Annotated in this window: 92 protein-coding genes and 1 other RNA gene (1 of these 93 cut by a window edge); 57 read left to right on the forward strand and 36 right to left on the reverse strand. The window is 69.2% G+C overall.

Annotated features, from left to right (window positions below):
- The first annotated feature begins 40 nt into the window (after positions 1 to 40).
- On the forward strand, positions 41 to 880 hold the full coding sequence (locus ACHWVH_RS14675) for an NrdJb (RefSeq protein ID WP_019800567.1): 840 nt from the start codon (positions 41 to 43) through the stop codon (positions 878 to 880).
- Positions 881 to 1348: 468 nt separating this feature from the next.
- Positions 1349 to 2119, forward strand: coding sequence for a hypothetical protein (locus ACHWVH_RS14680; protein ID WP_394687455.1), 771 nt, complete (start codon positions 1349 to 1351; stop codon positions 2117 to 2119).
- Between the two features lie 286 nt (positions 2120 to 2405).
- On the opposite strand, the gene ACHWVH_RS14685 is transcribed toward ACHWVH_RS14680, so the two are convergent.
- Positions 2406 to 3308: a hypothetical protein gene (locus ACHWVH_RS14685; protein ID WP_394687456.1), complete on the reverse strand. Its 903-nt coding sequence runs from the start codon at positions 3306 to 3308 to the stop codon at positions 2406 to 2408.
- Between the two features lie 237 nt (positions 3309 to 3545).
- Between ACHWVH_RS14685 and ACHWVH_RS14690 the strand changes: the two genes are divergently transcribed.
- The 3 genes from ACHWVH_RS14690 (at position 3546) to ACHWVH_RS14700 (ending at position 6623) form a co-directional block, all read left to right on the forward strand.
- On the forward strand, positions 3546 to 4160 hold the full coding sequence (locus tag ACHWVH_RS14690; protein ID WP_394687457.1) for a pyridoxamine 5'-phosphate oxidase family protein: 615 nt from the start codon (positions 3546 to 3548) through the stop codon (positions 4158 to 4160).
- 178 nt (positions 4161 to 4338) lie between these two features.
- Entirely contained in the window at positions 4339 to 5001 is a 663-nt protein-coding gene (locus tag ACHWVH_RS14695; protein ID WP_295939912.1) for a CPBP family intramembrane glutamic endopeptidase, read from the forward strand.
- Positions 5002 to 5384: 383 nt separating this feature from the next.
- On the forward strand, positions 5385 to 6623 hold the full coding sequence (locus tag ACHWVH_RS14700; RefSeq protein ID WP_394687458.1) for an EAL domain-containing protein: 1239 nt from the start codon (positions 5385 to 5387) through the stop codon (positions 6621 to 6623).
- 83 nt (positions 6624 to 6706) lie between these two features.
- Here the strand turns inward: ACHWVH_RS14700 and ACHWVH_RS14705 are convergent, their stop codons facing one another.
- Positions 6707 to 6895, reverse strand: a complete 189-nt coding sequence (locus ACHWVH_RS14705) for a hypothetical protein (protein WP_394687459.1) — start codon at positions 6893 to 6895, stop codon at positions 6707 to 6709.
- Here ACHWVH_RS14705 and ACHWVH_RS14710 point away from each other — a divergent pair.
- The 3 genes from ACHWVH_RS14710 (at position 6894) to ACHWVH_RS14720 (ending at position 8987) form a co-directional block, all read left to right on the forward strand.
- Positions 6894 to 7070 (forward strand): hypothetical protein, encoded by a 177-nt coding sequence (locus tag ACHWVH_RS14710; protein WP_017916390.1) that lies wholly within the window; start codon positions 6894 to 6896, stop codon positions 7068 to 7070. The two genes, ACHWVH_RS14705 and ACHWVH_RS14710, sit on opposite strands and share 2 nt — an antisense overlap.
- A gap of 100 nt (positions 7071 to 7170) precedes the next feature.
- Complete coding sequence (locus ACHWVH_RS14715) at positions 7171 to 7905, forward strand: hypothetical protein (RefSeq protein WP_394687460.1); 735 nt, start codon at positions 7171 to 7173, stop codon at positions 7903 to 7905.
- A 245-nt stretch (positions 7906 to 8150) separates the two neighbouring features.
- Complete coding sequence (locus tag ACHWVH_RS14720) at positions 8151 to 8987, forward strand: DUF6348 family protein (protein WP_394687461.1); 837 nt, start codon at positions 8151 to 8153, stop codon at positions 8985 to 8987.
- A 51-nt stretch (positions 8988 to 9038) separates the two neighbouring features.
- On the opposite strand, the gene ACHWVH_RS14725 is transcribed toward ACHWVH_RS14720, so the two are convergent.
- The 3 genes from ACHWVH_RS14725 to ACHWVH_RS14735 all read right to left on the reverse strand — a co-directional run bounded on the left by ACHWVH_RS14725 (position 9039) and on the right by ACHWVH_RS14735 (position 11018).
- Positions 9039 to 9824 carry a lysophospholipid acyltransferase family protein gene (locus tag ACHWVH_RS14725; RefSeq protein WP_394687462.1) on the reverse strand — a complete coding sequence of 262 codons (786 nt, stop codon included), beginning with the start codon at positions 9822 to 9824 and terminating at the stop codon, positions 9039 to 9041.
- 343 nt (positions 9825 to 10167) lie between these two features.
- Positions 10168 to 10713 (reverse strand): hypothetical protein, encoded by a 546-nt coding sequence (locus tag ACHWVH_RS14730; protein WP_394687463.1) that lies wholly within the window; start codon positions 10711 to 10713, stop codon positions 10168 to 10170.
- Between the two features lie 98 nt (positions 10714 to 10811).
- Positions 10812 to 11018: a hypothetical protein gene (locus tag ACHWVH_RS14735; protein WP_394687464.1), complete on the reverse strand. Its 207-nt coding sequence runs from the start codon at positions 11016 to 11018 to the stop codon at positions 10812 to 10814.
- A gap of 74 nt (positions 11019 to 11092) precedes the next feature.
- On the opposite strand from ACHWVH_RS14735, the gene ACHWVH_RS14740 reads away from it, so the two are divergent.
- A complete protein-coding gene (locus ACHWVH_RS14740; protein ID WP_394687465.1) occupies positions 11093 to 12235 on the forward strand; it encodes an exodeoxyribonuclease III in 1143 nt (380 codons plus the stop codon).
- Between the two features lie 88 nt (positions 12236 to 12323).
- Here the strand turns inward: ACHWVH_RS14740 and ACHWVH_RS14745 are convergent, their stop codons facing one another.
- Both ACHWVH_RS14745 and ACHWVH_RS14750 read right to left on the reverse strand, forming a co-directional pair.
- Positions 12324 to 13142 carry an HDOD domain-containing protein gene (locus ACHWVH_RS14745; protein WP_267100198.1) on the reverse strand — a complete coding sequence of 273 codons (819 nt, stop codon included), beginning with the start codon at positions 13140 to 13142 and terminating at the stop codon, positions 12324 to 12326.
- 156 nt (positions 13143 to 13298) lie between these two features.
- Positions 13299 to 13772 (reverse strand): DUF1456 family protein, encoded by a 474-nt coding sequence (locus ACHWVH_RS14750; RefSeq protein ID WP_152238671.1) that lies wholly within the window; start codon positions 13770 to 13772, stop codon positions 13299 to 13301.
- 141 nt (positions 13773 to 13913) lie between these two features.
- Here ACHWVH_RS14750 and ACHWVH_RS14755 point away from each other — a divergent pair, with 141 nt between their 5' ends.
- The 5 genes from ACHWVH_RS14755 (at position 13914) to ACHWVH_RS14775 (ending at position 21623) form a co-directional block, all read left to right on the forward strand.
- Positions 13914 to 14774 carry a DeoR family transcriptional regulator gene (locus tag ACHWVH_RS14755; protein ID WP_343229596.1) on the forward strand — a complete coding sequence of 287 codons (861 nt, stop codon included), beginning with the start codon at positions 13914 to 13916 and terminating at the stop codon, positions 14772 to 14774.
- Positions 14775 to 15063: 289 nt separating this feature from the next.
- Positions 15064 to 16578 (forward strand): glycerol-3-phosphate dehydrogenase, encoded by a 1515-nt coding sequence (gene glpD, locus ACHWVH_RS14760; RefSeq protein ID WP_394687466.1) that lies wholly within the window; start codon positions 15064 to 15066, stop codon positions 16576 to 16578.
- Between the two features lie 160 nt (positions 16579 to 16738).
- Entirely contained in the window at positions 16739 to 17560 is an 822-nt protein-coding gene (locus tag ACHWVH_RS14765; RefSeq protein ID WP_017916383.1) for an MIP/aquaporin family protein, read from the forward strand.
- Between the two features lie 100 nt (positions 17561 to 17660).
- Positions 17661 to 19160: a glycerol kinase GlpK gene (glpK, locus tag ACHWVH_RS14770; protein ID WP_394687467.1), complete on the forward strand. Its 1500-nt coding sequence runs from the start codon at positions 17661 to 17663 to the stop codon at positions 19158 to 19160.
- 378 nt (positions 19161 to 19538) lie between these two features.
- A complete protein-coding gene (locus ACHWVH_RS14775) occupies positions 19539 to 21623 on the forward strand; it encodes a TonB-dependent siderophore receptor (protein ID WP_394687468.1) in 2085 nt (694 codons plus the stop codon).
- A gap of 127 nt (positions 21624 to 21750) precedes the next feature.
- Here ACHWVH_RS14775 and ACHWVH_RS14780 read toward each other — a convergent pair whose 3' ends face one another.
- Complete coding sequence (locus tag ACHWVH_RS14780; RefSeq protein WP_295939890.1) at positions 21751 to 21942, reverse strand: hypothetical protein; 192 nt, start codon at positions 21940 to 21942, stop codon at positions 21751 to 21753.
- 167 nt (positions 21943 to 22109) lie between these two features.
- Here ACHWVH_RS14780 and ACHWVH_RS14785 point away from each other — a divergent pair, with 167 nt between their 5' ends.
- The 7 genes from ACHWVH_RS14785 (at position 22110) to ACHWVH_RS14815 (ending at position 28860) form a co-directional block, all read left to right on the forward strand.
- Entirely contained in the window at positions 22110 to 22817 is a 708-nt protein-coding gene (locus ACHWVH_RS14785; RefSeq protein WP_394687469.1) for an HAD-IA family hydrolase, read from the forward strand.
- Positions 22814 to 23260, forward strand: coding sequence for a hypothetical protein (locus ACHWVH_RS14790; RefSeq protein ID WP_017910853.1), 447 nt, complete (start codon positions 22814 to 22816; stop codon positions 23258 to 23260). The genes ACHWVH_RS14785 and ACHWVH_RS14790 overlap by 4 nt, the downstream gene beginning before the upstream one ends.
- Before the next feature lie 412 nt (positions 23261 to 23672).
- Complete coding sequence (locus tag ACHWVH_RS14795) at positions 23673 to 24707, forward strand: aldo/keto reductase (RefSeq protein ID WP_394687470.1); 1035 nt, start codon at positions 23673 to 23675, stop codon at positions 24705 to 24707.
- Positions 24704 to 25585 carry an amidohydrolase family protein gene (locus ACHWVH_RS14800; RefSeq protein ID WP_394687471.1) on the forward strand — a complete coding sequence of 294 codons (882 nt, stop codon included), beginning with the start codon at positions 24704 to 24706 and terminating at the stop codon, positions 25583 to 25585. The genes ACHWVH_RS14795 and ACHWVH_RS14800 overlap by 4 nt, the downstream gene beginning before the upstream one ends.
- 31 nt (positions 25586 to 25616) lie before the next feature.
- Positions 25617 to 26363, forward strand: a complete 747-nt coding sequence (locus ACHWVH_RS14805) for an SDR family oxidoreductase (RefSeq protein WP_017911554.1) — start codon at positions 25617 to 25619, stop codon at positions 26361 to 26363.
- A 33-nt stretch (positions 26364 to 26396) separates the two neighbouring features.
- The gene (locus ACHWVH_RS14810) at positions 26397 to 27254 is read left to right on the forward strand and encodes a fumarylacetoacetate hydrolase family protein (RefSeq protein ID WP_295926255.1); all 858 of its coding nucleotides are present in this window, start codon (positions 26397 to 26399) and stop codon (positions 27252 to 27254) included.
- Positions 27255 to 27540: 286 nt separating this feature from the next.
- A complete protein-coding gene (locus ACHWVH_RS14815) occupies positions 27541 to 28860 on the forward strand; it encodes an L-fuconate dehydratase (protein ID WP_295939881.1) in 1320 nt (439 codons plus the stop codon).
- A 366-nt stretch (positions 28861 to 29226) separates the two neighbouring features.
- Here ACHWVH_RS14815 and ACHWVH_RS14820 read toward each other — a convergent pair whose 3' ends face one another.
- On the reverse strand, positions 29227 to 29601 hold the full coding sequence (locus ACHWVH_RS14820; RefSeq protein ID WP_017910859.1) for an L-rhamnose mutarotase: 375 nt from the start codon (positions 29599 to 29601) through the stop codon (positions 29227 to 29229).
- 3 nt (positions 29602 to 29604) lie between these two features.
- On the reverse strand, positions 29605 to 30912 hold the full coding sequence (gene fucP, locus ACHWVH_RS14825; protein WP_295960405.1) for an L-fucose:H+ symporter permease: 1308 nt from the start codon (positions 30910 to 30912) through the stop codon (positions 29605 to 29607).
- 212 nt (positions 30913 to 31124) lie between these two features.
- Between fucP and ACHWVH_RS14830 the strand changes: the two genes are divergently transcribed.
- The 5 genes from ACHWVH_RS14830 to ACHWVH_RS14850 all read left to right on the forward strand — a co-directional run bounded on the left by ACHWVH_RS14830 (position 31125) and on the right by ACHWVH_RS14850 (position 34426).
- Positions 31125 to 31877: an IclR family transcriptional regulator gene (locus ACHWVH_RS14830; protein WP_152180516.1), complete on the forward strand. Its 753-nt coding sequence runs from the start codon at positions 31125 to 31127 to the stop codon at positions 31875 to 31877.
- Positions 31878 to 32116: 239 nt separating this feature from the next.
- On the forward strand, positions 32117 to 32467 hold the full coding sequence (locus ACHWVH_RS14835) for a hypothetical protein (protein WP_295926258.1): 351 nt from the start codon (positions 32117 to 32119) through the stop codon (positions 32465 to 32467).
- Positions 32468 to 32829: 362 nt separating this feature from the next.
- A complete protein-coding gene (locus tag ACHWVH_RS14840) occupies positions 32830 to 33390 on the forward strand; it encodes a peroxiredoxin (RefSeq protein ID WP_295910878.1) in 561 nt (186 codons plus the stop codon).
- A gap of 3 nt (positions 33391 to 33393) precedes the next feature.
- Positions 33394 to 33609, forward strand: a complete 216-nt coding sequence (locus ACHWVH_RS14845; RefSeq protein ID WP_026143700.1) for a hypothetical protein — start codon at positions 33394 to 33396, stop codon at positions 33607 to 33609.
- Between the two features lie 214 nt (positions 33610 to 33823).
- Entirely contained in the window at positions 33824 to 34426 is a 603-nt protein-coding gene (locus ACHWVH_RS14850) for a hypothetical protein (protein ID WP_394687472.1), read from the forward strand.
- Between the two features lie 195 nt (positions 34427 to 34621).
- Here the strand turns inward: ACHWVH_RS14850 and ACHWVH_RS14855 are convergent, their stop codons facing one another.
- The gene (locus ACHWVH_RS14855) at positions 34622 to 35692 is read right to left on the reverse strand and encodes a pirin family protein (protein ID WP_394687473.1); all 1071 of its coding nucleotides are present in this window, start codon (positions 35690 to 35692) and stop codon (positions 34622 to 34624) included.
- Positions 35693 to 36047: 355 nt separating this feature from the next.
- On the opposite strand from ACHWVH_RS14855, the gene ACHWVH_RS14860 reads away from it, so the two are divergent.
- The 6 genes from ACHWVH_RS14860 (at position 36048) to ACHWVH_RS14885 (ending at position 45532) form a co-directional block, all read left to right on the forward strand.
- Complete coding sequence (locus ACHWVH_RS14860) at positions 36048 to 36563, forward strand: RNA polymerase sigma factor (protein WP_026143698.1); 516 nt, start codon at positions 36048 to 36050, stop codon at positions 36561 to 36563.
- Positions 36556 to 37638: a FecR family protein gene (locus tag ACHWVH_RS14865; protein WP_394687474.1), complete on the forward strand. Its 1083-nt coding sequence runs from the start codon at positions 36556 to 36558 to the stop codon at positions 37636 to 37638. The genes ACHWVH_RS14860 and ACHWVH_RS14865 overlap by 8 nt, the downstream gene beginning before the upstream one ends.
- A gap of 114 nt (positions 37639 to 37752) precedes the next feature.
- Positions 37753 to 40254 (forward strand): TonB-dependent receptor domain-containing protein, encoded by a 2502-nt coding sequence (locus tag ACHWVH_RS14870; protein ID WP_394687475.1) that lies wholly within the window; start codon positions 37753 to 37755, stop codon positions 40252 to 40254.
- Positions 40255 to 40262: 8 nt separating this feature from the next.
- Positions 40263 to 41579: a histidine-type phosphatase gene (locus ACHWVH_RS14875; protein WP_394687476.1), complete on the forward strand. Its 1317-nt coding sequence runs from the start codon at positions 40263 to 40265 to the stop codon at positions 41577 to 41579.
- A gap of 319 nt (positions 41580 to 41898) precedes the next feature.
- Positions 41899 to 42921 (forward strand): NAD(P)H-quinone oxidoreductase, encoded by a 1023-nt coding sequence (locus tag ACHWVH_RS14880; protein ID WP_267097832.1) that lies wholly within the window; start codon positions 41899 to 41901, stop codon positions 42919 to 42921.
- A gap of 232 nt (positions 42922 to 43153) precedes the next feature.
- Positions 43154 to 45532: a DUF3772 domain-containing protein gene (locus tag ACHWVH_RS14885; protein ID WP_394687694.1), complete on the forward strand. Its 2379-nt coding sequence runs from the start codon at positions 43154 to 43156 to the stop codon at positions 45530 to 45532.
- Positions 45533 to 45647: 115 nt separating this feature from the next.
- Here the strand turns inward: ACHWVH_RS14885 and ACHWVH_RS14890 are convergent, their stop codons facing one another.
- Complete coding sequence (locus ACHWVH_RS14890; protein WP_017908463.1) at positions 45648 to 47339, reverse strand: AarF/ABC1/UbiB kinase family protein; 1692 nt, start codon at positions 47337 to 47339, stop codon at positions 45648 to 45650.
- A gap of 356 nt (positions 47340 to 47695) precedes the next feature.
- Here ACHWVH_RS14890 and ACHWVH_RS14895 point away from each other — a divergent pair, with 356 nt between their 5' ends.
- Together ACHWVH_RS14895 and ACHWVH_RS14900 are read left to right on the forward strand one after the other, a co-directional pair.
- Positions 47696 to 47836, forward strand: a complete 141-nt coding sequence (locus tag ACHWVH_RS14895) for a hypothetical protein (RefSeq protein WP_167336259.1) — start codon at positions 47696 to 47698, stop codon at positions 47834 to 47836.
- Between the two features lie 84 nt (positions 47837 to 47920).
- On the forward strand, positions 47921 to 49078 hold the full coding sequence (locus ACHWVH_RS14900; protein WP_394687477.1) for an XAC2610-related protein: 1158 nt from the start codon (positions 47921 to 47923) through the stop codon (positions 49076 to 49078).
- A 206-nt stretch (positions 49079 to 49284) separates the two neighbouring features.
- On the opposite strand, the gene ACHWVH_RS14905 is transcribed toward ACHWVH_RS14900, so the two are convergent.
- Complete coding sequence (locus tag ACHWVH_RS14905) at positions 49285 to 50910, reverse strand: dihydroxyacetone kinase subunit DhaK (RefSeq protein ID WP_267100606.1); 1626 nt, start codon at positions 50908 to 50910, stop codon at positions 49285 to 49287.
- A gap of 140 nt (positions 50911 to 51050) precedes the next feature.
- On the opposite strand from ACHWVH_RS14905, the gene ACHWVH_RS14910 reads away from it, so the two are divergent.
- Positions 51051 to 51947 (forward strand): DUF808 domain-containing protein, encoded by an 897-nt coding sequence (locus ACHWVH_RS14910; RefSeq protein ID WP_295845039.1) that lies wholly within the window; start codon positions 51051 to 51053, stop codon positions 51945 to 51947.
- A gap of 106 nt (positions 51948 to 52053) precedes the next feature.
- Here the strand turns inward: ACHWVH_RS14910 and ACHWVH_RS14915 are convergent, their stop codons facing one another.
- Positions 52054 to 53664, reverse strand: a complete 1611-nt coding sequence (locus ACHWVH_RS14915) for a GGDEF domain-containing protein (RefSeq protein WP_267100604.1) — start codon at positions 53662 to 53664, stop codon at positions 52054 to 52056.
- 395 nt (positions 53665 to 54059) lie between these two features.
- Between ACHWVH_RS14915 and ACHWVH_RS14920 the strand changes: the two genes are divergently transcribed.
- Positions 54060 to 54686 (forward strand): ParB-like protein, encoded by a 627-nt coding sequence (locus ACHWVH_RS14920; protein ID WP_017914002.1) that lies wholly within the window; start codon positions 54060 to 54062, stop codon positions 54684 to 54686.
- On the opposite strand, the gene ACHWVH_RS14925 is transcribed toward ACHWVH_RS14920, so the two are convergent.
- Together ACHWVH_RS14925 and ACHWVH_RS14930 are read right to left on the reverse strand one after the other, a co-directional pair.
- Positions 54647 to 55147, reverse strand: coding sequence for an MgtC/SapB family protein (locus ACHWVH_RS14925; RefSeq protein ID WP_017907901.1), 501 nt, complete (start codon positions 55145 to 55147; stop codon positions 54647 to 54649). The two genes, ACHWVH_RS14920 and ACHWVH_RS14925, sit on opposite strands and share 40 nt — an antisense overlap.
- A 91-nt stretch (positions 55148 to 55238) precedes the next feature.
- The gene (locus ACHWVH_RS14930) at positions 55239 to 56165 is read right to left on the reverse strand and encodes a carbohydrate kinase (protein ID WP_267100603.1); all 927 of its coding nucleotides are present in this window, start codon (positions 56163 to 56165) and stop codon (positions 55239 to 55241) included.
- A gap of 365 nt (positions 56166 to 56530) precedes the next feature.
- Between ACHWVH_RS14930 and ACHWVH_RS14935 the strand changes: the two genes are divergently transcribed.
- Positions 56531 to 57163 (forward strand): NAD-dependent dehydratase, encoded by a 633-nt coding sequence (locus ACHWVH_RS14935; protein ID WP_320745426.1) that lies wholly within the window; start codon positions 56531 to 56533, stop codon positions 57161 to 57163.
- 73 nt (positions 57164 to 57236) lie between these two features.
- On the opposite strand, the gene ACHWVH_RS14940 is transcribed toward ACHWVH_RS14935, so the two are convergent.
- Positions 57237 to 57998, reverse strand: a complete 762-nt coding sequence (locus ACHWVH_RS14940) for an SDR family NAD(P)-dependent oxidoreductase (RefSeq protein ID WP_017909717.1) — start codon at positions 57996 to 57998, stop codon at positions 57237 to 57239.
- A 165-nt stretch (positions 57999 to 58163) separates the two neighbouring features.
- Here ACHWVH_RS14940 and ACHWVH_RS14945 point away from each other — a divergent pair, with 165 nt between their 5' ends.
- On the forward strand, positions 58164 to 58493 hold the full coding sequence (locus ACHWVH_RS14945) for a DUF6172 family protein (RefSeq protein WP_017909718.1): 330 nt from the start codon (positions 58164 to 58166) through the stop codon (positions 58491 to 58493).
- Between the two features lie 323 nt (positions 58494 to 58816).
- Here the strand turns inward: ACHWVH_RS14945 and ACHWVH_RS14950 are convergent, their stop codons facing one another.
- The 8 genes from ACHWVH_RS14950 to ACHWVH_RS14985 form a co-directional block, all read right to left on the reverse strand.
- Positions 58817 to 60103, reverse strand: a complete 1287-nt coding sequence (locus tag ACHWVH_RS14950) for a DEAD/DEAH box helicase (RefSeq protein ID WP_295966285.1) — start codon at positions 60101 to 60103, stop codon at positions 58817 to 58819.
- 481 nt (positions 60104 to 60584) lie between these two features.
- Positions 60585 to 62156, reverse strand: coding sequence for a M4 family metallopeptidase (locus tag ACHWVH_RS14955; RefSeq protein WP_267092896.1), 1572 nt, complete (start codon positions 62154 to 62156; stop codon positions 60585 to 60587).
- 937 nt (positions 62157 to 63093) lie between these two features.
- Positions 63094 to 64533 (reverse strand): dihydrolipoamide acetyltransferase family protein, encoded by a 1440-nt coding sequence (locus tag ACHWVH_RS14960; protein WP_017910229.1) that lies wholly within the window; start codon positions 64531 to 64533, stop codon positions 63094 to 63096.
- Entirely contained in the window at positions 64530 to 64880 is a 351-nt protein-coding gene (locus tag ACHWVH_RS14965; protein WP_152236758.1) for an SH3 domain-containing protein, read from the reverse strand. Before ACHWVH_RS14965 ends, ACHWVH_RS14960 begins: the two co-directional genes overlap by 4 nt.
- A gap of 1 nt (position 64881) precedes the next feature.
- Positions 64882 to 65961, reverse strand: a complete 1080-nt coding sequence (locus ACHWVH_RS14970; protein WP_043094489.1) for an alpha-ketoacid dehydrogenase subunit beta — start codon at positions 65959 to 65961, stop codon at positions 64882 to 64884.
- Positions 65954 to 67042 carry a pyruvate dehydrogenase (acetyl-transferring) E1 component subunit alpha gene (gene pdhA / locus ACHWVH_RS14975; protein ID WP_017916506.1) on the reverse strand — a complete coding sequence of 363 codons (1089 nt, stop codon included), beginning with the start codon at positions 67040 to 67042 and terminating at the stop codon, positions 65954 to 65956. The genes ACHWVH_RS14970 and pdhA overlap by 8 nt, the downstream gene beginning before the upstream one ends.
- 527 nt (positions 67043 to 67569) lie before the next feature.
- A complete protein-coding gene (locus ACHWVH_RS14980; protein WP_394687478.1) occupies positions 67570 to 71151 on the reverse strand; it encodes a lamin tail domain-containing protein in 3582 nt (1193 codons plus the stop codon).
- A 41-nt stretch (positions 71152 to 71192) separates the two neighbouring features.
- Positions 71193 to 71268, reverse strand: a non-coding RNA gene (locus ACHWVH_RS14985) — sX9 sRNA.
- Between the two features lie 192 nt (positions 71269 to 71460).
- Between ACHWVH_RS14985 and ACHWVH_RS14990 the strand changes: the two genes are divergently transcribed.
- The 3 genes from ACHWVH_RS14990 to ACHWVH_RS15000 all read left to right on the forward strand — a co-directional run bounded on the left by ACHWVH_RS14990 (position 71461) and on the right by ACHWVH_RS15000 (position 74808).
- Positions 71461 to 72372: a tryptophan 2,3-dioxygenase gene (locus ACHWVH_RS14990; RefSeq protein ID WP_394687479.1), complete on the forward strand. Its 912-nt coding sequence runs from the start codon at positions 71461 to 71463 to the stop codon at positions 72370 to 72372.
- A 294-nt stretch (positions 72373 to 72666) separates the two neighbouring features.
- Entirely contained in the window at positions 72667 to 74190 is a 1524-nt protein-coding gene (locus tag ACHWVH_RS14995) for a peptide MFS transporter (protein ID WP_267105168.1), read from the forward strand.
- Between the two features lie 15 nt (positions 74191 to 74205).
- Positions 74206 to 74808, forward strand: a complete 603-nt coding sequence (locus tag ACHWVH_RS15000; RefSeq protein ID WP_295958266.1) for a thioredoxin family protein — start codon at positions 74206 to 74208, stop codon at positions 74806 to 74808.
- A gap of 144 nt (positions 74809 to 74952) precedes the next feature.
- On the opposite strand, the gene ACHWVH_RS15005 is transcribed toward ACHWVH_RS15000, so the two are convergent.
- On the reverse strand, positions 74953 to 75435 hold the full coding sequence (locus ACHWVH_RS15005) for a MarR family winged helix-turn-helix transcriptional regulator (protein ID WP_010341302.1): 483 nt from the start codon (positions 75433 to 75435) through the stop codon (positions 74953 to 74955).
- A gap of 182 nt (positions 75436 to 75617) precedes the next feature.
- Here ACHWVH_RS15005 and hppD point away from each other — a divergent pair, with 182 nt between their 5' ends.
- The 3 genes from hppD to hmgA all read left to right on the forward strand — a co-directional run bounded on the left by hppD (position 75618) and on the right by hmgA (position 78514).
- On the forward strand, positions 75618 to 76685 hold the full coding sequence (gene hppD, locus ACHWVH_RS15010; protein ID WP_087963682.1) for a 4-hydroxyphenylpyruvate dioxygenase: 1068 nt from the start codon (positions 75618 to 75620) through the stop codon (positions 76683 to 76685).
- A gap of 182 nt (positions 76686 to 76867) precedes the next feature.
- A complete protein-coding gene (locus tag ACHWVH_RS15015; protein ID WP_267110769.1) occupies positions 76868 to 77197 on the forward strand; it encodes an endonuclease domain-containing protein in 330 nt (109 codons plus the stop codon).
- Between the two features lie 18 nt (positions 77198 to 77215).
- Entirely contained in the window at positions 77216 to 78514 is a 1299-nt protein-coding gene (gene hmgA / locus ACHWVH_RS15020) for a homogentisate 1,2-dioxygenase (RefSeq protein WP_394687480.1), read from the forward strand.
- Between the two features lie 73 nt (positions 78515 to 78587).
- On the opposite strand, the gene ACHWVH_RS15025 is transcribed toward hmgA, so the two are convergent.
- Positions 78588 to 79094: a hypothetical protein gene (locus ACHWVH_RS15025; RefSeq protein WP_267124120.1), complete on the reverse strand. Its 507-nt coding sequence runs from the start codon at positions 79092 to 79094 to the stop codon at positions 78588 to 78590.
- A 230-nt stretch (positions 79095 to 79324) separates the two neighbouring features.
- Between ACHWVH_RS15025 and ACHWVH_RS15030 the strand changes: the two genes are divergently transcribed.
- A complete protein-coding gene (locus tag ACHWVH_RS15030; RefSeq protein WP_394687481.1) occupies positions 79325 to 80017 on the forward strand; it encodes a lectin in 693 nt (230 codons plus the stop codon).
- Between the two features lie 154 nt (positions 80018 to 80171).
- Here the strand turns inward: ACHWVH_RS15030 and ACHWVH_RS15035 are convergent, their stop codons facing one another.
- From ACHWVH_RS15035 to ACHWVH_RS15045, 3 genes are all read right to left on the reverse strand, one after another.
- Complete coding sequence (locus ACHWVH_RS15035; RefSeq protein ID WP_267087602.1) at positions 80172 to 83282, reverse strand: efflux RND transporter permease subunit; 3111 nt, start codon at positions 83280 to 83282, stop codon at positions 80172 to 80174.
- Between the two features lie 148 nt (positions 83283 to 83430).
- Complete coding sequence (locus ACHWVH_RS15040) at positions 83431 to 86664, reverse strand: efflux RND transporter permease subunit (RefSeq protein WP_295939641.1); 3234 nt, start codon at positions 86662 to 86664, stop codon at positions 83431 to 83433.
- Positions 86665 to 86861: 197 nt separating this feature from the next.
- Positions 86862 to 88103: an efflux RND transporter periplasmic adaptor subunit gene (locus tag ACHWVH_RS15045; RefSeq protein ID WP_267082742.1), complete on the reverse strand. Its 1242-nt coding sequence runs from the start codon at positions 88101 to 88103 to the stop codon at positions 86862 to 86864.
- A gap of 286 nt (positions 88104 to 88389) precedes the next feature.
- Here ACHWVH_RS15045 and ACHWVH_RS15050 point away from each other — a divergent pair, with 286 nt between their 5' ends.
- The 4 genes from ACHWVH_RS15050 to ACHWVH_RS15065 all read left to right on the forward strand — a co-directional run bounded on the left by ACHWVH_RS15050 (position 88390) and on the right by ACHWVH_RS15065 (position 92124).
- Positions 88390 to 89694 carry a M20 family metallopeptidase gene (locus ACHWVH_RS15050; RefSeq protein ID WP_267100670.1) on the forward strand — a complete coding sequence of 435 codons (1305 nt, stop codon included), beginning with the start codon at positions 88390 to 88392 and terminating at the stop codon, positions 89692 to 89694.
- Between the two features lie 374 nt (positions 89695 to 90068).
- Positions 90069 to 90887, forward strand: a complete 819-nt coding sequence (queF, locus tag ACHWVH_RS15055; RefSeq protein ID WP_267100669.1) for an NADPH-dependent 7-cyano-7-deazaguanine reductase QueF — start codon at positions 90069 to 90071, stop codon at positions 90885 to 90887.
- Between the two features lie 371 nt (positions 90888 to 91258).
- Entirely contained in the window at positions 91259 to 91552 is a 294-nt protein-coding gene (locus ACHWVH_RS15060; protein ID WP_017911040.1) for a LysM peptidoglycan-binding domain-containing protein, read from the forward strand.
- Between the two features lie 47 nt (positions 91553 to 91599).
- Positions 91600 to 92124: a hypothetical protein gene (locus ACHWVH_RS15065; protein WP_017912389.1), complete on the forward strand. Its 525-nt coding sequence runs from the start codon at positions 91600 to 91602 to the stop codon at positions 92122 to 92124.
- A gap of 389 nt (positions 92125 to 92513) precedes the next feature.
- Here ACHWVH_RS15065 and ACHWVH_RS15070 read toward each other — a convergent pair whose 3' ends face one another.
- Genes ACHWVH_RS15070 through ACHWVH_RS15090 form a run of 5 tightly spaced genes read right to left on the reverse strand, consistent with a single transcriptional unit; the run spans position 92514 to position 97880 of the window.
- Entirely contained in the window at positions 92514 to 93638 is a 1125-nt protein-coding gene (locus ACHWVH_RS15070; RefSeq protein ID WP_267095885.1) for an N-acetylglucosamine-6-phosphate deacetylase, read from the reverse strand.
- Positions 93635 to 94411: a DeoR family transcriptional regulator gene (locus ACHWVH_RS15075; RefSeq protein ID WP_043090637.1), complete on the reverse strand. Its 777-nt coding sequence runs from the start codon at positions 94409 to 94411 to the stop codon at positions 93635 to 93637. Before ACHWVH_RS15075 ends, ACHWVH_RS15070 begins: the two co-directional genes overlap by 4 nt.
- A gap of 33 nt (positions 94412 to 94444) precedes the next feature.
- Complete coding sequence (locus tag ACHWVH_RS15080) at positions 94445 to 95779, reverse strand: D-tagatose-bisphosphate aldolase, class II, non-catalytic subunit (RefSeq protein WP_394687482.1); 1335 nt, start codon at positions 95777 to 95779, stop codon at positions 94445 to 94447.
- A 15-nt stretch (positions 95780 to 95794) separates the two neighbouring features.
- Positions 95795 to 96733: an ROK family protein gene (locus ACHWVH_RS15085; protein ID WP_295964147.1), complete on the reverse strand. Its 939-nt coding sequence runs from the start codon at positions 96731 to 96733 to the stop codon at positions 95795 to 95797.
- Positions 96726 to 97880 (reverse strand): SIS domain-containing protein, encoded by a 1155-nt coding sequence (locus tag ACHWVH_RS15090; protein ID WP_295964144.1) that lies wholly within the window; start codon positions 97878 to 97880, stop codon positions 96726 to 96728. Before ACHWVH_RS15090 ends, ACHWVH_RS15085 begins: the two co-directional genes overlap by 8 nt.
- A gap of 322 nt (positions 97881 to 98202) precedes the next feature.
- Between ACHWVH_RS15090 and ACHWVH_RS15095 the strand changes: the two genes are divergently transcribed.
- The 7 genes from ACHWVH_RS15095 (at position 98203) to ACHWVH_RS15125 (ending at position 112449) form a co-directional block, all read left to right on the forward strand.
- A complete protein-coding gene (locus ACHWVH_RS15095; protein WP_394687483.1) occupies positions 98203 to 101565 on the forward strand; it encodes a TIM-barrel domain-containing protein in 3363 nt (1120 codons plus the stop codon).
- A gap of 119 nt (positions 101566 to 101684) precedes the next feature.
- Positions 101685 to 104657: a TonB-dependent receptor domain-containing protein gene (locus ACHWVH_RS15100; protein WP_394687484.1), complete on the forward strand. Its 2973-nt coding sequence runs from the start codon at positions 101685 to 101687 to the stop codon at positions 104655 to 104657.
- Between the two features lie 64 nt (positions 104658 to 104721).
- Positions 104722 to 106077, forward strand: a complete 1356-nt coding sequence (locus tag ACHWVH_RS15105) for a Gfo/Idh/MocA family protein (RefSeq protein WP_394687485.1) — start codon at positions 104722 to 104724, stop codon at positions 106075 to 106077.
- Between the two features lie 227 nt (positions 106078 to 106304).
- Complete coding sequence (locus ACHWVH_RS15110) at positions 106305 to 106787, forward strand: hypothetical protein (RefSeq protein ID WP_267121904.1); 483 nt, start codon at positions 106305 to 106307, stop codon at positions 106785 to 106787.
- A 478-nt stretch (positions 106788 to 107265) separates the two neighbouring features.
- Positions 107266 to 109497 (forward strand): NADP-dependent isocitrate dehydrogenase, encoded by a 2232-nt coding sequence (locus ACHWVH_RS15115; protein WP_394687486.1) that lies wholly within the window; start codon positions 107266 to 107268, stop codon positions 109495 to 109497.
- A 257-nt stretch (positions 109498 to 109754) separates the two neighbouring features.
- A complete protein-coding gene (aceK, locus tag ACHWVH_RS15120; RefSeq protein ID WP_394687487.1) occupies positions 109755 to 111494 on the forward strand; it encodes a bifunctional isocitrate dehydrogenase kinase/phosphatase in 1740 nt (579 codons plus the stop codon).
- A gap of 61 nt (positions 111495 to 111555) precedes the next feature.
- The gene (locus tag ACHWVH_RS15125) at positions 111556 to 112449 is read left to right on the forward strand and encodes a TonB family protein (RefSeq protein WP_295926357.1); all 894 of its coding nucleotides are present in this window, start codon (positions 111556 to 111558) and stop codon (positions 112447 to 112449) included.
- 62 nt (positions 112450 to 112511) lie between these two features.
- Here the strand turns inward: ACHWVH_RS15125 and ACHWVH_RS15130 are convergent, their stop codons facing one another.
- Entirely contained in the window at positions 112512 to 113324 is an 813-nt protein-coding gene (locus tag ACHWVH_RS15130; protein WP_295926359.1) for a hypothetical protein, read from the reverse strand.
- Between the two features lie 255 nt (positions 113325 to 113579).
- Here ACHWVH_RS15130 and ACHWVH_RS15135 point away from each other — a divergent pair, with 255 nt between their 5' ends.
- Positions 113580 to 114897 carry the 5' portion of a hypothetical protein gene (locus ACHWVH_RS15135; RefSeq protein WP_295926361.1) on the forward strand. The gene runs 1055 nt beyond the window's last position, so 1318 of the gene's 2373 nt are visible here — the first part of the coding sequence; it begins with the start codon at positions 113580 to 113582; the stop codon falls past the right edge of the window.

A 114897-nucleotide genomic window follows, 5' to 3' on the forward strand; every position in this document is an offset into this window, starting at 1 on the left:
GCTACCGCGCCCGGTTCGTCCCGCACTCCAGGAACGCCTCATGGCCATCAAGATCGACCAGAAAATCAAGGGCTACGCCGTCGTCACCCCCGAGGACAAGGCGCGCGACGCCGCCGCCGCGGTGCCCGCCTCGTCGATCGACCGTGCCACCGCCGAGGCCGAAGCGCCTGCCGACAACATCATCCACATGCACGAGCGCATCGAGCGCCCGGACGTGCTGATCGGCAGCACCTACAAGATCAAATCGCCGTTGGTGGAACACGCCATGTACGTGACCCTCAACGACATCGTGCTCAACGCCGGCACCGAGCACGAACTGCGCCGCCCCTTCGAAATCTTCGTCAATTCCAAGTCCATGGAGCACTTCCAGTGGATCGTGGCGCTGACCCGCATCATGTCCGCCGTGTTCCGCAAGGGCGGCGACGTCACCTTCCTGGTCGACGAGATGAAGGCCGTGTTCGACCCCAAGGGCGGCTACTTCAAGGCCGGCGGCGTGTACATGCCGTCGCTGGTCGCCGAACTGGGCAGCATCGTCGAAGAACACATGAAGTCGATCGGCCTGCTGCACGACCCGGAAATGAGCGACCACCAGCGCGCGCTGATCGCCGAGAAGCGCAAGCAGTACGAAGAGCGCTCAAAAAAAAACAGTGAAGTGAGCAAGGCGGTTCCTTCTCCTGCGGGAGAAGGTGCCCGCAGGGCGGATGAGGGTGCGGTGTCCGCCGACTCCACCGCCGACCACGAAGAGGACATCGCCGTCACCGGCGACGGCGCGAGTTTCCCGCCGTCGGCCACGATGTGCCACAAGTGCAATACCAAGGCGCTCGTTATCATGGACGGGTGTGCGACTTGTTTGAATTGTGGGTATTCGAAGTGCGGGTGATCGGCCTAGTTGTTAGTTATGGATTATAGTTATAACCGCAAAAGCTTGTGGATCATCCATAATTCTTTTGAATATAGTGAAAATCTCTTTATTCGCGCCGCCATCTATCCTGCCGTCTTGGGTGCCGCTGCGACTACCAGGTATTTGTGACGCGTGGCGGCGGGTAAGCAGAATTGGGAAGAATGGCCGAGGAGCCTCGAACGCTTTGTCGATGGTTTTTCAGTCTAGTAGTGGCCGGCTACGTTAAAGATTAGAAGGATCGTTTTTCGGTTATGCCTGCCTATAGGTTGCTGCGCTAGCACGACGTAGACGGCCGCTTACCTTATTATTAATTCACGAATTTTCTTGTGCCTGGTGGCGCATGCAGCTGAATGCGATTTTTGAACTTATCTGCCGCTACGATGGAGAGTGATTTGGTCTCAGTTCTTTGAATTTTGTATCCTCATATTGGATTTTTCGGAGGGGGAAGTGGCCAGTAAAAAAATTCAAGTTCGAGTAAAAGCAAAGCCGAGGAACCTGCTCTCATTTCTTGAAAAGGGTGATGACGTTTATGTTCGCGTCTATTCAGGCGCGAGCTATGGGTTGGAAGCAGGAGGAGAAGAGGTAAAAGAAGCCCGCTTCTCGCTGCATCCATCGCCTCGCAGTGAGAAATTCATAACCATAAAGCACACGCGCACGCTTGCTGGCCAATCTCTAACTTCAGTCGCGATTACTGATGCAGCTAAGAGCGAGGGAAAGTTTTTTCACATAGTTAGCAATGTTTTTACAAGCTTAAAATCAAAAAATCATGATGTCAAAAAGTTTGACTCGGGACTTTACGTCGGAGAGCTAAATCCTAGAAAAAGTTCACTATATATAAGTGCATTTGTTGGCCATCCTGAATCGAATTTTGATCTGGAGCAACAAGGTCTACGGATTGATAAGTTGAATTTCAATAAGTTTCAAGTGGTTGTTCTAACTAGCTATCTTGACGTCCCAGCGTCCCCTATGGGTATGACGGCTGCTGCTGTGACTTTCCGGCCTGAAATTTACCCCGATGAAGCAGGGCAGGATTCTGCAAGGGAAAAAATGACCGGATATTCGCCAGCTCAATGTCTGGGGATGCACAAGGATCTGCAGAGCCAGCTGATGACGCCACTTTTGGAGCGCTACATACGCGCGGCCTCAGATGAAGCAACGAGGAAACGTTATCTTGCTATATTGGAGTCTTTTCCTCCGATTGCGTCTATAGATTTTTAATCTACTTAGCATGTGTCATATATAGTGGGAAAGGGGGGGTTATTTTAAATGGCTTAAGTATTCTTCTATAAAGCTGGTTTGTGCAGGCTTGGTCGGAAGGCAAAATTGAACTGCTGTTCTAAATCACTTGTCTCGGAGTAGCCTCCCGCCGCCGAAGCGCGCTAGCGTCATCGCATGGTGCCATACGATTGCGCCAGAGTCGTGCAAGGCGCGTTAGATCACTAGACTTAAAAGAAAGGAGATGCGCTAGCGTGCCCTTCTACAGAAAATTGCAGCAAGATCGACCTTAATCGTCGCGGACTCTGAGGTCGAACGCCGTTTGTTCGTGGCTATCCTTGTGGTCATGGACTTTGAGGATGGTGCGCTGAATTTTTAGCTTAGAACCAGAACGCGTTTGTGTGAATTTGACGTCACAGATGAGGACGTCTCCTTTGCGGAATGACTCGCCGTTGTCAATACGAGTAATGAAAATATCATCCTCCATTGCGTACTGAAGCGATGCCTCCCCGTCCCACATCGTCCATTTATGACCGCTACCGTCCTTGAAGCTCGGCTCTTGGATCGTAAGCCCCATCTGGATGGTCTGCTCCACGACAGGTGTTTCATCTACGATCGCATGGAAGAATGGTGCGTCTTCCTGAGTAGCAACAGCAATTTGCTGCCCCTCTGACCGAATCTCAATCCTGTCCACGCCAGGTTTAGACAGAGCCTGACCGACAAACTGAGCAGCTGCCTTACCAGCCTTCTCATCCATCGTTAGATGTAGTGATTCGGTCTGCACGATGATTACGTTCCCGCTGACGTTGGTCACGGTTACATTATTGCTTTGATCAGTGTGCTCAACCTTCTGCGGAGGCTGGCCTTTCAAGAACTTGAAGAGATCTACCGACTCTTTTACCGCTGTCAAAACGCTCCGCACATCTGGAGTAGCCGTGAGCATAGTGGCGCCTAAGCCGACAACGTGGAATATCAGGTCGGTCTCGAACGAACCATGCTGAAAAGCTTTGATCTCGGCTTTTACCTCAACCTCGCCGTATAACTGCTTGGTGGCAGCGACAACGTAGTCAGAGAACGCCACCATATTTGCGGCAGCAGCGTACACATCCATCGAACCATCATCTACGGACGGCCCTTTGTACTTCAGAAGGATACCCACGCCGGGCTCCTCGTAATGCTCGACGATCTGCATTCTGCGCTCCTTCCGTGTCAGCCGTTGCGACTGAAGCCCTGCTAGAATTTTTACATGATCGGGGCCATAGCAACCCATCCTCAACCTTCGTTGAGCGTCTTTTCCCGAAAATGCATAGCCCGGATACCTAAGGTGCCAGAGTGGGCTACCGGGTGGGGGCTACCGATCTATTTTTTGCGTTGGGTACGGTTCCCGTAATCATCGCCACCGCCGTGCCCCGCGCGCAAGGACGCTAGGATGGTCTACGGAATCGCCACCCTCGATGCCCTCGAAGCCCTGTACGGCCAACCCGTCGAGCGCGCCGTACGCAAACAAATCGACCATCTGAATGCCGACTACCAAGCGTTCGTGCAAGCATCGCCGTTCGTGGTGCTGGCCTCTGCCGGTGCCGAGGGACGGGACTGTTCGCCGCGCGGCGATGCGCCGGGGTTCGTGCAGGCGCTGGATGCGCGTACGCTGGCGCTGCCGGATCGGCCGGGCAACAACCGCGTCGATACGCTGCGCAATCTGGTGCAGGATCCGCGGCTGTCGCTGTTGTTCCTGATTCCCGGCATCGGTGAAACCTTGCGCGTGAACGGCCGTGCCGAGATCCGCGTCGATCCGGACCTGCTGGCGCGGTTCGCGGTCGGCGAGCGCTTGCCGCGCAGCGTGATGGTGGTGCACATCGACGCAGCGTACTTCCACTGCGCCAAGGCGATCGTGCGCTCGCAGCTGTGGGACCCAGCGCGGCACCTGCCGCGCAATCGCCTGCCCAGCCCCGGCACCATGCACGCGCATCTGGCCGACGGCGCGTTCGACGGCGAAACCTACGACCGGGAATTGCCGCAGCGCACCCGGGACGCGCTGTACTAGCTTGACTCGATCGGTGTGCGAGTCGCGCCGCGTGCATCACGTCGCGCCGGGTTGAACTGCACGCCGCCGCGTGACGCCGCCACCGATGTCCCCGGTCATGCCACCCTGCTACGGTGCGCCCTGGTGGGATGCGGCGGCGACGCCGTTCCGGCGCGCAGCGAACGACAGGGGAGTGTGGATGCGGGAACGTGGGGAACCCTCAGGCGGTTGGGGCGAGTTGCTGCTGGTGGTAGCGGTGGCATTCGGGTTGCCGATCTACTGGAGTGCGCTGGCGGTGCTGGCGCCGGTGGTGGAGCCGTCGTTTTCCGACCCGAACCTATGGGGCATGGTGTTCTACGAGCTGCTGGTGCTGGCGTTGTTGCTGCCGACGCTGTGGTTCCGCGGCTGGACGCTGCGGGCACTGGGCCTGCAGTGGCAGGCGCGCGACATCGGCGTGGGCCTGGCGCTGTTGGCCGCCTGTGTGGTGGCGACCTATCCGTTGAATCTGTTGAACGACAGCGTGGCGGCGGAGGTGAATCCGTCGATGGACGCGATGGTGGCCGGGCCGCTGTCGGCGGGCGTGGTGGTGCTGGTCTCGCTGCTCAATCCGATCTTCGAGGAAGTGTTCGTCTGCGCCTACGTGATCCGCGCGCTGGAGCGGCGGCACAGCCCGGCGTTCGCGGTGAACGTGAGCGTGGCGATCCGCGCGTCGTACCACCTCTATCAGGGGCCGGTCGGCACCATCGCCATCGTGGTGATAGGGCTGATCCTGGGCTGGTGGGTGGCGCGCACCGGGCGGCTGTGGCCGGCGATCGTGGCGCATGCCGCGCTGGATTTGCTGGGATTGATGGTCTACGTCTGATGCGCTGGGCGCGCGCGACGGCAGGGTGACGTGCACCGGCTGGTCGCAGCGTCGGCATGCGCGAGCCCGGCCGCCCATTCCATCGACGACACGGCGTCGGCCACCATGCCTGATCACTCCAGCGCCGGTGGTCGCCCGCCCGTTGGCTGGATTCGCGGCGGCGGACTCACCGAAGCGGTCGCTGCCGTAGACAGCTTGATTCCTGAACGGGCCTGCGCTTTCGCGGCTGTACGTCACGCTTTAGAGTCGAACGACAAGGACGTGTCGCCCGCTGGACAACGGGGGAAGGTCCGGGTTCCCGCTGCTCGATCACCTCGCCCACGGCGCAGCGCCGTGCGCGGCGCGCGGCGCGCGGGTCGCAACGCTCTCAGGGGAGAAGCGGGATGGCGTCGACCGAGGATCTGCCAGAACCTCATCCATTGTTCGAGCTGCTGTCGGGCGAGATCAGCGACCGCGAACTGCGTCGCTGCCTGCGCGTGGTGCGCCTGCACCTGGGCATGGACGTGGCGTTCCTGTCGCGCTTCCGGGAAACCGACCGCGTGCTGGATCACGTGGACGGGCCGCCCGATGGGCCGATTCATGAAGGCCAGATCCTGCCGTTCGCCGATGGCTACTGCATGCGCGTGGTGCAGGGCGAGTTGCCGCAACTCATTCCGGATACCTCCCTGGTGCCGGCGGCGCAGTGCATCCCGGCGACGTGGCAGATTCCGATCGGCTCGCACATGAGCGTGCCGATCCAGGTGGGCGGGCGGATCTACGGCACGTTGTGCTGCTTCAGTTTCCTGCCGCGGCACGATCTGGGCGAGCGCGACATCGGCATGTTGCGTGCGTTCGCCGAGATCTTCGCGCTGCGCCTGCACGAGGTGGAAGCGCACAAGCTGGAACGGCAGGCGATGATCGACGAGATCGACGGCGCGCTGGCGGCGGGCGCGCCGCGCATCGTGTTCCAGCCGGTGTTCGCGCTGCAGGGGCTGCGCCTGCATGGGTTCGAGTGCCTGTCGCGTTTCGACGTCGTGCCGCAGCGTGGGCCTGCGCAGTGGTTCCAGCAGGCCGAGCTGGCCGGCGTCGGCATCCGCCTGGAGTTGCACGTGCTGGCCAAGGCGCTGGCGTATCTGCGGCGCTTCCCGCCGCAGTACCGGCTCAGCGTGAACATGTCGCCGGAACTGATCATGTCCGCGTCCCTGGCGGGGCTGCTTGGCGACGACTCCGAGGTGACGCGCCTGACCCTGGAGATCACCGAGCACGCCATCGTGCGCAACTATCAAGCGCTGGCGCAGGCGCTGGCGCCGCTGCGCGAGCGCGGCGCGCAGGTGGCGGTGGACGATGCCGGCGCCGGCTACGCCAGCATGCGTCACATCCTGCAGTTGCAGCCGGACGTCATCAAGCTCGACATGAGCATCACCCAGTGCATCCATTCCGACCGCAGCCGCCGCGCGCTGGCCAAGGGGCTGACCAACTTCGCCCACGAGATCGGCACGCGGGTGGTGGCCGAAGGTGTGGAGACGGCGCAGGAACTGGACGCGCTGCGCGAGCTGCAGGTCGACCTGGTGCAGGGCTATTTCCTGTCACGGCCGCTGTCGGAGGATGCGGCGCTGGCCCTGGCGCTGTCCGACGCCGGCTGAGCCGCGGTGCGTCGTTGCGGGCGCGGCGCGATCGATGGACAGCCTGGCCGATGCAGGCCTGCGGCCGATGCACGCGGCGTCCTCTACCACGGCACCACGCTGCCCAGATAATCCAGGTAGTGCAGGCCGCCGCGGCCGCGGGCGGCATCGATGGTGTCGAGCAGGGGCGGGATGCTGTCGTCGATGGACAGGCGCGCCTGTGGCCCGCCCATGTCGGTGCGCACCCAGCCGGGCGGCTCGGACTTGATCGCATTGGTGCCGGCCTCGTTCATGGCGGCGCAGCCCGACATGCTGCGCGAGCCTGCTTGCACGTTCGCGCTGCCGGTGGTCACCGAGCCCATCACCGTATCGATGTTGTGGCATCCGCGCCTGGAGCACGATGCGGCGCATCGGTGGCTCCGCGGCCTGTTTCTGTCCGAGTTCCGCTCGCGCGTGCCGCTGCGCTGAGTCGCACAGGCCGTTGCTGTCGGGATGCGACATCGGTACTGGTCCGCCGCCGCGGCGATGCCGCACACTTGCCGGCTCTGATCGAAGGCAGGAACAGGCGATGGCACGGCGATACGGATGGAGCGCGATGCTGGTGGGGCTGGTGGCGTTCGCCGCGGCGGCGGCCGGCCCCGCACCCGGCGAATACAGCACCAAGGAAGGCTGGGGCAGCATGCGGGTCACCGACAAGGGCGGTGCGCGCCAGTTCGACCTGTTGTCGGTCGGCGCCAACGGCCACACCTGCTCGCTGTCGGGCACGCTGCAGGGCGACAAGGCGGAGGTGAACGATGCCGGCGACGTGCCGTGCAAGCTCGCCTTCAAGCCGGTGCCGGGCGGGTTCAACGTGGCCGCGCTGACCGAGGAAAGCTGCCGCGACTATTGCGGCATGCGCGCCAGCTTCGAGGGCGACTACCTGCAGTTGCCGGCCGGCTGCACCGCCGCGGCCAGCAGCCGGCGGCGCGAGGCCTATCTGCAGGACTACCGCGGCAAGCGCTACGACAAGGCGCTGGCCGGCATGCAGGCGTTCGCAGGCGAGTGTGGCGGCTTCCTCAACTGGCTCGATCGCGACCGCTTCGCCAACGACCGCGCCATCGCGTTGCTGCGCCTGGGCCGGCCGCAGGAATGCCTGGCGACGCTGGACGGCACCCTGGCCGGCCGCAGCCGCGACGAGGCCTCGTTCCAGTCCGAACTGGAAAAGCAGAGCACCATGCTGCCGCCCAGCGACTGGGACGCCTACCTGCCGATCGCCAAGTCCACCTGGTTCAACCGCAAGCTGTGCGAGGCGGCCAGGCGCTGACAGACGCTGTGTCGGTGCGGCGCGCCGATGGCCGCTGCACCGGGGGCCGTCCGCCGCTGCGAGACGCGGCGCGGTGACCATGGATGTGCTGCGGTTGGCGTGCGACGCGAGAGACACCGAGGCCCCTGGCGCCGTCCCATGGCCCGCTGGTCGCCGGGGCGGCGTGGCGTCGCCGGTTGCCGTGGCCGCGGGCGACTGCGCATACTTCCGGCGATCAATGGCGCGTTGGACGCCCTGGAGCAAGGATGATCGATCGACTGCGACGCCTGTTGTCCCGCACCTCGCCACGCGGGGCCGATACCACCCACGAGGCTGCAGCGCCGGAGCCCGCGCCCGAGGCGCAGCCGCGCCATGCACTGCAGCAGCTGTTGCTGCAGGTGCTGCAGCGCGAGGGGCATGCGGCGACCCTGCACGACGAGGTGGTCGTGCTCGGCAACGGCCTGCAACTGCTCACCGAATTGGTGGATCTGGCCGAGCTGCGCAAGGGCGTGCGCACGGCCAGCTGCATTCGCGTGCATCACCGCAGCCTGTTCCCCGACGGGATCGTCGAGTTCCAGCATTCCATCGGCGAGGACACCGACGCGAGCCTGGCCTCGGGCTTCACGACCTGGGCGCGCACCGATCTGGTGGCGCTGTCGGAGGCGGTGGCCGCGCCGGCCGATGCGCGCTGCATGACGCTGCAGATGGAGTTCCCCGCCTCGGCCACGGCCGAGTCGGCGCTGCGGCGCACGGTGGTGCTGGGGCCGGTGGCGCACATGAATGGCGACGCCGCGCGGGCCGCGGCGGGCGAGGACACCGAACACGCGTTCTGCCCGTGCTGCCTGTTCACCAACAGCCTGGACGCCTTGATGCCGTTGCTGCAGCGGGATCAGCGCATGCTCGGGATCCGCCTGTTCGCCTCGCGCGACGCCGACGGCGAGGTCGCGGCCGATTGCCGGGTCAACGGCGAGGACTTTCCCGACGGCGTGGCCTGCCTGCGCCGTTACGCCGAGACCTGGCCAGCGCTGGGCACCATGGAATTCCGCAAGCAGTACGCGGTGGTGCGCCTGCCGGAGCCGGTGGTGTCGGACACCTCGCACTGACGCATCATCGGGCGCTGCCCGAGCGCGTGCGCAGTGTTGGGCAGCGGCGGTTTAGGCCGCCGCAGCGGCATCCGTCGGCGCGCTGGGCAGCGCCGACGCCACGATGCCGTGCAACTGCGCGGCCAGCGCCTTGCGGTCGCTGCCCGGCGCCACCGCGAGCGGTGCGTGGAAGGTCACCCTGACCACCGCGCCGGACAGGCGCAGGAAGTGCGCGACGTGCGCACCGGCCTGCATCTCGCCGTAGAAAGCGTAGGCATCGCGATCGCCGCCTTGCGCGATGGGGTGCCCGTCGACGCTGCGCACCTCCAGCGTGAACGGCTGCAGCGTCCACTGCCGCGCGCCCGGGTCGGCGCTGAGGAACAGCGAGAACAGGCTGGACTTGAACGGCGCGACGCGCTCGCCGGAGGAGGTGGTGCCCTCGGCGAACAGCACCACGTCGTGATCCGGGCGCAGTTGCGCCGCCACGGCGGCGGCCACCGCGGCCGCATCCTGGCGGCGCCGGCTGATGAACATGGTCTGCGCCAGCGCGCCGATGTGGCGCATGCCCGGCCAGCGTTCCATATCGTTCTTGGCGATGAAGCGCGCGCGCAGCAGGCTGCCCAGCACCACGATGTCGAAGTGGGAGATGTGGTTGCCGACGAACAGCGTGCCGCCCGCGTCGCGCGGCGTGCCCACCACCTCGACGCGAATGCCCAACGCGCGCCGCAGGCAGCCGAACCACAGCCGCGGCAGCACGAACGCGGCGCGGCCGCGGGTGAAGCGCATCAGCAGCCACTGCGGCGGGATCAGCAGCACGCTGGCCGCGATGCAGACGGCGAGTCGGACGATGGCGCGCACGCGGCCAGTCGGGGCGTCTGCAGCATGTCGAGGCGAAGCGGAAGGCATCGGGATCGCAGGTGAGGGCACGGTCGGCACGCGCGGCGGCGCGCCCGCGGCGATGGTAGCCGAGACGTGTGTACTTGAGCATCCACGGGCGACCTGCTGGCGGTCCGGCGTGCTGTCTGCTGCGCGCGTCGCGGCTGAAGCCGCTCCCACAGGGACTGGCGATGTGCTGGCTGGGGGCACTGTGGGGGGACTTCAGTCCCGACTGCTTTCAGGAACGGATGGCTGGCCTGCTTCGTTCGTCGCGGCTGAAGCCGCTCCTGCGAGTCAACCGCGCTCACCGAGCCATGGCAAGTGACTAGCGGTGCGCCGATGCCGCGCCTGCAGAGTCTGCTGAGGTCGCCGGCTCAGCACGCGCTGTCGCCTGTGTGCAGTCCGCACGCTGTGAGATGGCGAACGATGTCAGCGTCCAGTCATGCATGGACGCTTCCTCAACGCCGTAGATCCACGATTGGCGCAGGCCGTCGATGCAGCTGGCGATGGCGATGCTGTCGCCGGGCGCGCCCCGGTCGGGCAGCGGCAGCGCTACCGGCGCCTGGGTCGGCACGCCGTGCAGCGCACGTGCGTAGGTCAGCACCAGCGGGCCGAGTCGCTCCAGGTTCTGGGCCCGCGCCGGGCCGGCGTCCGATGGCCGATGCTGCGCCAGCCAATCGCGCACCTGGCGCCATTCGGGCGTGCCCGCGGCGTAGGTGTTGGTACTGGACACGCGCAGGCTGTCCGGCACGTCCGGCGCGGCGTAAGCCGCCAGCGGCAGCAGGGCGAGCAGCAGCGGGCCCATGCCCCATCGGGCGTGCCGGGGGCGCGTCTGCCCGTTTTCGAACGCCTCATCGCTGCACTTGTGCATCCGACCGCTCCCTGCTGGTTGCCGATGGCGCGACGATAGCACCATCGTTGGCCGTGCCTGCCCGCGTGGCCCGGGCATGTCGCCGGCCGCGCTCGCGCTCAGCGTTTGCCGGGGCGATCGGCCAATGAGGCCTGCAGCGCGGTCGCCAATGCCGCGTCGCCGCTGACCAGCGCACTCCGGCGCAATTCCAGGCCCTTGCGCCGGCCCTTCTCGGTGAGCTTCAGGCCATCCGGGTCCACGGTCAGGGTGTAGTGCACGCCGTCGATCTCCAGTGCGCGGCGCAAGGGTTTGTCGAGCGGGGTCATGCGGCGGCTCCCGTTTTCACGATGCGGCGAGGGTAGCGGGGCCAAGGTGATGGCAGGTTCTGCAGGCGTGCCGGATGAAGACGCTCAAGATCGCCACCTACAACGTCAACGGCATCCGCAGCCGCTTGCCGCAGCTGCTGCAATGGTTGCAGCGCGAGGCGCCGGACATCGTCGGGCTGCAGGAGCTCAAGAGCGTGGATGCCGGCTTTCCGCTGGCCGAGCTGCATGCCGCCGGCTACGGCGCGGTGTGGATGGGGCAGTCGAGCTGGAACGGCGTGGCGCTGCTGGCCAGGGGTTGCGATCCGGTCGAGAGCCGGCGCGGCCTGCCCGGCGATCCGCGCGACACCCAGAGCCGCTACATCGAGGCGATGGCGCACGGCGTGCTGGTCGGCTGTCTGTACCTGCCCAACGGCAATCCGCGCCCGGGTCCGAAGTTCGACTACAAGCTGGACTGGTTCGCGCGGCTGCAGCGGCATGCGCAGCACCTGGTGACGCTGCCGCATCCGGTCGCCTTGATCGGCGACTTCAACGTGGTGCCCACCGATGCGGACATCTACAACCCGGCCTCATGGCGGCGCGATGCGCTGCTGCAACCGGAAAGCCGCCAGGCCTATGCAGAACTGCTGGCGCAGGGCTGGACCGACAGCCTGCGCCAGGTGCACGGCGAGCGCCGCGTGTACACGTTCTGGGATTATTTCCGCCAGCACTGGCAGCGCGATGCCGGGCTGCGCATCGACCACCTGCTGCTGAATCCACCGCTGGCCGCGCGCCTGCGCGATGCTGGCGTGGACCGCTGGGTGCGCGACCTGCCGCATGCCAGCGACCATGCGCCGACCTGGGTCGCTCTGGGCGCGGCGCCGGCCCGCGGTGCAGCTGCGTCGCGGGCGAAGCCGAAGCGCGGTGACGCGGGCGCTGAAGGAAACACGAAGGGCGGCAAGGCGAAGAAGACCACACGCACCTCCGCATCTGGCGCGCCGTCGCGGGCGGGGAAGGCGGCAGCGCGGACCAGGGGCAAGGGTAAGACGACGGCTACGACCGCGGCGAAGTCGACGACGCCAGCGCCGGCAACAAAAAAGAAAGGCGCAACAAAAACGGCAACCGCCAAGACGCCGAAAGCGCGCAAGCCGCGCGCTGCCGCCACGGTGCCGCCGACGCCCTCGCGCGGTGGCAAACGCCGCAAACCACCCCTTCTCCCACCGGGAGAAGGTGGCGCGTAGCGCCGGATGAGGGTACGGCAGAATCGGAAAGACGCAGTTTCCCGCTATGCCGTCGGGCGGTGTGACCGACGCGGCGGCACGTGTTCCCTTACTTCAACATCTCGGTAAACGCGCGATCGGCCTCGATCACGTCCGGCAGCGCGGTGAACAGCGCGTCCAGATCCACGTCGTCCAGCAGCGGGCCGGTCACCGCCTGCCGCGCCTGCGCGTTGGCGCCGCCGTGGCGCTCCAGCGCGTCGGCGACCAGCGCCGCCTGGGCGACGACCTTCGGCATCGGCTCGCCTTCCGGTGCCTGCAGCGGCCGCGCCTGGAAGGCGATGGCGGTCTGGATCACCTGCGGCAGGTGCCAGCGCCGCGCCAGCTCGGCGCCCACTTCCGGGTAGCCGAAGCCCAGTTGCACGGTCTCGTCGGCGGCGCGGCCGCTGGACGAGGCGTCCGGGTGCAGTTGCGCGGCGTAGTCGGGCGCGCCGGTCTGGATCAGCAGTTCGCCGATGTTGTGCATCATGCCGCAGGTGAACGCGGTCTCCGCGTCCAGGCCCTTCTGCCGCGCCAGCAGCCGGCACACGCCGGCCACCTCGAAGCTGTGCAGCCAGAACGCGCGCAGGTCGAAATGCGCCGGCGCATGGAACGCGCCGGTCACCGAGGAGGCCAGCACCAGGGTGCGCAAGGTATTGAAGCCCAGGCGCAGCGCCGCGTCTTCCACCGTGGTGGAGTCGCGCGCGCCGCGAAAGCGCGCCGAATTGGCCAGCCGCAGCACCTTGGCCGCGATCACCGGGTCCCGCTCGATGTTGCGCGCCACCGCGTCCAGGCTGGTGCCCGGCGCATCGAACTGCAGGATCAGGTCCTGCGCCACCTGGGGAATGGTCGGCAGGGTGTGCAACTGGTCGAACAGCGCCTCTAGCTTCATGGGGACCCTCGGAACGAAACGGGAGGCGGCAGGACCGGAAGCCGGCCGCGCCGCCACGGTGGCGGAATGCGCGCATCCTACCGATTCGCGATGGCCGGCGTGTGGAAGACCGGTCCCGCGGCGACGGCCGCGCCCTGGTGCAGCGGAGCGCGCGGCTCAGCCGGCGGTGCGCACGCGCAGGGTCAGGCCCTTGAGGAAGTTGCGCAGCAACTGGTCGCCGCACAGGCGGAAATTCTTGTGCTCCGGCTGCCGGAACAGCGCCGACAGTTCCGGCTTGGACACCGGGAAACCGGCGGCGTCGAAAATCTGGTGCATGTCCACGTCCTTGAGCTGGAACGCCACGCGCAGCTTCTTCAGCACCACGTTGTTGGTGATGCGCGCTTCCACCGGGCGCGGCGGCAGGCTCTCGTCGCGGCCGCGGTAGTGGAACACCAGCCCGTCCAGCACATGCGCCAGCACCGCGTCGCTGCATTCGACGAAGCCGTCTTCGTCCTCCTTCTTCAGCCACGCCGGGATCTGCGCCTTGTCGATCGGGAACGCGGGATCGGCGAGGTGCGCCAGATCGACGATCTTCTGGTCGCTCAGGTCGAGCATGTAGCGGATGGAGCGCAGGATGTCGTTGTTGAGCATGGCGGGTGTGGGAGTGCGGGAGGCCCGGCGAGGGGCGCTAGTCTAGGCGCTGGCCCGCATCGGCGCGTAGACCGCGCAGGCCCGGGCCATGGCTGCGGTTCACCGAGGGTGTGCACGCAGCGCGGTTGCATCCGCGGGCGCATGCGCCATCATCGGCGCATGGACCATTCGATTCCCAAGCCGAGCGCGGTGTCCGCGCTGAATCCGCGCCAGGAGCAACTGGTGGCGCTGGTGCGCCAGCAGGGCTATGCCGAGGTGGAAGGGCTGGCGGCGCGCTTCGAGGTGACGCCGCAGACCATCCGTCGCGACCTGACCCTGCTGTGCGAGGCCGGCGTGCTGCGCCGCTACCACGGTGGGGTGAGCCTGCCGTCCAGCGTGGAGAACCTGGCCTACACGGCGCGCAAGTCGCTGCAGGCGCAGGAGAAGCGGCGCATCGCCACGCTGCTGGCGCAGCACATTCCCGACGACGCCTCGTTGTTCATCAACATCGGCACCACCAACGAGGACGTGGCGCGCGCGCTGATGGGCCACAGCGGCCTGCGCGTGATCACCAACAACCTCAACGTCGCGGTGATGATGAGCGCCAACCCCAGCTTCGAGGTGATGGTGGCCGGCGGGCGCGTGCGCGGCCGCGACCAGGGCGTCACCGGCGAGGCCACCATCGAGCTGATCCGCCAGTTCAAGGTGGACTTCGGCGTGATCGGCATCTCCGGCATCGATCCGGACGGCACCCTGCTGGATTTCGACTTCCACGAGGTGCGGGTGGCGCAGGCGATCATCGAGCACTCGCGGCAGGTGTTCCTGGCTGCCGACCACAGCAAGCTCGGCCGCAACGCCATGGTCCGGCTGGGGCCGATCGGGCGGGTGCATGCCTGGTTCACCGACCGCGCGCCGCCGGCCGAGCTGGCCGCGGTGCTGGAGGCGGCCGGCACCCGCGTGTTCGTCGCCGAGGGCGATGCGCCCGACCAGGGCGCGCCGGCGCTGGACGCGGCCGCGGACTGAACGAGGCCGGCCCGCCGCCGCCGGGGTGGCACACAGGGCGTGTGTTCGGATTGTTTCGTTAATGTTGCGTGATGTGGCGCGGTCATCGCGCCGCAGCGGCCCCGCGCGCCCGCCCGGCTGTCTTTGAGCTAAGCCGCTGGCCGGTTACGGCCGGTTTGCAGGATGCCGTCGACGCCACGCTGCAGTGCAGCGTGATATGTTCGGAAATGTTCGTTTACGATCTTTTCGTCCTCAGTTCTGCGCTCGGCCGCTGTTGCCGAGCCGGACACGACACTTCCGGGAGTCGGCTATGCGTGAGACCTACGATGTGCTGGTGGTCGGTGGCGGCATCAACGGCGTGGGCATCGCCCGCGACGCGGTGGGCCGCGGCCTGTCGGTGTGCCTGTGCGAGCGCGACGACCTGGCCGCGCATACCTCCAGCGCCAGCACCAAGCTGATCCACGGTGGCCTGCGCTACCTGGAGCAGTACGAGTTCGCCCTGGTCGGCAAGGCCCTGGCCGAGCGCGAGGTGCTGCTGCGGCTGGCCCCGCACATCATCTGGCCGCTGCGCTTCCTGCTGCCGCACCAGCCGCACCTGCGCCCGGCGTGGATGATCCGCACCGGCCTGTTCCTGTACGACCACCTCGGCCGCGGCCGCCGCACCCTGCCGGGCTCGCGGCGCCTGGCGCTGCGCACGCACCCGGTGGGCGCGCCGCTGCGCGAGGAGTTCCGCACCGGTTTCGTCTATTCCGACGCCTGGGTGCAGGACGCGCGGCTGGTGGTGCTCAATGCGATGGACGCCGCGCAGCGCGGCGCGCGCATCCTCACCCGCACCCGCTGCGTCGGCGCGCGCCGCGTCGATGGTGTGTGGCAGGTGCAACTGCAGCACGCCGACGGCCGCCGCGAGGAACTGCGCGCGCGGTCGCTGGTCAACGCCGCCGGTCCGTGGGCGGTGCAGTTCCTGGACGAGGTGGCGCACGTCGGCCACGACCACGCGCTGCGCCTGGTCAAGGGCAGCCACATCGTGGTGCCGCGGCTGTTCGAACACGACCATGCCTACATCTTCCAGCAGCCGGACCGGCGCATCGTCTTCGCCATTCCCTACGAGCAGGACTACACCCTGATCGGCACCACCGACGTCGACTACCACGCCGACCCGGCCGCACCGCGCATCGACGGCGAGGAGACGCGTTATCTGTGCGAGGCGGCCAACCGCTACTTCCGCAAGCAGATCGCCCCGGACGACGTGGTGTGGAGCTACAGCGGCGTGCGCCCGCTGCTCGACGACGAGGAGGACAACGCTGCCGAGGTCACCCGCGACTACCTGCTGGAACTGGACACGCGCGATGGTGCGGCCCTGCTCAATGTGTTCGGCGGCAAGCTCACCACCTACCGCAAGCTCGCCGAGGAGGCGGTGGACCGGCTGACCGCGCATGCCGGGCGCAAGGCGCCGGCCTGGACCGCGCACGGTGCGCCGCTGCCGGGCGGCGAGCGCAACGACATCGCCACGCTGGCGCGCGAGTTGCGCGCGGCGCGGCCGTGGCTGGCCGAGGCCACCGCGCAGCGGCTGGCACGCAACTACGGTACCCGCGCGGACACACTGCTGGGCGATGCCGCCTCGCTGCAGGACCTGGGCCAGCACTTCGGCGCCGACCTGTACCAAGCCGAGGTCGACTACCTGCGCGAGCACGAATGGGTGGTGGAGGCCGAGGACTTGCTCTGGCGGCGCAGCAAGCTCGGCCTGCGCGTGGATGCCGCCGGACGCCAGCGCCTGGTCGCCTACCTGCAACAGGCGCCCGCCACCCTGGCCGCGGCACCGGCATGATCAAAACGCTGCCGCCGGCCCGGTTCGGGCCGCGGCGGCGCGTGCACAATCGCGCTGCGCCCGGCCCCCGCCGCGGCGCAGGAACCTGGACGCAACCGTGGAGGGTGGCAGGCATGGGTGGATCGACAGCGGCAACGACGGCAGGCCGGGAGGCATGGGCATGAGCCGGCAACTGGTGGGTGAACTGATTTCCGAGGCGATCGCGATGCTGATCATCATCGCCTTCGGCTGTTCGGTGGCGTGCATGTACGTGCTCTACGACCCCAGCCCGTACCAGCACGCCTACTGGGGCGTGTGCATCGCCTGGGGCCTGGCGGTGACCATCGCCATCTACGTCACCGGCTCGGTGTCCGGCACCCACGCCAATCCGGCGGTGACCCTGGCGCTGGCGCTGTACCGCGGGTTTCCCTGGCCCAAGGTGCTGCCGTACTGGGTGGCGCAGGTGATCGGTGCGTTTCTCGGCGCGTGGATCGTCTACCTGCTGTTCGCGCCGGTGATCGACCACTACAACCAGGCCCAGCATCTCACCCGCGCCGGCGGCGGCGCGGCCGGGGTGTTCTTCACCGCGCCCGGCCTGGCGATCACGCCGATGCACGCACTGCGCGACCAGGTGATCCTGACCGCGTTCCTGATCTTCGGCATCTTCGCCATCACCGAGCGCTACAACGAAGCCGCGCCCACCGCCAACTCCGGTGCGCTGATCATCGGCCTGCTGGTGGCGACCATCGGCGCCTCGATGGGCTATCTGGAAGCCTGGGCAATCAATCCGGCCCGCGACTTCGGCCCGCGCCTGTTCGCCTACGTTGCCGGCTGGGGTTCCTCGGCGCTGCCATCGGCCGACAACTACTGGTGGATCCCGATCGTCGGCCCGCTGATCGGCGGCGTGATCGGTGGCGCCGCCTACCAGTGGCTGATCTATCCGTTCCTGCCGGCGCGGGTGAAAGCGCTGGAGGAAGAACAGGCCGCTGCGCGCCGCGGCTAGCGCACCGGCAGCGCGTTCGTTTCCGCGCGCTTGGCGCGCGTCCCCATTCCCCGTTGGCGCCGCGCCCGTGCGCGCGGCGTGCATCCTGCAGGAGTCTCCGATGGAAAAGCAGTTCATCCTGGCCATCGACCAGGGCACCACCAGTTCGCGCGCGATCCTGTTCGACCGCCAGGGTCGCATCGTCGGCATGGCGCAGCGCGAGTTCTCGCAGATCTTCCCGCAGCCGGGCTGGGTCGAGCACAACCCGCGCGAGATCATGACCAGCGTCTACACCACGATCACCGAACTGCTCAACAACCACCAGGTGGATGCCAGCGCCATCGCCGGCATCGGTATCACCAACCAGCGAGAGACCGCGGTGGTGTGGGACCGCGCCACCGGCCAGCCGATCTACAACGCCATCGTCTGGCAGTCGCGGCAGACCAAGGACATCTGCGACCAGCTCAAGGCCGACGGCCACGAGGACATGGTGCGGGCCAAGACCGGCCTGCTGATCGATGCGTACTTCTCCGGCACCAAGGTCAAGTGGATCCTCGATCACGTCGAGGGCGCACGCGAACGCGCGCAGCGCGGCGAGCTGGCCTTCGGCACCATCGACAGCTGGCTGATCTGGAACCTCACCGGCGGCAAGGTCCACGTCACCGACTACACCAATGCCTCGCGCACGCTGCTGTACGACATCCACGAACTGCGCTGGGACGAGGAGCTACTGCAGTTGCTGGACATCCCCGCCTCGATGCTGCCGGAGGTGCGTTCGTCCAGCGAGATCTACGGCAACACCCAGGGCCAGTATTTCTACGGCCATGCCGTGCCCATCGCCGGCATCGCCGGCGACCAGCAGGCGGCGCTGTTCGGCCAGGCCTGCTTCGAGCCGGGCATGGCCAAGAACACCTACGGCACCGGCTGTTTCATGCTGATGAACACCGGCGAGAAGGCGGTGGCGTCGAAGAACGGCCTGCTCACCACCATCGCCTGGGGCGCGGATGGCAAGGTCGAGTACGCGCTGGAAGGCGCGATCTTCGTCGCCGGCTCGGTGGTGCAATGGTTGCGCGACGGCCTGCGCATGCTCGGCAAGGCCAGCGACTCGCAGGCCTACGCCGAGCGTGCCGGCGACAACGACGGCGTGTACTTCGTGCCGGCCTTCGTCGGCTTGGGCGCGCCGTACTGGCGCAGCGACATCCGCGGCGCGGTGTTCGGCCTGACCCGCGGCACCACCAAGGAACATTTCATCCGCGCCGCGATCGAATCGATGGCGTACCAGACGCGCGACGTGCTGACCGCGATGCAGGTCGACTCGGGCATCGAGCTGAAGGAGCTGCGCGCCGACGGCGGCGCCATCGCCAACGACTTCATGGCGCAGTTCCAGAGCGACATCCTGGACGTGCCGGTGCTGCGCCCGGAGGTGGCCGAGACCACCGCGCTGGGCGCGGCCTACCTGGCCGGCCTGGCCACCGGCTTCTGGAAGAACCGCGCCGAGATCGCGCAACAATGGGCGGTTGACCGGCGCTTCGAGCCGGACATGCCGGCCGAGCGCCGCGAAGCCCTGTACGCCGGCTGGCAGCAGGCGGTGGAGGCGACGATGGGGTTCCGGATTCGCTGAGGCGATGGGACGGCGCGGCGGCGTCGGCCGCGACCGGATCGCTGTGCGACCGATCGCGGTGGAGGACGCACGGCGCGGCGCGCGGATCGCGCCTGTGCGCGGCCATCGCGTGCTGCAGCCCCCGCCGTGCGGGTGGGGCGTCGCCCGCGGCGTGGAGAGCGGATGATCGGATAGCCGAGAAGTTGAAAATGAATCTCATTTTCTTTATTCTCGCCGCGCCATCGTCCGGGTCCGGACGAAAGCCTCCCGCCACCGCGATCCACGGCCGCTGCGCCTGCCGGGCGGCCTGTCGCGCCTGCATTCCCGGCTCCCATGTCTCGCGCTTCGTCCCCGCTTCCGCCGCGCCCGCATCGTCGGGTGTCCTTCTTGCCGCCTGGCGTGGCTGCCTGGGCGCTGCCGTGTCTGTTGGCCGCTGCAGGCGCCGCCGCCGCGCAAACCGAGTCGCCGCCGACCGACGCACCGGCGGCGCTGCGCACGCTGGATGCGGTCTCGGTGCAGGCGCTGCGGCCATCGCTGTACGCGCTGCCGGACGTCAACGTCGGCGCGCTCGGCGCCAAGGACCCCAAGCAACTGCCGTTGTCGGTGGAATCCTATGGCGCCGCGCTGATCCAGGCGCAGGACGCGCGCACGCTGATGGACGTGCTCAAGAACGATCCGTCGGTGCAGGACACCGCGGTCGGCGGAGCGATGGACAACATCGGCATCCGCGGTTTCCCGGTCGACTGGACCAACACCATGCGCCGCGACGGCATGCCGGTCGCGCCGTACTACGATCTGCCGATGGAGAACATCGAGCGCGTCGACGTGCTGAAGGGACCGTCGGGTTTCCTCTACGGCATGAACTCGCCCGGCGGCAGCGTCAACTATGTGACCAAGCGACCGACCCAGGACCGCTTCGCCACGCTGGACGCGCGCCTGGGCAGCCACGACGGCGCCTATGCCGCGCTCGACGCCGGCGGCCCGTTCGGCGAGACCGCAGGCTACCGGGTCAATCTGGCCGGCGAGCGCGTCGGCGACTTCCACCATGCCGGCGATCTGCGCCGCGGCATGCTCGGCGCGGCCTTCGATATCGCGCTGTCGCCCGACGTGTTGTTGCGGCTGGACCTGGATTACCAGCTCAAGAAACAGGCCGCGCAGCCAGTGGTCGGTCCGCAGCCGGACGGTTCGCTGCCGCCGATGTTCGACCCGCGCACCCTGCTGGGCCAGCCCTGGCTGCAGTATCGGACCAGCACCTACAACCTGGGCAGCCGTCTGGACTGGCGGATCGATGCGCGCTGGAGCCTGACGGTCCAGGCCGCCAAGTCGCGCAATGGGCGAGACGCGGCGTTCCCGGACATCTATGCGGTGGCGGCCAACGGCGACATCCTCAGCGGCGATCTCTACTTTTCGCCAGGGCAGCGCTTCGACGTGCTCTCCGGCAACGCGTTCCTGACCGGGCATTTCCGCACCGGTGCGCTGGCGCACCAACTGGTGGCCGGCGTGTCCATGCGCGACTACCGCTCGCACGAGGGCGGGTTCGGCGTCGCCGACGTCACCGTGGGCAACCTGTTCGATCCGCGCTACAGCCCGCCGCTGGCGATCGCCGCGCCGCCCAAGAACGTCACCCGCAATCGCCAGCCGAGCGTATTCTTCAGCGACCTGATCGACGTCGGCGCGCATTGGAGCGCGATGCTGGGCTTGCGCCACGTGCGCTACAGCAGCGACACCGATCCGGCTGTCGGCGCCAGCACCCACTACCGCAGCAGCGCGCAGATGCCCTCGGCCGGCCTGGTGTACAAGCCGCGCGCCGGGCTGTCGACCTACGTCAGCTATGCCGAAGGCGTCGAGCAGGGTGGGGTCGCCCCGTACAACGCACGCAATGCCGGCGAGTACCTGGCGCCGATCAAGAGCAAGCAGTACGAGGCCGGCATCAAGGCCGATCCGACCGACAGCCTGGCGCTCAACGCGGCGCTGTTCCGCATCGAGAAGACCCTGCAGTACGTCGATGCCGCCAACCTGTATGTGCAGGGCGGCAAGCAGCGGCATACCGGTGTGGAGTTCAGCGCCAACGGCCGCCTGACCGGGCAGTTGGCGCTGATCGCCGGCCTGGCCTGGCTGGACACCGAACAACTCGGTACCGGCGACGCGGCGACCGAGGGCAAGCGCGCGGCCAACGTGCCGCGCGTCCAGAGCAACCTGTTCCTCGACTATCGCGTCGCCGCACTGCCCGGCCTGAGCGCCAATCTCGGCGGCTACTACGTCGGCCGCCGCCCGCTGGATGCGCGCAACAGCGTCGAACTGCCGGGCTACGTGCGCGTGGACGCGGGCCTGGCCTACCAGGCCCGGGTGGCCGCGCATCCGGCGGTGTGGCGGTTGAGCGTGCAGAACCTCACCGACCGGCGTTACTGGGCCGCGGCCAATTACGGCGCGGTGTGGCCGGGCATGTCGCGCAGCGTGGCGCTGTCGCTGCAGATCGATCTGTAGCCGCGGCACGCTGTCGGCAGCGAGCGCGCGGCGACGCGATGGCCCTCGGCGAGGCGGTGGCCGCTGTCGCCGCGCCGGCCTGCGCGTTCATGCAGGAGCGCGCCTGCGCGCGCTGCGCGGGACGACGCTAGGCGTAGCGCTTGCCGTCGTCGCCGACCGGGTCCCGGATCGGCGGGATGGTCGGATCGGTCGGCTGGTCGGGGATGGGGTCGATCGGCCGGTCCGGGGTCGGGTCCACGCCCGGGTTCGGCACCTGGCCCGGCACCTCGTTCGGCGGCTGCTGCGGATCCTGGCCGGGATTGGGGCTCTGCATGTGCATGGGCGTCTCCGTGCGATGGAACTTCAGCGTGCACGCTGCGCCGACGCGTGCGGGTGAAGCGCACGCCAACGGCGGATGAAACGCCGGCCGATCCGCGCGCCTGGACGCCGCGATCGCGAATCCGCGCCGCTGGCGTGGCCCTCCGCGCTCCGGCATGCTGCCGCCGCATGCACCGCTACGACCTGGTCATCTTCGACTTCGACGGCACCCTGGCCGATTCGTTCCCCTGGTTCCTGACGACCATCAACGGCGTCGCCGACGAATTCGGCTTCCGCCGCTTCGACGTGGCGCGGCTGGACGAGATCCGCAGCCTGAGCGCGCGCGAACTGATGGCGCGCAGCGGCCTGCGCTGGTGGCGGGTGCCGGCGGTGGCGCAACGCATGCGCGCGCTGATGAGTGCGCAGATCGAGCGCATCGCGCTGTTCGACGGCGTCGCCGAGTTGCTCGCGCAACTGGCGCAGGCCGGCGTGCAGCTGGCCCTGGTCACGTCCAACAGCCACGCCAACGTCGCGCGCGTGCTCGGCCCCACATTGCTCGCGCAGTTTCGCGACGTGCGCTGCGGCGCGGCGGTATTGGGCAAGCGCCGCAAGCTGCGCGCCAGCCTGTGCGCCTGCAGTGTTTCCGCCGCGCGGGCGCTGTGCGTGGGCGACGAGATCCGCGATGCCGAGGCCGCGCGCCAGGCCGGCATCGCCTTCGCCGGCGTGGCCTGGGGCTACACCTTGCCGGCGGCCTTGCAGCCGCACACGCCGCTGCCGTTGCTGCAGCGGCCGGACGCGCTGCGGGCGCTGGTGCTGGGTACCGGTGCCTGCACGCAGTCGCGTCTGGCGCAGACAGGCGCGCGCGGCGCCTGCGCGGCCGTGGGCGGCGACGCATGACGTGGCTGCCCTATGTGGTCGCGGGCGTGATCACGGTCGTCTTCCTCGGCAGCGCCGCCCTGTCGATCGGCGCGCTGTATCGCATGGGGCGCAACCAGGTGACGGACCTGCTGGAGGCTTCGTTCCGCGAGCAGGCATTTCCGGGCGAGCACGGGCCGTTGCGTGGCAGCGACCTGACTGTGGTCAAGCGATCCAAGCAGACCATCGAGGGCAGCTACAGCCATGTGTATTCGATCGCACCGGGTGCCGCGCTGCAGACCGCCGATGCGTTCTGGTACTGCGTCGGGCCGGGACCGAGCTGGTTCCTGGCCATTCCGGTGGTGACGTCGGGCTTCGGCGAGGCGCAGGTGCATTGGATCGTGCGGCCGATGACCGAGGGGCGCATGCGCGTGGCGCTGCAGTTCGACCGCAAGGCGACCCGCCTGGCCTTCGCTGCGCGCTGAGTCCACCGACCCGAGCGAGGCAGCCAGGCGCGCACGGCGCGAAGGGACCTGTCGATCACGTCCTCGCGCCATCCCACTGTCCTCGGGGTGCCCGGAGGCATGCGCTGCCACCGACGGTGGGGAATCCAGCGGCGCACCGAGTGCCATCGGGCGAACGTCGGCCACGCCATGTGCCGGCTGGCTCGGCTGGCGCCGAGCGGATTTGCTGCGCTGCAGGTTGATTGTTCACTTGTGATTGCTATATTCATATGCGAACAGTCGCCGTGCCATCGCCATCCCGGGCGTGCATGCTGCGGCCTTCCTTCATCGCGCCCGACCCCGGGCAGAGGCGTGCCATGCGTGACCCCAGCCACTTCCGTCCCTCGCGCGTCCGTGGGCGATCCGCTGTGGCCATCGTTCCGGATGTGCGCGCATGGCGCTGAGCGCTGTCGCCGCCGACGCCGCCCTGGCGCCGCGCGCGCTGGGCCGCAGTGGCGTGCAGCTGTCCACCCTGGGCTTTGGCGCGGCGCCGATCGGCAATCTGTACGCCGAGGTGGACGATGCGGTGGCGCTGGCCGCGGTGGCCGACGCCTATGCCGCCGGCATCCGCCATTTCGACACCGCGCCGTACTACGGCTACGGACTGAGCGAGCAACGCCTGGGGCAGGGCCTGCGCGGGCTGCCGCGCGCCAGCTACACGCTCTCGACCAAGGTCGGCCGCTGCGTCTACGACGATGCCGAGGCCGCGCCGGGGCGCGATGGCTTCGCCGTGGCCGGGCGCCGCGCCGAATTCGACTACAGCCGCGACGGCGTGCTGCGTGCCTTCGAGTCCAGTTTGCAGCGGCTCGGCACCGATCACATCGATGTGCTGCTGCTGCACGACATCGGCCGCCTGACCCACGGCGAGCGCCATCCGGCGATGTTGCGGCAGGCGCTGGACGAAGCGCTGCCGACGATGGCCGCGCTGAAGGCGCAGGGCGCGTGCCGGGCGATCGGCATCGGCGTCAACGAGGAAGACGTGGCGGTGGAACTGATGCCGCTGTTCCCGCTCGACTGCGTGATGCTGGCCGGCCGCTACACCCTGCTCGAACAGCATGCCGCGCAGCGGATCATGGCGCAGGCGCTGCAGCGGCAGATCGGCATCCTGGTCGCCGGGCCGTACAGCTCGGGCCTGCTGAGCGATGCGCGCGGGCCGGGCGAAACCTACAACTACGCGCCGGTGGATCCGGCCACACTGCAGCACGCGCAGCGCCTGTTCGCGGCCTGTGCGGCGCACGGCGTGGACGTGGGCGCGGCGGCGCTGCAGTTCCCGCTCGCCCATCCGGCGGTGAGTGCGGTGGTCGCCGGCATGCGCACGCCGGCGGAAGTGGCCAGCGCCGCCACGCGCCTGCGCGCGGCGATTCCCGCGGCGCTGTGGCAACAACTGCGCGACGACGACCTGCTGCGCGCGCCGGTGCCGACGCCGTGACCATCGTCGACGCCCATGTGCATTTCTGGCGCCTGGCGCGTGGCGACTATGCCTGGCTGACCCCGGGCCTGGGCGTGCTGTACCGCGACTACCTGCCCGAGGACTTGGCCGCGACGCTGGATGCGCAGGGCGTGACCGCGCTGGTGGCGGTGCAGGCGGCGCAGAGCGAGGCGGAAACGCGCTACCTGCTGCAACTGGCGCGTGCCGAGCCGCGCATCGTCGGCGTGGTCGGCTGGGTCGATTTCGAGGCGGCCGACGTCGCCGCGCGCATCGCCGCGCTGTGCGCCGACGGCGCCGGCCTGCTCAAGGGGCTGCGGCCGATGGTGCAGGACCTGGCCGATCCGCAGTGGCTGGCGCGGCCGCAGCTGGATGCGGCGTTCGACGCGCTGCTGCAGCACGATCTGGCCTTCGACGCGCTGGTGCGGCCGCTGCATCTGCCGGCGCTGCTGGCACGGCTGCAGCGCCACCCTCACTTGCGCGTGGTGCTGGACCACGCCGCCAAGCCCGCCATCGGCGGTGCCGACTTCCGTGCCTGGGCCGATGGCGTGGCGCACCTGGCGCAGCACCCCAACGTGGTGTGCAAGCTGTCGGGCCTGCTCACCGAACTGCCGGCCGATGCCGCCCTCGACGCTCCGCTGCTGGCGCCCTACGTGGCGCACCTGTTCGTCTGCTTCGGCGCGCAGCGGCTGCTGTGGGGCAGCGACTGGCCGGTGCTGACCCAGCGTGCCGACTACGCCGCGTGGATGGCGCTGGCGCAGGCCTGGGTCGCGCAGCATGCCGTCGATGACGCCGAGGCCGTGTTCGCCGGCACTGCACGGCGCGTCTATCGCCTGTCCGATCCGATTGCTTCCTCCCCCACCTGGAGCCCCGCCCCATGACCACGTTCGCGTCCGTTTCCGGGAGCCGCGCATGAGCGGCCGTCTGCAAGGCAAGCGCTGCCTGATCACCGCCGCCGGCGCCGGCATCGGCCGCGAGAGCGCGCTGGCCTGCGCGCGCGAAGGCGCGCAGGTGCTGGCCACCGACATCGATGCCGCCGCGCTGCAGGCGCTGGCCGCCGAGGCCGACGGCATCGTCACGCAAACGCTGGACGTCACCGATCCCGCCGCGATCCAGGCGCTGGTGGCGGCGCAGCCGACCTTCGACGTGCTGTTCAACTGCGCCGGCTACGTGCACCAGGGCAGCATCCTCGATTGCGACGCGCCGGCGTGGAAGCGTTCGTTCGCGATCAACGTCGATGCGATGTACTACCTATGCCAGGCGGTACTGCCGGGCATGCTCGCGCAGGGCCGCGGCAGCATCGTCAACATGTCCTCGGTGGCGTCCAGCATCAAGGGCGTGCCCAATCGCTTCGCCTACGGCGTGACCAAGGCGGCGGTGATCGGCCTGAGCAAGGCCATCGCCGCCGACTACGTGGCCAAGGGCATCCGCTGCAACGCGATCTGCCCCGGCACGATCAAGACGCCGTCGCTGGGCGAGCGGGTCAAGGCGCTGGGTGGCGACGAGCAGGCGGTGTGGAAGAGCTTCACCGACCGCCAGCCGATGGGCCGCCTGGGCGACCCGCGCGAGATCGCGCAGCTGGTGGTGTACCTGGCCTCGGACGACTCCTCGTTCACCACCGGCCAGACCCACATCATCGACGGCGGCTGGTCGAACTGACCGCGCCTTCCCCTTCCCGATAGAGGACTTCTCATGAAACTGCTGCGTTACGGCGAACCCGGCCACGAACGCCCGGCCCTGCTCGATGCCGACGGCCACCTGCGCGATCTCTCGGCGGTGATCGACGACGTCGCCGGCGAGCATCTCACCGCCGCCGGCCTGGCCAGGTTGCGCGCGCTCGATCCGACCACGTTGCCGCAGGTGGACGGCGAAGTGCGCTACGGCGCCGCCGTGGGCCGCGTCGGCAAGTTCATCTGCGTCGGCTTGAACTATGCCGACCACGCCGCCGAGTCGGGCATGGCGGTGCCGGAGATGCCGGTACTGTTCATGAAGGCCACCAGCGCGATCAGTGGCCCCAACGACACCGTGACCATTCCGCGCGGTTCGCTCAAGACCGACTGGGAAGTGGAGCTGGGCGTGGTGATCGGCGATACCGCGCGCGATGTGTCGGTGGACGAGGCGCTGGCGCATGTCGCCGGCTATGCGGTGATCAACGACCTGTCCGAGCGCGCGTTCCAACTCGAGCACGGCGGGCAATGGGTGAAGGGCAAGAGCTGCGACGGCTTCGGCCCGATCGGCCCGTGGCTGGTCACCGCCGACGAGGTGCCGGACCCGCAGAACCTGTCGATGTGGCTGGAGGTCAACGGCCACCGCTACCAGAACGGCAGCACCCGCACGATGGTGTTCGGCGTGGCCGAGCTGGTCAGCCACATCAGCCGCTATATGACGTTGCTGCCGGGCGACGTGATCAGCACCGGCACGCCGCCGGGCGTGGGCCTGGGGCAGAAGCCGCAGGTGTACCTGAAGCCGGGCGACGTGATGCGGCTGGGCATCGAAGGCCTGGGCGAGCAACGCCAGGCCGTCGTGGCGCATCCGCGCGACGCGCAGTAAGCAACGCGCGAGATGTAAGCCCCTCTCCCCTCGGGAGAGGGGTTGGGGTGAGGGTAGGGGCGGAGCCACCTCGCATTGCACGTGGCTTTCGCTTCCGCCCGAGCGCCACGTCCGCGTGCTGCTACTTCGTTCTTGTTTCACGAGGGCGGCAACAGCCATGCACTGCCGCACCCTCACCCCAACCCCTCTCTCCCAAGAAGGGGACTCCCTTCGGTCGCCGGGGGGGAGATGGGCTACTTCACCGCTTCTTTTTGACTTTCCCACCGCCTCACCCACCAGGATCCCCATGAGCAAAATCGTCGCGCTCGAGACCTTCGACGTCCGTTTCCCCACCTCGCGCGAACTGGACGGTTCCGATGCGATGAATCCGGATCCGGATTATTCGGCCGCCTATCTGCGCCTGCGCACCGATGCCGACGACGGCCTCGCCGGCTACGGCCTGGCCTTCACCATCGGCCGCGGCAACGACGTGCAGAGCGCGGCGGTGGCGGCGCTGGCGCATCACGTGGTCGGCCGCGACGTGGAGACGGTGATCGGCGACCTGGGCGGGTTTGCGCGCAGCCTCACCGACGACTCGCAGCTGCGCTGGCTGGGCCCGGAGAAGGGCGTGATGCACATGGCCATCGGCGCCGTGGTCAACGCCGCCTGGGACATGGCCGCGCGCCGCGCCGGCAAGCCGCTGTGGCGCTTCATCGCCGAGCTGTCGCCGGAGCAACTGGTGGCCGCGATCGACTTCCGCTACCTCAGCGACGCGCTGACCCCGGACGAGGCGCTGACCATGTTGCGCGATGCCCAACCGCTGCGCGACGAGCGTATCCAGACCCTGCTCGAACAGGGCTATCCGGCCTACACCACCTCGCCGGGCTGGCTCGGCTATTCCGACGAGAAGCTGGTGCGCCTGGCCAAGGAAGCGGTGGCCGATGGCTTCCGCACCATCAAGCTCAAGGTCGGCGCCAACGTGGAGGACGACATCCGCCGCTGCCGCCTGGCGCGCGCCGCGATCGGCCCGGACATCGCCATGGCGGTGGACGCCAACCAGCGTTGGGATGTCGGCCCGGCGATCGCCTGGATGCGCCAGCTCGCCGAATTCGACATCGCCTGGATCGAGGAGCCGACCAGCCCCGACGACGTGCTCGGCCACGCCGCGATCCGCCGCGGCATCGCCCCGGTGCCGGTGTCCACCGGCGAGCACACCCAGAACCGGGTGGTGTTCAAGCAGTTGCTGCAGGCCGGCGCGGTGGACCTGATCCAGATCGACGCTGCGCGCGTGGGCGGCGTCAACGAGAACCTGGCGATCCTGCTGCTGGCGGCCAAGTTCGGCGTGCGCGTGTTCCCGCATGCCGGCGGCGTGGGCCTGTGCGAACTGGTGCAGCATCTGGCGATGGCCGATTTCGTCACCATCACCGGCAAGATGGAAGACCGCGCGATCGAGTTCGTCGACCACCTGCACCAGCACTTCGTCGATCCGGTGCGGATCGTCCACGGCCGCTATCTGGCGCCGACCACGCCGGGCTTCTCGGCCGAGATGCATGCCGCCTCGGTCACCCAGTTCCTGTATCCGGACGGCCCGTTCTGGAGCGCGGATCTGGCCGCGCAGGGCGGCTGACGCCAGCGACCTTGGTGCGCTTCCGCCGAAGGAAGCGCGCCGGTTGCGGTGGTTGCCAGTGCATCTATCGCGGCTGAAGCCGCTCCTGCGACGGCGGCGGTGCTGAATCGCTCGCTGTGGGAGCGACTTCAGTCGCGACGCACGAACCTGTGAACGCACCAGCTTCGGCAGCAGTCGGGACTGAAGTCCCTCCCACACACGTCACACAGCATCCGTCGCGCCTGCCGCGACCTCTGCAACCGCACCTGCCGCATTCTCTGCAACCGTAGAAGCGGCTTCAGCCGCGACGAGCGAAGCGGTAAACCAACCGGTCTCGCGCGCGCTCGGCACCGGCTTTCCAACACACGCGTACGCCCACGCAATACCTCAGCCCGTGCCGTTGCGCTCCTGCGCGGCCAGCGCCGCCTGCAAGGAAAAGATCTGCAGCGCTTCGCGCCATTTCTCGCCGGGCGCCGAACCGGGTAGGGGTTTCTGGAAGCGCCACATCAACTCCTCCCACGCCTGCACGCGCGGATCGGCGGCGTCGGCGGCGGCCTTGGCGGCGGGCGAATAGTCCTCGTCCACCTCCATCAGCATCACCAGGCGGTCGCCGCAGCGGTGGATGTCCAGCTCGCGGATGCCGGCGGCGCGCAGCGAGGCGACGATCTCCGGCCAAACGGTGTCGGGACGGTGCCAGCGTTCGTATTCGGCGATCAGCGCCGGGTCGTCGTGCAGGTCCAGCAGGTAGCAATGGCGCGGCATGGTTCAGGCTCCGCGGGCAGAGGGAAGGGGCGCCACGCGGTTTCGCGCCGCATGCAGCGCGAAGCCGAGGATCACCGCGAAGCCAACGGCGGGCACCGCCAGCGCCCAGTGGATGCCGGCATGGTCGGACACCGCGCCCATCACCGCGGTCAACGCGGCGCCGCCGATGATCGCCATGACGATCAGCGAGGCGCCCAGCTTGCGCGCGTCGTCGTCCAGTCCGTCCAGGCCCAGGGCGAAGATGGTCGGGAACATCACCGACATGAACAGGCTGCTGGCGACCAGCGCATACAGGCCGATCCAGCCCGGCAGCGCCACCGCCACCGCGCACAGCAGCAGGTTGAGCAGGGCGAACACGCCCAGCAGCCGTGCCGGCGCCAGGAAGCGCAGCAGCGCGGTGCCGATGAAGCGGCCGGCCATGAACAGCACCAGCGACAGGGTGAGGAAATCGGCGGCGGTCTTCTCCGGGGTGCCGGGCACGCCGTCCTGCAGGTAGCGGATCAGGTAGCTCCAGATGCCCACCTGCGCGCCGACGTAGAAGAACTGCGCGATCACCGCGAACACGAAACGGCCATTGCGCCGCAACTGGCCGAAACCGCCGGCGCGCGCGCCATCGCCACCGGCGCGGGTGGCGGGGAAGCGGGTCAGACCGATCAGCAGCGCCCACAGCAGCACCACCGCACCGATGATCAGGTACGGCGTCTGCACCGCCAGCGACTCGGTGGCGAAGAAGGCCTCGCGCGCGGCCGGCGCCATCGCCGCCAGTTCCTGTGGCGTGTGCTCCACGCCGGAGAGGATGAAGTGCTGGCCGACCAGGATGCCGGTGATCGACCCCAGCGGATTGAACGCCTGCGCCAGGTTCAGCCGCCGCGCCGCGCCCTCGGCGGGGCCGAGCACGGTGACCAGCGGGTTGGCGGTGGTTTCCAGGAAGGCCAGACCGCTGGCGATGACGAACAGCGCCAGCAGGAACAGCCAGTAGGTGTGCACCTGCGCGGCGGGGTAGAACAGGAACGCGCCGGCCGCGTACAGCAGCAGGCCCAGCACCACCGCGGCCTTGTAGCTGTAGCGGCGCATGAACATCGCCGCCGGGATCGCGAACACGAAGTAACCAAGGTAGAACGCGCTCTGCACCAGCCCGGCCTGCAGGTCGCTCAGCTCGAAGGCCTTCTTGAACTGCTTGATCAGGATGTCGTTGAGGTTGTTCGCCATGCCCCAGAGGAAGAACAGGCTGACGATCAGGACCAACGGCGCAAGCGCGGTCCGGGTGAGACTGGCGGACGCCGGTGTGGCGGATTCGCTGCTGTAGTGCATTGCCGCCTACCCCTCCCAAGGTGTGCCGCGTCGCGTTCGGATTGTCGGCGGAGCGTACTGCGCCGGCGGGTGCCATGCAAATATAAAATTTGAGTTCATATGTGGATTGCAATGCAGCATCGGCGCGTGGGCTGCGGGGTCCCAGGCGGTGCGAGCCGGCGCGGCCTCCCTGTACCCTAGTCCTCTTCACCTGCTGCCGGGCCCTCGACGGAATGACCACCCCCTTGCCCAAGTACCGCGCGCCCGCCCTGGACAAGGGGCTGGACATCCTGGAACTGCTGGCGCGCGACGGGCGGCCGATGAGCATGGGCGAGATCTCGCAGGGCATCGGCCGCTCGCGCGGCGAGATCTTCCGCATGCTGCAGGTGCTGGAAGAGCGCGGCTACCTGACCCGCACCGCGGGCGAGGGCGGCTACACGCTGACCAACCGCCTGTTCATGCTCGGCATGCAGCAGCCGCGGGTGCAGAACGTCACCGAAGTGGCGCTGCCGGTGATGCGCGCGCTGGCCGACGCGATCCGCCAGCCCTGCCACCTGGTGGCGCCGTCGGACGACCAGATCGTGGTCATCGCGCAGATGGACGTGCCCAGCGACCTCGGTCTGGTGGTGCGTCCCGGCCACCGCCGCCCGTTCGCGCATTCCACCTCCGGCCTGGTGCTGTTCGCGTTCCAGCCGGCCGATGCGCAGGCGCAGTTGCTGCAACGCCTGGACGCCAGCGAGGTGGCCTACGACCGCGCCGCGTTCCTGGCCGCGGCGCAGGAGGTGCACGCGCTGGGCTACAGCATCCATCCCAGCGAGGCGGTGGTCGGCGTGATCGATCTCACCGCACCGATCCTGCAGCACGGCATCGCCCGCTACACCCTGACCGTGCCCTTCATCGAACGTCGCCCGCAACCGATCGACGCGCAGGCGGCGATGCGCGCGGTGTGCGATGCGGCGGCGCAGATCAGTGCGGCGTTGGCGTAGGCGCGGTGACCACCATGTGCCGGTGTGCCGTGGCGCGTCTCTTCCCGCAGCGCGTGCGTTCGCGCCCCGTGTCGCGTGCGGACAATGGCCCGCGCGCCCGGCGGATGCAGGTTTCGCTGCGCAGCGGTCGTGATAGTCGGGTGACTCAGGGCGAGTGATGGCGAACGCGGTCTTCTATCTGTTCGCCGCGATCGCGGCGCATGCTGGCTGTATGCCTCCATCGGTACAACAAGCGCCGCATGGACGCCCTGCTGATGGCGCCGTTTCGTCAGATGTCCTTCACCAGCGACGACGTCGCCTTGTGCGGTGCGGATCTGCAGGTGGTGAAGAAGGCGCAACAGTTCATCCGTACGACGCAGCAGTTGTCGCTCTTGCCGGATAGCCCAGTCGTCAATCAAGGCGATGCGTTCTGGTACTGCCGCGGCCCCTGCGCAAGCTGGTTCCTGGCGATTCCCACAGTGATGTCGCGTGGTGGCGCACTGGAGGTGAGCTGGGTCGTGCGTCCGCTCACCGAGCAGCGCATGCGCGCCGCTCTGCAGTTCGATCGCAAGGCTTGTCGGCGTGCGTTCGGCGATCAGGATGTTTCCTGACACATGCGTCGTAGTCGACGCGGTGCCGATGCAATGCGCGGCGTCGTGCCGCCGTCGCGTGAGCTGAGTGCGCGCACCGTATCCGCAGGCGATATAAGGGACGTTGCCTGCAGTGAACGCGGTGTTTGCAGGCCGTGAGTAAGCGTGTTGCGCGCACCCACGCTGCAGTTGCGCTGCGAGCGTGCGTCCGCAGCGCACCCCTGGAATGCGCGCCCATGGTGCACGTGACTCGATCCCCAGCCTGATCACGTAGTCGCTGTACGTGCGCGCAAAGCGTTGACCTGTGCGCCACCGCTGCGCAGCCTGCAGGGAACACGGCGACACAGGCATACGGCATGGCACGGCGGTTTCCCTGGAGTTGGTTGGCGGTGCTGGCGGCGTGCGCGTTGGTGCTGGTGCTGGCCTGGCAGAACCGCGGCCTGCGCGAGGAACGGCGCTGGTTCGTCACCCGCACCACCGAGCCGTATTTGGGCATGTACGTGCCGCGCATCGCCGCTACCACCTTGGACGGTACGCCGCTGACGCTGGGTGAGCCGGCGGCCGAGCGGCAGGTCCTGTTCTTCTTCACCACCACCTGCCCGTACTGCAAGCGCTCGGCGCCGCAGATGGTGCAGGCCGCGCAGCGTCTGGCCGCGCAGCAGCCCGACGTGCAGGTGCTGGGGGTGTGCCAGTGCAGCCCCGCGCAGGCGCAGCGCTACGCCGCCGAGCACGGCTTTACGTTTCCGGTGACCACGTTGACCGACCGCCGCACGCTGATGCTGTTTCGCGCGCGCAACGTGCCGACGCTGCTGGCGCTGGACCACGAAGGACGCGTGCGCTATGCGCGCGTCGGCGTCTTCGATACCACGGAGCGGATGCAGGACCTGATGGCCGCAGTGCGCCGCACGGATGCGCCGCCGGCCTTGGCAACCATCGAGGAGTAAGCCATGAAACAGCGTTGGACAGCGTTACGCAACGGGATGCTTGCGGCCGTGTTCCTGGCCAGCATGGGCTTCGGCGCGGTGCAGGCGACCGCCGGCGACGGCATCGAGAAGGAGGCGGCCTGCAGTGCCTGGGCCTGCCAGCAGGAGTGCGCGCCGTTCGGCGGTGAGCTGGGGCCGGGCGGGCCCGGAAAGCCGCTGGTCTGCTACTGCTGCGGCTGAGCCGTGTCCGGAGCCGGCCGCGCCAGGCCGGCTCCGGCATCGGGGCCGGCTTGGCGGCGATCACGGATCGCAGTGAGCATCTGCCGCGTTGCGACTCTGCAGGGCACGCCTGGTGCGCGCGATCGCGCCTTGCGTTACGGCCAGCCACCGCCGATTCACGCAGGTTTGCGCGCTGGCTGGGCATGGTGGAACGCAGACCAACCAGGAGCGTTCCATGACCTCACCTCTTCATCCCGTCCGCCTGACACTGCTTGTCGCGCTCACCGCCGCGGCGCTGGGCGGCTGCGGCAAGCCTGGCGACCAGGCCTCGCGCACAGCACCGGCCACCTCGCCGGAGCCCACCGCCGCGCCGGTCGGTGGCGAAAGCGGACGCGCACCGATCGGCGGCGACGCCTCGGCCAAGGCGATGCTGCAGGTGTTGGAGGGCAACGTGGTGGCGCTGTCCAAGCAGGCGCTGTCGCGCAACGTCAGCAAGACCGTGGCCGACTTCGCCCGCGAGACCATCGCCGTGCACCACGATGCCGATCCGGCCACCGCCGGCAAGGGCGGCCCCGGCGATGCGGAGAAGATCGACGCGCAGGTGGCCAAGGGCCGCGCGCAGTTGCAGGCGCTGGGCGACGAGAGGGACGACTCCGCCTACATGAACGCCTACGCGGCGGCGGTGGTGCGGCAGTACTCCGACGCGCTGTCGGTGATCGATGCCGAGCTGGTGCCGGCGGCCAAGGAGGACGCCACCCGCCAGGAACTGCAGCAGGCGCGCAAGCGCATCGCCGAGCAACTGGAGCGCGCGCAGGCGCTGGCCTCGGCGCGCTACTGAGCACCTAGCCCCTCTCCCGTTGGGGCGACAGGGTGCGGCCTGCGCCACTGGCGCGCGCACCCTGGAGCGCCCGCGCCGCAAGCGCGGGCCGGGGCGCGGAGCGGGGGTTGGGGTGAGGGTACGGCGCGAAGCGACTCGCAGAGTTCGGGTGCACGAGGCTGGGAACGCGGCGTCCTCTCGAATCGGTAATACGCTCTAGTCGTCGGCAGCGACCGCGCGCGACGCCGGCCGCTCCTCGCGCCCATCCGGATGTCGCGCGAAGCGGGTCGGGTCGCTGCCGTGCACCGGCGCCTCGTCCCGCCATGGCCAGCCGCCGAACTGGGTGCGGCGATAGTCGGCCATGGCCTGGGCGATCTCGGCCTGCGTGTTCATCACGAACGGACCGTGTTGCGCCACCGGTTCGGCGATCGGTCGGCCTTGCAGCACCAGGAACTCGCTCGCCTCGCCGTCGCCATTGACCAACTCGACCGCCTGATCGGCGCGCAACTCGATCGCCGCGTGGCGGGTCACCGGGCGCCCGCCCACGGTCACCGCTGCGCCCTTGAAGAAGTACAGGCTGCGGCGCGTGCCGCGGCCTTGCGCGGCGGGCAGGGTCCAGCGTGCGCCGGGTGCCATGCGGATCGTCCAGATGGCCACATCGGCATCGTCCTGCGCGGCCCACGAATCCGGCGGCGGCGCGAGCGGGCCGCCGGCGCTGCCGGGCGCGGCGTCGACCGGGCCGATGCGGCCGGCCACGCAGGTCACCTCGGTGGTGCGGCCGGCGTCGTCGGTGGCCGTGAAGCGCGGCAGGTCTTCCGACCAGAACATGGTGAAGTGCGGCGCAGCCAGCTTGTTGCGCGCCGGCAGGTTGAGCCAGATCTGGAACAGCTCCAGCGGGTTGGGCGCCGCCGTGTCCAGCAGCGGGAACATCTCCGAATGGACGATGCCCGCGCCGGCCGTCACCCACTGCACGTCGCCGGCGCCGAAGCGCGCCGCCGCACCCAGCGAGTCGGCATGGTCGATCAGGCCCTTGCGCACGATGGTCACGGTCTCGAAGCCACGGTGCGGATGACCGGGAAAGCCGGGAATCTCCTCGCCGTGATACATGCTCCAGCCGTCCTTGCGGCTGAAGTCCTGGCCGATGGCGCGGCCGTGCAGGGACGCCGCCGGCCCCATCGCACCGTTGCCGGCGGGGTAGGCATCGTCGTGGTAGACGCAGAACAGGAACGGGTCGATCGTGTCCCAAGGGAAGCCAAGCGGCTTGATCTGGACGATGGGGTCGGTCATGGAGAGATCCTTCATGCGAACGCCGCCCAAGATTGGACGCGGCAACCTTCACGATATGGGGCGAGTCCGATGGAACGGAAGGCCGGTCCGAGAGACATCCTGTCCCGCACAGGAAACGCTGGGATGCGCCGCCGCCGCGTCCATGGCCATGGCGCAGGCGCGGTGACCGGCCGCGTTGCATGCGCCGAGCGAGCGAACCCGGCAGTCAGCGGCATGCACTGAATGCCTGCTGGGGCACAACCGCTCCGCTACGCCCGCAGGATCCGTGCGTCATCGGACTGTCATCGACGGCGACCAGCATCGCAGCCTTTCCGAATCCGCCGGCCGCCGATGGCGCTGGCATTGCGAGTGGCTGGTGCGTTCCGAACCCCTGCCGGCGTTGTCACGGCTGTTCCTGCAATGGCGGCCGTCGCTGAGCCGCTATTTCCGCAAGCGCCGCGCCGCGGCCTGGGATGCCGACGACCTGTTGCAGGAAGTGTGGCTGCGGCTGCAGCGCAGCGAGGCGCATGCGCCGGAGATCGCCAATCCCGAAGCCTACCTGTTCACCATCGCCGCCAACCTCATGCGCGAGCACGCGCTGCTGCACCAGCGCAACAGCCAGCGCGACACCTGCCTGGACGATGTGCTGGAGCGGCTGGCGGTGCCCTGCGAGGCCGATGCGCAGGTGCACCGCGCGCAACGCCGGCAGCGCCTGGCCGAGCTGATGGCACGGCTGCCGCCGAAGTGTCGCGCGGCGATGACGCTGCGCTACCGCGACGAACTGGGCTACCAGGAAATCGCCGAGCAACTGCAGATCTCCAGCCACATGGTCAAGAAATACATCATCAAGGGCCTGGCGGTGTGCCGGCAGGGCATGGCGCGCTATGCGTGAGGATCCGCAGCGCGTCGCCGAGGCGGCCGCGGACTGGTACCTGGCGCAGCGCGAGACCGCGCTGCCGCCGGCGCGGCAGGCCGAGTTCCTGGCCTGGCTGCGGCACTCGCCGGCGCACGTGGCCGCCTATTTCGACATCGCGCGGATGCACACCGAGCTGCCGTCCGCGGCGCAGGCGCAGCAGGCCAGCAGTGCGCAGCTGCGCGCGCATGCCTTGCGCAGCGGGGCGGTGGTGGTGCCGTTGCGCCCGGATGTGGACACGCCGACGTCGGTGCCCCACCCGCGTCGTGTCCTGCCACGGCGCAGGCGCTGGCCGTTGGCGGCCGCCGCCGTGCTCGCGCTGGCCGCCGCGGGTGTGGCGCTGCGCCTGAGCGCGCCGGAGCAAGTGCCGGCGACGGTGTACGCAGCGCCAGCGGACGCGCCGCGCAGCGTCGCGCTGGACGACGGCAGCGTGGTGCAACTGGAGCGCGGCGGCGCGATCGCGGTGCGCTACGGCACGCAGCGTCGCGACATCGCCCTGCTGCGCGGCAAGGCGGTGTTCGATCTCGGCCACGATCCGGCGCGGCCGCTACGGGTCAGCGTCGGTACGCTGGTGCTGCGCGACGTCGGCACCGTGTTTGGGGTCGACCCGCAGGCCGGCGGCGCCCGCGTCACCGTGCTGCAGGGGCGGGTGCAGGTGTCGCGCGATACCCCGGCGTGGTGGCACCGCGGCGACCTGCCGTCGGAGGGGACGACGCTGGCCGACCTGGGCGGCGGCCAGCAGGCGCGGGTGGATGCGCAGGGCCGTGTGCTGGCGCGGCGCGACCACGCCGACATCGCCGACGCCACCGCCTGGCTGCCGGCGCAGGTCGGCGTGCAGGATCGCAGCCTGGCCGAGGTGGCGCGGCTGTTCAACGCCTACACCACGCAGCCGCTGCGCATCGCCGACCCGGCGCTGGCGGCGCGGCGGGTCAGCGGCGTGCTCCACCTGCGCGATCCGGAGGCCTTCGTCGCCTATCTGGGCAGCCTGCCGGACGTGCAGGTGCAGCGGGATGCGCACGCGGTGACCATCCGCCACGCACCGGCCCCGCTGTAAGAAAAAATTCATGCAATCGACGGTAGCCGCACGGCGCACCGGGGCACTCCTAGGAAGCATGGTCGTCGCGCAGCACGCGCGGGCCCGCCCTTCCTCGCCTCCGGTGTGATCGTCATGCGCAAGCCTCTCGTCGTCTCCATCGCCCTGCTGTTGGGCTGCACGTCCTCGTTGCCGGCCTGGTCGGCGCCTGCCGCCACCGCGTCGGCCATCGCGCCCATGCCACTGGCGCAGGCACTGGACCAGTTCGCGCGCAGCAGTGGCCTGCAACTGATGTACGACCCGGCGCTGGCCGAAGGCCTGCGCAGCAGCGGCGCGCCGGCCGGCCTGGCGCCGCCGCAGCAGTTGCATGCGCTGCTCGCCGGTACCGGCCTGGACTACCGCATGCTGACGCCTGGCTCGGTCGCCATCGTGCGCAGCAGCGTCGCCGCCGCGCCGGCCGCCGCGCCGCGGGCGCCACGCAGCGCCGCCCCGGCCCGTGCCGAGGTCGACGGCGAACACGACGGCCCGCGCGAACTGGCGCCGATTAACGTCACCGCCAACAGCGTCGACACGCTGGCGCCCAGCGCCGCGCCGCTGGAGGCGAGCCAGCCGACCTCGGTGATCGACGAGCGCTTCATCCGCGACGGCCTGCGCCTGAACTCGAACTACGACGACATCATCAAGTACGCGCCCAGCGTGGTGACCACTTCGCCGGAAGGCCCCGGTCTGGGCAAGAACGAAGGCGTCAGCATCCGCGGCTTCCAGGACGGCCAGTTCAACATCACCTTCGACGGCATCCCGTTCGGCGATGCCAGCGATCTGCACCACACCACCTCGGCCTACTTCAACAATCACGTGCTCGGCCAGGCCGAGATCGACCGCGGCCCCGGCGGCGGCGCCACCATCGGCAACGCCACCTTCGGCGGCACCCTGGCGCTGCGCACGCGCAATCCCAGCGAGGTCGACGGGGTCACCGTCTACGGCACCGGCGGCAGCTGGAACACCTGGGCCGGCGGCGTCAGCGCCGACGAGCACATCGGCAACACGCGCCTGTTCGCGGATCTGTCCAAGGAAGCCAGCGACACGTACCTCAAGGGCACCGACGACCGCCGCGAGCATGCCTTCCTCAAGACCGTCACCGATCTGGGCGAGGCGACCACGCTGACCTTCGTCAGCAGCTACAACCAGGAGCACCAGAACACCGTGCAGGGCGCCACCCGCGCGCAGATCGCGCAGCATGGCTGGCGCTATGGCCTGGGCAACGATCCGACCCTGCAGAACTACACCGGCTACAACGCCGCGGCCTACTACTCCAGTTTCACCTACCTGGGCCTGAGCACGCGCCTGGGCGATTGGGACCTGGACAACAAGGTCTACTACAACAGCTTCGACCACACCGCTTCCAAGACCAGCATCCCCACCAGCGAGAGCGCTGCCGACAACGGCGTGACCTTCTACAGCGCGACCGGCAAGAAGCTGTCCAAGGCCGCCAAGGACGTGCCGGGCAAGCTCTCGGACAACGACTTCCGCGCCTTCGGCGACGTGCTGCGTCTGGCGCGGGACCTCGGTCCGGGCCAGTTGCAGACCGGCGTGTGGTTGGAGCGCAACCTGGACGAGCGCCAGCAGTTGCCGGTGGACATGACGACCGGCGCGGCCAGCGGCACCAAGTACGGCCCGCTGTACAACTACAACCTGCACGACCGTACCGACACCCTGCAGCCGTACCTGCAGTACGACTGGAAGCTCAGCGACAGCCTGACCCTCAGCCCGGGCCTGCGCTACGCGCGCGTGCAGCGCCAGCTCGATGCCGAACTCAACAAGAGCACGCCGCCGGCGCCGGCGCACAGCGAGGCCAGCTACGACGCCACGCTGCCGTCGCTGAGCCTGCACCAGAGCTTCAACGAGCACTGGAGCGGCTACGTGCAGGCCGCGCGCGGCTTCCTGGCGCCGCCGATCGACGTGATCGAACTCAACGGCACGCGCGGCCTGCGCCCGGAGCTGACCAGCAACTACCAACTCGGTACCAGCTATGCCGCGCGCGGCCTGACCTTCGGCGCCGACGTCTACTACATCGACTTCAGCAACTACATCAGCCAGACCCTGATCAACACCGACAGCGGCACCGAGAGCGCCTTCGTCAACGGCGGCGGTGCGGTGTATCGCGGCGCCGAGGCCGAGGCCACCTATGCGCTGACGCCGATCCTGAGCCTGTACGCCAACGCCAGCTACAACGACGCCACCTACAAGCACAGCAGCACCCAGGTCGCCGGCACGCCGCGAGTAACCGCCGCCCTGGGCCTGCTGTACAACAGCGGCACCGGCTATTTCGGTTCGCTGATGGAGAAGGTGGTGGGCGCGCAGTACGGCGTGGACAACAGCACCGCGGCCAACGGCGCCACCGTGTTCGGCAACGACCAGCGCCTGGGCGGCTATGCCAGCCTGGATGCGGCGCTGGGCTATCGCAGCACGCACGGGCCGTACGGCCTGAAGGGCTACTCGATCAGCATGGACGTCAACAACCTGCTGAATCGGCATGCGCTGATCGGCTACGCCGGCACCCGGTCCTCCGACAACCAGCCGCTGTACTTCGGCCTGGCCGGGCGCGGCGTGTTCCTCGATCTGTCGCTGAAGTTCTGAGGCCGGCCATGTTCGCTTCCCGATTCGCACGCGTGCGCAGCGGATGGCGCCTGGCCGCGGTGCTTTGCGTCGCCAGCGCCGCCTGGCCGGCGGCGGCATCGCCCAAGCAGTCAGCGGCCGCCGAACCAAACGCGGCGGAGCTGCGCCTGACGATCGTGGTGATGCGCCACGGCGTGCGCGCACCGACGCAATCGCCAGACGACCTGGCCAAGTACGCCGCGCAACCCTGGCCGCAATGGCCGGTGGCACCCGGCCAGCTCACGGCGCACGGCGCCGCTGGGATGCAGGCGCTGGGTGCGCGCTACCGGCAGCGCTGGCTGTCCACGGCGGCGCTGGCGCCGGACTGCGCCGGGTCCGGCACGGTGGTGATCGCCGACAGCACGCCGCGCAACCACGACAGCGCGGCGGCCTTCACCGAGGGGCTGCTGCCGGGATGCCAGGCGCACTACCTGGCGTTGCCGACGACACAGAACAACCCGCTGTTCCATTTCGGCAAGGACGAGGACAAGGACGACGATGCGCCCGCGCCGCCGTTGCACCTGGACGCGGCTACGCGCACGCGGCTGCGCGCGCTGCAGCGGGTGCTGTCCGGCTGCGCGGGGTCGGCCTGCGCTGCGCAGGAGTCGCCGCGCCTGGACGATCCGCAGCGGCTGCAGGATCCGGTGCAGGCGGCCAAGGTCTTGAAGACCGCCGGCAGCCTCGCCGAGAACCTGATGCTGGAATACGCCCAGGGCCTGCCGTTGCCGCAGGTGGCGTGGGGGCGCGCCGATGCCGTGGCGCTGCAGCGGCTGATCGGCCTGCACAACGCCTCCTTCGCCTACAGCAAGCGGGCGCTGCCGGCGGCGCGTGCCGGCGGCTCCAACCTGCTCGCGCACCTGCTGGCGACGTTGCAAGCGGCGGCCGGGCAGGTACCGGCGGTGGCACCGCTGGCGCCGGCGGACACGCGCGCGCTGGTGCTGCTCGGCCACGACACCAACCTGGCGCACCTGGCCGGCCTGTTCGGCATCGATCCCATCGTGCGCGGCCAACCGGACGCGTATCCGCCCGGCGGTGCGCTGCTGCTGGACCTGGTACGGCAGGACGGCCAGGACTTCCTGCAACTGCGCAGCGTGGTGCCGACCTTGCCGGCGCTGCGGGCCAACCGCTTCGACGGCCGCGGCCTGCGCGAGCGACGCTGGCCGCTGCCCGGCTGCGGCGGCCGCCTGCGCTGCCCGCTGGCGATCGCGCTGCCGGCGCTGCAGGCGCGGCTGGATCCGCAGCGGGTCGAGGCTGCCGTGCCGGCGATGACCGAGTGGCCGGCGCAGGCGGCGCCAGTGGGCGAGTAGGCGCCGCCTACCTTGAGCGCTTGCGTGAGCGGAGCGTTACGCCTTGACACCTTTGGCGTTGGAAGTGACTGGCGGTCATCGTCACGCGCGTCGCGACTGAAGTCGCTCCCACAGGGGCGTGCGGCGAGCCCGCCGGATGCACTGTGGGAGGGACTTCAGTCCCGACTGCAGACGGCCTGAGAGGACCAGGCAGGTCTTTCGTGCACTTCATCGCGAACATCGCCCGCCGTCACGGACCCCTCAGCGCGGAAGGTCGATCATCGCGATTCCCCCACGCGCCTGCGCCTGCGTGCGCCGCGCTCTTTGCCAGGACCCCGCCATGTCCCCGACCCACGCCGCCGCGCTGCCCGACACCATGACCGCGATCGAGATCCGCCAGCCCGGTGCGCCCGAGGTGCTGGTGCCGGTGCGCGTGCCGTTGCCGCACCCCGGGCGCGGCGAACTGCTGGTGCGCGTGGCCGCGGCCGGCGTCAACCGGCCCGACGTGATGCAGCGCCAGGGCAGCTATCCGCCGCCGCCGGGCGCCTCGCCGCTGCCGGGGCTGGAGTTCGCCGGCGAGGTGGTCGGCCTGGGCGAGGGCGTGGAGCGTTACCGGTTGGGCGATCAGGTCTGCGCGCTGGTCGCCGGCGGCGGCTATGCCGAATACGCGGTGGTGCACGAGCGCAACGCCCTGCCGGTGCCGGCGGCGCTGAGCCTGACCGAGGCCGCGGCGGTGCCGGAAACCTTCTTCACCGTGTGGACCAACGTGTTCCAGCGCGGCCGCCTGCAGTCCGGCGAGACCTTGCTGGTGCACGGCGGCACCTCCGGCATCGGCAGCGTGGCCACGCTGCTCGGACGGGCCTTCGGCGCGCGGGTGATCAGCACCGTCGGCTCGGCCGACAAGCGCGCGGCCAGCCTGGCGCTGGGCGCGGAGGCGGCCATCCTGTATCGCGAGGAGGACTTCGTCGCCGAGACCATGCGCCTCACCGAGGGCCGCGGCGCGGACGTGATCGTGGACCTGATCGGCGGCGACTACCTGGCGCGCAACTACCAGGCCGCGGCGCTGGACGGGCGCATCGTGCAGATCGGCATCCAGCAGGGCAAGGTGCGCGAACTGGACCTGATGCCGCTGCTGGCCAAGCGGCTGACCCATACCGGCTCGACCCTGCGTCCGCGCTCGGTGATGGAAAAGGCGGCGATCGCGCGGGAACTGGAGGAGCGGGTGTGGCCGTTGCTGGCAGAGGGTCGCATCAAGCCGCAGGTGGACCGCTGCTTCCCGCTGCAGGAGGCGGCGCAGGCGCATGCGCTGATGGAATCCAGCGCGCATATCGGCAAGATCGTGCTGGTGACGGACGCGCGGTGAACCGGGTATCGGTCGTGGCGACCCGCCCGCCGTCGTAGGAGCGGCGCGCTTCGGTCGAGACAGGCAGCCGGCGCAGGCACCGGCGCGCCCACACGGCACGCGTGCCCGCGCCCGCCGCTGGCCTGGTTCAAGCACCGCGCCGTATAGTGCGCCGCACGCGCGGTGGTCCGCGCTTGCCTGTGCCGGTCCCTGCGTGCGCCTGCTGCCCCGTTCCGCGTCGTCCTCTTTCCTGTTGCGTTACGCCTTGCTGCTGTTGTGGCTGTGCGCGGCGGTGGCGTCGGCCCAGCCGCAGGACGCCGCCGACGCGCCGCCCGACCCGCAGACCCTGCTGGACAACGCCGCAAAGTCGCTGAAGGACGCGCGCGGCAAGGAAGTGGATGCAGGCAACCAGGCCGCCTTCCAGGACCTGGTCACGCAGGTCTCCGACGCCTCCAACGATGCGCAGACCGCGGTCGACGCCCTGGCGCCGCAGCTGGCCCAGGTGGAGGCACGCCTGCAGCAGCTCGGCCCCGCCGCCACCGGCGACTCGCCCGACATCGCCGCGCAGCGCAAGGCGCTGACCAAGCAGCGCGACAGCCTGGACTCGGGGGTCAAGCGCGGCAAGCTGATGGTGGTGGAGGCGCGGCAGCTGGCCGACGAGATCGAACGCGCGCGCGCCGAGCATTTCAGCCAGGAGCTGTCGCTGCGTTCGCCGTCGCCGCTGTCGCCGGCGCTGTGGAAGCAGATCGCCGCCGATTTCCCCGACGACCAGGCCAAGCTGCTGGCGCTGTACACGCTCGGCATGCAGTCGCTGCAGGACGCGATCGCCGAGCATGGCAGCGGCGCGCTTGGCGTCGGCATCGCCATCGCGCTGATCCTGCTGTTCCCGCTGCGCTACCTGCTGCGCTGGCTGGGCAAGCGCTATGCGGTGTCGCGCGCGCCGGGCAGCCGCCTGCGCCGGTCGGGTCTGGCGATCTGGTTCCTGCTGCTGGGCACGTTGACCCCGGGCCTGGCCGCGCTGGCCCTGGCCGAGGCGCTGCGCAGCATCGATGCGGTGCCGGAGCGCCTGGACGCGGTACTCAACGGCTTCGTGGTGGTCAGCTTCGCCGCGGCCTTCATGGGCTCGCTCGGCGCCAGCGTGCTGCTGCCGAACCAGCCGAGCTGGCGGCTGTTCCCGATCGACGACGCCACCGCGCGACGCCTGCGCAAGTACACCTGGGCCACCGCGGCGCTGGCCTGGCTCAGCAGCATGCTGCTGGTGATCAACCAGGCCGCGCGCACCAGCGACTCGGCCACCGTCGCCGCCGACGGGGTGATCGCGCTGGTCTACGGCGTGCTGATCCTGGCCACCCTGACCAGCCTGTCGCGGCTGCGCCGGCGCCAGTACGCCGAAGCGGCGGCGCAGGCCCTGGCCAATGCGCAACCGCCGCCGCCCGGGCAGCACGGCGGTGCGCTGGCGTTGATCGGCGTGCTGGTCAAGGTCGCGGTGGTGGTGGCGCTGCTGGCGGCGCTGCTGGGCTATCTGCACCTGGGCCTGTTCATCACCCGGCAGATCATCTGGATCACCATGATCGTCGGCGCGATCCGCCTGCTGATGACCTTCGCCGACGACTTCGCGTTGTGGCTGTTCGCCAGCGAAGGCCGCATCGGCCGCGCCGCCAATGGCGCGTTCGGGGTGCGTTCGAGCAGCCTGGAGCAGGCCGGGGTGCTGACCTCGGCACTGATACGGGTGGTGCTGTTGCTGATCGGTGTCGGCGCGCTGTTGATGCCGTTCGGCACCAACGTCTCGATCGTCTCGGACTGGTTCTCGCTGCTGTCCGATGGCATCCGCCTCAGCGACAAGGTGGTGCTGTATCCGGGCGCGATCGCCCGCGCGGTGCTGGTGCTGCTGCTCGGTCTGGGCGTCATGCAGTACCTGCATCGCTGGCTGACCCAGACCTACCTGCCCAAGACCGAACTGGACGACGGCTCGCGCAACTCGATCAGCACGGTGGCGCGCTACGTCGGCATCATCCTGGCGGCGTTGTGGGCGCTTGCCGCGCTGGGCATCGGCCTGGAGCGGATCGCGCTAGTGGTCAGCGCGCTGTCGGTCGGTATCGGTTTCGGCCTGCAGTCGATCACCCAGAACTTCGTGTCCGGCCTGATCCTGCTCGCCGAGCGCCCGGTCAAGATCGGCGACTGGATCAAGATCGGCGACCAGGAAGGCGACGTGCGCCGGATCAGCGTGCGCGCCACCGAGATCCAGGTCGGCGACCGCTCCACCCTGATCGTGCCCAACTCCGAACTGATCACCAAGACCCTGCGCAACATGACCCTGGCCGGGCCGCTGGGCCGGGTGCAGATCCAGTTCGCGGTGTCGCTGAGTACCGACGTCGGCAAGCTGCGCGCGTTGCTGCTGGAGCTGTACGCGGCGCACCCGGGCGTGCTGGACGACCCGGCGCCGTCGGTGTTCATCGACTCCATCGCCAACGGCCACGTCACCCTCAACAGCTTCGCCTACGTGGCCTCGCCGCGGCTGACCTACGGCACCCGCAGCGAACTGTTCTTCGCCCTGCTGCAGCGCCTGGCCGAGGAGGGCATCGCCCTGGAGTCGCCGCAGGAGGTGAAGCTTTTACGCGATCCGCGGGAGTAGCCGGATCGGGGAGTGGTGGAGCGCGAAGCGGCTTCGGCCGCCAGCTGTCGGCGCCGCAGGTCGCGGCTGAAGCCGCTCCTGCGATTCCCCATTCCCGATTCCCCACTCCCGGCTTCTAGCGCCTCCCGCGCTCCTCGCGCGCGCGGATGCGTCGGTCGAACAGCACCGCGCTGACCACGATGCCCAGGCCCAGGATCACGCCGAGCAGGAACAGCACCATCGCGATTGCCGGGTAGCCGAACAGCTTGCTGCCGGTGTCGATGCGCATCATCTGCGTGGAGGCCAGGATCAGCGCGGCGGTGACGATGCCGGCGGCGACGCGGTTGGCGATCTTCTGCAGGCTCTCCATCAGCCGCGATTCCTCCAGCCCGGCCACGCGCACCTGCAGGCGGTTCTCCGCGGCCAGGGTGAGGATGTCGGAGATGCGGCGCGGGCCTTCGCGCAGCAGCGCCTGCAGTTCCATCGCCTCGCTGGCCAGGTTGGCCGCCGACAGCGACTTCTTCAGCCGCGCGCGCATCACGTGCTGCAACTGGTCCTCGACCACCACGCGCGTGTCCAGGTGCGGCGACAGCGCCCGGCACACCGCTTCCAGGTTGAGCAGGGTCTTGCCGAGCAGGCTCAGCTCCGGCGGCGTGCGCAGCCCGTAGGCGGTGGCGATGCGCACCAGGTCCAGCACCACCCGGCCTTCGGACATGGCGTCGTGCGCCGCGTAGCGGGCGATCATCTGCCCGGTCTCGCGCTGGTAGCGCTCCTCGTCGAAGTCCTCCAGGCGCGTGCTCAGTGCGATGGTTTCCTCGGCCACTTCCTCGCCGCGGCCGTCGACCGCGGCGAACAGCAGCTTGAGCAGGCGCTCGCGCAGCTTCGGCGGCACGTGCGCGACCATGCCCAGGTCGAAGATCGCCAGGCGTCCGTCGGCGAGCACGCGCAGGTTGCCCGGATGCGGATCGGCGTGGATCTCGCCGTGCACGAACATCTGGTCCAGGTAGCCGCGCACCAGCGCCGCGGCCAGGTCGTCCATCGGCTGCTCGGTGCGGCGCAGCCCGGAGATCTTGTCCACGCGCACGCCTTCGGCCAGCTGCATGGTCAGCACGCGGCGGCTGCTCAGGTCCCACACCGGCTGCGGCACCCACAGCTGCGGGAACGGGCGCAGGTGCTCGCCGAAGCGCGCCAGGTTCTCGGCCTCGGCCTCGTAGTTCAGTTCGGCCAGCAGCGCCTTGCCGAACTCGGCCAGCCAGTCGGCGAAGCGGATGCGCCGGCCCAGCCCGGTCAGCTTGTCGGCGGCGCTGGCGAAGCTGCGCAGCACCTCCAGGTCCGCGCGCACCTGCGCGGCGACCTCGGGCTTCTGCACCTTGATCGCCACCGGGGTGCCGTCGCGCAGCGCGGCGCGGTGCACCTGCGCCAGCGAGGCGCTGCCCAGCGGGGTGTCGTCGAAGGCGGAGAAGGCCTTGTTGATGCCGACGCCCAGCTCGGCCTCGACGATCTCGCGGATGCGTTCGCTCGGAATCGGCGTGGTGTTCTCCTGCATCCGCTCCAGGGCAGTGGCGAACTCCGGCGGCACCACGTCCGGGCGCGTGGACAGCATCTGCCCGAGCTTGACGAAGGTCGGGCCGAGCGCCTCCAGGTCGGTGACGAACTGTTCGGGCGTACCTTCCGGCGGCAGCTCGTGCTCGCCCTGGGCGGTCTCCATGTCCATGCCGGAAAACACCCCGGAGCTGCGGTAGCGCAGCAGCAGGCGCAGGATCTGGGTGCGGCGGCTGAGGCCGCCGATCACGTGCGGGGTGGCCGCAGCGTCGGGCGTCGCGCTCAAGGTGGGCTCCGGGCAAGGATGGGCGCGATCGAGTGTGGCGACGGCCGGGTCGTCGCGTGGTGAATCCCGCTGCGCGTCGTGGATCGCAGGTGCGCGGGCGTGGTGCCGGCGGCAAGGTCGGCGACGGCGCTGTCGGCCAGCCCGGCGGCGGCCGTTGCTGGGACGACGCATCCACGGCGTATCCTGCCCCGCAACGAGAGCCAGAGAACAGCGCGCAGTGCAGCAGGGTGAGTGGCGATGGCGGTGAGCGGGCAGGGATGCAACGGACGGTCGTGGTGCGTCGACCGATGGCAGATGACGCCAGCCACGCGACGTGCTGCACCGGCACCTTGCCTGTTCGGCAGGGCTCTCGACCGATGAGGTGGCGTCGGCTCGCGCTGCTGGCGGCTGGGGCGGTCGTGGTGCTGCTCGTGGCGGCCTGGCTGGGCGAGGACGGCGGCGGCATCGCCACCGAGGCGCGCACGGCGCTGCGGGCGCTGGCACGCGCGCTGTTCTGACGCGCCGAGGTCCGCTGGCCTCTGGCCGGCCGCCACGGCCGGCCTTACCCTTGGCCTCCGTTGCCCGTCGCCAGGAACGCCACCATGTCCTTCATCGTCTCGCATGCCGTTGGCCATGCCCGTGTGCTGTCGGCGCGTACACGCCTGGCCTTGCTGCTTGTGCTGTTGTCGTCGACCGCGACCGCCGCGACGCAGACCCAGCGGTATGCCGGCGACGACTTCGACGCCAAGGCCTTCGCCGCCAGCACGCACCGCCGTTACGACCTGCAGGACTTCTCCGATCGCTACCGCGCCACCTTGGAGATCGAGGACAGCGGCGAGGTGTTCCGTCCCGGCATCGTGCGCGTGTTCGCCCGCGGCAACGCCACGCCGCTGCTCGAGGTGGCCTCGCCGGAGTTGGTGCTGGACACCGATGCGAAGAGCGGCAAGGTCAAGGCCAACGTGCACGAACTGCCGTACGGCGAGCAGAGCGTGCTGATCTACGACGATTTCAATTTCGACGGGATCAAAGACCTGGCGGTGATGGACGGGCAGAACAGCTGCTATCACGGCCCGTCCTACCAGGTGTACCTGGGCACCGCCGACGGCTTCGAGGCCAGCCCCGGCTTCACCGAACTGGCGCAGAGCAACTGCGGCCTGTTCCAGGTGGATGCCAAGGCCCGCGAGATCCACACCATGACCAAGGATGGCTGTTGCTGGCACCAGTACGCGACGTATTCGGTACGCGACGGCGCGCCGCTGCTGGAGCGCGAGGTGGTGGAGGATGCGCGCAGCGAGGGGCCGGGCCTGGCGCAGGAGACGGTGTACCGCGACCGTGCCGGCAAGCGCGTGGCCGACATGCACTACCTGTGGGACGAGGAAGGCGAGACGGCGGTGGGTCAGCGCAAGATCCTGCTCGAGTTCCGCCTGGCGCCGGCTGGCAAGCGCATCGTGGTGTTCGCCAATGTTGGCGACGGCGGCAGCAGCAAGCCGTTCTATGCGGCGATCGGCGCGCAGCAGCGGGTGGACCTGCTGTATCCGGACGCGCAGGGCGAGGCGATGGACTACGACGCCGACCGCCATCTGCTCAGCTTCGCGCGTGGCGACACCACCTACCGCATCGTCGGCAACGCGCAGGGCGTGCCGCAGCGCATGGAGCTGGTGGTGCGCGGCAAGACCCAGCCGCTGGCGCTGCAGTCCGGTTCGGTGCATGGCTCGTTGCAGGCGGTGGCGCAGGTGCTGGACGCGGCGTCGGCGGAGTAGGGGGGGCGACGGGGCGTTGCTCCCAGGATGCTGGCGATTCCGGCTTGCGCGCGTCGGGACTGAAGTCCCTCCCACAGTGCGCTCGGACAGTTCGCCGCAAGCCTTGTACGAGCGGCTTCAGCCGCGACGGGCGTTCCCGAACACGCCTGCAGCCCCGATTGACCCATACCTGCCTCGCACCGCATCGGCCGACCCGACCGGCCGCTTCACCGCCACGCTGCGAACGCCCGCGCCACCGCTTCGGCGCCGGGGTCGATCACGCCGCGCAGTGCGTCCGCCGGCACCGCCGCGGCGCGGCCGGCACCGGCACGGGTGAGCTGGGCGGTGGCATCGGCGCCTGCGCGGGCGGCGCGTGCGGCGGCCTCCACGTCGGCGTCCTGTGCCAGGGCGTCCAGTGCCGGCAGCAGCGCATCGAGCAGGGTGCGGTCGCCGCGTTGCGCGCCGCCGTAGTGCTGCATCCGCGCCACGCCGGCCTGCAGCGCCTGCACCCAGTCGCGGTCGTCCGCCAGCGCACCGGCAGCGGTGGTGAACAGGATCGACAGCAGCACGCCGCTGGAGCCGCCCATGCTGTGTTCGATCGTCGCCGCCAGGCCGCGCGCCAGTGCGGCAGCGTCGCCGGTGGCCAGCGCATCGGTGTCCAGCGCCTGCCGCAGGGCGCGCGCGCCGGCGGCGAAGGTGCTGCCGGCGTCGCCATCGCCGCTGCGCGCATCCAGCGCGTCCAGCTCGGCCTGCGCGGCGATCAGGGCTTGCGCCACCCGGCCCAGGGCCGCTGCGCACTGCGCATCGCGCGCGCCATCGCGGTGGCTGTCGTCGCGCTTCAGTGCCGGCGCAAAGGTCTGCACTGCATGCGGCACACGCACGCCGGGCCAGCCCAGGGTCTGCACCGGTGCCTGCAGTGCGGCGAGCACGTCGGCATCGGCCGGGGCGAGGGTGATCGAGAAGCCGTGCATGTCCATCGAGGTCATCAGCGCTGCCGGCACCGGCATCAGCGCGACCCGCGCGACACCGATGCGCTGCAGCGCCAGCCGCGTCAGCACGCCCAGTTCCTGCGTCGAGCAGCCGCCGAGATCGTTGAGCATCAGCACCAGCGGCGCGTCGGCGCCCAGGCGCGCATCGGCCTGCGCCAGCAGCGGGTCCAGCACCAGCGCCAAGGCCTCTTCCACCGTGCCGGGCTGCACCGGCCGCGCACCGGGCTCGTTGTGGATGCCCAGCCCCAGTTCCGGCGCGCGGCGGCCGACCTGCTGGCCGGGTACGCTGCAACTGGACAGCGCCATGCCCAGCGACAGCAGGCGGTCGGCGAAGGCCTGGCCGCGCTGCGCCAGTTCGGCCAGCGGCACGCCCTCGCGTGCCAGGTGGCCCACGTACTTGTGCACCAGCACCGTGCCGGCGATGCCGCGCGGCTGCGCCGCGTCGGGCAGGGCGATGTCGTCGGCGACCAGTACGCTGGCCACGTCGATGCCCTCGGCACGGGCGCGCTCGGCGGCCAGGCCGAAGTTGAGCCGGTCGCCGGTGTAGTTCTTGATCACCAGCAGTACGCCGGGCGCGTCGGCGCAGGCGCGGATCGCCGCCAGCACCGCCTCCACCCCGGGCGAGGCGAACAGGTCGCCGGCGATGGCGCCGCTGAGCATGCCCGGGCCGACGAAGCCGGCATGCGCCGGTTCGTGCCCGGCGCCACCGCCGGACAGCACCGCGACCTGGCGCGGATCGCGCTCGGCCTGCAGCACGATGCGGGTGCCGCTGCCGGTTTCCGACAGCAGCAGCGGTTGCAGCATGGCCGCGGCCGCGAGGACGTCGTCGACGATGGCGCGGGGGGCGGTGAGGAACTGGTCCATGCGGGTGTCCTGTGCAGGCCGTGCGGCGGTGTGGCGCACGATAGCCGGGCCGGCGTTACGCGCGGTTGAGGCCGGCCTGCTCACGCACCTGGTCGGCGGAATCGGCGAGAATCGCCGCTCATCCCGAATGGAATCCCCGCATGGCCGGCGCCAGCCTGTTCACCCTGCTCGACGACATCGCCACCCTGCTCGACGACGTGTCGATCCTGACCAAGGTCGCGGCCAAGAAGACCGCCGGCGTGCTCGGCGACGACCTGGCGCTGAACGCGCAGCAGGTGACCGGGGTGAACGCCGACCGCGAACTGCCGGTGGTGTGGGCGGTGGCCAAGGGCTCGCTGCTCAACAAGGCGATCCTGGTGCCGGCGGCGCTGGCGATCAGCGCCTGGCTGCCGTGGGCGATCACCCCGCTGATGATGATCGGCGGCGCGTTCCTGTGCTTCGAGGGCGTGGAGAAGCTGGCGCACCGTTTCCTGCATTCGAAGGAAGAGGACGCGGCACGTCACGCGCAGCACGTGCAGGCGCTGGCCGACCAGCAGGTGGACGTGGTCGCGCTGGAAAAGGACAAGGTCAAGGGCGCGATCCGCACCGACTTCATCCTCTCGGCGGAGATCATCGTGCTGTCGCTGGGCGTGGTCGCCGGCGTGCCGCTCCTGCAGCAGCTCACGGTGCTGGTGGCGATCGCGCTGGCGATGACCGCCGGCGTCTACGGGCTGGTCGCGGGCATCGTCAAGCTCGACGACCTGGGGCTGTACCTGAGCCGCAAGGGCGCCGCCGCCGCGGCGATCGGCCGCGGCATCCTGTGGCTGGCGCCGTGGCTGATGCGCACGCTGTCGGTCGCCGGCACCGCGGCGATGTTCCTGGTCGGCGGTGGCATCCTGGTGCACAGCATCGGCCCGCTGCACCATGCCATCCAGGCGATCGCCCCGACCGGCGGCCTGGGCAGCCTGGTGCTTGCGCTGGGCAACGCCTTGGTGGGAATCGTGGCCGGCGCCTTGGTGCTGGCGGTGGTGCTGGGGATCAAGAAGGTGCGGGAATAGGGATTCGGGATTGGAGATTCGAGATTCGTAACAGCGGCGCGCATTCCCGCTTTTGCCAATCCCCAATCCCGACTCCCCAATCCCGCGCCGGCCACGCCGGCGCCAGCTAGTCTGCCGACACCACCCGGTTCTTGCCGGCCTTCTTGGCCTCGTACAGCGCACGGTCGGCGCGGCGGATCAGCGCGTCCTGCGCTTCGCCGGGCTGGCGCAGCGCCACGCCGGCGCTGAAGCTGACGAACACGCGCTGGTCTTCGTGCACCACCGCGCGCTGGGCCAGCGCGCGCTGCACGCGGGTCACCGCCGCACTGGCCTCGAAGATCGTGCAGTCTGGCATCAGCAGCACGAACTCCTCGCCACCGAAGCGGGCGATGGCATCGCTGGCGCGCAACGTGGTGCGCGCCACCTCCACCACGTGGCGCAGCGCGCTGTCGCCGCCGGGGTGGCCGTAGGTCTCGTTGAGCTTGCGGAAATCGTCCAGGTCCAGCATCGCCACGCACAGTGGCTGCGCGCTGCGCTCGGTGCGCACCAGTTCGCGCACGAACAGGTCGTCCAGGCCGCGGCGGTTGAGTGCGCCGGTGAGCTGGTCGACCCGCACCAGGCCGCTGACGTCCTGCAGTTCCTGCTCCAGGCGCAGGATGCGCTGCTCGGCCGCCTCCACCTCCTGGCGTGCGGCGATCAGGTGATCGCGCGCGCGCAGCGCCTGCTCCTGCACGTGGCTGGTGTCCTGCAGCACTTCCTGCAGCAGGCGGTTGAGGTCGGCGATGCTGCGCGCGTCGCGGATGGTCTGCGAGTAGTCGGCGATGCGGTCGTGGAATTCGCCGGTGCTGGCGGCCATGCCGTCCAGGTCCGCGACGAAGCTCAGCATCAGCTCCTTCATCGCCTCCTTGGATTCGGCGATGCCCTGCTTGAGCAGGCCCTGTTTGTAGATCACCTCGCGCAGGCTGCCGCGCGCCTCCTCGATCGAGTAGCGGTCCAGCGGCCCGGCGATCAGGTCGCGCACCACCGCGATCTGGCCCTGCAGCCAGCTGGTGTCGTCGAGCAGTTCGCCGACGTTCTCCAGCAACAGGTCGAACAGGCTCAGCAACAGCGCCTGTTGCTCCTGGCCGTCGCTGGCGCGCAACGCGATCTGGTGGCACAGCTCACGCACCTGTTGCGCCACCGGTTCCAGCGGCTGCCCGGGACGCCACTGGCGCAGCGCCTCGCCGCTGGCCTCGGCCTCGCCGGCGAGCTCGGGCAGGGTGTGCAGCAGCGCCGCCAGCGCGCCGGCCACGGTCTGTCGCAGCAGGTCGCGCAGGCGTTCGCTGTCGCTGGGCCCGGCCAGCGGGTCGTCGACGTCGATGGTGCGGATGTACTTGTCGATCAGCTGGCGCAGTGCGCGGCCGTAGCTGGGCCAGTCGCCGCTGCTCGCCGCCGACTGCAGGCGCCGACCCATGTCGCCCAATTCGCCGTGCAGCGAGGCCATGCCGTCGGCGAAGGCGCCGAGCAGGCCTTGCGGCTCGTGCGCCTGCTGGAACAGGCGGATCAGCGCGGCGGTGGCGGCAGCCGGATCGGTGGCCGCCTCCGCGGGCCGCGCCGCAGGGCCGTGCTTGTGCGCATGGCTGTGGCCCTGCGCGCGCGCCGGCAGCCCCGCGGCCGTCGTCGGCGCGGGATCGCGCCGACGTGGCGACAGCAGCTTGCGCAGTCCGCTGATCGGCGGCTCGTCGCGTTGATCCGACATGCCAGCCGGCTCCTCCCCAGGTCAATGCGCCGCCCATGCTGGCGCTCAGGAACTGGATATCGGCGCTGGCGGCGCGCGCTTGAGCCGGCGGGCGCCGTGTCTGTGAAGAGGACTCCATGGCGGCCGTACCCTTACCCCCGGCCCCTTGCTTCCTTCTCCCTTCGGGACCATGGCCCCCTTTTCGGGGGAAGGTGCCCCGGAGGGGCGGATGAGGGGGCGGTTCGCTAGGGAGGTGTCTGGGGGAAGAGGTTCCCTGGCCGTCGCACCCTCACCCCCAGCCCCTCTCCCGGAGGGAGAGGGGAGCGTGTGCCGCGGCGCCGTGCAAGACGCGCACGACGCTGGCACTCTGGCGGCCGCGCCTGCCGCCGGCGCGCACACTTCCACGGAGACTGAGCATGGCCGATCCCCGCGAACCGCTGCTGCATCCCGTTCCGATCCTGTCCCTGCGCCCCACGCAGATGACCGTGGGCATGCGCGAGGTGAAGGAGAAGCGCAAGCGCTGGCGCGCGCACGCGTCCAAGCACAAGCAGGCAGAGCTGCTCGGCACGCACATGATCCCGGTGGTGCTGGGACCGGATGGCCGCTACTACGTGGTCGATCACCACCATCTGGCGCGGGCACTGCTCGACGAAGGGGTGGAGGACATCCTGGTCACGGTGATCGCCGACCTCAGCATGGTCGACAAGGCCGCGCTGTGGAGCGTGCTGGATCATCGCCGCTGGGCCTATCCCTACGACGCCAAGGGCGAGCGCCGCCCGTTCAAGGACATGCCCACCTCCATCGCCGACCTGAAGGACGATCCCTACCGCAGCCTCGCCGGCGAGGTGCGCCGCGCGGGCGGCTACGCCAAGGACACCACGCCGTTCAGCGAGTTCCTGTGGGCCGACCTGTTCCGCCGCCGGCTGCGGCGCCGCGACGTCAAGGAGGATTTCGCCCGTTCCATGGAGACCGCGCTCGCGCTCGCCAAGAGCAAGGAGGCGAGCTATTTGCCGGGCTGGTGCGGGCCGCTGTCCGACGACTGATCCGGCGTGGCGTCATGCGCCGGCCTGCCGCCCAGGAGTGCGTGCAGGGCGCGTTCGACGCGGCCGCCGAACAGCAGGATGACGAAGGCGATGGCCAGCGACACGGCCACGATCTGCCACTGGCCGGCGCCGCACATGATGCCGACGCAGGCGGTGAGCCAGACACAGGCGGCGCTGGTCAGGCCATGCACCCGCACATGTTTCTGGGTGTGATAGATGACGCCGGCGCCGAGGAAACCGATGCCGGTGAGGATGCCCTGGATGACGCGGCTGCCGGCATCGGTGAAGCCGCCCTTGCCGAGCGGGTCGGCCAGCAGCACCACCATCGCGGTGGCCAGGCCGACCAGGCCCAGCGTGCGGATGCCGATCGGCTTGCCGTGCAGGTCGCGGTTCAAGCCGATCGCCGCGCCGGCGAGGGCGGCGATCCCCAGGCGCACGGCGATCTCGGACAGGTCGGTCAAGGCAGGTCTCCCGGTGGATGTGTCGCCGCAGGCGGCCGGCCCATCATAGGCAACCCAACCGCGGGCGCCGCGTGCATGCCGTCGGCTGGCCTCAGAGCGCGGCGCGCACGTCGTCCAGGCTGGGCGGATTGGCGCCGGCGCGGGTGCAGTTGATCGCTGCGGCGGCCACGCAGAACTGCAGCAGGCGCTCCAGCGCGGCCGGCTCGCTGCCCAGCGCCGCCAGCGCAGCCGGATCGGGCAACTGCTGCAGCAGTGCCGCCTGGAAGCTGTCGCCGGCACCGACCGTATCGACCACCTGCACCACGCGGCCGGGCACACGCGCTTCGCTGTCGCCGCGCCAGGCCACCGCGCCGTCGCCGCCCAGGGTCATCACCACCAGCGACGGCCCCTGCTGTAGCCAGCTGCGGGCGATGGCGAACGGATCCTGCTGCGGATACAGCAGCTCGATGTCCTCCTGGCTGACCTTGACCACGTGCGCCAGCGCGATCCAGCGCGCCAGCCGCGCGCGCCATACCGCCATGTCCGGCTCCACCGTCGGCCGCACGTTCGGGTCCAGCGAGATCAGCCGCTGTCCGCGCTCGCGCTCGGCCAGCGCCTGGAAGGTGCTGGCGGTGGTCTCGGCGACCAGGGTGTAGGAGCCGAAATGCAGGCCGCCGACGCGCGCGTCCAGCGCCGGCAGGTCGGCCTCGGTCAGCGCGCGATCGGCGCAGCCGGTGCCGTAGAAGGCGTAGTTGGGCACGCCGCCGGCGTCGAGCGCGACCATCACCAGGGTGGTGGCCTCGCGCTTGTCGATGCAGTAGTCCAGGGCCACGCCTTCGCCTTCGAGGGTGGCGCGCAGCTGGCGGCCGAGCGGGTCGGTGGACAGGCCGGTGAACAGCGCCGACGGCGCGCCCAGGCGGGCCAGGCCGATCGCCACGTTGAACGGCGAACCGCCCTGGCGCGCGGTCATCGCGACCGAGGTGCCGGCATAGCCGTCGATGAAGATGTCGTACAAGGCCTCTCCGCACACCACGAACATCGAACCGCTCCTCATCAGGTTGCAGCGCGCCGGCCGGCGCGATGGGGCGGCTATTGTGGCGTACCTGCTGCGGCGCGGCGACCGGGGGTGGGGCAGGCAGGAGCATGCGAGGACCAGGCTGGCTGGCGCCCCGAACCCTCATCCGCCCCTGCGGGGCACCTTCCCCCGAAAAGGGGGCCATGGTCCCGAGGGGAGAAGGGAACAGCCGTGCGGCCATAGCCCCTCTCCCCCCGGGAGAGGGGTTGGGGTGAGGGTACGAGCGCGCAGCGCCTCATAGCCCACCGCCCGCCGCAAACATCCCAGACAGCACCTTGCCACCACCCCTGCGATAGTCGCCCCTCCCAGCCAACACCAAGGCCGTTCACATGAAAATCCTGCTCGCCGGCGCCACCGGCCTGGTCGGCGGCCACGCGCTGACCCAGTTGCTGGCCGAGCCGGCCTGCAGCGCGGTGATCGCGCCGACCCGGCGCGCGCTGGAGTTGGTCCATCCCAAGCTGCACAACCCGGTGCTCGACTTCGACGCGCTGCCGGCACAGGCGCCCTGGTGGCAGGTGCAGGCGGCGATCTGCGCGCTCGGCACCACGATGCGTCAGGCCGGCTCACGCGCGGCGTTCCGTCGGGTCGATCACGACTATCCGCTGGCGATCGCGCGGCTGCTGCGCCAGCACGGCACCGAGGCCTTCGCGCTGAACTCCGCGCTGGGCGCGAATCCGCGGTCATGGGCGTTCTACAACCGGGTCAAGGGCGATCTGGAACACGACCTGCGCGTGCTCGGCTTTCCGTCGCTGACCCTGGTGCGGCCGGGCCTGATCGGCGGCGAGCGTGCGCAACGACGCCGCGGCGAGCATGCCGCCAGCGTGGTGTTGCGTGCGCTCGGGCCGTTGCTGCCGCGGCGCTACCGGATCAATCCGGCCGGACGCATCGCCGCGGCGCTGGTCGATGCCGCGCTGCGGCCGCGCCCGGGCGTGCAGGTGATCGAGGCGGCGCAGTTGGCTTAGGAGCGGGGATTGGGGAGTGGGGATTCGGGATGGGAGATTGCGCGCGAGCGCAGCATCGCGCTCGCGACGCACTTCAGGCGCCCAGCGACTGCCCGCCGTCCACCGCCAGCACCTGGCCGGTGATCCAGCGCGCCTGCGGCGAGGCCAGGAACAGCGCCGCGTTGGCGACGTCGTCGATCGCGCCGAAGGCGCCGAACGGAATGCTGGCGCGGATCTGCCGGTACAGCTCAGGCTGCTGCTGGCGGCGCTGCTCCCACAGGCCGCCGGGGAACTCGATGGAACCGGGTGCGATCGCATTGACCCGGATCCGCTCGCGCGCCAGCTGCGTCGCCAGGGTGGTCGTGTAATAGTTCAGCGCCGCCTTCGCCGCCGAGTACGCCGGCACCCGCGGCGTCGGCCGCAGGCCGTTGATCGAGCTGATGTTGAGGATGCAGCCGCGACCACTGCCGCGCAGCTGCGGCAACGCGGCGCGGTTGCAGCGCACCGCGGCCATCAGGTCGATGTCGAAGCCGGCCTGCCAGCTCGCATCGTCGTCGCCATGGCCGTAGCCGGAGGCGTTGTTGATCATCACGTCGATGCCACCCAGTGCGTCCGCGGCCTGGGCCACCCAGGTCTGGATCTGCGCGGCGTCGGCCAGATCGCAGCACTGCGCCGCGACCGGGTGGCCGTGGCGCTGCAACTGCGCGGTGGCGTCGGCCAGCGGCGCGGGACTGCGCGCGCAGATCGCCACTGCGGCGCCATGGCGAGCGAAGGCATCGGCGATCGCCAGGCCGATCCCGCGGCTGGCGCCGGCGACGAGCACGCGGTATCCCGCGAAAGCGGACGGATCGGTCATCGGTGGCTCCTGCGTGCCATGGGGCGTGCCCCGATTATCCGCGCAATCCGCAGCGTGCGGCCGCTTCTGGCACCATGGCGGCCGTCGTACGCGCCGTCCGTCGGTGCGCCCGCCGCGCCGTCGCCCTGCGATGACCGCCGCATTCCCTTTCCAGGATTTCCCGCAGTGAAGAAGACCTACCGGCTCCGCATCGAAGGCAAGCATCCCGACCGCCTGCTCGATGCCGCCAAGCACGACATCCGCAAGTACATCCGCCGCGAGCGCCGCAAGACCTTGCCGGCCGGTGCGGACTACTGGGATTTCGACACCCTGTTCGGCACCGAGGAAGCCACCGCCGCGGTGCTGCCGCCGGCCGAACTGCTGCGTGCGGTCGACGCGCTGGTCGCCGCCGGCGGCGAGCAGTTCTACGTGGAGATCCGCAGCCGCGCGTGCACGCGGCCGCCGCGGGCCAAGGGCGGCCAGGACGAAAGCGAGCACGATCCCTTCGAGGACTGAGCGCGATTCGGCGTGCCTGTCGCGCCGTGGGGCGGCGCCGTGGCAGCGACGTGCGACGCCAGGCCACTGCCCGCGCCCTTTGGCATTGCCGCAGCGCTTGCCGCGGTGCGCCAGGCCTTCCGGCGTTTCTGGCCGGAGGGCCGACTGCGGCACGCGTTGGCGCGGACGCTCCCGGCGTTCTTGGTCGGATCCGTCCGACAAGCCCGCGTCGCATGGCGACGCGGTCGTCCTGATGTTCTGGCCGGAAACGTGCCTGATCTCGGCACGCGTCTGTGTGGCGACGGATGCCGCAGCAAAGCGTGGTACAGCCCGCGCGGCGGCGCTCAGCCGCTCGCGGGTGGCTCCCCGTCCTGCGCACGCGCCGCGCGCAGCCGGTCCTTCTTGCTCGGCCGCTTGCCCTTGATGCCGCCGGTGGAGGCGGCCGCCTCCGTGGACGGTGCGGCGGCCGGGGGTGGCGCTTGCTTCGGCTCGAAACCGGGAATGCGTTCGCGCGGCACGCGCACGCCTTGCCGCTTTTCGATCAGGCGCAGATGCGCCGCACTGGCCGCGTCGACGAAGCTCAGCGCCTGGCCCTCGGCGCCGGCGCGCGCGCTGCGGCCGATGCGATGGGTGTAGTCCGCGGTGGAACGCGGCAGGTCGTAGTTCACCACCACCGGCAGCGCGGCGATGTCGATGCCGCGCGCGGCCAGGTCGGTGGTCACCAGCACGCGCAGTTGCTGCTGGCGGAACGCCTCCAGCGTGCGCTGACGCCGGCCCTGGGCGAGGTCGCCGTGCAGCGGTTGCGCGGCGATGCCGGCCTTGCTCAGTGCCGTGGCGACCTGCTCGGTGCTGCGCCGGCTGGCCACGAACACCAGTGCGCGTGGCCATGCTTCCTGTTCCAGCAAATGCTGCAGCAACGCCAGGCGACGCCCGTCGTCGACCTCGATCGCGCGCTGGCGCAGCGTCGCCGGGATCGGGGCGGCGTCGGCGGCGTCGCCGATGCGTCGCGGCGCGCGCAGCAGGCGCGTGGCCAGCGCCGCGATCGGGGCTGGCAGGGTGGCCGAGAACAACAGGGTCTGCCGCGTCGGCGGCAACAGGTGCAGTAGCCGCTCCAGTTCGGCGCCGAAGCCCAGGTCGAGCAGGCGGTCGGCCTCGTCCAGCACCAGGTGCGCCACCGCGTCCAGTTGCAGCGCGCGCTGCGCCAACAGATCCAGCAGGCGCCCGGGCGTGGCCACCACCACGTCGGCGCCGCCGCGCAGCGCCAGCATCTGCGGATTGATCGAGACGCCGCCGACCGCCACCACCACCCGCGGCCGCCGCGGCAATTCCAGGCCCAGCGCGACGAAGGTGTCGGCGACCTGCACCGCCAGTTCGCGGGTCGGCACCAGCACCAGCACGCGGGTGGAGCGCGCCGGCCTGGCCGCCTGCGCGCAGGTCTGCAGCAACGGCAGCGCGAACGCCGCGGTCTTGCCGGAACCGGTCTGCGCCATGGCCAGCAGATCGTGGCCGGCGACGACGAGCGGTACGGCCTGCTGCTGGATCGGCGTGGGTGTCTGCCAGCCGACGCGCGCGAGCGCGGCGGCGAAGGCGGGATACAGCGCGGGCGACAGACCGAGGGAAGCGAACGGCATCGGGAGGGGCAGCAAAGGTGAGACTGGACAGTATCGCCGACCTGGCGTGCGCGCGGCTTCCGTCGTGACGCGTCTGGCCATCGCGCGTCGCGGCTGATCCCGAAAAGGGGACAAGAGCCGCTCCCACAAGGGCGTGCGGCGAGCTCGCCGAGTGCACTGTGGGAGGGACTTCAGTCCCGACGCATTGCGGCACCGGAAAGCACTCCGCTTGCCCGTCGCGGCCGAAGCCGCTCCCACAAGGGCTTGCGGCGAGCTCGCCGGGTGTACTGGGGGATGGACCTCAATCCCGACGCATTGCGGCATCGGAAAGCACGCCGCTTCGCCCGTCGCGGCTGATCCCGAAAAGGGGACAAGCGCCGCTCCTACGCGACGATCGGCGAGAGCAGCTGTTGCCAATCCCCAATCCCCAATCCCCAATCCCCAATCCCGAACTGCAACGCACGGCCATCCACGCGGATGGCCGTGCGCGTCTTCGCGGACCTTACTGCGGGCAACTCACGCCAACGGCGGCGAAGGCATTGCGCACCGCGGTTACCGAGCGGCTCAGGTCGCTCGCGGCGGTCTGCACGCCGCAGGCGCCGCTGTTGAAGCTGGTGCTGGGCGTCCAGTACAGCTGGTTGGCGCGAGCGAACACTTCGAAGGCGCTGCGCGTGTTCCAGCCGGAGGTGGTGGCCAGGGTGTAGAACGCCTTGTTGTAGACGCCCGAGGAGTAATGCACGTCCAGGCCGCTGCGGTAGTTGGCGGCGTTGTCGATCGAGCTGCCGTCCTGGGTCGGGGTGGCCATGTAGCGCAGCGCACCGTTGGCCTTGAAGATCTCGGTGCCGACCTTGAAGTCGTTCGTGCCCTTGAGGTAGTACTCGGTGGCCTCGCCGGCCATGTCCGAGAACGCCTCGTTGATGCCGCCGGACTGGCCGGAATAGGTGAGATTGGAATGCTGCTCGGTGAAGCCGTGCGAGACCTCGTGGCCGGCGACGTCGGCGCTGACCAGCGGATAGAACCGCGTGTTGCCGTCGCCGAAGTTCATCGTCGAACCGTTCCAGAACGCGTTCTCGTAGCGCGTGCCGTAATGCACGCGCATCACCAGCTGGAAGGTCAGCGGCGCCACGCCGACGTAGCTGCGGTACATCTTCTCGATCACGCCGCCGAAGTAGTGCGCGTCGTTGATCGGCGAGTAGGCGCCGTTGATGGCCTTGTAGGTGTTGCGTGGGCAGGTGAACTGGTACGCGGTGGTGCCGGAGCTGCCGCCGTTGAGGTTCACCGACTTGACGTTGCTGTTCTGCATGCGGCAGTTGTCGTCCACCTCCAGGAAGCCGTGGATGCTGTCGCTGCCGTATTCGTACTGGCCGGTCTTGGCGTTGCCGCCGGGGCCGGTGGCGTCGCGCGTGGTCAGCGCGTCCCACTGCTTGAGGATGGCGCCGCTGCGCGCATCCACGATCACGAACGGCCTGCTCGGCGCGCCGCCGTTCGGCGCATCGGCGAAGAACGACACCACGTAGGCCAGGTGCGCGCGGTCGCTGTCGTCGAGGTAGATCATCTGCGGCGCCTGCGCGCGTTCGATGCGGCGCTCGGCCTGGGCGGTGCCAAGCGCGACGCGCTGGGCCAGCAGCAACGCACGGTCGGCAGTCAGCGTGGCGCTGGGCGCATTGGCGGCAGTCGCCGGCAACTCGCTGGCCAGCCCAGCCACCGAGCGGCCGAACAGGCTGCGCACGCTGCCGTCGGCGCGCTCGCTGACGATCACTTGCTCGCCCCATACCGGAATGCCGCGGAAAGTCTGCTGGTAGCGGCGGTGCACGGTGCCGTCGGCATCTTCGCTGCTGCCGAGCAGGGTCAGCGCGGACTCGGCGTCCAGCCCGATCAGTTCGGCATGGCGCACCGCGGCCGCGGCCGGGATGCCGCCCACGCGGGCGGCGGCGCTGCGGTACTGGGTACCGAGCGTGTCCGGGTTCTTGGCGTGCAGATCCACGCGTTGCGCGGCGCTGGCGGAGGTGGCGGCGAGCGCAATCAGCAGGGAGGGCAGCAGCACCGACGGACGATGATGACGTGGCAGAGTCATGAGCGGAATCCTCGAACGCAAGAAGGAAGGGCGCGCCGTCGCGGCAGCGGAGCGGCCGTGGCGCGATGCGTGGCATGACGTTCAGGGCAGTGCGGCCGATCGGCGCAGTGCCTCCCCCTGTGCAGCGACCATAACGGCGGCGTCGCGTCGCGTGGTAGACAGGTTGCGTTCAGGGTTTTTGCATCGAGCAGGTGCCGTATCGCCGTAGCTGCGACGTGTGATGCGCAATCGCGCCAAGGTGGTTCGCCATCACGGTGCCTGCAGGTCGGCGGATGTGCACCGAATGCATGCGAAGCGATCGCAGCACCAATGCCGGACCGCCGGTAGCACTTGGTCCCTGCACTGTGGGAGGGGCTTCAGCCCCGACGCGCTGTGCAGGAATTGCTCGGGAGAGCATCCCGTAGTGTGTAGAAGACTGCAGAGACCACGCGCGCCTCTGCGTGGCCTCCGAGGCATCCAATGCAGAACGGTCTCAATCGCGGTGCTTTTAGTTCGTCGCGTCGGGACTGAAGTCCCTACCATACGGGACGCATCTGCTGTACCTGGTGCGCAGATGCACCGTCTGGTTCTATGCAGATCGGCTGATGTGCACCGAATGCATGCGGAGTGATCGGCAGCACCAATCCCGGACCGCCGGTAGCGCTTGGTCACTGCCCTGTGGGAGGGGCTTCAGCCCCGACGCGCTGTGCTGGAATTGCTCGGGAGAGCATCCCGAAGTGTGTAGAAGACCGTAGAGAACACGCGCCCCTCTATGTCGCCGCTGAGGCCTGCGCTGCAGAACGGGCTCAATCCCAATGCCTTTAGTTCGTCGCGTCGGGACTGAAGTCCCTCCCACAATGGGGGTGCATACCACCATGGCGGTGCATCTACTGCGTCAGCGCAGCAGATGCACCGTCTGGCGTCAGGCAGGTCGGCCGATCTGCAAGACGGCCGGCGCTCAGCCCGGCAGCGCCAGGTCGTCGATCATCGCGCGCAGGAAGCGCGCCGCTTCGCCGCCGGTGCAGGCGCGGTGGTCGAAGCTCAGCGACAGCGGCAGGATCTTGTGCGTTTCCACGCCGCCCATCACCGGTACCAGTTGGTGGCGGGCGCGACCGGCGGCGACGATGGCCACGCACGGCGGCACCACGATCGGGGTGGCGTAGCGGCCGGCGAACATGCCGAAGTTGGACAGCGAGATGGTGTAGCCGCTCAGCTCCGAGGCCGGAATGCTGCGCGCCTCCACCTGCTGGCGCAGGCGGTTGATGCCTTCGCGCACGCCGCGCGCATCGAGCATGTCGGCGTTGCGCAAGGCCGGCACGAACAGGCCGTCGTCGGTGTCCACGGCGATGCCGATGTCCACGTGCGCGTGCAGGGTGCGGGTCAGCGCCTCGCCGTCGAACCAGGCGTTGAGCGCCGGCACCGCCTGGCAGGCGGCGACGATCGCGCGCACCAGGCGCCCGGTGGTGTCGTTGCCCGGCGTCCATGCGTGCAGGTCGGCATCGTCGTTGAGCGTGGTCAGCACCACCTGGCGCTGCGCCTCGGCCATCACCCGCGCCATGTTGCGGCGCACGCCTTTCAGCGGCTCGGGCTGGCCCTGCACGGCCACGCCCGGCGGCTGCGTGCGCATCGGCTTGCCGGCGGCGGAGAGCGGGGTGCGCGCAGGTGCGGCTTGGGATGTGCGGGCCGGCGCAGGAGCGGCTTCAGCCGCGACGGCAGGGCTCCGTGCAGTCGCGGCCGAAGCCGTTCCTGCAGCGGCGCCGGCTTTCGCCGAACCATCGGCCGCGGCCTGCTTGACGTCGGCCAGGGTGACTGCGCCGTCGGCGCCGCTGGCACGCACCCGGCCCAGGTCCACGCCCAGCTTCTTGGCCAGGGCGCGTACCGCCGGCATCGCGCGTACGCCGCCGACCGACACGGCCTGCTCGCTGTGCACGGTGTTGGAGCTCTGCATCGCGCCGACCACGGTGCCGGCATCGTCGCGCTCGCCTGCGGACTGCGCGTTGTCGGCGTCGTGCAGTTCGCCGCCGTCGTCGGAGGCGACCACGCGGTCATCGGCCGCAGCGGTGTCCGCGCCGGCACCCTTGCCGGACGCGGCTGGTGCCGCGCCGCCATGGTGATGGCCGGTGTCCTGGCCTTCGGCGCGCTGCGGCAGGTTCGGGTCGGGCGCGAACTGCGCCAGCATGCTGCCGGTCACGACGATGTCGCCCGGCGCGCCGGCCAGCTTCAGCACCTTGCCGGAGACCGGCGACGGCACTTCGACCACCGCCTTGGCGGTTTCCATCGACACCAGCGGCTCGTCCAGCCGGATGGTGTCGCCTTCCTTGACGAACCACTCGACGATGGTGGCGTCGGGCAGGCCTTCGCCCAGGTCGGGCAGATTGAAATTCTTGGTTTGGCTCATGTGGTCTCTTCCAGCAGTTCCAGGTCGCGTGCCGGCAGCCAGCCCTGCGTGCCGTCGGCGCGCTCGGCCCACCACCAGTCGCCGTATTCGTGATGCAGGACGACGGTGTCGCCCTGCGCGGCATCGAGTTCGCGCGCGTCGTAGTCGCGCATCGCCACGGCATGGCCGTCGCCGGTCGGCTGCAGCCAGGCCAGCGGCGCCCAGCCGGCGCTGCCGGCGGCGCCGGTGATCCAGACGAACGCCGGCCACTCCTCGTCGCGCACGCCCAGCGCGACCCGCTCGCCGGCGGCGATGCGGATCGGATGCGGATAGGCGGCGCGGTAATCGCTGATCAAACGTGCCTGCATATCAACCCGCGGCCATCGCCCGCTTGGCCGCGGCGACGATCTTGTCGGTGCTCGGCAGGTACTTCATTTCCAGCCGGAACAGCGGGATGTGGGTGTCGTAGCCGGTCACGCGCTGCACCGGCGCGACCAGGTCGTACATCGACTGCTCGGCCAGGCGCGCGGCGATCTCGGCGCCGAAGCCGGCGCTGCGCGGGGCCTCCTGCACGATCACGCAGCGGCCGGTGCGCGCCACCGATTCGGCGATGGTGTCGAAGTCCAGCGGGCGCAGCGTGGCCACGTCGATCACTTCGGCGCTGATGCCGTCGGCGGCGAGCCGGTCGGCGGCCTCCAGCGCTTCCTTGACCTGCGCGCCCCAGGCGACCAGGGTCACGTCGGTGCCGTCGCGCAGCACGAAGCACACGTCCAGCGGCAGCGCCTCGCCATCGTCGGCGACCACTTCCTTGTACTGCCGGTAGATGCGCTTGGGTTCCATGTAGATCACCGGATCCGGCTCGCGGATCGCCGCCAGCAGCAGGCCGTAGGCGCGCTGCGGCGAGGACGGCAGCACCACGCGCAGGCCCGGCACGTTGGTGAAGATGGATTCGTTGGCTTCGCTGTGGTGCTCCGGCGCGCGGATGCCGCCGCCCCACGGCACGCGCAGCACCATCGGGCAGTGCAGGCGGCCACGCGTACGGGTACGCAGGCGCGCGGCGTGGCAGATCAGGTGATCGACCATCGGATAGACGAAGCCGTCGAACTGCGCCTCGGCCACCGGCTTCATGCCCTGCGCGGCGAGGCCGACGCTGAGCCCGGCGATGGTGGTCTCGTCCAGCGGGGTGTCGAGCACGCGCTGCGCGCCGAAGCGCTGCTGCAGGCCGGCGGTGGCGCGGAACACGCCGCCGTTGACGCCCACGTCCTCGCCCAGCACCAGCACCGACGGGTCGTGCTGCAGTTCCCAGGCCAGCGCCTGGGTCACCGCTTCGATCAGGGTAATGGGCGTGCTGGTCATCGGGCTGTCTCCGCGCGCGGTGGCGGCGCTGTGGGCGGTGCCGGCCGCAGGCGCGGCCGTGTGATCGGCGAGGCGGGGGCTCAACTCATCCATGGCGCTGCTCCAGGGCGATGGCCTCGGCGCGCTGCGCGAGCAGGTCCGGCGGCGGGTCGGCGTACAGGTAGTCGAACATGGCCTCCACCGGCTGCACCGGGGTTTCCAGGTAGGCGTTGAGTTCGATGTCGGCCAGGCGCGCGCATTCCTGCTTCCACGCGGCTTCCTCTTCCTCGCTCCACAGGCCCTGTGCGCTCAGCCAGGTGCGCAGGCGCAGCAGCGGCTCGCGTTCCCAGGCCTGCTTGACCTCGGCATCGTCGCGGTAGCGGCGCGCGTCGTCGGCGGTGGTGTGGTCGGACAGGCGGTAGGTCATGAACTCGATCACCGTGCCGCCCTGGCCGGCCAGCGCGCGCTCGCGCGCCTGGCGCATCGCTTCGAGCACGGCGATCAGGTCGTTGCCGTCCACCTGCAGGCAGTGCAGGCCGCCGGCCAGGCCCTTCTGCGCCAGCGTCTGCGCACCGGTCTGCGCGTTGCGCGGCACCGAGATCGCCCAGCCGTTGTTGATCACGCACAGGATCAGCGGCAGCTGGTAGGCGCCGGCGGAGTTGAGCGCGGCATAGAAGTCGGTCTTGGACGAGCCGCCGTCGCCGCAGGTGGCCACTGCCACCTGAGGTTCGCCGCGCAGCTTGAACGCCAGCGCGGCGCCGGCGGCGTGCAGGCACTGGGTGGAGATCGGCACGCAGATCGGGAAGTCGCGGGCGGCGTCGGAATCGCGCTGGAAGTCGCTGCCGCGCTCGTCGCCGCCCCAGTACAGCAGGATCTCGCGCGGACGCACGCCGCGCATGAACATGGCGCCGTACTCGCGGTAGCTGGGCGCCAGCACGTCGCCGCGGCGCATCGACGCGCCGATGCCGATGTGGGTGGCCTCGTGGCCCAGGCAGGAGGCGTAGGTGCCCAGCTTGCCGGTGCGCTGCAGGGCCACCGCCTTGCTGTCGAAGGTGCGCACGTAGAGCATCTGCTTGAACAGCGCCAGCAGCGTCTGCGGGTTGGCCGAGTCGGCCGGAAGCGCGTCGCGGACCGGCTGGCCGCCCGCGTCGAGGTACTGCAGGAACTCAATTTCGAACTGGGCGGCGATGCTCATGGCGATGGCGCTCTCGACAACAAGTTTCAAATGATATGAGTCGGCATGTTAAGGAAGCCGTGCACAAAAGCCGTCGTGCACCGCAGCACGCGGCGATGCCGTATCGCACAAGAAAAGCGTGGTTGTGCCGCGTTGCCGATTGATGGCGTTGGGTATCGCCGATGTTGCACTGCGATGCATGCCGTTCATGTGCGCGTGGGTGTCCACCGGTGGCGGTGGTACATGCCAGCGGTGCGGTGCGCGCGCTGGAGGCGAGGGTGTCGGACAAGGACAGAAGGCGTACACGTGCAGCAGCAGCGGAAGGGCATCGCGCATCGCCCGCTACGCATCCTCAAGCCGCATGGACGTCGCCTCGTAACAGCGGCTTCAGCCGCGACGGGCGTTACCGGGAATCCCCCATCGAGGCTGACGCCGCTCCTGCGCGATAGCGCTTTCGGCAGCGCGTGATCGGCGCCGGGTGGCGTTGCCCCAAGCAAAAAGGGCGTGGCCTTGCGACCACGCCCTTTCGTCTGCACCGCTTGCCGCGATCAGCGGCCGAACAGGCGCAGCCCCTCCACGCGGGTGCTCAAGCGCGCGCTGTTGTCGCTCGGGTCGGCATCGGCCGAGGTCGAGCCGGCGCTGGCGCCGATCACGATCTGGCGGTCGGCCGGCAACGGTCGCGTCGCCAGGCTCAGGCGGAACGCGGCGCTGGCACCCGGTGCCAGGTCGGCGCCGCTGCGGCACTGGAAGCGCGCGCTGCGCAGGCCGTGGTTCTGCCGCACGCACTGCCAGCCGCGCGGCGGCACCAGCGCGGTCAGGGCGGACAGGGTGCTGCCGTCGATCTCCAGGCTGGCGCCCTGCACCGGCGCATTGCCGTGGTTGCGCACGTCGATGCGGTAGTCGGCGAAGAAGGCGAAGAACGGCAGGGTGGCCGGGCCGTCGATCGACACCGCCAGGTCGCCGGCCGGACGCGCCTGCACCGCCACGGTGGCGCCGCCGCCGTTGTCGCCGGGGTTGGGGTCCTCGGTCTGCGAGGCCACCGATGCGGCCAGGCTCAGGCTGCGCCCGACCAGGGCGGTGCCGGCCGGCACCGCCACCTCGAAGCGCGGCGTGGTGCCGGCGGCGAACTGCGCGGTGCTGCAGGTGACCACGGTCTGCGCAGCCACCTCCGGCGCGGCGCAGTCCCAGCCCGGGGCGGCGGTCACGCTCGGGGCCACCGCCGCGTCCAGGGCGAAGGCGACTGCCGCCGCACGCGCCGCGTCCGGACCGGCGTTGGCCAAGGTGACGCTGTAGCGGATGGTGTCGCCGGCATAGACCGACGCGTTGGCGGCGCTCACGCGCAGGCTCAGGTCGGCGCGCTCCAGCGGCTTGAGCTTGATCAGCACCACCGCCGGGTCGTGGTCGGACAGCCGCGCCGGCGAGTTGGCGTCGTTGCGGGCCACGGCCGGGAAGTCGGCGTTGAGCCGCGCATGGGCTTCGCTGAGACCGGCGATCTGCGCCGAGCGCATCAGCGCACGGTTGGCCAGGATGTGGTCCAGCGATTGCACGTTGCCGTCGTAGGCGTAGGAGTAGCTCTGGTCCGGCGTCGACAGCAGGGTCAGGTTGTACAGCGCCGGATCGACCAGGGTGGCGCCGTCGCCGCCGACCACGGTCTGCGCGTCGGGCGCCGGCAGGCCGGTGATGGTGCCCATCGCATCGACGTAGCCGTCGTTGAACTCGAAGGCGTTGAAGTCGCCCATCACCAGCAACTGCTCGGTCGGATCGGCGGTCTGGCGCGCCTGCAGCAGGTTGGCCAGGAACACCGCCTGCGCCTGGCGCTTGGCGCGGATGCGCTGGCCGCTGGCGTCGTCGGTCTCGGCGCCGTTGAGCGAACGCTGGTGCACCTCGACCACGGTCAGCGGCAGCGCACGGCCGTCGGCGAAATGCACCACCGCCTTCAGCAGCAGCGGCGGACGGTCGTTGAGCAGGCTGACGGTGCCGCTGGGCTCGGTCCAGGTGGCGGCCTTGCCTTCCTGGCTCACCGAGACCACCTCGACGCGGGCGATGCCGGCGCCGACCTGCGCGGTCTTGACCAGGAAGCCGACGTCGATGCCGCCCACGTCGTTGCCTTCCTGCAGGTAGGCCACGTACTGCGGATCGGGCTGGCCGGCGGCGACCGCGTCGCGGTTGACGCGGTCGGCCAGGGTCTGCAGCACGCTCAGGTTCTCGATCTCCACCGTGCCGAGGATGTCGGGGGTGTTGAGGTAGTTGCGGATCGCCAGCGAGGCCTTGTTGAGGCGCGCCTGGTAGGCGGCCGCGGTCAGCACCGGTTCGCCGATCGCCGGATCGTTCTGGTCGTCGAAGAAGCGCTCCATGTTGTAGGTGGCGATGTTGACGTCGTCGGCCTGCGGCGCGGGGGCGGCCTTGGGCTGGTCGGCGCCGTCGCACTGCACGGTGGGCGCGGTTTCCGGGTAGATGGTGTAGCGGCGGAAGCTGTAGTCCAGCGGGCCGCTGACGCCGAGCACGGTGCAGCCGGCGGCCACGTCGATGCGCTGGCCGCCGAGGCCGGCGCTGCCGACCGCGATCACCTGCGGGCTGGTGTTCCAGCGCGGCACATCGGCCGGCGAGCCGGCCGGCAGCGCGTCGGGCTGCTGCACGCCGGCGGTGCGCCAGGCGCGCGGCAGGCCGGTGACCACGGCATGGAACACGCCATTGCTGGTGGCGCTGGCGTTGGTCTCGTTGACGTTGCCCAGGGTCGGCGTGTTGACGGTCAGGCTGGGCACGGTGACGCGCATGCCTTCCAGGCGCTCGAGCTGGTCGTAGGCGCCGTTCGGGTCGGGGAAACGGGTGGTCAGCTCGACCGCGGCCGGCAGCGGATTGCCGGTGGACTGCAGCAGCACCGTCGGCGCGGTCAGTTCGGTCAGCGGCGGCTGGCTGGGGTCGGTGCTGGGCACGTATTCGACCACCGTGGCCTGCACCCGCACCGAATTGCCCACCGCGGCCTCGGCCGGCGGCGCACTGCCGGTGTAGACGTAGATGCCCTCGGAGGTGAGCGGGTCGGCGTCGGCCTGGGCGTCGGGCGTCTGCAGGAAGAAGCCGGCGCTGCGCCGCGCGGTGACGATGCCGCTGGTGGCGACCACCTGGCCGACCAGCGGCGAGCGTGCGCCGCTGCCCTGGATGCTGTGGATCGGCACCAGGTTGAAGTCGTCGTTGAGGATCACTCCGCTGGCGGTCAGCGTGGACGGCAGCGCACCGCTGACGCCGGTGATGTCGAGGTAGAAGGTCTCGTCGGGTTCGTTGCTGGTGTCGCCGTTGACCAGCACGCGCACCTCGGCGCTGCTTTCGCCGGCCGGGATGGTCACCTGGGTCGCGGCCAGTGCCTGGTAGTCGCTGCCGGCAGTGGCGGTGCCGTCGCGGGTGGCGACGGTGAAGCTCACGCCGGCGCTGCCGGCCGGCTGGCTCAGCGTCACCGTGAACACGAATGCGCTGCTGCCGCTGTCGCCTTCGGCGCGGCTGACGTTGGCCACGCTGGCCACCGGCAGGTTGCCGCCGCCGCACAGGCTGACCGGCGCGGCGCTGTTGCGCGGGGTCGGCGCGCCGGTGGCGAAGTCGGCGTTGTTGTTGTCGCTGTCGGTGCAGCCGCCGTTGCCGCGCAGCACCGCCAGGGTGTTGCTGGGCGCGGCGGTCGGGGCGCTGCCCTCGGCGCAGCTGGCGCTGCTGCCGTAGCCGACGAAGTCGGCGTTGCCGGCCGGGCAGGCGCCGCTCAGCGCGGCGCTGCTCTTGCTCAGCGCGATCTTGCCGGCGCTGCCGCTCATGGCGATGGTGCCGGTGGCGTCGGGCGTGGGCAGCGCGGTGCTGCCGCCGCTGCCGTCGGCCTGTTTGACCAGGTAGTAGCCGCCCGGCGCGATGCTGCCGCTGAGCGTGGTGACCTGCCAGCTGCTGCCGGCGGCCGAGGCGTACTGCACCGACCAGCCGGCCAGGTTCACCGCCTCGCTGCCGTTGTTGTGCAATTCGACGAAATCGCTTTTGTAGGTGGCGCCGCTGTTGCCGCCACCGCCATAGACCTGGCTGATGACCACCTGGGCCTGGGCGTACCCGGCACCACCCAGCGCGCACGACAACACTGCAGCTCGAAGCAGCATGGTTCGCATGAACAAGATCTCCCCAATCCTTGAAGACGTGGACGAAGAGTGGCGAACGAAACGTAGCGAGCAGTCGCCAGGTGGGTGCGGACGGCGCGGAGGAACCGCAGTGTACGAGTGGTACATGAGGATTCCGAGCACCGTCCGCGCCCGCTTGGTGGCTGCGCAGTAGTTTCGTTAGCCGCTCTTACGCAGATGAACCGACGGCACCCCCCAGGCGCCGCCGACGATTGTGCCGGAGTTTGTCAGCCGGTGCTGACGAATGTGTGACATTCGTCGCTGCGGTACCCTTGCCGGCCCGGAACGCCCACGCCGCCCATGCCCGTCGAACAGAACCAGCGCCCGCTCGAAGCCGGCATCCATACCGACCTGGAAGGCCGCCTGACCTACGGCGGCTACCTGCGCCTGGACCGGCTGCTGTCGGCGCAGCAGCCGCTGTCGAGCCCGCCGCACCACGACGAGCTGCTGTTCATCGTCCAGCACCAGACCTCCGAGCTTTGGCTGAAGCTGCTGGCGCATGAGCTGGGCGCGGCGATCGCGCACCTGCAGCGCGACCAGGTGTGGCAGTGCCGCAAGGTGCTGGCGCGCAGCAAACAGGTGCTGCGCCTGCTGACCGAGCAGTGGTCGGTGCTGGAGACCCTGACCCCGTCCGAGTACATGGGCTTCCGCGACGTGCTGGGTCCGTCCTCCGGCTTCCAGTCGCTGCAGTACCGCACCATCGAATTCATGCTCGGCAACAAGAACGCGCAGATGCTGCCGGTGTTCGACCACGACCCGCAGGGCCAGGCGGCGCTGCAGGCGGTGCTGGAGGCGCCCAGCCTGTACGAGGAGTTCCTGCGTTACCTGGCCCGCTTCGGCCACGCGGTGCCGGCGCCGTACCACGCCCGCGACTGGCGCCAGCCGCACGTCAGCGACCCGCTGCTGCGCCCGGTGTTCGAGCGCATCTACGAGAACACCGACCGCTACTGGCGCGAGTACGCGCTGTGCGAGGACCTGGTGGACCTGGAGACCCAGTTCCAGCTGTGGCGCTTCCGCCACATGCGCACGGTGATGCGGGTGATCGGCTTCAAGCGCGGCACCGGCGGCTCCAGCGGCGTCGGCTTCCTGCAGCAGGCGCTGGCGCTGACCTTCTTTCCGGAGTTGTTCGAGGTGCGGACCTCGGTGGGGCTGGAGAGCCGGGACCCGGGACTCGGGACCCGGGACCCGGGTGGGGCGTCGCAAGCGCCGTAGTGGAGCGCGCGGGCAGGCGCCGCTCGGCCTTGCTGCGCTGCGTCGTGGTCGGAGGCGTTGGTCTTTCCGTGGGGCGTGCCGCGTGGACCCGGGCGTACCGCATGCGCACATCGCCTTCTCGCCCGGAATCCCTGGCCTTCGAGCGCCCGCCTTCCCGGGTCCCGGGCTCCGGGTCCCGAGTCCCGGCCCGCCCGCGCATTTGACGCCACGCCGTCGCTCGGTGATCCTCGCCCGTTGCCCGGCCTGGCCGGACGCACCGCCCCAGCCCATCCTGAATACGCAAGGGAACACCGCATGAGCGTTGACGTCGTCGCGTCGAACCACCCCGCCTCACCGCAGCCGCCGTCAGCGCAACCGCCCGAATTCAAGACCCTGCTGGGGCATCCGCGTCCGCTGTGGATGCTGTTCATGACCGAGTTCTGGGAGCGCTTCGCGTTCTACGGCATTCGCTGGGCGCTGGTGCTGTACATCGTGGCGCAGTTCCATGGCGGCCAGGGTTCGGGCCAGGCCTCCGCCAGCGCCACCTACGGCGCCTACCTGGCACTGGTGTACGCGGCGGCGATCTTCGGCGGCTACATCGCCGACCGGGTGCTCGGCTACCAGCGCTCCATCCTGGTCGGTGCGGCGGTGATGTCCACCGGCCTGTTCCTGATCTCCGTGCCCAACCCGCAGATCTTCGAACTGGGCCTGGCCACCGTCGTGGTCGGCAACGGCCTGTTCAAACCCAACATTTCGACCATGGTCGGCAAGCTGTACAGCGCCGCCGATCCGCGCCGCGACAGCGGCTTCACCATCTTCTACATGGGCATCAACCTGGGCGCGATGATCGCGCCGTGGCTGACCCAGCAACTGGCCGAGAAGGTGTTCGGCACCGAAGCGATGCCGTCCTACAAGATGGTGTTCATCGCCTCGGGCATCGGCATGCTGATCAGCCTGGTGTGGTTCTGGTTCGGCCGCCGCCAGCTCAAGGGCATCGGTGCGCCGTTGCCGGGCGGTGCCGGCGGCATGCGCGTGGTCTACGTGTTGCTGGGCATGCTGGTGGCGGTCCCGGCGGTGTACCTGGCGCTGGCCGCCGGCGCCGAAGTGCTGCAGTGGATCCTCAGTACCATGTTCGTGGCCCTGGCGATCATGTTGCTGGTGGAAGGCATCCGCAACGGCAAGGTGGCGCGCGACAAGGTCATCGCGATGCTGATCATCTTCGCCTTCAACGTGCTGTTCTGGATGTTCTTCGAGCAGGCCGGCAGTTCCTTCACCTTCCTCGCCGACGAGATCGTCAACCGCCAGTTCGGCGACTGGACCTTCCCGACCGCGTGGTTCCAGTCGGTCAACTCGCTGGCGATCATCACCCTGGCGCCGGTCATCGCCTGGATCTGGGTCAAGGCTGGCCGCTTCAATCCGTCGATCTCGCGCAAGTTCGCGCTCGGCCTGGCGTTCAACGGCCTGGCCTTCCTGCTGCTGATGTTCGCGCTGTCGAGCCTGGTCAACGACGCCGGCAAGATCCCGTTCTGGACCCTGTTCATGGTCTACGTCATCCAGTCGGTGGGCGAGCTGTGCCTGTCGCCGATCGGACTGTCGATGGTGACCAAGCTGGCGCCGGTGCGACTGGTCGGCTTCGGCATGGGCGGCTGGTTCCTGTCCACCGGCATCGGCAACAACCTGTCCGGCATCTTCGCCAGCCATGTCAGCGGCGAAGGCGGCATGACCGTGTCGTCCGCGCTGGGCGGGTATACCTTCGGCTTCTGGGCGCTGCTGGGCGCCGGCGTGGTGCTGTTCCTGATCGCGCCGCTGATCAGCAAGCTGATGCACGGTGTGAAGTAACCTGAGGACGACGCAATGGCGATGAACAAGACGATCTGCGCTGCCCTGGCGGCGATGCTGGCGCTGAGCGCGTGCGGGCAGACCGCGGCACCGCCCGACGCGCAGGCGCCGGCCAAGCCGCTGGACACCTCGGTGCAGAAGCCGCCGGTGGCCGACCCCAACCAGCCGGTGGCCTCGGGCAATACCCCGGCCGCCGCCGACGTGGCCGCGGCCAAGGCCCTGGGCGCGCAGTTCGATCCGCAGCGCAATCCGGCCGACGACCTGGACACCGCCATGGTCGAGGCCAAGCGCGGCGGCAAGCGCATCCTGCTCGACGTGGGCAACGAGGCGTGCGACTGGTGCCACACCCTGGACACCTTCATCGAGGGCGATGCGGAACTGCGCAGCTTCCGCGACGCCAACTTCGTCTGGGTCAAGGTCAACGTCAGCGACGCCAACAAGAACGAGGCGTTCATGGCGCAGTACCCGAAGATCGTCGACTTCCCGCACCTGCTGGTGCTCGACGCCGACGGCAAGCTGCTGCACTCGCAGATACTCGCCGACCTGCAGAAGGGCAAGGACTACGACCGCAAGAAGTTCTCGGACTTCCTCAAGGAATGGGCGCCGCCCAAGGCCTGAGCGGCGGCGAAGCGCAATTCTCGTAGGAGCGGCTCTTGTCTCCTTTTGTGGGATCAGCCGCGACCGGGCTTCCAAGGAATGCCCGGTCGCGGATGAAGCCGCTCCTCCGGTGTTCGAGGCCCCGGTGTCACGGGCCCCGGCGCCTCAGCGCCCGGTCATGCTCGGCAGGCCCTCGGCCGCCAAGCGGTCGATCAGCCGGTTCAGCAGCCGCTGCTCGTCCTCGCTGAAGGGCGCCAGCAGGCGCCGCTCGCATTCCAGCACCATCGGTGCCACCACCTGGTACACCTCCACCCCGGCCGCGGTCAGGTGCAGCACCGAGCGGCGGCGGTCGTCGCCGTGGGTCTCGCGCTGGATGAAGCCACGCTCCAGCTGCCGCGCCACCGCCCGGCTCACCGCCACCTTGTCCATCGCGGTGCGCTCGGAGACCTCGCCGGCCGACAGCCCCGGATACAGCGCCAGCACCGCCATCACCCGCCACTCGGTCACCGCCATGCCGTAGCGCTCGCCGTAGACGCGGGCGATGTTGCTGCTGATGCGGTTGGACAGCACGCTGATCCGGTACGGCAGGAACCGTTCCAGATCCAGGGAGGGCGAGTCGGGCGTGGGAGCGGGCGTGGCGATCGTCATGCTGCATTGCACCTTGCTGGTGGTTTCACTTGTAACTATAACGGAGGATACTACGGTCCATTCTCGCGAGTCTGGCGCCCGTCCGCATCCGAAATTTCGGCCCGGCCGCCGCGACTCCCCCCTCCAGGAGACGCGTCATGAATGCACAAGCGCAGCATCCGTCGCAGCCGACCAACCTCGGCATGCAGGTCACCACCTTCGAGAACCCGATGGGCATCGACGGTTTCGAGTTCGTGGAATTCGCCGCGCCGGCCGGGCAGGGCGAGCAGTTGCACGCGTATTTCCGCAGCATGGGCTTCACCGCGGTGCTGCGCCATCGCCAGCGCGCGATCACCGTGTACCGCCAGGGCGGAGTCAACTTCCTGGTCAACGAGGAACCGGATTCCTTCGCCGCCGACTTCGCGGCCGCACATGGTCCCTGCGCCTGCGGCTTCGCGATCCGCTTCCGGCACCCGGCCGACGACGTGTTCGCCAAGGTGCTGGAGAACGGCGGCGAAGCGATCGCCGACAAGGCCGACACCCGCGCGGTGCCGGCGCCGGTGGTCAAGGGCATCGGCGACTGCATGCTGTATCTGGTCGACCAGTACGGCGAGAAGGGCTCGGTGTACACCGAGTTCGAGCCGGTGCCCGGTGCCGAGCAGCATCCGGCCGGTTTCGGCCTGACCTTCATCGACCACCTGACCCACAACCTGTACTTCGGCAACATGCAGCGCTGGTCGGACTACTACGAGCGCCTGTTCAACTTCCGCGAGATCCGCTACTTCGACATCAAGGGCGCCAAGACCGGGCTGGTGTCCAAGGCGATGACGGCGCCGGACGGCGTGGTGCGCATCCCGCTCAACGAATCGTCCGATCCGAAGAGCCAGATCAACGAGTACCTGGACGCCTACCGCGGCGAAGGCATCCAGCACATCGCCTGCTTCACCGACGACATCTACGAGACCGTCGAGCGCATGCGCGCGGCCGGTGTCGAGTTCCTGGACACGCCGGACACCTATTTCGAGGTGATCGACCAGCGCATCCCCAATCACGGCGAGGACGTGGCGCGGCTGGCGCGCAACAAGATCCTGATCGACGCCGACCTGGAAACCAAGCAGCGCAAGCTGCTGCAGATCTTCACCCAGAACTGCATCGGCCCGATCTTCTTCGAGATCATCCAGCGCAAGGGCAACGAGGGCTTCGGCGAAGGCAACTTCCAGGCGCTGTTCGAGAGCATCGAGCGCGACCAGATGAAGCGCGGCGTGCTCTGAGAGCAGATGCTGACAGCGCAGCGCGGAGAGTCCGGACAGCGGCATTAGCCCCTCTCCCATCGGCGACCGAAGGAAGTCCCTGTGGGAGAGAGGGGTTGGGGTGAGGGTACGGTGGGGTCATGACGATCAAACCGCCACTATCCACATCGACACTGGCACACGCACGCCACCTACGTCGCACCATGACCGACGCCGAGCGCGCACTATGGCGTTGTCTGAGAAGCGGACAGTTGCAAGGTGCCAAGTTCCGGCGTCAGTACCCGATCCCACCGTATGTCGCAGATTTCTGTTGTGTGGCGGCAAAGCTGATTGTCGAAATCGACGGCGCGCAACATAGCGAACCATGCGATGCCACAAGAACGCGTTGGCTGGCATCGCAAGGCTGGCGGGTCATGCGCTTCTGGAACAATGACGTACTGCTTTCGATCGATGCCGTGATCCAGGTGATTTGCGACGCCACTGGGTCGCCGTACCCTCACCCCAACCCCTCTCCCGGTGGTAGAGGGGCTTGATATCCAAGGCTCAAGCATATGCATGACCATCATCGCTACATGTCCGGCTTCGGCAACGAATTCGCCACCGAGGCGGTGCCCGGCGCGTTGCCGGTCGGGCAGAACTCGCCGCAGCGCGTGGCCCACGGCCTGTACGCCGAGCAGTTGTCGGGTACCGCGTTCACCGCGCCGCGCGGCGTCAACCGGCGCAGTTGGCTATACCGCATCCGCCCGGCGGTGGTGCACGGCGGCTTCGTCGCTTACGACCGTGCCGGCGCGTTCCACAACGACTTCCAGCGCGGTCCGGTGCCGCCGGACCAGTTGCGCTGGAGCCCGTTGCCGCTGCCGGAGACGCCGGTGGACTTCGTCGATGGCCTGTACACGATGGCCGGCAACGGTTCGGCCGAGGCGCAGCATGGCGTGGCGGTGCACCTGTATGCGGCCAACGCGTCGATGCAGGGCCGGTTCTTCTACAACGCCGATGCGGAACTGCTGTTGGTCCCGCAGCTCGGCCGACTGCGCCTGTGCACCGAACTGGGCACGCTGGAAGTGGCGCCGCAGGAAATCGCGGTGATCCCGCGCGGCGTGCGTTTCCGTGTGGAACTGCCCGACGGCGCCGCGCGCGGCTACGTGTGCGAGAACTTCGGCGGCCTGCTGCGGCTGCCGGACCTGGGGCCGATCGGCGCCAATGGCCTGGCCAATCCGCGCGACTTCCTGACTCCGGTCGCCGCCTACGAGGAAGACGAGGGCGACTTCGCACTGATCGCCAAGTTCCAGGGCCATCTGTGGCGCGCGCCGATCGGGCATTCGCCGCTGGACGTGGTCGCCTGGCACGGCAACTACGCGCCGTACAAGTACGACCTGCGCCGCTTCAACACCATCGGCTCGATCAGTTTCGACCATCCCGATCCCAGCATCTTCACCGTGCTGACCGCGCCCAGCGACACGCCCGGCACCGCCAACATGGATTTCGCGATCTTCCCGCCGCGCTGGTTGGTGGCGCAGCACACCTTCCGGCCGCCGTGGTTCCACCGCAACGTAGCCAGCGAGTTCATGGGCCTGGTGCACGGCGTCTACGATGCCAAGGCCGACGGCTTCGCCCCTGGCGGCGCGTCGCTACACAACTGCATGAGTGGGCACGGCCCGGACGCGGCCACCTTCGACAAGGCCTCGCAGGCCGACCTGTCGCGGCCGGACGTCATCGCCGACACCATGGCCTTCATGTTCGAGACCCGTGCGGTGCTGCGCCCGACCGCACAGGCGCTGGACGCCGCGCATCGCCAGCGCGACTACCAGCAGTGCTGGCAGGGCCTGCGCCGGCACTTCCGCGCGCCCTGAGCGGGCGCCGGCGCGGCCGCGCCGCTCAGGCTGCTGCCGGGACTGCCGCTGCGACGCACGGCGGCGCTGCCCGTCAGGCGGCCTCCGCCGCGGCCGTCAGCGCGCCGTGCAGTGATGCCGGCAGGATCTCCAGCACGCGCTCGCGGATGCGCTGCGCGTAGCGCTCGGAGGTCATCTCCGGCATCGTGCGCAGCGCCAGCGCGATCGCGCGCAGGGTGTCCTGCTCCTCGCGCGCGGCGCGCAACTGCAGCTGCAGGGCAGGCGAGGCCGGATGCCGCTGCAGTTGCAGCAGGTCCAGCAGATACATGCGTGCATTGAGCAGGGCGCGACGCGGGTCGGCCGGTGGTGGTGGCGCGCTCGCGGCCACCGTTGCGGCGGCGACGCTGCGCCCATCGTCCAGGTAGCCCTGCTCCAGCAGCCCCTGCACGATCGCATCGGCGCCGCGGCCGCCCAGCGTGGCCAGTTCCTCGACGCTGCGCTGGCCGTCGGCCAGGATCAGCACGCGTCGCTGGCGCATGTCCAGCGGCGCATCGTGCGATTGCAGTGCCGCAAGGGCGAGGGCGGTCTTGCGCGGGTGCATGGCGGCGGGGTCGGTAGGCGCGCAGCGTGGCGCAGCGCGGTGAAATGCCGATGACAGGGGCGATGCGTCGGCGTGTCGGTGCCTGCAGCCGTCTTGTCATCGGCGTGATCGAACGCCCGGTTCAGGGCGCTGTGCCGAGCCGCGGCTGCGCGCTGCGTGTCGTCGCCGCAGCGCCGTGCAGCGCAAGCGCATGCACGCTAGCCTATGCGCTGGTCCAGCGAGGAAGTGCGATGAAGCCGATTCAACCAGGCGTGGCGGTGTTGCTGCTCGCGCTCGCCGCCTGCGACCGGCAGCCGCCCGCGCCGCCAGCCGCGCCTCCCGCACCGTCTGCGCCGGCGCAGGCGCCGACCGCGGCACCCGCCACGGCCGACGACGGCGCCTTGCCGCCGCCGGACATCGACCAGCCCGATAGCGACGTGCCGCCGGCACAGGCGCCGGCCTCGGCGCTGCCGCCGGAACTGGCCGCGGACGACCGGCAACTGGCCCGCATCGATGGCTATGGCGACCTGCGCCTGGGCATGTCGGCGGCGCAGGCACGCGCCGCCTGGGGCGGCGAGCTCGACGGCCAGCCCAGCGCCGGCAGCAGCTGCTACGTGCTGCGTCCACGCTGGGCCAAGGGCAACCACCGGTTCGGCCTGATGATCGAAGGCGACAAGTTGGTGCGCTACGACGTGCGCACCCCCAAGGAGACCGCGCCCGGCGGCGGCAAGGTCGGCATGGACCTGGCGCAACTGCGCGCGTTGTACGCCGGTCGCGTGGAAGAGCAGCCGCACAAGTACGCCGAAGGCGCCAAGATGCTGCGCGTGCGCGGCGAGTCCGGCCAGCCTGGCGTGCTGGTGTTCGAGACCGACGCAGCCGGCAAGGCCGTCGCCTGGCGCGTGGGCCTGCCGCCGCAGGTGGATTACGTGGAAGGGTGTGGCTGAGAAGCCGGGAATCGGGAATCGGGAGTGGGGAATGGGAAGAGCATGAGGGTCGAGTGACTGAGGCAACTGGTGCCGCTTTCACCTCAGTGGCGCATGACCGCTCTTTGCTCCTCGCTTTTCCGATTCCCCATTCTCTATTCCCGATCCCCGGCCTTCAGGCCACCCGCAGCTGCCGCCGCTCGCGCCGCCGCGCGCGCCGGGCGTACCAGCGTTCGCGCAGGCAGGAGAAGATCACGTACAGCGCCGGGGTGCTGAGCAGGGTCAGGCTCTGCGAGATCAGCAGGCCGCCGATCATCGCGATGCCGAGCGGGCGACGCAGCTCCGAGCCTTCGCCCAGGCCCACCGCCAGCGGTACCGCGGCCAGGATCGCCACCATCGTGGTCATCATGATCGGGCGGAAGCGCACGATGCAGGCTTCGCGCGCGGCCTCCAGCGGGGTCTTGCCGTGCTCGCGCTCGGCGACCAGGGCGAAGTCGATCATCATGATCGCGTTCTTCTTGACGATGCCGATCAGCAGCACCAGCGCGATCATCGAGATCACTGACAGCTCGGTGCCGGTGACCCACAGCGCCAGCAGCGCGCCCATGCCGGCGGCCGGCAGGGTGGAGAGGATGGTCACCGGGTGCACCAGGCTCTCGTAGAGCATGCCCAGCACGATGTAGACCACCACGATCGCGGCCAGCACCAGTACCAGCATCGAGTTCGGCTGCAGCTGCACGCCGAAGCCGCCGCCGTCGGCGATGCGGATATCGCCGGGCATGCGCAGCCCGGCCACGGTGGCGGCGATGATCGCATCGCCCTCGCCGGTGCTCACGCCTGGCGCCAGGTTGTAGCTCAGGTCCATGGTCGTGTACTGGTTCATGTGCGTGATCTGCGACGGCGCCAGCCCCGGCACCTGATGCGCCACCGCGGTCAGCGGGATCATCGTGCCGTTGCGCGTCGGCACGTAGATGCGGTTCAGCGCCGCCGGCGTGGCGGTCTGGTCCGGCAGCGCGTTGACCACCACGCTGTACTGGTTGAGGTCGGAGTAGATGGTGGAGATCTGGCGCTGACCGAACGCGCCGTACAGCGCGCCGTCGATGGCGCCGATCGACACGCCCAGGCGCGCGGCCAGGGCGCGGTCGATGACGATGTTCTGGCGCAGGCCGGCGTTGTCCACATCGGTGCCGACGTCGCGCAGCTTGGGGTTCTGCTTCAGGGCGGCCTGCAGCTTGGGCAGCCATTCCTGCAACTGCGCGTTGTCGTTGCCCTGCAGCGAGACGCGGTACTGCGCGCCCTGGCTGGTGCCGCCGCCACCGTCGCTGGGCAGATCCTGGATCGCGCGCAGGCGCAGCTGCAGGTCGGGGTAGCGGTCGGCCTTGGCGCTGAGCCGCGCCAGCACCTGCGCGGTGGTATCGGTGCGGCCTTCGTCGCGGCGCTTGAGCTCGATGTTGAAGCTGGCGCTGGAGCCCTGGCGGCTGCTGCCCAGGCGCGCACCGACGATCTTCACCGCCGGGTCGGACATCAGCATGTCGGTGATGCGGCGCTGGCGGTTGACCATGTCGGCGAAAGAAACCGTGGCGCTGGAGGTGGCGCGGCCCCAGATCAGGCCGGTGTCCTGCGCCGGGAACGAGCCCTTCTTGACCGCGCCGGCCAGGAACACCGTGGCCGCGATCAGCAGCAGCGGGGTCAGCGCCAGCAGCAGCGCGTGGCGCAGCGAGAAGTCCAGGGCCACGGTGTACACGCGCAGCATGCGATCGTGCATGCGCTCCAGCCAGGCGCCGAAGCGGCCGGGTTGCTCCGGCTCGGCGTGCGCGGACAGGAAGCGGCTGCACAGCGCCGGGGTCAGTGTCAGCGAGACCACCGCCGAGACGCAGATCGCCGCGACCAGGGTGACGGTGAACTCGCGGAAGAACACCCCGATCATGCCGCTGGCGAACAGGATCGGAATGAACACCGCCACCAGCGAGGCGGTGATCGAGACGATGGTGAAGCCGATCTCGCGCGCGCCGGCCAGCGCCGCGTCCAGCCGCGACATGCCCTCGTCGAGGTGGCGCATGATGTTCTCGATGACCACGATCGCATCGTCGACGACGAAGCCGATCGCGATCACCAGCGCCAGCAGGCTCAGGTTGTTGAGGGTGAAGCCCATGACGTACATCGCCAGCGCCGCGCCGGCCAGCGACAGCGGCACGGTGGCCGCGGCGATCAGCGTGGGCGCCAGCCGGCGCAGGAACAGCGCCATGGTCAGCACCACCATCGCCAGGCTGATCATCAGCGTGGCCTGCACCTCGTTGAGCGAGGCGCGGATGGTCGGGGTACGGTCGAAGTACGCCGTCATCTTCGTGCCCGGCTGCAGGTAGGTGCGCAGCATCGGGATCTCGGCCTTGACCCGGTCCACCGTCTCCACGATGTTGGCGCCGGCGCGGGTGAACACATACATCACCACCGCCGGCTTGCCGCCGAACCAGGCCGCCTGGTAGGCGTCCTGCTGGCCGTCGTAGACGTTGGCGATGTCGCGCAGGCGCACCGCGCGGCCCTGTTGCTGGCTGATCACCACCTGGCCGAAGTCGGCGGCCTTGGCCACCGCGTCGTTGGCGACGATGGCCGTGGTGGTGGCGCCGTCGCTGAGGAAGCCGGTGGGCGAGGTGACGTTGGCCGCGCGCACCGCGTTGCGCAGGTCGTCCGGGGTCAGGCCCATGGCGTTGAGCGCGCGCAGGTTCACGTCCACCCGCACCGCCGGCGTGGAGGCGCCGCCGATGTCCACCGAGGCCACGCCGGTGATCTGGCGCAGGCGCTGCGCCAGCAGCGAATCGGCGACGTTGTACAGCTCGTCGGCCGACTGCGTGTCCGAGGTCAGGGCGATGGCGATGACCGGGTCGTCGTTGGGATTGGCCTTCTGGTAGCGCGGCGTGGCCAGGCCGGAGGGCAGGTCGGCCTGCGCGGCGTTGATCGCGGTCTGCACGTCCTGCGCCGCCGAATCGATGTTGCGGCTGCTCTGGAACACCATGAACACCTGGCTGTTCCCCTCCGAGCTGGAGGAGCGCATGGTGTCGATGCCGGGCACCTGGCCCAAGTGCCGCTCCAGCGGCGCGGTGACCGTGGCGGCCATGGTCGAGGCATCGGCGCCGGCCTGGCTGGCCTGCACGAAGATCACCGGGATCGAGATGTTCGGCAGCGCCGCCACGCCCAGGCGCAGGTAGCACATCATGCCGATCACGAACAGGCCGATGGCCAGCAGCGCGGTGCCGATGGGGCGGCGGATGAAGGGCGCGGAGATGTTCATGGGGCCGGGAATGGGGAATGGGGAATCGGGAATCGCAGTACGCGCCCGGTGTCAGTCTTTCGAGGATCCGGCATGGAGTGAACGAGTCGGCAGCGCGCGGACTCGGCGCTTTCCGATTCCCGATTCCCGATTCCCGATTCCCGGCCCCTCACGCCCTTCCCTCCGCCGCCGTCGCCTGCCGCGCCGCACGCCGCTCGCGCCAGGTGCGCACGCGCTCGGAAGCGCGTTCCATGTACAGGTAGATCACCGGGGTGGTGTACAGGGTGACCAGCTGCGACAGCAGCAGGCCGCCGACGATGGAGATGCCCAGCGGGCGGCGCAGTTCCGAGCCGATGCCATCGCCCAGCGCCAGCGGCAGTGCGCCCAGCATCGCCGCGGCGGTGGTCATCATGATCGGGCGGAAGCGCAGCAGGCAGGCGCGGCGGATCGCGTCGTGGGCGTTGGCGCCCTCGCGGCGTGCGTCGATCGCGAAGTCGATCATCATGATCGCGTTCTTCTTGACGATGCCGATGAGCAGCACGATGCCGACGATGCCGTCCACCGACAGGCTCAGCCCGCACAGCATCAGCGCCAGCAGCGCGCCGACGCCGGCCGGCGGCAGCGTGGAGATGATCGTCAGCGGGTGGATGTAGCTCTCGTACAGCACGCCCAGCACGATGTAGATCAGCACCACCGAGGCCAGCAGCAGCCACACCACGTCGGTCTGGCTGCCGGTGAATTCGGCGGCCTTGCCGATGAACTCGGCATGCAGCTGCGGCGGCAGCTGCAGCTGCGCGCGGGTTTCCTCGATCGCCGCCACCGCCTGCGACAGCGAGTAGCCCTGCGCCAGGTTGAACGACACGGTGACCGCCGGCAGCTGCTGCTGGTGGCTGACCACCAGCGGCGTGGTCGACTGCTTGGCCTCGGCCACCGCCGCCAGCGGCACGGTGCCGCCGCTGCCGACGGTGATGCCGGTGTTCTGCGCGCCGATGCCGGTGGCGGTGGAGGAGTTGCTGGAGGTGGTCTGGCCGAAGCTGGTGGCATTGCTGGCGGTCAGCGCGCCGCTGCCGTTGCTGGCCACCGCCAGCTGGTTGAGCAGCGCGGTGCTGGTGCGGAACTCCGGCGCCACTTCCAGCACCACGCGGTACTGGTTGAGCTGGGTGAAGATGGTGGAGATCTGGCGCTGGCCGAAGGCGTCGTACAGCGTGTCGTCGATGGTCTGCATCGGCACGCCGAGGGTGCTGGCCTTCTCGCGGTCCACGTGCAGTTCCAGCGCACGGCCCTGGTTGGCCAGGTTGTTGTCCACGTCGGTCAGTTCCGGGCGCTTGCGCAGCGCCTCGGTCAGGCGCGTGGCCTGGGTCGCCAGCTCGGCGCTGTCCACGTCCGAGAGCGAGTACTGGTATTCGGTGGCGGCCACGCGGGTGTCCAGGGTCACGTCCTGCACCGGCTTCAGATACAGGGCGACGCCGGGCAGCCCGGCCACCGCCTTCTGCAGCCGCGGCAGCAGGTCTTCCAGGCTGTCGCGGTCGCTGCGCGGCTTCAGCACGATGCTGAGCTGGCCCTGGTTGAGGGTGGGGTTCATCGAGCCGGCGCCGATGAAGGCGGCCACGCCGGTCACCGCCGGGTCGCGCCGCAGCGCCTCGGCCACCGCCTGGGTGCGCTGCTCCATCTGCGGGAACGCCACGTTCTGGTCGGCCTGGACCACACCGGTGATCAGCCCGGTGTCCTGCTCGGGAAGCAGACCCTTGGGGATCACCACGTACAGCAGCACGGTCAGCACCATGGTCGCCAGCGCCACCAGCAGGGTGAGCTTCTGGTGGCCCAGCACCCAGTCCAGGCTGCGCTCGTACACGCCCACGGTGCGCGACCACAGCGTGGTCTTGCCGGCCGCCGCGGTGCGCTCGTGCGCGTCCTCGCCCTCGGGCAGGGCGTCGGGCTTGAGCAAGTAGGCGCACATCATCGGCGTCAGCGTCAGCGACACCAGCATCGAGATCACCACCGCGATGCTCAGCACCCAGGCGAACTCGTGGAACAGGCGGCCGGTGACGCCGGGCATCAGGATCAGCGGCAGGAACACCGCCACCAGCGACACGGTCAGCGACAGCACGGTGAAGCCGATCTGGCGCGCGCCGATCTCCGCGGCCTCGCGGCCGCTCTTGCCCTGTTCGATGTAGCGCACGATGTTCTCGATCATCACGATCGCATCGTCGACCACGAAGCCGGTGGCCACCACCAGCGCCATCAGCGACAGGTTGTCCAGCGACATGCCGGCGAAGGCCATCACCGCGAAGGTGCCGGCCAGCGACAGCGGCACCGCCACCGACGGAATCACCGTGGCCCACAGCCGGCGCAGGAACACGAAGATCACCGCCACCACCAGGCCGATGGTCAGGATCAGGGTGAACTTGACCTCGTGCACCGAGGCGCGAATGGTCTCGGTGCGGTCGGAGAACACGTCCAGGTGCACGCCGGCCGGCAGCACGCCCTGCAGCTGCGGCAGGATCGCGCGGATCTGCTCCACCGTCTGCACGATGTTGGCGCCGGGCTGGCGGCGCACTTCCAGCAGCACCGCCGGCTTGCCGTCGGCCCAGGCGGCGAGCTGGTCGTTCTCCACCCCGTCCACCACCTTGGCCACGTCCGACAGCCGCACCGGCGCGCCGTTGCGGTAGCTGATCACGGTGTCGCGGTACTCGGCGGCGCTGGACAGCTGGTCGTTGGTGCCGATGCTGTAGGACTGGGTCTTGCCGTTGAGCGAGCCCTTCGGCGCGTTGACGTTGGTCTGGGTCAGCGCGCTGCGCAGCGCCTCCAGGGTCAGGCCCATGTTCGACAGCTGCGCCGGATTGACCTGGATGCGCACCGCCGGGCGCACGTTGCCGGCGATCGACACCAGGCCCACGCCCGGCACCTGCGACAGGCGCTGGGCCAGGATCGAGTCGGCGTAGTTGTTGACCTCGCGCAGCGGCAGCGTGTCGGAGCTGAGCTTGAGGGTGAGGATCGCCGCGTCGGCCGGGTTCACCCGGTTGTAGACCGGCTGGTAGGGCAGCGAGGAGGGCAGGGTGGACTGGCGGATCGCCGCCTGCACGTCCTGCGCGGCGATGTCGATGTCGCGGTCCATCGCGAACTGCAGCACGATCGTGGACAGGCCGGCCGACGAGTCGGAGGTCATCATCTGCAGCCCGGAGATCTGCCCGAGCTGGCGCTCCAGCGGCGTGGTCACCAGCGAGGCCATGGTGCTGGCGTTGGCGCCGGGATACTGCGTGGTCACCACCAGGCTGGGCGCGTCGATTTCCGGCAGCGCCGACACCGGCAGCTGCCGGTAGCCGAGGATGCCGAGCAGCAGCACGCCTGCCATCAGCAAGGTGGTGGCGATCGGGCGGCGGATGAAGATCGTCGAAAAGCCCACGGGGAAGATCCTTGCTGGTGAGAGTCCGGCGCGGCCAGGCCGGCGCCGGGAAAGACGGCGGAATCAGCGGGGGCCGTGGCCCCGTGCCGCGATCGCGACGTGGGGCGGGAACGCCGCCGCCTGCGCGCGATCCGGCCGCCGCCCGCCACGCAGGCGCGGCAGGGCCGTTGCCGCCGCGCGCCGCGTGCGCGGCACGCTCAGCGCGGCCCGCCGCCGCCGCGGCGTCCGCCGCCGCGCTGCTGCTGCTTGCCCTCGGCCGCCTTCAGTTCGGCCTCGGTCGGCTCCGGCGGCGCTTCGCCCGGCTTCAGCGCATTCACCTTGGTGCCGGGCTTGAGCCGGAACTGGCCTTCGGTGACCACCCGCTCACCGGCCTTCAGGCCTTCCGTCAGCTGCACGTGGCTGTCGCCCACTTCCGCGCCCTGCTTGACCGTCTGCATCTTGACCGTGTTGTCGGCCTGCACCACGTACACGTAGTCGCCGTTGGGCCCGCGCTGCACCGCCTGGGTCGGCACCACCACGCCGTCGGCCACGGTGCGCAGGGTCAGGCGCACGTTGACGAACTGGCCCGGCCACAGCGCGCGGTCGTCGTTCGGGAACACCGCGCGGACCTTGAAGGTGCCGGTGTCGGCGCTGATCTGGTTGTCGATCACGTCGACCTGGCCGTCGCTGGCGATCGGATGCGCATCGGTGCGGTCCAGCGCGGTCACCGGCAGCGGCGCGGCGGCCTGCGCCTGGCGCACGTCCTGCAGCTGGATCTCCGGCAGGTTGAAGGTCACGTAGATCGGGTGCACCTGGGTGATGGTGACGATGGTGCTGCTGGTGCTGACGATGTTGCCCACGTCCACGCCGCGGATGCCGGCGATGCCGTCGCTGGGGGCGAGGATGCGGGTGTACTGCAACTGCACCTGCGCCGCACGCATCTGCGCGTCGTTGGCGGCGACCGCCGCTTCGTACTGCGCCACCTGGTTGCGCTGGGTGTCCAGGTCGGTCTTGGCCACGTACTGGCGGTAGGCCGGCGAGTCGGAGCGCTGGAAGGTGGAACGCGCAGTGGCCAGCAGCGCCTGGTTCTGGCGCTTGCTCGCCGCGGCCTGGTCGTAGCTGGCCTGCAGCGAGCGCGGGTCGATCTGCGCCAGCAGCTCGCCCTTCTTCACTTCCTGGCCTTCGCGGAAATTCAGGCTCATCAGCTGGCCGCCGACCTGCGGGCTGACGGTGACGGTGCTCAGCGCGGTCACCGTGCCGGTGGCGGTGGCGTAGATCGGCACCGCCTGGTGGGTGGCGGCGACGACCGTCACCGGGACCGGCGTGTTGTCGCTGTCGTCGCCCATGCCGTCACCGGGGCCGCCGCCCTTGTGATGTCCGCCGCGCATGACGCGCATGCCCACCACCACCACGGCCACCGCTGCGAGGATCAGCAGCGCAATCTTCCAGAAACGCGACATCCGGGGAAACTCCTGTGGCGAGGCGGGGTGGAGGGCCCTCCCGCAGTGGCTGGTGACGAGCGAGAAAGCATATCGCCGGCGCGTTGCGATTGGACCATGACTGAAGGGACAGACCCCGCGGGCGGGCAAGGCCGGTCGTCCGCTCTCGCAACGCGCAGGCGGCGCATCGGTTGACACGGATTCGCAAGGGTTTTTTGTCCGCAGCGGGATCCGTGGCCGCCCCTCGCCGGCGGCCGATGCACTACAGTGACTGAACGCCCGTTGCGTCCCGATCTGGAGCCTTGCCATGCCGCGCCTGTCCCGCCTGCTGTCCGCGATGCTGTTCGCCGTCCCCGCCCTGGCCTGGGCGCAGAGCGCCGAGCGCCCCGAGGTGACGGCCGCCGCGGCCAAGCTGCAGGCCAAGGTGGTGGAGTGGCGGCGCGACTTCCACCAGCACCCGGAGCTGTCCAACCGCGAGGAGCGCACCGCCGCCAAGGTCGCCGAACGGCTGCGCGCGTTGGGCCTGAAGCCGCAGACCGGCATCGCCCATCATGGCGTTGTGGCCATCGTCAAAGGCGCGCTGCCCGGGCCGAAGATCGCCCTGCGCGCGGACATGGACGCGCTGCCGGTGACCGAGCAGACCGGCCTGCCGTTCGCCTCCAAGGCCACCAGCGAGTACCGCGGCGAGACCGTGGGGGTGATGCACGCCTGTGGCCATGACGCGCACACCGCGATCCTGCTCGGCGTCGCCGAGGCGCTGGTGGCGATGCGCGCGCAGCTGCCGGGCGAGGTCATGCTGGTGTTCCAGCCGTCGGAGGAGGGCGCGCCGGGCAACGAGGAGGGCGGCGCCTCGCTGATGCTCAAGGAAGGCCTGTTCCGCGACTTCAAGCCGCAGGCGATGTTCGGCCTGCACGTGTTCTCCAGCGTCCAGGCCGGCAAGATCGCGGTGCGCGGCGGCCCGCTGATGGCCGCCTCGGACCGTTTCAGTATCAAGGTGATCGGCCGCCAGACCCACGGCTCGGCGCCGTGGAACGGCATCGACCCGATCGTGACCAGCGCCGACCTGATCGGCGCGGCGCAGACGGTGATCAGCCGCCGCGCCAACCTGTCCAAGCAGCCGGCGGTGCTCAGCTTCGGCGCGATCAAGGGCGGCATCCGCTACAACATCATCCCCGACGACGTGGAGATGGTCGGCACCATCCGCACCTTCGACGAGGGCATGCGCCAGCAGATCTTCGCCGACCTCAGGACCGTGGCCGAGCACACCGCCGCCGCGCACGGCGCCAAGGCCGAAGCGCACGTGCCCGACCAGGACGGCAACCCGGCCACGGTCAACGACCCGGCGCTGACTGCGCGCATGCTGCCCAGCCTGCAGGCGGTGGTCGGCGCCGGCAACGTCTACGAACCGCCGCTGCAGATGGGCGCGGAGGATTTCTCGTTCTACGCGCAGCAGGTGCCGTCGATGTTCTTCTTCGTCGGCGCCACCGGCCCCGGCATCGACCCGGCGACTGCGCCCAGCAACCACTCGCCGCAGTTCCTGCTCGACGAGACCGCCCTGGACGTCGGCCTGCGCGCGATGCTGCAGGTGGCGTTGGATTACTTGAAGCAGTGATTGGGGAGTCGGGATTGGGGATTCGTAAGCGCATGGGTGCGGCGGCTTAGGGAATCGTCATCGTTGCTGCCCCATCGCATATCCGTTGGAGCGGCGCTCGATCGTCCCGGGGAGTCAACCGTCATGCAGGTGCGAGGCGCGAGTGGCGCGCTTGCCGATGGCGCAATGCGTCGGGACTGAAGTCCCTCCCACAGTGCATCCGGCGGGCTCGCGGTGAGCCTTTGTGGGAGCGACCTCGGTCGCGACGTGCAACGCCTCGCATCGACGCAAGCACGTCGATCCAAGTGAGCCAGATTTTGCTTTTGCCACTCCCGAATCCCGAATCCCCGCCCCATACACCTCCCAGCCAGAACGCGCCCGCTACACTGCATGGCATGAACACCCCCCAGGATTCCAGTCTCGGCCGCGAGGTCGCCTACCCGTCGCAGTACGATCCCGCGCTGCTGTTTCCCATCCCGCGCGCTGCGGCGCGCACCGAGATCGGTCTCGACCCCGCGGCGCTGCCGTTCTTCGGCGTGGACCGCTGGCACGCCTACGAACTGAGCTGGCTCGATGCGCAGGGCAAGCCCTGCGTGGCCACCGCGACCCTGCACGTGCCGTGCGCCTCGCCCAACCTGATCGAATCCAAATCGCTCAAGCTCTATCTCAACTCGCTCAACGCGATGCGCTTCAACAGCGCCGAAGCGCTGCGCAGTTGCATCGTCACCGATCTGTCGGCGCGCGCCGGCGCCGACGTGGCGATGGAATTCGGCCTGCCGCCGATGGACACGCTGGGCGAGGGCGAGTCGCTCGATGCGCTGGACATCGCCATCGACTGCTACGGTCCGCCGCGTCCGGACTTCCTGTCCGCTGCCGACGGCGACATGGTCGAGGAAACGCTGACCAGCGAATTGCTCAAATCCAACTGCCCGGTCACCGGCCAGCCGGACTGGGCCTCGCTACATGTGCGCTATCGCGGCGGCCGCATCGACCGCGAAGGCCTGCTGCGCTACCTGATCAGTTTCCGCGAGCACGCCGGCTTCCACGAGCAATGCGTGGAGCGCATCTTCCACGACCTGATGACCCGCTGCCGGCCGCAGTCGCTGCAGGTGGAGGCGCGCTACACCCGCCGCGGCGGGCTGGACATCAATCCCTGGCGCGCCACCGCGGACGTGGCCGAGCCGCTGAGCTTCCTGCGCGATCTGCGTCAGTAGAGCGGCGCTGACAACGCGATTGCGCCATCGGCCGCGACGCGCGACATCATCGACGCGGCCGAGCGTGCTGCAGGCGGGACTGAAGTCCCTCCCACAAGAAGTGCCCTGCGGGGAGCGCTGTCGTCAGCTTCTCTGCGGCAGACCGGGGTTCGCGCAGTCGTCGCCTGGACGATGCGCCCACATGGCGATGGTGGCGAGTGCCCGCGGTCCCGCTGGCATGCACGGTCCCGAGCGTGCGAGCGACACATTTCGCCGCGTTGGAATGCGCGCGGCGCGCCTGAACCGCAGCCGCGCGGTTCACGGCCGCGCGATCCTTTTTTAACAAATCCTGTGACACCGTGGCAGCGTCCCATCACGCAGGAAGCCACGCGATGAACAGTGACAAGCGCGCCGATTTCTCGGCGGTCACCGCCAAGGTGGATACCACCGCCGACGTCGTACAGAAGGCGGATTTTTCCGCCGTGCAGAGCAAGGTCGACAGCACCGCCGAACAGGTGCAGCAGGTGTACGTGGTCAAGCCCGGCGATTCGTTGTCCAAGATCGCCAAGCTGCATTACGGCGACGGCAATGCCTGGACGCGCATCTTCGAGGCCAACCGCGACGTGCTGGCCGACCCCGACAAGATCTACCCCGGCCAGACGCTCAAGCTGCCGGCCGGCGCCTGAGGCGTCGCCACCACCCCCTTTCGTTATTCCGACAGGAGTCCCCACCGATGAAGACCCGCTCGATCTCCGCATTTTCGCCCCTGATGATCGCCTTGGTCGGCGCGTTGGCGCTGGCCGGCTGCAAGAAGCAGGAGCAGCAACAGACCGTGTCGCCCGATCCCACCTCGTCCGCGCCGACTGAGCAGATGCCGGGTCCGGCCGCAGCCCCGGCGGAGCAGCCGGCGCCGGCCGCCGCAGGCGCCAATGCGGTGAACGTGGCCGCCGTCGCTGTCGGCAACACTGCCGCCGCGGACAAGTCTGTCGCGCCGATGACCACGCTCGCCAGCAAGGACAAGATCATCGTTTCGGTGAAGACCGAGGGCTCGGCGACCAACGCCAACGTCGGCGCCAAGCTGGTGTTCCAGGACGGCCAGACCGCCGGCGAGCGCACCGAGACGCTCAATACCAGCGGTGCCGACACCACCAACTTCGAGTTCACCAATCCCAAGGGCTGGCCGGCCGGCCAGTACAAGGCCGAGGTCACCGTGAACGGTCAGGCGGCGGGCACGCCGCAGACGTTCGAGGTGAAGTGATCCAGGGCTGAGGCCCGGTCACGGTCGCACGCGCCGCCTCTCTCCCGGCACGTGCGACACGCTGGCGCAGCCGCGAGGCTGCGCCTTTTTTATGCGTGGCCCGATGCGCCGACAGCACTGCCGATGCGGTGGATGAAGACGATGTGGGGGGGACTTCAGGACACTCCCATCGCCCGGAAACCCGTCATAGGAGCGGCTTCGGCCGCGACCGGCTTTACCGGGACGCCCGTCGCGGCTGACGCCGCTCCTGCCACGGAGGCGCAAGCTGCATCCGGCGGATCAGCGGCGCCCTTCCATCCCGACGCACGTCCTGGACGATGCCTTGCCGTCCACTCGGCGGCGTCTGCGCGCACCGCCGCTGGCCAGCACCGCGCAGCCGCGCACGGCGATCAGTGATGCGCGTGCAGATCCAGCATGCGCCCACCCACCACCACCTGGCGCAGGCGCAGGTCGCTGTCCAGCACCGCCAGGTCGGCGCGGGCGTCGGGGGCGATGCGGCCGCGGTCGCCCAGGCCCAGGTAGTCGGCCGGGAAGGTGGACACGCGCTGTGCGGCATCGGCCAGTTCCAGGCCCGCCTGCACCAGGTTGCGCAACGCCTGATCCATGGTCAGTGCGCTGCCGGCCAGCGAGCCGCTGGCCAGGCGCACGCAGCCGCCGCACTTGTGCACGCGCTGCTCGCCCAGTGCGTATTCGCCGTCGGGCATGCCGGTGGCGGCGGTGGCGTCGGTCACCGCGTACAGGCGCGGGATCGCGCGCGCGGCAAGGCGAATCACGCCGGGATGCACATGCTGCAGGTCGGGAATGAGTTCGGCGTACTGCGCATGCGCCAGCGCCGCGGCGGCGATGCCGGGGCGGTAGTGGTCCACGCCGGTCATGCCGTTGAACAGGTGGGTGAAGCCGGCCGCGCCGGCCTGCAGCGCCGCCACGCCGTCCTCGTAGCTGCCGGCGCTGTGGCCGAGCTGCACGCGGATGCCCAGTGCGGTCAGCGCCGGAATCAGCGCGGTGTGCGCGCCGATCTCCGGCGCCAGGGTCAGCACCCGGATCGGCGCCAGCGCCTGCCACTGCTGGACCAGGGCGAGGCTGGCCTCGATCGTGCGGTCGGGCTGCGCGCCCAGCCGCTGCGGGCTGATGAAGGGCCCTTCCAGGTGCACGCCGGCGATGCAGGCCGCGTCGGCATCGGGCGCGGCCATGGCCGCGGCGACGCCGCGCAGTGCATGTGCGATCTCCTCGACGCCGGCGGTCATGGTGGTCGCCAGCAGGGTGGTGGTGCCGAAGCGCAGGTGGGTGCGGGCGATGCGCCGCGCCGCGTCGCCGCCCTGCATCAGATCCACGCCGGCGGCGCCGTGCACATGCAGGTCGACGAAGCCCGGCAGGATCAGCGGCAGCTGCGGATCGTCGCCGCCACTGTGGTCGTCCACCTGCAGCCGGCGCACGTGGGTGTCGAAGTGGACGTGGCCGCGGCGCCAGCCCAGCGGGGTGAGCAGGCGGCCGTGCAGGGAGCGGGTGTCGGTCATGGCGTGGGCTCGGCGACGATCACTTCGATGCCCAGCCGCTGCAGCCCCTCGCGGGTGGCCTCGTCGATACCGGCGTCGGTGATGATGGCGTGGATCTGGTCCAGGCGGGCGATGCGGTGCAGGCTGACCCGGCCGAACTTGGAGGCGTCGGTCAGCACCACGATGCGCCGCGCGCGCTCGACCATGCGGTGGTTGAGCCGCGCTTCGGCCTCGTCGTGGGTGGTCAGGCCGAACTGCAGGTCCAGGCCGTCCACGCCCAGGAACAGCGTGTCGAAACCGTAGGCGTTGAGGCTGGCCTCGGCTTGGCTGCCCTGCAGCGACAGCGATTGCTGGCGCAACTGGCCGCCGGTGAGCAGCACGTTGATGCCGGGCGCGTTGGCCAGTTCCCAGGCGATGTTGAGGCCGTTGGTCATCACCGTGACGTCGCGGTGCGCGCGCAGGTGGCGGGCCAGGGTCATCGTGGTCGAACCGGAGTCGATGATGATGTTGGCGCCGGGCTGCACCATGCGCGCGGCACAGGCGCCGATCGATTCCTTCAGCGGCAGGTTCAGCGCGTCCTTTTCGTGGATGTCCTGCTCCTGCGGCGGCGTGCGCACCAGCGTGGCGCCGCCGTGGGTGCGGGTGGCCAGGCCCTGCGCCTCGAAATGGTTGAGATCGGCGCGAATGGTCACCGCCGACACGTCGAAGCGTTCCACCAGATCGGCAACCTGCACCGTGCCGTGTTCGAGCAGCGACTGCAGGATCTGCTGGCGGCGGGAGCGGGTGTTGCGCATGGCCATTCTCGGATTCGCGGGCGACCGGCAAGATTAGCCGTTCGCCGCGACGCCGGCAGCCGCTTCGGCGTGTGGCCGGCGCGCGCCGGCGCGGTTGGCGCTGCAGGCGCGGGCGTATTCGCCCAGGCACAGGCCGACGCGGTGCTGGACCAGCGCCGCCGGGGTAGTGGCGAGCTGGCCTGCGCGCACCGCGCGGTACTGCTCGGGCAGGAACTGGCTGAGCAGCACCAGCGGCGGCGCATGCCGTTCCAGGTTGGCGAACAAGGTGTCCACCGCTGCGCGCACCGTCGGCTCGCCCCAGTAGTAGCGGCAGCGGTCGCTGAAGGAATGGCGGCGCAGCAGGCGTTGCGCGGCGGCGTCGCCCGGATAGTAGGACTGCCAGGATCCGGGTTGCGCCTGCATCGCCGCGTCCAGCACCTGCGGCAGTTGCGAGCACTGCGCCGCGGGGAGCAGTTCGGCTTCGATCGCGGCCAGCGCGCACAGCGCCTCGCGGTAGGCGAAGGTGGCGGCCGGGCCGACCTTGAGGATGGCGAAGTGGTCGCGCACCAGCGCGTGCAGCGCGTCCTCGCGCTGGTAGTCGGTGGAATGCGCCTCGAACACGATGCGCGGCTGCTGCTCGAGGAAATCGGCCAGTGCGGCGGCCGCGGCCGGATCGTAGTCGTGCACGCTGCTGTGGTCGAAATCCACGCCCGGCTGCACCACCAGCGCGATCACCCGCTGCCACGCGGCGCGCAGCGACGGCGTGTCGAAGGCCCGCCGGTGGATGGCCAGGGTCTGCGCGGCCGCGGCCGGCGTGGTCACCTGCAGGCCGCCGGCCAGCGAGGCTTCGCCGCCGGGAATCGGCACCTCGGTGCCGATCACGTACACCGGTGGCGGCAGTCCATGTGTGGCGGCGGTGCGCTCGGCGATCTCGGCCAGTTCGGCCGACCGCGCGGCGACGATGGCATCGGGCAGCGGCACCGGGTCGTCGGCGCAGGCCATGCTGCAGTCCAGGTGGATCTTGTGGAAGCCCGCGGCGGCGTACTGTTCGATCAGCACGCGCGCATGCGCCATGGCCTCGGCGGCCGGCCCCTTCTGCCAGGCATTCGGCCCGAGATGATCGCCGCCCAGTATCAGCCGTGCGCGCGGAAACCCTTCCGTCTCGGCCATTGCGCCGACGTAATCGCGGTACTGCGCCGGGGTCATGCCGGTATAGCCGCCGAACTGGTCAACCTGGTTGGAGGTGGCCTCCACCAGCAGCAGCGTGTCGTGGGCCAGCGCGACCTGCATCGCCGCGCGCAGCACCTGGTCGTTGCTGCAGCAGACGCTGTACAGGCCGACGTTGGCGCCGGCGCGGTGGGAGGCGAGCAGGGTCTGCAAGGGCGACATGGACACTCCGGCGGATCAGGAATAGGCGGGATGGCAGGCCAGCAGCGCGGCACCGCGGGCGCCGCCGGCATCGCCGAAGCGCGGCGGCACGATCGGCGGCACCTGCACGCCGGCGAACAGGTGCGCGGCGATGGCGTCGGGCAGTTGCCGGTACAGCGGCGGGTATTGCGACAGCCCGCCGCCGAGCACGATCACGTGCGGGTCCAGTGCCAGCACCACGGCGGCCAGGCTGTGGCCGAGCAGGTCGCGGTGGATGTCCAGCGCCTGCTGCGCGCGCGCATCGCCGGCCTCGGCCAGGGCGATCACCGCGCTGGCATCGGCGGCGTCGCTGCCGAGATGGCGCGCGATCGCCGCCACGCCGCTGCCGGACACGTAGCGCTCCACGCAGCCCTGCAGGCCGCAGCCGCAGTCCAGCAGCGGCAGGCGATGGCGCTGCAGCAGGTGCCCGGGCACGCTCCAGTGGCCCCATTCGCCGGCGATGCCGTTGCAGCCCGCGAGCAGGCGGCCTTGCACGCAGAAGCCGCCGCCGGCGCCGGTGCCGAGGATGGCGCCGAACATGCTGGGGTAGCCATCGGCGGCACCGCCGTGCGCCTCGGACAGCGCGAAGCATTGCAGGTCGTTGCCGATGCGCAGCGGACGCGGCAGCCGCGCCTGCAGATCCTGCGCCACGCACTGGCCGGTCAGCGCCGGCACGTTCGCGCTCAACTGGCGGCCGCTGCGGCGGTCGCGCACGCCGGGCAGGGCGATGCCGAGCGCGCTGTCATGGCATCCCAGCGCGGCATCGGCCGCGGCCACCAGCGCCACCACCGCCTGCAGGAAGCCGGCGTAGTCGCCCTGCGGCGTGGCCACGCGGCGCCGCCACAGCACCTGCAGCGCGGCGTCGCAGGCCACCAGTTCGATCTTGCTGCCGCCGACGTCCAGGCCGTAGCAGGTGGGCGCGCCAGGCTCAGCCATGGTGGATGGTGACGCCCTGGACCACGCGGTTGACGGTGCCGTCGGGGAACGGGTTGTCCGGGGTCAGGCCGAGCGCGGCCGAACGCTGCAGCGCGAACAGCTGCGCGAAGCCCAGCCACAGCGGCGCCAGCCACGGATCGTCCAGGCCGGCGACGGCGAGCGTGTGGTCGTCGCCGGCGCCGATGTCCGCATGCGGGCCGATCGCCAGCACCTGGCCGGCCACGCCATCGCGACGCAGTTCGTCGAGCAGATCCTGTTCGTAGCGGCGCGCCAGCGGCTGCACGCTGCGCAGCATCACCACCAGGGTGCTGCGGTCGAGCGTGGACTTGGGGCCGTGGCGGAAGCCCAGCGGCGTGTTGGCCAGCGCCAGCACGCGGCCGGCGGTGAGTTCCAGCACCTTCAGTGCGGCCTCGCGCGCCAGCGCTTCCAGCGGGCCGCTGCCGAGATAGATCACCCGCGCGAACGGGCGCTGCGCCAGCGCCGCCACCGCGCCATCCCATTGCGCCAGGCCGCGGTCGGCCAGTTCGGCCAGCCGCTGCAGGCGCGCGCTGCGCGTTTCCCACGGCGCACGCTCGAACACGCTCAGCGCCGCCAGCAGCATGCAGGTCAGGCTGCTGGTCATGGCGAAGGCGCGATCGCAACTGGCCGGCGGCATCAGCAGGGTGCAGGTGTCGGCGCGGCCGGCGCCGCGGCGGGCCAGTTCGCCGTCGGCATTGCAGGTGATGTCGAGGAAGCGCGCCTCGTCCACGTCGCTGCGCACGCGCTCCACCGCGGCCACGCTTTCCGGGCTGGAGCCGCTGCGCCCGAACGACACCAGCAGGGTTGGCCGCGCGCGCTGCAGGTACAGCGCCGGATGGGTCAGCAGGCTGGTGGTGTGCACCGCGCGCACCTCGGCCGGCCACTGCGCATTGATCGCGTCGGCCACCATCTCGGCGATGAAGCCGGAACTGCCGGCGCCGGTGAACAGCACGCGCTGGTTCGGATCGGCGAGGCGGTCGCCGAGGAAGGCCTGCAGGCGGTCGCCGGCCTGCGCCAGATCCTGCGCCAGGGTCCGCCACAGCGCCGGCTGCTGGGCGATCTCGCGGGCGGTATCGGCCCCACCCAGGCGCTGCCAGGCGGATGCATCGGAAAGCGGAAGGAGGTCCATGCGGTGGTTCCTGTTGGGCCAGCGCACCATCCGGCTTTTCTTTCGAAATGTCAAACATCGAAAGAAAAAAGAAAGTATTTTTTGTGCCAAACGTGTCTGCGGATCGCCCGCCCTAAAACGAAAGGTGCAAGTGGATGCCGCTATCGCAAGCCGAATCAGCCGATTCTGCCGAGATGAAAGCAAATTCATGCGAGGCAATATCTTTCGTTTTGCCAAAATAAATCTTGTTTTTTGCTTTCAATTTATTGACATCTTTCAAATCCCTGGCCTAGAGTCGGCGCAACGCTTTCGAAACGCCCGGGGAAACGGGTTTGGGGGTCGTGTGGAGAACCGCGTTCGTCGTTCGCCGCTGTTGCCGGCGATCGCGCTGCCGGCCCTGCTGCTGGTGGCGGCCAGCGTCGTCGCCGAGCCGGTCGGCAACCTGCGCACGGTCGCCGCCGGCACCAGCCGCGACGGCGTGCAGGGCTGGGACCTGCAGACCGACCGCGGCGTGCGCCTGCGCATCGAACTGCCGGCGGCCGACATCGTGCGCGTGCAGGCCGGGCGCCACGGCACGCTCACCGGTGCCGGCGACAAGGCCACGCCGATCGTGCTGCCGCAGCCCAAGGCCGCGGTGCAGGCGCAGCTGGAAGACGATGCGCAGGAGCTGCGCGTGCGCACCGACGCGCTGGTGCTGCACGTGCAGCGGCAACCGCTGCGACTGCGCCTGGAGCGGCTGGAACAGGGCCGCGCCGTCGCGCTGTGGCAGGAACTGCAGCCGCTGGACCTGGACGCCACGCAGAGCGTGCAGGTGCTGTCCTCGCAGGCCGACGAAGCCTATTACGGCGGCGGCCAGCAGAACGGGCGCTTCGAGTTCAAGGGCCGCGAACTGGAGGTGTCGTATTCCGGCGGCTGGGAGGAGGGCGATCGCCCGAGCCCGGCGCCGATGCTGCTCAGCAGCCGCGGCTGGGGCATGCTGCGCAATACCTGGAGCGACGGCAGCTACGACCTGCGCCAGCCCGACCAGGCCACGCTGCTGCACCGCGAAGACCGCTTCGACGCCTACTACTTCGTCGGCGCCGACCTGCCGGCCCTGATCGAGCGCTATACCCGGCTGACCGGCCGCCCGAGCATGCTGGCGCGCTGGTCGCTGTCCTACGGCGATGCCGATTGCTACAACGACGGCGACAACGCCAAGAAGCCCGGCACCGTGCCCGACGGCTGGCACGACGGCCCCACCGGCACCACCCCGGACGTGGTCGACAGCGTGGCGCGGCAATACCGCGAGCACGACATGCCCGGCGGCTGGATCCTGCCCAACGACGGCTACGGCTGCGGCTACACCAGGCTGCCGGAGACCGTGCAGGGCCTTGCCCGCTATGGCTTCCGCACCGGCCTGTGGACCGAGAACGGCGTGGACAAGATCGCCTGGGAAGTCGGCAAGGCCGGCAGTCGCGTGCAGAAGCTCGACGTGGCCTGGACCGGCAAGGGCTACCAGTTCGCGATGGACGCCAACCACCAGGCCTACGACGGCATCCTCGCCAACTCCGATGCGCGCCCGTTCCTGTGGACGGTGATGGGCTGGGCCGGCATCCAGCGCTACGCGGTGGCCTGGACCGGCGACCAGAGCAGCAGCTGGGACTACATCCGCTGGCACGTGCCGACCCTGATCGGCTCCGGCCTGTCCGGCATGGCCTACGCGGCCGGCGATGTGGATGCGATCTTCGGCGGCAGCGCCGAGACCTTCACCCGCGACCTGCAGTGGAAGGCCTTCACCCCGGTGCTGATGGGCATGAGCGGCTGGTCGTCGAACGCGCGCAAGCATCCGTGGTGGTACGACGAGCCGTACCGCAGCATCAACCGCGACTACCTGAAGCTGAAAATGCGCCTGACCCCGTACATGTACGGCCTGGTGCACGATGCCGCGCAGACCGGCGCGCCGCCGGTGCGCGGGTTGATGTGGGAGGACCCGCGCGATCCGCACGCGCAGGACGAGACCTACAAGACCCAGTTCCTGCTCGGCCGCGACCTGCTGGTGGCGCCGGTGTACCGCAGCCAGGCGGCCAGCCGCGGCTGGCGGCGCGACATCCATCTGCCGGCCGGCGGCTGGATCGACTACTGGGACGGCCGCCGCGTGCAGGCCGGCGCCGATGGCCGTCAGCTCGATCGCCAGGTCGACCTGGCCACGCTGCCGCTGTTCGTGCGTGCCGGCGCGATCCTGCCGATGTACCCGGCGATGCTGTACGACGGCGAGAAGCCGCTGGACGAGGTGACCTTCGACCTGTATCCGCAGGGGGCCTCGCAGTACACGCTGTACGAGGACGACGGCAACACCCGCCGCTACCAGCAGGGCGAGTCCAGCACGCAGGTGGTGCGCATGCAGGCGCCGGCGCAGGGCAGCGGCCCGGTGCAGGTATGGATCGATCCGGTGCAAGGCCGTTACGCCGGACAGCTGTCGCAGCGCCGCTATGCCTTGCGCGTGCTCGCGCGGCAGGCGCCGCGGTCGGTGCAGGTCGGCGAACGCGCGCTGCCCGCGCTCGCCGACGCCGCGGCCCTCGCCCAGGCCAGCGAAGGCTGGTACTTCGACGCCAAGGAGCGCCGCGGCACCGTGCACGTGCGCACCGCCGTGCAGGACATCCGTCAGCCGTTGCAACTGCGGCTGGACTTCCCGGTCGCCGCCGCTGCGGCCGACGACGCCTATCCGCCGGCGCCGGAGCTGGGCCGCGCGCTGCCCGCGGACAGCCTGCTGGTGGTCAACCGCCCGGCCGAGGAGCCCGGGCACCCGCTGGAGAACGCCTTCGACGACGACCCGGGCACCTGGTTCCGCAGCGTGCGCAACCAGGCCGTGCGCACCGGCGCGCACGAATGGGTGATCGGTTTCGGCGAGCGCAAGATGATCGACGGCATCGAGCTGGCGCCGCGCAACGACAAGAACTGGAAGCACGGCCAGGTGCGCGACTACGAGGTCTACCTGGGCGACAGCAACGGCGAGTGGGGCGAGCCGGTGGCGCGCGGCCATCTGCGCCTGCAGGAAGGCATGCAGCGCATCGACTTCCCCGCGCATGCCGGCCGCCTGCTGCGCTTCCGCGTGCTGAGCGTGCAGAACCCCGAGGGCGACGGCGCCGACAGCAACGATCCGATGGTCGTCGCCGCGCAGCGCCGCCCGCGCGCCTTCGACGCGCTGCAGCCGCGCGACGTCGGCCCGATCGCGCTGTCCACCTTCCACATCCTCGAGCACCCGGCTTCGGAGCGGCCGGCGCAGCAGCGTTACCTGTCCGAGCTGGCGTTGCCGGCGGCGCTGGCCGGTCGCGTACGCGCCGACCAGGCCTTGCGCGGTGATGCCGGCATGCGCATGAACGGCCTGCAGTTCCGCCGCGGCCTGGGCGTGGGCGCCGACAGCCGCCTCGACCTGCGCCTGCACGGCGACTGGCGCCTGCTGCGCGCCGACTTGGGCATCGACGACGCCTGCCGCAGCGCCGGCGGCCTGCAGTTCCAGGTCTGGGGCGATGGCCGCCTGCTCTACGACAGCGGTCTGGTCAGCGCGCCCGGCGTGGTCAAGCCGGAACTGGACATCCGCGGCCTGTCCACGCTGAGCCTGCGCACGCTCGGCGCGCAGGGTTCGCAGCCTGCCAAGGTCTGCGCCAATTGGGCCAACGCCGTGCTGATCGGTCAGGAGGGCGACACCGCCAGCTTCGTCGCCCCATGACCGCCCCGTAACACCGCTCCTCCCCCGCCTTTCCCGACTGCGGCCGCCTGGCCGTGGCCCGGGAGCGCTTTGCCCGCCGATTCCGCGTTCGCGCCGCACCCTGCCAGGAGAGAACCCCGATGTTGCCCGCCCGTCACCGCCATCCCCGCTGTCGCCCGCTCGCTCCGTTGACCCTGGCCATCGCCGGTGTCCTGCTCGCCGCCCTGCAGCCAGCCGCCGCACAGGACAGTCAGGCCGCCACCGACCTGGCCCGGGTCGAAGTCACCGGCTCCAACATCCGCCGCACCGACGTGGAGACCGCCTCGCCGGTGCAGGTGATCAGCAAGCAGGACATCCAGGCGATGGGCGCGCGCACCCTGCTGCAGGTGCTCGACAACCTGCCCGCGGCACGCCCGGCGCAACAGGACGCGCGCTCGCTGTTCACCGGCTCCGATGGCGCCTCGCAGGCCAATCTGCGCGGCCTCGGCGCGCAGGGCACGCTGGTGCTGTTGAACGGCCGCCGCCTGTCGTACTACGGCGCGCCGGCCGGCTTCCAGACCCAGTTCGTCAACATCGATGCGATCCCGGCCGCGGCGATCGAGCGCATGGAAGTGCTCACCGACGGCGCCTCGGCGGTGTACGGCACCGACGCGGTGGCCGGCGTCATCAACGTGATCACCAAGCGCAACTTCCAGGGCGCGGAGATCAATTTCAGCAACGACACCTCCAACCGCATCGAGTCCTACGGCGAACACCAGGCCAGCATCACCGCCGGCTTCGGCGACCTCACCGAGAACCGCTTCAACGTCTACGGCGCGGTCAACGTGTACCGGCGCGACGCGATCCCGCTGCGCGACTTCTACGACAAGCGCCCGGCGCAGTACTACGTCAACAATCCCAACTACCTGACCAACCTGCGCCTGGGCGTGGGCAGCAAGCCGGGCCAGTTCAACCCGGGCAGCTACTTCGCCTTCGACCCGGTCACCGGGCGCCGCGTGCAGGAAGCCGCACCGGGTTGCCAGAACGTGCTGACCAGCGAGGCCGCCGGCCCGCGCTGCGTGTGGGAAACCTGGTTGAACAACGAGATCGACGCCGGCGCCAAGTCCGAACGCAACACCGCCTATCTCAACGGCACCTTCCTGGTCGGCGCCAGCACCGAACTGTTCGCCGAGGCCACCTACACCGACATCGACCTGCGTGCCAACGGCGGCACCCCGCGCGCGTTCAACACCACCACCGGCAACCCCACCAGCTGGTTCTCGCGCAACACCGGCAACACCGTCAACCAGTTCCTGTATCCGTTCCTCGGGCCCAACAACGAGTACAACCATGCCAGCCCGCAGTTGAAGGCGATGATGGGCGGGGTGGTCGGCCTGCAGTACCTGCTGCAGGACGCCGGCCCCGACTACTTCGGCCAGCGCAACACCGACAAGAGCTACCGCGTGCTCGGTGGCGCGCGCGGCAGCTTCGGCGACTGGAACTGGGAAACCGCCTTCGCCACCGCCGGCACCCACTCGGTCACCTACCAGACCGTCAACGTCAACGTGAAAGGCTTCGAGAAGGCGTTCGGCCCGTTCACCATCGATCCGGGCACCGGCCGGGTGATCATCTCCGACCACCCGGCGTACAGGTTCGGCGAGATCAGCGCCGCCAACGCCGCGCTGATCCGCGAGGCGTTCCCCACCTTCGACATCGAATCGTGGACGCGCCTGCACACCCTCGACGGCAAGATCGAAGGCCCGCTCTTCCAACTGCCTGCCGGCGAGATGCGCGCCGCGTTCGGCTTCAACGCCAGCCGCGAGACGTTTTACACCCCCGGCAACCCGGACGCGGCCAACGGCCTGATCACCCAGCAGGGCGGCTCCTGGTTCGACGGCAAGCGCAACACCTATGCGCTGTTCGCCGAGACCGTCGCGCCGATCACCGACAAGCTGGAACTCGACGCCGCGTTGCGCGCCGACAAGTATCCGAACTTCAGCACCAACCTGGCGCCCAAGGTCGGCTTCAAGTACCAGGCCTTCGAGCAACTGCTGCTGCGCGGCACCTATTCCACCGGCTTCCGCGCGCCCAGCCTGGCCGAGTCCGGCAGCGGCGGCGTCTATGCGCAGCTGGGCGGCTACCGCGACGAGGTGCGCTGCGGCGAGACCAATGCCATCGCCAACCTGCTGTTGCAGTCGCGCCGCAGCGGCGACGTGGACCTGGGCAAGAGCCTGCTCAATGCCGACTGCAGCCGCACCGTGGCGCGCATGACCCAGCCGAACCCGGACCTGAAGCCGGAGAAGGCCAAGATCGCCACGCTCGGCTTCGTCTACGAGCCGGCCAACTGGCTGTCGGTCTCGGCCGACTACTGGTTCATCTACCGCGACAACGAGATCGTCGCCCCCGACTACCGCCGCGCCGGCGACATCACCGCCATGACCCGTTCGCCGATCAGCGACAGCGACCGCGCCAACCTCGCCCAGCTGGCGGCGATGTGCGCCGATCCGGCCAGCGGCGTGGCTTGCCCAGGCACGCTGCCAGGCTACAGCGTGGGCAATGTCGCCAGTGTGGTCGGCCAGTACCGCAACCGCGGCAAGACCCTGGTCGACGGCTTCGACATCGACGCGCGCAGCCGCTTCTCGCTCGGCCAGTGGGGCGGGCTGAACATCGGCCTGGCCGCCACCATCGCCAACCGCAACCGCTTCTACATGGACCAGGATAGCGGCTGGTACTACGGCGACGTGGTCGGCTACTACAACAACCCGCGCCTGCGCGCCACGCTCAACGCCGACTGGACCTACCGCCAGGTCACCACCAGCATGTTCGTCAACTACGTCGGCGGCACCAAGTGGGCCACCGACCGGATCGACGCCGAGGACAACAACCCGCAGAGCTGCACCGCCGGCTACCTCAAGCTGCAGCCGAGCAAGTGCGATGGCGCGCCGTCGTGGTGGACCGCCAACCTCAGCGTCACCTGGCGCCCGGACGACGCCTGGAACCTCAGCTTCACCGTCAAGAACCTGTTCGACCGCCTGCCGTTCTACGATCCGAACAGCTTCCTGGGCGATTCCAGCGACTACGCCACCATCTTCGGCCGCGGCTACAGCGTGACCATCGGCTACCGCTTCAAGTGAGCGCACGTGCAGCAGCATGCGTGCCGGCCGACGCCGGCGCGCATCCAAGAGGAGACCGCACCACATGAAACGACGCGACTTCATCGCCGCCGGTGCCGCCATCGCCGCCGGCAGCCTGCTGCCGCAGACACCGGCCTGGGCGCGCAAGCGCACCCTGCGTTTGGCCATGATCGGCACCGGCATGCGCGGCCAGGTGCTGCTGACCGAACTGCTGCGCCGCGACGACGTGGAACTGGTCGCCCTGTGCGACAGCGAGTCGATCATGCTCGGCCGCGCCATGGCCATGGTCGCCAAGGCCGGCAAGCCCGCACCCACCGCCTACGGCCAGGACCGCGATGCCAGCGCCTGGAAGCGCGTGCTGGCGCACAAAGGCCTGGATGGCGTAATCGTGGCCACGCCCTGGGAGTGGCACGCGCCGATGGCGATCGCGGCGATGCAGGCCGGTGTGGCGGTCGGCTGCGAAGTGGTGGCCGGCATCACCCTGCAGGACCACTGGGACGTGCTCAACGCCCAACTCGCCACCGGCACCCCGTACATGCTGCTGGAGAACGTCTGCTACCGCCGCGACGTGATGGCCGCGCTGCAGATGGTGCGGCAGGGCCTGTTCGGCGAACTGGTGCATCTGCAGGCCGGCTACCAGCACGATCTGCGCGGGGTGAAGTTCAACTCCGGCGACCCGGACCAGCCCTACGACAGCGGCGTGGAGTTCGGTGCCAAGGGCTGGAGCGAAGCGCGCTGGCGCACCGCGCATTCGGTGCAGCGCAACGGCGAGCTGTACCCCAGCCACGGCATCGGCCCGTGCGCCATGTACGCCGGCATCAACCGCGGCAACCGCATCACCCACCTCAACGCTTTCGCCAGCAAGGCCAGCGGCCTGCACGACTACACCGTGGCCAAGAGCGGCGGCAGTACCCATCCCAGCACCAAGGTGGCGTTCAAGCTGGGCGACGTCGTCACCACCACCCTGGCCTGCACCAACGGCGAGACCATCCTGCTGCAGCACGACACCTCGCTGCCGCGTCCCTACTCGATGGGGTTCCGCGTGCAGGGCACCAAGGGCCTGTGGATGGATCTCAACCAGTCGATCCACCTCGAAGGCCGCAGCCCGCCGCACCAATGGGAAGCCTTCAAGCCCTACCAGGACCAGTACGAGCACCCGCTGTGGACGCGCTACGCCGCCACCGCGGCCGGCGCCGGCCACGGCGGCATGGACTGGTTCGTCATCCACGCCTTCGTCGAAGCACTGAAGGCGAGGGCACCGATGCCGATCGACATCTACGACGCCGTGACCTGGAGCGCGATCACCCCGCTCTCCGAACAGTCGATCGCCAGCGGCTTCCAGACCGTCGCATTCCCGGATTTCACCGCGGGCGCGTGGCGCCAGCGCGCGCCGATCTTTGCGTTCGACGGCACGTACTGAGCGCGGTCGCCCCGGTACTCCACGCCTTGCATCCGTGCCGGGCGGCGGCCGGGGTGTTCGGCTCCACGGACACTTGCATGTCAAACACCAGCGGCTATAGTGCCGCGCGTGGTGCGCTCCGGCGCGCTTTTTTCTTCGTGTCCAGTGGTGCGGCCGAGCCGATTCGCCTTGGGTGGACGGCCGGCCTGGGCTGGGCGTCGATCATCCTTTAGCCGTCAGTGAGCGCAATGAACGCACCCCTCTTGGAACTCGTCGAGCTTCTTTCTTCCGGCAGCACCGAACCCGACGAACGAAGCGAGATCGTTCGGGACATCGAAGCTTTCCTGCCGGAGCTGGAGTGGACCGAGTGCGAGGAACAGGCGTATGCAGTCGCGATCACCGCGGCGATGGAGCGTTACTCCGCCAACGGCGACAAGATGATCGATGTCCACCACGAGCTCTGCCAGATGATGGGCGACGCATTCCCTGCCTTTCCCAAGAACGTGGAGACGCAGACCGAGTACTTCACCTGGCTGGATCGCCACCTTGCCGAGTGGACGGACGAAGGCGATGGCTACGACGTGGTGGACATCGACGATATGACCACCGAAGACCAGCACCTGTTTGTGGTCTACCGGCGCGACGTGCCGCGCATTCTCGAGATTGCGGCGTCGTTGGGCGTGCCCGCCAGGCGTCCGCTGGACTACTGGCGCGGGCTCGGGTACGTCTGAGGTCGGCTATCCAGGTAGGCGGATGACTCCCAGGAAGGCGTAGCGCGGCCACGCCGGTTGGCGGTCGAGCTGTAGAGCGACTCCGATCTACACAGGCGGCGCTTAATCGCGGAGATGATCTTGGGCGCCGCGAGAGAGAGCCCGGCCGCATGGTGTGCTGTCATTCGGCAGAGACGGGTGGCGCCGCATCACTGCTCACGCCCGCTCCCGACATTCGTCCGGCGGCGTGAGCCGCAGGTGTCGATCCACGCACGGCGTCCATCGGCACCCCGCGGATTGAAGCGCCCTCCCAGTGATGGAGCGCGCATGAACCGCGCTGGCGGACGGCGGACCCCGCGCTTTGCCCGCAGCCGGCAGACACGCGACAATGGTCGGCCGATGTCAGGCAATTGCCGGCATCGCGAACCTACAAGAAAACATACGCCGCCGTACTGTCGGTGCTGCCTATTTTCCCCTGCCAGAGGTCATCCGTCGCGTCATGTCGAATACGCCCAAGATCCTGTACACGCTCACCGATGAAGCCCCGTACCTGGCGACGCAGTCGCTGCTGCCGATCGTCGCCGCGTTCGCCGGCACCGCCGGCATCGCCGTGGAGACCCGCGACATCTCGCTGGCCGGCCGCCTGATTTCGCAGTTCCCCGAATACCTGCGCGAGGACCAGCGCATCGCCGACGACCTGGCCGAGCTGGGCCAGCTGGCGACCACCCCGGAAGCCAACATCATCAAGCTGCCCAACATCAGCGCCTCGGTGCCGCAGCTCAAGGCCGCGATCAAGGAACTGCAGCAGCAGGGCTATGCGCTGCCGGACTACGTGGACGAGCCGAAGGACGAGAAACAGAAAGAAGCAAAGGCGCGCTACGACAAGGTCAAGGGCAGCGCGGTCAATCCGGTGCTGCGCGAGGGCAATTCCGATCGCCGTGCGCCGGCCTCGGTAAAGAACTACGCACGCAAGCACCCGCACCGCATGGGCGCATGGAGCGCCGAGTCCAAGTCGCACGTGGCGCACATGGACGCCGACGATTTCTACGGCAGCGAGCGTTCGGCGCTGATCGAACAGGCCGGCAGCGTCAAGATCGAGCTGGTCGGCAAGGACGGCGCGGTAACCGTGCTGAAGGAAAAGACCGCGGTGCAGGCCGGCGAGCTGATCGACGCGGCGGTGATGAGCAAGCGTGCGCTGGCCGCCTTCGTGCAGGCGCAGATCGCCGATGCCAAGCAGCAGGGCGTGCTGTTCTCGCTGCACCTGAAGGCGACGATGATGAAGGTCTCCGACCCGATCATGTTCGGCGTGGTCGTCGAGGCGTTCTACCGCGACGTGCTGGACAAGCACGCCGACACGCTCAAGCAGGTGGGCTTCGACGCCAACAACGGCATCGGCGACCTGTACGCGCGCATCGCCAGCCTGCCGGAGGCGCAGCGTGCGCCGATCGAGGCCGACCTGCAGGCGCTGTACGCGCAGCGTCCGGCGCTGGCGATGGTCAACTCCGACAAGGGCATCACCAACCTGCACGTGCCCAGCGACGTGATCGTCGATGCGTCGATGCCGGCGATGATCCGCGACTCCGGCAAGATGTGGAACGCCGAAGGCAAGCTGCAGGACACCAAGGCGGTGATCCCGGACCGCTGCTACGCCGGCGTGTACCAGGCGGTGATCGAGGACTGCAAGCTGCACGGCGCGTTCGACCCGGCGACCATGGGCAGCGTGCCCAACGTCGGCCTCATGGCGCAAAAGGCCGAGGAATACGGTTCGCACGACAAGACCTTCCAGATCCCGGTCGACGGCACCGTGCGCGTCACCGATGCCGGCGGCACGGTGCTGCTGGAGCATGCGGTGGAAGCCGGCGACATCTGGCGCATGTGCCAGACCAAGGACGCGCCGATCCAGGACTGGGTCAAGCTGGCGGTCGAGCGCGCGCGCCTGAGCGCCACCCCGGCGGTGTTCTGGCTGGATCCGCAGCGCGCCCACGATGCGCTGATGATCCAGAAGGTGGAGCGCTACCTGCAGGACCACGACCTCAACGGCCTGGACATCCGCATCCTGCCGCCGGTGGAGGCCACCGCGTTCTCGCTGCAGCGCATCCGCAAGGGCGAGGACACCATCTCGGTCACCGGCAACGTGCTGCGCGATTACCTCACCGACCTGTTCCCGATCATGGAGCTGGGCACCAGCGCCAAGATGCTGTCGATCGTGCCGCTGATGGCCGGCGGCGGCCTGTTCGAGACCGGTGCCGGCGGTTCGGCGCCCAAGCACGTGCAGCAGTTCGTCGAAGAGAACTACCTGCGTTGGGATTCGCTGGGCGAGTTCCTGGCCCTGGCCGCGTCGCTGGAGCACCTGGGCCAGCGCCACCACAATGCCGCCATCGGCGTGCTGGCGCGCACCCTGGACCAGGCCAACGGCGAGTTCCTGGACAACGACAAGTCGCCTTCGCGCAAGGTCGGCGGGCTGGACAACCGCGGCAGCCACTTCTACCTCGCCATGTACTGGGCGCAGGCGCTGGCCGCACAGGACGAGGACGCCGCGCTGAAGGCGCGCTTCGCCCCGCTGGCCAAGCAGCTGGCCGACCAGGAAGCGACCATCGTCGCCGAGCTCAACGGCGTGCAGGGCCAGCCGGTCGACATCCAGGGCTACTACCGCCCGAACCTGGAGCTGATCGGCAAGGCGATGCGGCCGAGCAAGACCCTCAACGACGCCCTGGCGACGTTGAACGCCTGATCGCCCAACTGGATGTGACGCAAGGGCCGTCCCTCGGGGCGGCCCTTTGCGTTTCCGGCGCAGGAAGCGTCCGGTAGGAGCAGCTTCAGCCGCGACAGGGCATTCCAGGTACGGCCGGTCGCGGCTGAAGCCGCTTCTACGGCCGACCTGCGTCCGGCTCGATCCTGGCGAAGCAGGTCGCTGGATGTGCGCACGAGACGGAGCGTGGCAGGGGGCCCGGCACCCGCGCGACGCCGCCACCTGGGTACACTGCGGCCATGTCCTCCACGCCGCTGCCGCTGCCGTCCGAACGCCGTGCCCTGGTCATCGGCCGCATCGTCTTCGAGGCGTTCGAGGACTACCACGCGCGCTTCGCGCAGATCTCTTCGCGTGCGCGCCAGCGCTTCGAGGCCCGCGACTGGAGCGCCGCGCGCGATGATGCGATCGAACGCATCGCCCTGTACGACCAGTGCATCGCCGAGTGCATGCTGCGCCTGCGCGCGGTGTTGCTCGGCCAGGCGCACGATCGCGCGCTGTGGATCCGTGCGCGCGACCACTACGCCGAACTGATCGCCGCGCTGATCGACCAGGAACTGTACAAGACCTTCTACAACACCCTGACCCGGCGCTTCTTCCGCACCCAGGGCGTGGACGCGCAGATCGAGTTCGTGGCACTGGACATCGAGCCCACCGACGCCATCACCCACCCGGTGGCGCGGCACAACTACGTGGTGTCCGAGGCGAGGCCGGTGGACGCGTTCGTGCGTGTGCTCGGCGACTACCGGTTCGACGTGCCGTACGCGCACCGCACCCGGTGCGCGGCGGCCATCGCGGTGCGGCTGCAGGACGACCTCGCCCACTGGGGCGAGAACCCGGTGCGCGGCATCGAACTGCTGGAGACGGTGTTCTATCGCGAGCGCCGGGCTTACCTGATCGGCCGTGTGTTCGGCGAACACCGCTTCTCGCCCTGCGTGATCGCCCTGGTCAACGACGAACAAGGCCTGCGCGCCGAAGCGGTACTGACCAAGCGCAACGACGTGGCGCAGCTGTTCGGCATCTCGCGCAGCTATTTCCAGGCCGACCTGGCCACCGTCGGCGATGCGGTGGTGTTCCTGCGCAGCCTGCTGCCGCACAAGCCGATCGACGAGCTGTACACCATGCTCGGCCGCGCCAAGCAGGGCAAGACCGAGCGCTTCCGCACCTTCTTCCGCCACTTCCAGGCGCATCCCAACGAACAGCTGGTGCATGCCGAGGGCACGCCGGGCATGGTCATGGCGGTGTTCACCCTGCCCAGCTATCCGCTGGTGTTCAAGCTGATCCGCGACCGTTTCGCCTATCCGAAGACGATGAGCCGCGAAGAGGTCGAAGAGAAGTACGCGCTGGTGTTCAACCTCGATCGCGTCGGCCGCCTGCTCGACGCGCAGCCGTACCGCTCGCTGCGCTTCCCGCGCACGCGTTTCGCGCCGGCGCTGCTGAAAGAGTTGATGGAGGGCTGCGCGCGCAGCCTGCGCGAGGACGGCGACGACCTGATCGTCGAGCTGTGCTACGTGCAGCGGCGCCTGCGCCCGTTGAACCTGTACCTGCGCGAGCAGGGCGCCGAGGCCGCGCGCGAGGCCGCGCTGGACTACGCGCAGGCGATCAAGGACATGGCCCGCAACAACATCTTCCCCGGCGACATGCTGCTGAAGAACTTCGGCGTGTCGCGGCAGGGCCGGGCGGTGTTCTACGACTACGACGAACTTTGCCTGGTCACCGACTGCAACTTCCGCGATTGGCCGCAGCCGCGCAACGAGGAAGAGGCGATGTCCGCCGAACCCTGGTTCCACGTCGCCCCGCGCGACGTGTTCCCGGAGCGCTTCGCGATGTTCATGGGCCTGCCCGCGACCTCGCTGGAGGCGGTGCGGCATGCGCACGGCGAGCTGTTCGATCCGCAGTGGTGGCGCGACCTGCAGGCGCGGCTGCGCGAGGACGATTATCCGGACGCGCCGCCTTACCCGGATGCGCTGCGCCTGGCCTGAGTTGCCGGCGGGCCGCCAGTGCGTTGTAATCGGTGCCTCATCTCAGGCAAAGGAATGCGCGATGCACCGTCGATCCCTCCATTCGTGGTGGCGCTGGAGCGCCGTGCTGTCGCTGTTGCTGGCATCGACTGCCGTTGCCGCCGACGGGGTCGGCCCCGGCGCGGTGCGCAAGCAGATCGAGAGCAGCATGCTGGTGAGCGGCACCATCGACATCGAGCCCAGCGGCACGGTGTCGGCGCTGGCGCTGGATCGGCAGGAGCGCCTGCCCAAGGGCGTGGTCGACTTCGTCCGCAGCACCGTGATGCAGTGGAAGTTCGAGCCGGGCCTGCGCGATGGCAAACCGGTGCCGGCGCGCGCGCCGATGACCCTGCGCGTGGTCGCCAAGCGCCTGCAGGGCGACGACTACCAGGTCGAGATCCGCGGCGCCGATTTCAGCCACTACGATCCCAACGACCGCAGCGTGGTCACTTCGATCCAGATGAAGCCGCCGGCCTATCCGGAAGCGGCCTACAGCGTCGGTGCCGCGGGCTCGGCGTACCTGGTGCTCAAGGTGGGCCGCGATGGCCGCGTCGCCGATGCCGCGGTGGAGCAGGTCAACCTGCGCGTGGTGGCGTCCGAGCGGCAGATGCAGCAACTGCGCGAGGTGCTGGGCAAGAGCGCGCTGGGTGCGGCGCGCAAGTGGACCTTCCGCCCGCCGAGCGAAGGCAAGGACGTGGAGGCGCCTTACTGGACCGTGCGCGTGCCGGTCGACTACGCGCTGCGCGACGATATTCCCCAGGGCGCACCGTCGTCCTATGGCCGCTGGACCAGCTATGTGCCCGGCCCGCGCCAGCGCGCGCCCTGGATCACCGGCGAGGACGCGACCGGCTTCTCGCCGGACCTGTTGCCGGCTGGCGGCGTGTACATGGCCGACGGCGCCGGTCCGCGCCTGCTGACGCCGCTGCAGGGCGGTTGATCGGCGCCGGTGTTCGCCCGGTCTTACAGGCCGGGCTGCCCAGCGTAGACCACCCGCCGACGTTAGCGCGCCGCGCGGCGGTCGTCGTCGCGGCGTCGCGTCGAGACGACCAGCACCGCCAGCAACAGCACCGCCAGCAGCAGCGACGCGCCGACCGTGCCCAGGTCCAGCCCGCCTTTGCCGGCAGGCTTGCTCAGCAGGTCGCCGAGGGTGGCGCCGAACGGGCGGGTCAGCACGAACGCCGCCCAGAACAGCGCCGTGCGCGAGACCCGGGTGAACGCGTAGGCCAGGGCGATCGCCGCCAGCAGCGCCGCGATCAGCAGCGCGCCGCCGGCGAAACCCAGCCCCGAACTGTCGGCCAGGTAATCGCCCAGCGCGGTGCCCAGGGTGTTGGAGACCAGGATCGCCAGCCAGTAGAAGATCTCGGCGCGGCCGCTGCCGATCCGCTCGACCGACAGGCTGCGTTCGCACAGCCACCAGGTCGCCAGCACCGCGACCAGCAGGCTCACCAGCAGCAGCGCGCCCTGCGCGTAGCCCAGGCCCAGGCTGCGGTCCATGTAGTCCGACAGCGTGGTGCCGGCGGTGCTGGTGGTCAGGATCACCCACCAGTAGCGCCACGGCTGGAAGTTGCGAGCGTGCAGTTGCGCCCACAGCGAGACCAGGAAGACCGCCAGCAGCAGCACGCTGCTCAGCGCATAGCCGACATCCAGGGTCATCGACAACAGATCGCCGCCGGTCTCGCCCAGGGTGGTGGCGCAGATCTTCATCACCCAGAAGCCGAGGGTGACCGGGGCGACCTTGCTGACGGCGGTGTTGGCGGTGACGGGCATGGCGGCGGACACGGCGGCGGACACGGCGGGGCGAATGCCGCCCATCTCAGCCGCGCCCACGTCGAAAGACCGTCGGACCCAGCCCGACGTGGTCGCCATAATTCGAATACCGCGCCGAAGCGTGGGCATTGTGATCAACATGGATCTGTCGTAAGAGAGGCGCAGAGCGCACTTTCCGGTCAGACTCGTCACGTAAGGCCCGCCGTCTCTGTCTTCAGATTGACGTTTGTCCTTGAGTTGGCTGGCGTTTCGAGGCGTAACAATTTTTATACTTTGATGTACGACTGACATGGAGGCCAAATGGCAATTGGAACCGTCACCCAGAAGCTTCGGCCTTTGCGACTGGCGTTTTTAGTGAACCCTTCTGATCGAGGCGGCGTAATGAACGCGCTGCGTTTGAGTTCGACTTTCTGGGGAGGGATGTTTAACCCAATAGTTCCCTGCTACAGCGGTCGAGTTCCGCGGGCATGGAGTAGATTAGGTAAGGCTGGTATAAGCTCGCGAGAACTGGTCGAAGGTTATATTGATGGTTTCGATCCGGATGTAATTGTTCCTGTAAGCCCAGGCTCAGAAGAGTTCATTTCTCTCACGAAACGCACTACGTTGACGTCAGAAGAAATACTTGGAGGGGTGCTTGCTACCGGGGCAACGGATGCAGGTGTAGGTGCTTTTGAGATGGTGCAGGGCCTTTTTGATAAGGAGTTTAAATATGTCCGAAAGGACGACTTGAGCCTTCTTCTTCCTTCTTTCGACAAGCGTCATGAGATGTTCCTTCTGAGTGTATTTGGTGACTGGCCAAATGATCTGCGAAATATGATCATGAAGCATTTTGAAGGAAGGCTGAAAATTATAAATCAGAAATGTTCGATCGATGGATTTGAAGCACTGTTAGCTCCTAGTTATCTTAGTCCTCGCCGAGTTGGAAGTTTTGGAGTTGAGTATTATCCGCGTGAGGCCTGTGTTTATTGTATGGATGCAACAAGTTCTCTGGATGTAATAGATTTTTGGAACTTGCGTGCGGCTGGGTACTATGTCATTCCCGCGCCGAAGCAAATGTTTGCATCGGAATCCTTAAAGTCTTGGGTTGCAAGTTTTGTAGAAAGCAACTATTCGCATGAGCCGGGAGCATATCATCATACGACCTTTCAAATAGGTCGCTCCCTAAGGGATGAGGATGTTGCGGCGTTCGTGAAGGCACTCAATATAGAGAGTGCAGGGGATGGGAAACTTAAGTGCGCGATGAGGTCGTGGTATCCGCGTCTTTGGGATAAATGGGCGCGAGAGAACACGGATGAGAGGGTTATATCTTTCTATTCCCAAGATGCTGAAACATCTTTGGATGGTGACCTAAATCGGATCAACCTCAAAGTTCTCAGTCCCGAGATTCCTCGTTGGGGACGGGTCTCGAGTTTGCCGAAATTTGTCAACGAGATTTCTTATCGAATCTACGGCGCGAAGATGCCTATGGCGGAGGTTCTACCGGAGGGTGGGGCGGAGCCAATCGGAGGCTTTGGGTATTGGCACCATCGCGGGGTTCGAGTATCGCGTACTGGATTGAGCTATAGCTTATCTTCGTATGATAGAAGAATAAGTTTTGAAATTCCATCCGCAGAATCTT

It is taken from the genome of uncultured Xanthomonas sp. (assembly GCF_964278005.1).
Taxonomy (GTDB): domain Bacteria; phylum Pseudomonadota; class Gammaproteobacteria; order Xanthomonadales; family Xanthomonadaceae; genus Xanthomonas_A; species Xanthomonas_A sontii.

Excerpts from the sequence above, each read along its gene's own strand:
- ACHWVH_RS14675 (WP_019800567.1), top strand. The coding sequence starts at position 41 with ATGGCCATCAAGATCGACCAGAAAATCAAGGGCTACGCCGTCGTCACC.
- ACHWVH_RS14685 (WP_394687456.1), bottom strand. The coding sequence starts at position 3,308 with ATGCAGATCGTCGAGCATTACGAGGAGCCCGGCGTGGGTATCCTTCTG.
- ACHWVH_RS14690 (WP_394687457.1), top strand. The coding sequence starts at position 3,546 with ATGGTCTACGGAATCGCCACCCTCGATGCCCTCGAAGCCCTGTACGGC.
- ACHWVH_RS14695 (WP_295939912.1), top strand. The coding sequence starts at position 4,339 with ATGCGGGAACGTGGGGAACCCTCAGGCGGTTGGGGCGAGTTGCTGCTG.
- ACHWVH_RS14700 (WP_394687458.1), top strand. The coding sequence starts at position 5,385 with ATGGCGTCGACCGAGGATCTGCCAGAACCTCATCCATTGTTCGAGCTG.
- ACHWVH_RS14710 (WP_017916390.1), top strand. The coding sequence starts at position 6,894 with ATGGCGGCGCAGCCCGACATGCTGCGCGAGCCTGCTTGCACGTTCGCG.
- ACHWVH_RS14705 (WP_394687459.1), bottom strand. The coding sequence starts at position 6,895 with ATGAACGAGGCCGGCACCAATGCGATCAAGTCCGAGCCGCCCGGCTGG.
- ACHWVH_RS14715 (WP_394687460.1), top strand. The coding sequence starts at position 7,171 with ATGGCACGGCGATACGGATGGAGCGCGATGCTGGTGGGGCTGGTGGCG.
- ACHWVH_RS14720 (WP_394687461.1), top strand. The coding sequence starts at position 8,151 with ATGATCGATCGACTGCGACGCCTGTTGTCCCGCACCTCGCCACGCGGG.
- ACHWVH_RS14730 (WP_394687463.1), bottom strand. The coding sequence starts at position 10,713 with ATGCACAAGTGCAGCGATGAGGCGTTCGAAAACGGGCAGACGCGCCCC.
- ACHWVH_RS14735 (WP_394687464.1), bottom strand. The coding sequence starts at position 11,018 with ATGACCCCGCTCGACAAACCCTTGCGCCGCGCACTGGAGATCGACGGC.
- ACHWVH_RS14740 (WP_394687465.1), top strand. The coding sequence starts at position 11,093 with ATGAAGACGCTCAAGATCGCCACCTACAACGTCAACGGCATCCGCAGC.
- ACHWVH_RS14745 (WP_267100198.1), bottom strand. The coding sequence starts at position 13,142 with ATGAAGCTAGAGGCGCTGTTCGACCAGTTGCACACCCTGCCGACCATT.
- ACHWVH_RS14750 (WP_152238671.1), bottom strand. The coding sequence starts at position 13,772 with ATGCTCAACAACGACATCCTGCGCTCCATCCGCTACATGCTCGACCTG.
- ACHWVH_RS14755 (WP_343229596.1), top strand. The coding sequence starts at position 13,914 with ATGCGCCATCATCGGCGCATGGACCATTCGATTCCCAAGCCGAGCGCG.
- glpD (WP_394687466.1), top strand. The coding sequence starts at position 15,064 with ATGCGTGAGACCTACGATGTGCTGGTGGTCGGTGGCGGCATCAACGGC.
- ACHWVH_RS14765 (WP_017916383.1), top strand. The coding sequence starts at position 16,739 with ATGAGCCGGCAACTGGTGGGTGAACTGATTTCCGAGGCGATCGCGATG.
- glpK (WP_394687467.1), top strand. The coding sequence starts at position 17,661 with ATGGAAAAGCAGTTCATCCTGGCCATCGACCAGGGCACCACCAGTTCG.
- ACHWVH_RS14780 (WP_295939890.1), bottom strand. The coding sequence starts at position 21,942 with ATGCACATGCAGAGCCCCAATCCCGGCCAGGATCCGCAGCAGCCGCCG.
- ACHWVH_RS14785 (WP_394687469.1), top strand. The coding sequence starts at position 22,110 with ATGCACCGCTACGACCTGGTCATCTTCGACTTCGACGGCACCCTGGCC.
- ACHWVH_RS14790 (WP_017910853.1), top strand. The coding sequence starts at position 22,814 with ATGACGTGGCTGCCCTATGTGGTCGCGGGCGTGATCACGGTCGTCTTC.
- ACHWVH_RS14795 (WP_394687470.1), top strand. The coding sequence starts at position 23,673 with ATGGCGCTGAGCGCTGTCGCCGCCGACGCCGCCCTGGCGCCGCGCGCG.
- ACHWVH_RS14805 (WP_017911554.1), top strand. The coding sequence starts at position 25,617 with ATGAGCGGCCGTCTGCAAGGCAAGCGCTGCCTGATCACCGCCGCCGGC.
- ACHWVH_RS14810 (WP_295926255.1), top strand. The coding sequence starts at position 26,397 with ATGAAACTGCTGCGTTACGGCGAACCCGGCCACGAACGCCCGGCCCTG.
- ACHWVH_RS14815 (WP_295939881.1), top strand. The coding sequence starts at position 27,541 with ATGAGCAAAATCGTCGCGCTCGAGACCTTCGACGTCCGTTTCCCCACC.
- ACHWVH_RS14820 (WP_017910859.1), bottom strand. The coding sequence starts at position 29,601 with ATGCCGCGCCATTGCTACCTGCTGGACCTGCACGACGACCCGGCGCTG.
- fucP (WP_295960405.1), bottom strand. The coding sequence starts at position 30,912 with ATGCACTACAGCAGCGAATCCGCCACACCGGCGTCCGCCAGTCTCACC.
- ACHWVH_RS14830 (WP_152180516.1), top strand. The coding sequence starts at position 31,125 with ATGACCACCCCCTTGCCCAAGTACCGCGCGCCCGCCCTGGACAAGGGG.
- ACHWVH_RS14835 (WP_295926258.1), top strand. The coding sequence starts at position 32,117 with ATGGACGCCCTGCTGATGGCGCCGTTTCGTCAGATGTCCTTCACCAGC.
- ACHWVH_RS14845 (WP_026143700.1), top strand. The coding sequence starts at position 33,394 with ATGAAACAGCGTTGGACAGCGTTACGCAACGGGATGCTTGCGGCCGTG.
- ACHWVH_RS14850 (WP_394687472.1), top strand. The coding sequence starts at position 33,824 with ATGACCTCACCTCTTCATCCCGTCCGCCTGACACTGCTTGTCGCGCTC.
- ACHWVH_RS14855 (WP_394687473.1), bottom strand. The coding sequence starts at position 35,692 with ATGACCGACCCCATCGTCCAGATCAAGCCGCTTGGCTTCCCTTGGGAC.
- ACHWVH_RS14865 (WP_394687474.1), top strand. The coding sequence starts at position 36,556 with ATGCGTGAGGATCCGCAGCGCGTCGCCGAGGCGGCCGCGGACTGGTAC.
- ACHWVH_RS14870 (WP_394687475.1), top strand. The coding sequence starts at position 37,753 with ATGCGCAAGCCTCTCGTCGTCTCCATCGCCCTGCTGTTGGGCTGCACG.
- ACHWVH_RS14875 (WP_394687476.1), top strand. The coding sequence starts at position 40,263 with ATGTTCGCTTCCCGATTCGCACGCGTGCGCAGCGGATGGCGCCTGGCC.
- ACHWVH_RS14880 (WP_267097832.1), top strand. The coding sequence starts at position 41,899 with ATGTCCCCGACCCACGCCGCCGCGCTGCCCGACACCATGACCGCGATC.
- ACHWVH_RS14895 (WP_167336259.1), top strand. The coding sequence starts at position 47,696 with ATGAGGTGGCGTCGGCTCGCGCTGCTGGCGGCTGGGGCGGTCGTGGTG.
- ACHWVH_RS14900 (WP_394687477.1), top strand. The coding sequence starts at position 47,921 with ATGTCCTTCATCGTCTCGCATGCCGTTGGCCATGCCCGTGTGCTGTCG.
- ACHWVH_RS14905 (WP_267100606.1), bottom strand. The coding sequence starts at position 50,910 with ATGGACCAGTTCCTCACCGCCCCCCGCGCCATCGTCGACGACGTCCTC.
- ACHWVH_RS14910 (WP_295845039.1), top strand. The coding sequence starts at position 51,051 with ATGGCCGGCGCCAGCCTGTTCACCCTGCTCGACGACATCGCCACCCTG.
- ACHWVH_RS14915 (WP_267100604.1), bottom strand. The coding sequence starts at position 53,664 with ATGTCGGATCAACGCGACGAGCCGCCGATCAGCGGACTGCGCAAGCTG.
- ACHWVH_RS14920 (WP_017914002.1), top strand. The coding sequence starts at position 54,060 with ATGGCCGATCCCCGCGAACCGCTGCTGCATCCCGTTCCGATCCTGTCC.
- ACHWVH_RS14930 (WP_267100603.1), bottom strand. The coding sequence starts at position 56,165 with ATGTTCGTGGTGTGCGGAGAGGCCTTGTACGACATCTTCATCGACGGC.
- ACHWVH_RS14935 (WP_320745426.1), top strand. The coding sequence starts at position 56,531 with ATGAAAATCCTGCTCGCCGGCGCCACCGGCCTGGTCGGCGGCCACGCG.
- ACHWVH_RS14940 (WP_017909717.1), bottom strand. The coding sequence starts at position 57,998 with ATGACCGATCCGTCCGCTTTCGCGGGATACCGCGTGCTCGTCGCCGGC.
- ACHWVH_RS14950 (WP_295966285.1), bottom strand. The coding sequence starts at position 60,103 with ATGCCGTTCGCTTCCCTCGGTCTGTCGCCCGCGCTGTATCCCGCCTTC.
- ACHWVH_RS14955 (WP_267092896.1), bottom strand. The coding sequence starts at position 62,156 with ATGACTCTGCCACGTCATCATCGTCCGTCGGTGCTGCTGCCCTCCCTG.
- ACHWVH_RS14960 (WP_017910229.1), bottom strand. The coding sequence starts at position 64,533 with ATGAGCCAAACCAAGAATTTCAATCTGCCCGACCTGGGCGAAGGCCTG.
- ACHWVH_RS14965 (WP_152236758.1), bottom strand. The coding sequence starts at position 64,880 with ATGCAGGCACGTTTGATCAGCGATTACCGCGCCGCCTATCCGCATCCG.
- ACHWVH_RS14970 (WP_043094489.1), bottom strand. The coding sequence starts at position 65,961 with ATGGATGAGTTGAGCCCCCGCCTCGCCGATCACACGGCCGCGCCTGCG.
- pdhA (WP_017916506.1), bottom strand. The coding sequence starts at position 67,042 with ATGAGCATCGCCGCCCAGTTCGAAATTGAGTTCCTGCAGTACCTCGAC.
- ACHWVH_RS14980 (WP_394687478.1), bottom strand. The coding sequence starts at position 71,151 with ATGCGAACCATGCTGCTTCGAGCTGCAGTGTTGTCGTGCGCGCTGGGT.
- ACHWVH_RS14990 (WP_394687479.1), top strand. The coding sequence starts at position 71,461 with ATGCCCGTCGAACAGAACCAGCGCCCGCTCGAAGCCGGCATCCATACC.
- ACHWVH_RS14995 (WP_267105168.1), top strand. The coding sequence starts at position 72,667 with ATGAGCGTTGACGTCGTCGCGTCGAACCACCCCGCCTCACCGCAGCCG.
- ACHWVH_RS15000 (WP_295958266.1), top strand. The coding sequence starts at position 74,206 with ATGGCGATGAACAAGACGATCTGCGCTGCCCTGGCGGCGATGCTGGCG.
- ACHWVH_RS15005 (WP_010341302.1), bottom strand. The coding sequence starts at position 75,435 with ATGACGATCGCCACGCCCGCTCCCACGCCCGACTCGCCCTCCCTGGAT.
- hppD (WP_087963682.1), top strand. The coding sequence starts at position 75,618 with ATGCAGGTCACCACCTTCGAGAACCCGATGGGCATCGACGGTTTCGAG.
- ACHWVH_RS15015 (WP_267110769.1), top strand. The coding sequence starts at position 76,868 with ATGACCGACGCCGAGCGCGCACTATGGCGTTGTCTGAGAAGCGGACAG.
- hmgA (WP_394687480.1), top strand. The coding sequence starts at position 77,216 with ATGCATGACCATCATCGCTACATGTCCGGCTTCGGCAACGAATTCGCC.
- ACHWVH_RS15025 (WP_267124120.1), bottom strand. The coding sequence starts at position 79,094 with ATGCACCCGCGCAAGACCGCCCTCGCCCTTGCGGCACTGCAATCGCAC.
- ACHWVH_RS15030 (WP_394687481.1), top strand. The coding sequence starts at position 79,325 with ATGAAGCCGATTCAACCAGGCGTGGCGGTGTTGCTGCTCGCGCTCGCC.
- ACHWVH_RS15035 (WP_267087602.1), bottom strand. The coding sequence starts at position 83,282 with ATGAACATCTCCGCGCCCTTCATCCGCCGCCCCATCGGCACCGCGCTG.
- ACHWVH_RS15045 (WP_267082742.1), bottom strand. The coding sequence starts at position 88,103 with ATGTCGCGTTTCTGGAAGATTGCGCTGCTGATCCTCGCAGCGGTGGCC.
- ACHWVH_RS15050 (WP_267100670.1), top strand. The coding sequence starts at position 88,390 with ATGCCGCGCCTGTCCCGCCTGCTGTCCGCGATGCTGTTCGCCGTCCCC.
- queF (WP_267100669.1), top strand. The coding sequence starts at position 90,069 with ATGAACACCCCCCAGGATTCCAGTCTCGGCCGCGAGGTCGCCTACCCG.
- ACHWVH_RS15060 (WP_017911040.1), top strand. The coding sequence starts at position 91,259 with ATGAACAGTGACAAGCGCGCCGATTTCTCGGCGGTCACCGCCAAGGTG.
- ACHWVH_RS15065 (WP_017912389.1), top strand. The coding sequence starts at position 91,600 with ATGAAGACCCGCTCGATCTCCGCATTTTCGCCCCTGATGATCGCCTTG.
- ACHWVH_RS15070 (WP_267095885.1), bottom strand. The coding sequence starts at position 93,638 with ATGACCGACACCCGCTCCCTGCACGGCCGCCTGCTCACCCCGCTGGGC.
- ACHWVH_RS15075 (WP_043090637.1), bottom strand. The coding sequence starts at position 94,411 with ATGCGCAACACCCGCTCCCGCCGCCAGCAGATCCTGCAGTCGCTGCTC.
- ACHWVH_RS15080 (WP_394687482.1), bottom strand. The coding sequence starts at position 95,779 with ATGTCGCCCTTGCAGACCCTGCTCGCCTCCCACCGCGCCGGCGCCAAC.
- ACHWVH_RS15085 (WP_295964147.1), bottom strand. The coding sequence starts at position 96,733 with ATGGCTGAGCCTGGCGCGCCCACCTGCTACGGCCTGGACGTCGGCGGC.
- ACHWVH_RS15090 (WP_295964144.1), bottom strand. The coding sequence starts at position 97,880 with ATGGACCTCCTTCCGCTTTCCGATGCATCCGCCTGGCAGCGCCTGGGT.
- ACHWVH_RS15100 (WP_394687484.1), top strand. The coding sequence starts at position 101,685 with ATGTTGCCCGCCCGTCACCGCCATCCCCGCTGTCGCCCGCTCGCTCCG.
- ACHWVH_RS15105 (WP_394687485.1), top strand. The coding sequence starts at position 104,722 with ATGAAACGACGCGACTTCATCGCCGCCGGTGCCGCCATCGCCGCCGGC.
- ACHWVH_RS15110 (WP_267121904.1), top strand. The coding sequence starts at position 106,305 with ATGAACGCACCCCTCTTGGAACTCGTCGAGCTTCTTTCTTCCGGCAGC.
- ACHWVH_RS15115 (WP_394687486.1), top strand. The coding sequence starts at position 107,266 with ATGTCGAATACGCCCAAGATCCTGTACACGCTCACCGATGAAGCCCCG.
- aceK (WP_394687487.1), top strand. The coding sequence starts at position 109,755 with ATGTCCTCCACGCCGCTGCCGCTGCCGTCCGAACGCCGTGCCCTGGTC.
- ACHWVH_RS15125 (WP_295926357.1), top strand. The coding sequence starts at position 111,556 with ATGCACCGTCGATCCCTCCATTCGTGGTGGCGCTGGAGCGCCGTGCTG.
- ACHWVH_RS15130 (WP_295926359.1), bottom strand. The coding sequence starts at position 113,324 with ATGGGCGGCATTCGCCCCGCCGTGTCCGCCGCCGTGTCCGCCGCCATG.